The organism is Streptomonospora alba (assembly GCF_000826685.1).
Taxonomy (GTDB): Bacteria; Actinomycetota; Actinomycetes; order Streptosporangiales; family Streptosporangiaceae; genus Streptomonospora; species Streptomonospora alba.
Genome location: NZ_JROO01000045.1, coordinates 1 through 115,343 on the forward strand (window position 1 = coordinate 1; position 115,343 = coordinate 115,343).

The 115,343-nt window shown below is 71.6% G+C and carries 79 protein-coding genes, 1 tRNA gene, 5 pseudogenes and 3 riboswitches (1 of these 88 running past the window's edge); of the genes and pseudogenes, 52 read left to right on the plus strand and 33 right to left on the minus strand.

The genetic code is table 11. The features are described 5' to 3' along the window. Positions 1–1,114 precede the first annotated feature (1,114 nt). The 3 genes from LP52_RS21735 to LP52_RS27475 all read left to right on the plus strand — a co-directional run bounded on the left by LP52_RS21735 (position 1,115) and on the right by LP52_RS27475 (position 11,916). Entirely contained in the window at positions 1,115–4,585 is a 3,471-nt protein-coding gene (locus tag LP52_RS21735; protein ID WP_040276300.1) for a LamG-like jellyroll fold domain-containing protein, read from the plus strand. 76 nt (positions 4,586–4,661) lie between these two features. Continuing rightward, positions 4,662–11,351 carry an RHS repeat-associated core domain-containing protein gene (locus LP52_RS21740; protein WP_157036432.1) on the plus strand — a complete coding sequence of 2,230 codons (6,690 nt, stop codon included), beginning with the start codon at positions 4,662–4,664 and terminating at the stop codon, positions 11,349–11,351. A 37-nt stretch (positions 11,352–11,388) separates the two neighbouring features. Then, positions 11,389–11,916 carry a hypothetical protein gene (locus LP52_RS27475; protein ID WP_157036433.1) on the plus strand — a complete coding sequence of 176 codons (528 nt, stop codon included), beginning with the start codon at positions 11,389–11,391 and terminating at the stop codon, positions 11,914–11,916. A gap of 125 nt (positions 11,917–12,041) precedes the next feature. Here LP52_RS27475 and LP52_RS28530 read toward each other — a convergent pair. The 3 genes and pseudogenes from LP52_RS28530 to LP52_RS21755 all read right to left on the minus strand — a co-directional run. After that, a pseudogene (locus LP52_RS28530) lies at positions 12,042–12,588 on the minus strand (transposase); the annotation flags it as partial. Next, complete coding sequence (locus LP52_RS28075; RefSeq protein ID WP_202966154.1) at positions 12,549–12,698, minus strand: hypothetical protein; 150 nt, start codon at positions 12,696–12,698, stop codon at positions 12,549–12,551. The gene LP52_RS28075 and the pseudogene LP52_RS28530, both read right to left, overlap by 40 nt. Before the next feature lie 1,014 nt (positions 12,699–13,712). After that, positions 13,713–14,525 carry a PhzF family phenazine biosynthesis protein gene (locus LP52_RS21755; RefSeq protein WP_040276234.1) on the minus strand — a complete coding sequence of 271 codons (813 nt, stop codon included), beginning with the start codon at positions 14,523–14,525 and terminating at the stop codon, positions 13,713–13,715. Between the two features lie 1,066 nt (positions 14,526–15,591). Here LP52_RS21755 and LP52_RS27480 point away from each other — a divergent pair. From LP52_RS27480 to LP52_RS21780, 5 genes and pseudogenes are all read left to right on the plus strand, one after another. After that, positions 15,592–16,014, plus strand: a complete 423-nt coding sequence (locus LP52_RS27480) for a hypothetical protein (RefSeq protein WP_157036434.1) — start codon at positions 15,592–15,594, stop codon at positions 16,012–16,014. Positions 16,015–16,204: 190 nt separating this feature from the next. After that, positions 16,205–16,990 (plus strand): VanZ family protein, encoded by a 786-nt coding sequence (locus LP52_RS25910; RefSeq protein WP_169775395.1) that lies wholly within the window; start codon positions 16,205–16,207, stop codon positions 16,988–16,990. Between the two features lie 406 nt (positions 16,991–17,396). After that, positions 17,397–18,634 (plus strand): annotated as a pseudogene (istA, locus tag LP52_RS21770) (IS21 family transposase). Next, the gene (gene istB, locus LP52_RS21775) at positions 18,634–19,425 is read left to right on the plus strand and encodes an IS21-like element helper ATPase IstB (protein ID WP_040276236.1); all 792 of its coding nucleotides are present in this window, start codon (positions 18,634–18,636) and stop codon (positions 19,423–19,425) included. The pseudogene istA and the gene istB overlap by 1 nt, the downstream one beginning before the upstream one ends. A gap of 387 nt (positions 19,426–19,812) precedes the next feature. Further along, positions 19,813–20,226: a tetratricopeptide repeat protein gene (locus tag LP52_RS21780; RefSeq protein WP_052810131.1), complete on the plus strand. Its 414-nt coding sequence runs from the start codon at positions 19,813–19,815 to the stop codon at positions 20,224–20,226. Here the strand turns inward: LP52_RS21780 and LP52_RS28535 are convergent. Beyond that, a pseudogene (locus LP52_RS28535) lies at positions 20,168–20,341 on the minus strand (IS5/IS1182 family transposase); the annotation flags it as partial. The gene LP52_RS21780 and the pseudogene LP52_RS28535 sit on opposite strands and share 59 nt — an antisense overlap. Positions 20,342–20,476: 135 nt before the next feature. On the opposite strand from LP52_RS28535, the gene LP52_RS27485 reads away from it, so the two are divergent. Beyond that, positions 20,477–20,800, plus strand: coding sequence for a hypothetical protein (locus LP52_RS27485; RefSeq protein ID WP_157036435.1), 324 nt, complete (start codon positions 20,477–20,479; stop codon positions 20,798–20,800). A 673-nt stretch (positions 20,801–21,473) separates the two neighbouring features. Here the strand turns inward: LP52_RS27485 and LP52_RS21790 are convergent. Continuing rightward, positions 21,474–24,728, minus strand: coding sequence for an RHS repeat-associated core domain-containing protein (locus LP52_RS21790; protein ID WP_238581045.1), 3,255 nt, complete (start codon positions 24,726–24,728; stop codon positions 21,474–21,476). A gap of 719 nt (positions 24,729–25,447) precedes the next feature. On the opposite strand from LP52_RS21790, the gene LP52_RS21795 reads away from it, so the two are divergent. Then, positions 25,448–26,881: an FG-GAP repeat domain-containing protein gene (locus LP52_RS21795; RefSeq protein WP_040276238.1), complete on the plus strand. Its 1,434-nt coding sequence runs from the start codon at positions 25,448–25,450 to the stop codon at positions 26,879–26,881. Positions 26,882–27,046: 165 nt separating this feature from the next. On the opposite strand, the pseudogene LP52_RS26840 reads toward LP52_RS21795, so the two are convergent. The 4 genes and pseudogenes from LP52_RS26840 to LP52_RS21805 form a co-directional block, all read right to left on the minus strand. Then, positions 27,047–27,229: pseudogene (locus LP52_RS26840) on the minus strand (IS21 family transposase); the annotation flags it as partial. A gap of 157 nt (positions 27,230–27,386) precedes the next feature. Then, positions 27,387–28,193 carry a hypothetical protein gene (locus LP52_RS27490; RefSeq protein ID WP_157036436.1) on the minus strand — a complete coding sequence of 269 codons (807 nt, stop codon included), beginning with the start codon at positions 28,191–28,193 and terminating at the stop codon, positions 27,387–27,389. Beyond that, entirely contained in the window at positions 28,190–28,513 is a 324-nt protein-coding gene (locus LP52_RS29030; protein ID WP_084723407.1) for a NucA/NucB deoxyribonuclease domain-containing protein, read from the minus strand. The genes LP52_RS27490 and LP52_RS29030 overlap by 4 nt, the downstream gene beginning before the upstream one ends. Further along, the gene (locus LP52_RS21805) at positions 28,495–31,605 is read right to left on the minus strand and encodes an AfsR/SARP family transcriptional regulator (RefSeq protein ID WP_040276240.1); all 3,111 of its coding nucleotides are present in this window, start codon (positions 31,603–31,605) and stop codon (positions 28,495–28,497) included. Before LP52_RS21805 ends, LP52_RS29030 begins: the two co-directional genes overlap by 19 nt. Positions 31,606–32,624: 1,019 nt before the next feature. On the opposite strand from LP52_RS21805, the pseudogene LP52_RS28855 reads away from it, so the two are divergent. Next, positions 32,625–32,762: pseudogene (locus LP52_RS28855) on the plus strand (site-specific integrase); the annotation flags it as partial. 293 nt (positions 32,763–33,055) lie between these two features. On the opposite strand, the gene LP52_RS21815 reads toward LP52_RS28855, so the two are convergent. Together LP52_RS21815 and LP52_RS21820 are read right to left on the minus strand one after the other, a co-directional pair. Next, a complete protein-coding gene (locus LP52_RS21815) occupies positions 33,056–33,874 on the minus strand; it encodes a sugar nucleotide-binding protein (protein ID WP_040276242.1) in 819 nt (272 codons plus the stop codon). Between the two features lie 178 nt (positions 33,875–34,052). Next, positions 34,053–34,125: transfer RNA gene (locus LP52_RS21820), tRNA-Arg, on the minus strand. A gap of 678 nt (positions 34,126–34,803) precedes the next feature. Between LP52_RS21820 and LP52_RS21825 the strand changes: the two genes are divergently transcribed. The 3 genes from LP52_RS21825 (at position 34,804) to LP52_RS21835 (ending at position 38,139) form a co-directional block, all read left to right on the plus strand. Then, positions 34,804–35,862 carry a cobalamin biosynthesis protein gene (locus tag LP52_RS21825; RefSeq protein WP_084723402.1) on the plus strand — a complete coding sequence of 353 codons (1,059 nt, stop codon included), beginning with the start codon at positions 34,804–34,806 and terminating at the stop codon, positions 35,860–35,862. Continuing rightward, complete coding sequence (locus tag LP52_RS21830) at positions 35,862–37,394, plus strand: cobyric acid synthase (RefSeq protein WP_040276243.1); 1,533 nt, start codon at positions 35,862–35,864, stop codon at positions 37,392–37,394. Before LP52_RS21825 ends, LP52_RS21830 begins: the two co-directional genes overlap by 1 nt. 214 nt (positions 37,395–37,608) lie before the next feature. After that, positions 37,609–38,139: a hypothetical protein gene (locus LP52_RS21835; RefSeq protein ID WP_052810132.1), complete on the plus strand. Its 531-nt coding sequence runs from the start codon at positions 37,609–37,611 to the stop codon at positions 38,137–38,139. Positions 38,140–38,316: 177 nt separating this feature from the next. On the opposite strand, the gene LP52_RS25915 is transcribed toward LP52_RS21835, so the two are convergent. Together LP52_RS25915 and LP52_RS21845 are read right to left on the minus strand one after the other, a co-directional pair. Beyond that, positions 38,317–39,132, minus strand: a complete 816-nt coding sequence (locus LP52_RS25915) for an ABC transporter permease subunit (RefSeq protein WP_052810133.1) — start codon at positions 39,130–39,132, stop codon at positions 38,317–38,319. Positions 39,133–39,410: 278 nt separating this feature from the next. Further along, complete coding sequence (locus tag LP52_RS21845) at positions 39,411–40,376, minus strand: ABC transporter ATP-binding protein (protein WP_052810134.1); 966 nt, start codon at positions 40,374–40,376, stop codon at positions 39,411–39,413. Positions 40,377–40,543: 167 nt separating this feature from the next. On the opposite strand from LP52_RS21845, the gene LP52_RS21855 reads away from it, so the two are divergent. From LP52_RS21855 to LP52_RS21875, 5 genes are all read left to right on the plus strand, one after another. Beyond that, positions 40,544–41,806, plus strand: a complete 1,263-nt coding sequence (locus LP52_RS21855) for a sensor histidine kinase (protein WP_157036437.1) — start codon at positions 40,544–40,546, stop codon at positions 41,804–41,806. Next, positions 41,803–42,459, plus strand: coding sequence for a response regulator transcription factor (locus tag LP52_RS21860; RefSeq protein WP_040276245.1), 657 nt, complete (start codon positions 41,803–41,805; stop codon positions 42,457–42,459). Before LP52_RS21855 ends, LP52_RS21860 begins: the two co-directional genes overlap by 4 nt. Before the next feature lie 189 nt (positions 42,460–42,648). Next, positions 42,649–43,311 carry a TetR/AcrR family transcriptional regulator gene (locus LP52_RS28795; RefSeq protein WP_052810136.1) on the plus strand — a complete coding sequence of 221 codons (663 nt, stop codon included), beginning with the start codon at positions 42,649–42,651 and terminating at the stop codon, positions 43,309–43,311. After that, a complete protein-coding gene (locus LP52_RS21870) occupies positions 43,304–44,236 on the plus strand; it encodes an ABC transporter ATP-binding protein (RefSeq protein WP_040276246.1) in 933 nt (310 codons plus the stop codon). The genes LP52_RS28795 and LP52_RS21870 overlap by 8 nt, the downstream gene beginning before the upstream one ends. Further along, positions 44,233–45,888, plus strand: coding sequence for an ABC transporter permease (locus tag LP52_RS21875; RefSeq protein WP_052810137.1), 1,656 nt, complete (start codon positions 44,233–44,235; stop codon positions 45,886–45,888). The genes LP52_RS21870 and LP52_RS21875 overlap by 4 nt, the downstream gene beginning before the upstream one ends. A gap of 122 nt (positions 45,889–46,010) precedes the next feature. On the opposite strand, the gene LP52_RS21880 is transcribed toward LP52_RS21875, so the two are convergent. Further along, the gene (locus tag LP52_RS21880; protein ID WP_052810138.1) at positions 46,011–46,496 is read right to left on the minus strand and encodes a nitroreductase family deazaflavin-dependent oxidoreductase; all 486 of its coding nucleotides are present in this window, start codon (positions 46,494–46,496) and stop codon (positions 46,011–46,013) included. 268 nt (positions 46,497–46,764) lie between these two features. Here LP52_RS21880 and paaI point away from each other — a divergent pair, with 268 nt between their 5' ends. Genes paaI through LP52_RS21895 form a run of 3 tightly spaced genes read left to right on the plus strand, consistent with a single transcriptional unit; the run spans position 46,765 to position 49,048 of the window. Continuing rightward, positions 46,765–47,169 carry a hydroxyphenylacetyl-CoA thioesterase PaaI gene (gene paaI, locus LP52_RS21885; protein WP_040276247.1) on the plus strand — a complete coding sequence of 135 codons (405 nt, stop codon included), beginning with the start codon at positions 46,765–46,767 and terminating at the stop codon, positions 47,167–47,169. Continuing rightward, positions 47,166–48,512: a phenylacetate--CoA ligase PaaK gene (gene paaK / locus LP52_RS21890; protein ID WP_040276248.1), complete on the plus strand. Its 1,347-nt coding sequence runs from the start codon at positions 47,166–47,168 to the stop codon at positions 48,510–48,512. Before paaI ends, paaK begins: the two co-directional genes overlap by 4 nt. A 56-nt stretch (positions 48,513–48,568) precedes the next feature. Further along, entirely contained in the window at positions 48,569–49,048 is a 480-nt protein-coding gene (locus tag LP52_RS21895) for a small multi-drug export protein (protein ID WP_040276249.1), read from the plus strand. A gap of 98 nt (positions 49,049–49,146) precedes the next feature. Here the strand turns inward: LP52_RS21895 and LP52_RS21900 are convergent, their stop codons facing one another. Then, a complete protein-coding gene (locus tag LP52_RS21900; RefSeq protein ID WP_040276250.1) occupies positions 49,147–49,704 on the minus strand; it encodes a hypothetical protein in 558 nt (185 codons plus the stop codon). Between the two features lie 154 nt (positions 49,705–49,858). Next, a riboswitch (cobalamin riboswitch) is annotated at positions 49,859–49,944 on the plus strand. A 66-nt stretch (positions 49,945–50,010) separates the two neighbouring features. On the opposite strand from LP52_RS21900, the gene cobN reads away from it, so the two are divergent. The 3 genes from cobN to LP52_RS21915 all read left to right on the plus strand — a co-directional run bounded on the left by cobN (position 50,011) and on the right by LP52_RS21915 (position 55,612). Beyond that, positions 50,011–53,802: a cobaltochelatase subunit CobN gene (gene cobN / locus LP52_RS21905; RefSeq protein WP_040276251.1), complete on the plus strand. Its 3,792-nt coding sequence runs from the start codon at positions 50,011–50,013 to the stop codon at positions 53,800–53,802. Positions 53,803–53,967: 165 nt separating this feature from the next. After that, the gene (locus LP52_RS21910) at positions 53,968–54,408 is read left to right on the plus strand and encodes an NfeD family protein (RefSeq protein WP_040276252.1); all 441 of its coding nucleotides are present in this window, start codon (positions 53,968–53,970) and stop codon (positions 54,406–54,408) included. 58 nt (positions 54,409–54,466) lie between these two features. Beyond that, the gene (locus LP52_RS21915; protein WP_040276253.1) at positions 54,467–55,612 is read left to right on the plus strand and encodes an SPFH domain-containing protein; all 1,146 of its coding nucleotides are present in this window, start codon (positions 54,467–54,469) and stop codon (positions 55,610–55,612) included. A 62-nt stretch (positions 55,613–55,674) separates the two neighbouring features. Here LP52_RS21915 and LP52_RS21920 read toward each other — a convergent pair whose 3' ends face one another. Both LP52_RS21920 and LP52_RS21925 read right to left on the minus strand, forming a co-directional pair. Then, positions 55,675–56,640 (minus strand): quinone oxidoreductase family protein, encoded by a 966-nt coding sequence (locus LP52_RS21920; RefSeq protein WP_040276254.1) that lies wholly within the window; start codon positions 56,638–56,640, stop codon positions 55,675–55,677. Between the two features lie 278 nt (positions 56,641–56,918). Further along, complete coding sequence (locus LP52_RS21925; RefSeq protein WP_040276255.1) at positions 56,919–59,339, minus strand: serine/threonine-protein kinase; 2,421 nt, start codon at positions 59,337–59,339, stop codon at positions 56,919–56,921. A 256-nt stretch (positions 59,340–59,595) separates the two neighbouring features. Here LP52_RS21925 and LP52_RS21930 point away from each other — a divergent pair, with 256 nt between their 5' ends. Then, on the plus strand, positions 59,596–59,865 hold the full coding sequence (locus LP52_RS21930) for a DUF6504 family protein (RefSeq protein WP_193790027.1): 270 nt from the start codon (positions 59,596–59,598) through the stop codon (positions 59,863–59,865). 31 nt (positions 59,866–59,896) lie between these two features. Here the strand turns inward: LP52_RS21930 and LP52_RS21935 are convergent, their stop codons facing one another. After that, positions 59,897–61,309: an APC family permease gene (locus tag LP52_RS21935; protein ID WP_040276256.1), complete on the minus strand. Its 1,413-nt coding sequence runs from the start codon at positions 61,307–61,309 to the stop codon at positions 59,897–59,899. Positions 61,310–61,373: 64 nt separating this feature from the next. Beyond that, positions 61,374–62,798, minus strand: coding sequence for an amidase (locus LP52_RS21940; protein ID WP_040276257.1), 1,425 nt, complete (start codon positions 62,796–62,798; stop codon positions 61,374–61,376). Between the two features lie 283 nt (positions 62,799–63,081). Beyond that, positions 63,082–63,211, plus strand: a riboswitch (cobalamin riboswitch). Positions 63,212–63,268: 57 nt separating this feature from the next. Between LP52_RS21940 and LP52_RS21945 the strand changes: the two genes are divergently transcribed. Together LP52_RS21945 and cobO are read left to right on the plus strand one after the other, a co-directional pair. Beyond that, on the plus strand, positions 63,269–65,404 hold the full coding sequence (locus LP52_RS21945; protein ID WP_040276258.1) for a putative cobaltochelatase: 2,136 nt from the start codon (positions 63,269–63,271) through the stop codon (positions 65,402–65,404). A gap of 196 nt (positions 65,405–65,600) precedes the next feature. Continuing rightward, positions 65,601–66,203 carry a cob(I)yrinic acid a,c-diamide adenosyltransferase gene (cobO, locus tag LP52_RS21950; protein WP_040276259.1) on the plus strand — a complete coding sequence of 201 codons (603 nt, stop codon included), beginning with the start codon at positions 65,601–65,603 and terminating at the stop codon, positions 66,201–66,203. A gap of 768 nt (positions 66,204–66,971) precedes the next feature. On the opposite strand, the gene LP52_RS21955 is transcribed toward cobO, so the two are convergent. Then, entirely contained in the window at positions 66,972–67,535 is a 564-nt protein-coding gene (locus LP52_RS21955) for a GNAT family N-acetyltransferase (RefSeq protein WP_084723409.1), read from the minus strand. A gap of 23 nt (positions 67,536–67,558) precedes the next feature. Then, on the minus strand, positions 67,559–68,938 hold the full coding sequence (locus LP52_RS21960) for a cobyrinate a,c-diamide synthase (RefSeq protein WP_040276314.1): 1,380 nt from the start codon (positions 68,936–68,938) through the stop codon (positions 67,559–67,561). Between the two features lie 265 nt (positions 68,939–69,203). On the opposite strand from LP52_RS21960, the gene cobI reads away from it, so the two are divergent. The 7 genes from cobI (at position 69,204) to LP52_RS21995 (ending at position 76,117) form a co-directional block, all read left to right on the plus strand. Beyond that, positions 69,204–69,947 (plus strand): precorrin-2 C(20)-methyltransferase, encoded by a 744-nt coding sequence (gene cobI / locus LP52_RS21965; RefSeq protein ID WP_040276261.1) that lies wholly within the window; start codon positions 69,204–69,206, stop codon positions 69,945–69,947. A 127-nt stretch (positions 69,948–70,074) separates the two neighbouring features. Then, positions 70,075–70,920, plus strand: a complete 846-nt coding sequence (cobM, locus tag LP52_RS21970) for a precorrin-4 C(11)-methyltransferase (RefSeq protein WP_052810147.1) — start codon at positions 70,075–70,077, stop codon at positions 70,918–70,920. Positions 70,921–70,924: 4 nt separating this feature from the next. Beyond that, complete coding sequence (locus LP52_RS21975; RefSeq protein WP_238581046.1) at positions 70,925–72,118, plus strand: cobalt-precorrin-5B (C(1))-methyltransferase; 1,194 nt, start codon at positions 70,925–70,927, stop codon at positions 72,116–72,118. 65 nt (positions 72,119–72,183) lie between these two features. After that, entirely contained in the window at positions 72,184–72,651 is a 468-nt protein-coding gene (locus LP52_RS21980) for a GNAT family N-acetyltransferase (RefSeq protein WP_040276317.1), read from the plus strand. Continuing rightward, positions 72,648–73,880: a bifunctional cobalt-precorrin-7 (C(5))-methyltransferase/cobalt-precorrin-6B (C(15))-methyltransferase gene (locus tag LP52_RS21985; RefSeq protein WP_040276262.1), complete on the plus strand. Its 1,233-nt coding sequence runs from the start codon at positions 72,648–72,650 to the stop codon at positions 73,878–73,880. The genes LP52_RS21980 and LP52_RS21985 overlap by 4 nt, the downstream gene beginning before the upstream one ends. 15 nt (positions 73,881–73,895) lie before the next feature. Next, positions 73,896–75,692 (plus strand): precorrin-3B C(17)-methyltransferase, encoded by a 1,797-nt coding sequence (gene cobJ, locus LP52_RS21990; RefSeq protein ID WP_052810139.1) that lies wholly within the window; start codon positions 73,896–73,898, stop codon positions 75,690–75,692. Positions 75,693–75,778: 86 nt separating this feature from the next. Further along, positions 75,779–76,117 (plus strand): hypothetical protein, encoded by a 339-nt coding sequence (locus tag LP52_RS21995; RefSeq protein ID WP_040276264.1) that lies wholly within the window; start codon positions 75,779–75,781, stop codon positions 76,115–76,117. Positions 76,118–76,282: 165 nt separating this feature from the next. Here LP52_RS21995 and LP52_RS22000 read toward each other — a convergent pair whose 3' ends face one another. From LP52_RS22000 to LP52_RS22015, 4 genes are read right to left on the minus strand one after another with little or no spacing between them, the layout of a single operon-like run. Beyond that, entirely contained in the window at positions 76,283–77,155 is an 873-nt protein-coding gene (locus LP52_RS22000; protein ID WP_040276265.1) for an energy-coupling factor ABC transporter ATP-binding protein, read from the minus strand. After that, positions 77,152–77,907 (minus strand): cobalt ECF transporter T component CbiQ, encoded by a 756-nt coding sequence (gene cbiQ / locus LP52_RS22005; RefSeq protein WP_040276266.1) that lies wholly within the window; start codon positions 77,905–77,907, stop codon positions 77,152–77,154. The genes LP52_RS22000 and cbiQ overlap by 4 nt, the downstream gene beginning before the upstream one ends. A gap of 7 nt (positions 77,908–77,914) precedes the next feature. Beyond that, positions 77,915–78,325, minus strand: coding sequence for an energy-coupling factor ABC transporter substrate-binding protein (locus tag LP52_RS22010; protein ID WP_052810140.1), 411 nt, complete (start codon positions 78,323–78,325; stop codon positions 77,915–77,917). 3 nt (positions 78,326–78,328) lie between these two features. After that, on the minus strand, positions 78,329–79,066 hold the full coding sequence (locus LP52_RS22015; protein ID WP_040276267.1) for an energy-coupling factor ABC transporter permease: 738 nt from the start codon (positions 79,064–79,066) through the stop codon (positions 78,329–78,331). A 30-nt stretch (positions 79,067–79,096) separates the two neighbouring features. Then, a riboswitch (cobalamin riboswitch) is annotated at positions 79,097–79,303 on the minus strand. 160 nt (positions 79,304–79,463) lie between these two features. Here LP52_RS22015 and LP52_RS22020 point away from each other — a divergent pair. The 12 genes from LP52_RS22020 (at position 79,464) to LP52_RS22075 (ending at position 96,650) form a co-directional block, all read left to right on the plus strand. After that, a complete protein-coding gene (locus LP52_RS22020; RefSeq protein ID WP_040276268.1) occupies positions 79,464–79,664 on the plus strand; it encodes a 4Fe-4S binding protein in 201 nt (66 codons plus the stop codon). A 36-nt stretch (positions 79,665–79,700) separates the two neighbouring features. Next, positions 79,701–80,291, plus strand: a complete 591-nt coding sequence (locus tag LP52_RS22025; protein WP_040276269.1) for a precorrin-8X methylmutase — start codon at positions 79,701–79,703, stop codon at positions 80,289–80,291. 283 nt (positions 80,292–80,574) lie between these two features. Then, positions 80,575–81,498: a sirohydrochlorin chelatase gene (locus LP52_RS22030; RefSeq protein ID WP_040276270.1), complete on the plus strand. Its 924-nt coding sequence runs from the start codon at positions 80,575–80,577 to the stop codon at positions 81,496–81,498. Continuing rightward, entirely contained in the window at positions 81,488–82,543 is a 1,056-nt protein-coding gene (gene cobC, locus LP52_RS22035) for an Rv2231c family pyridoxal phosphate-dependent protein CobC (protein WP_052810141.1), read from the plus strand. The genes LP52_RS22030 and cobC overlap by 11 nt, the downstream gene beginning before the upstream one ends. 112 nt (positions 82,544–82,655) lie before the next feature. After that, positions 82,656–85,286, plus strand: coding sequence for a nicotinate-nucleotide--dimethylbenzimidazole phosphoribosyltransferase (cobT, locus tag LP52_RS22040; protein ID WP_040276271.1), 2,631 nt, complete (start codon positions 82,656–82,658; stop codon positions 85,284–85,286). A 195-nt stretch (positions 85,287–85,481) separates the two neighbouring features. Continuing rightward, positions 85,482–86,792 carry a uroporphyrinogen-III C-methyltransferase gene (cobA, locus tag LP52_RS22045; protein WP_052810142.1) on the plus strand — a complete coding sequence of 437 codons (1,311 nt, stop codon included), beginning with the start codon at positions 85,482–85,484 and terminating at the stop codon, positions 86,790–86,792. Positions 86,793–86,824: 32 nt separating this feature from the next. Continuing rightward, positions 86,825–88,648, plus strand: a complete 1,824-nt coding sequence (locus tag LP52_RS22050; RefSeq protein WP_040276272.1) for a GTPase — start codon at positions 86,825–86,827, stop codon at positions 88,646–88,648. Beyond that, a complete protein-coding gene (locus LP52_RS22055; RefSeq protein ID WP_040276273.1) occupies positions 88,645–91,347 on the plus strand; it encodes a GTPase in 2,703 nt (900 codons plus the stop codon). The genes LP52_RS22050 and LP52_RS22055 overlap by 4 nt, the downstream gene beginning before the upstream one ends. Before the next feature lie 249 nt (positions 91,348–91,596). Then, positions 91,597–93,009 (plus strand): sensor domain-containing diguanylate cyclase, encoded by a 1,413-nt coding sequence (locus LP52_RS22060; protein WP_084723403.1) that lies wholly within the window; start codon positions 91,597–91,599, stop codon positions 93,007–93,009. Between the two features lie 160 nt (positions 93,010–93,169). Beyond that, complete coding sequence (locus LP52_RS22065) at positions 93,170–94,228, plus strand: DUF4192 domain-containing protein (protein WP_040276321.1); 1,059 nt, start codon at positions 93,170–93,172, stop codon at positions 94,226–94,228. A gap of 157 nt (positions 94,229–94,385) precedes the next feature. After that, positions 94,386–96,050 (plus strand): energy-dependent translational throttle protein EttA, encoded by a 1,665-nt coding sequence (gene ettA / locus LP52_RS22070; protein WP_040276275.1) that lies wholly within the window; start codon positions 94,386–94,388, stop codon positions 96,048–96,050. A 156-nt stretch (positions 96,051–96,206) separates the two neighbouring features. Further along, positions 96,207–96,650, plus strand: coding sequence for a globin (locus tag LP52_RS22075; protein WP_052810143.1), 444 nt, complete (start codon positions 96,207–96,209; stop codon positions 96,648–96,650). A 431-nt stretch (positions 96,651–97,081) separates the two neighbouring features. Here the strand turns inward: LP52_RS22075 and LP52_RS22080 are convergent, their stop codons facing one another. The 4 genes from LP52_RS22080 to LP52_RS22095 all read right to left on the minus strand — a co-directional run bounded on the left by LP52_RS22080 (position 97,082) and on the right by LP52_RS22095 (position 102,560). After that, entirely contained in the window at positions 97,082–98,320 is a 1,239-nt protein-coding gene (locus LP52_RS22080) for an MFS transporter (RefSeq protein ID WP_193790028.1), read from the minus strand. A 179-nt stretch (positions 98,321–98,499) separates the two neighbouring features. Next, a complete protein-coding gene (locus LP52_RS22085) occupies positions 98,500–99,183 on the minus strand; it encodes a glycoside hydrolase family 11 protein (protein ID WP_040276276.1) in 684 nt (227 codons plus the stop codon). Positions 99,184–99,879: 696 nt separating this feature from the next. Then, the gene (locus LP52_RS22090) at positions 99,880–100,278 is read right to left on the minus strand and encodes an acyl-CoA thioesterase (RefSeq protein WP_338011651.1); all 399 of its coding nucleotides are present in this window, start codon (positions 100,276–100,278) and stop codon (positions 99,880–99,882) included. Positions 100,279–100,451: 173 nt separating this feature from the next. Then, positions 100,452–102,560, minus strand: coding sequence for a prolyl oligopeptidase family serine peptidase (locus tag LP52_RS22095; RefSeq protein ID WP_040276278.1), 2,109 nt, complete (start codon positions 102,558–102,560; stop codon positions 100,452–100,454). Positions 102,561–102,901: 341 nt separating this feature from the next. Here LP52_RS22095 and LP52_RS22100 point away from each other — a divergent pair, with 341 nt between their 5' ends. Together LP52_RS22100 and LP52_RS22105 are read left to right on the plus strand one after the other, a co-directional pair. Further along, a complete protein-coding gene (locus LP52_RS22100; RefSeq protein WP_040276324.1) occupies positions 102,902–103,402 on the plus strand; it encodes an HNH endonuclease in 501 nt (166 codons plus the stop codon). 141 nt (positions 103,403–103,543) lie between these two features. Continuing rightward, positions 103,544–103,747, plus strand: coding sequence for an FmdB family zinc ribbon protein (locus LP52_RS22105; RefSeq protein ID WP_040276325.1), 204 nt, complete (start codon positions 103,544–103,546; stop codon positions 103,745–103,747). Positions 103,748–103,974: 227 nt separating this feature from the next. Here LP52_RS22105 and ilvD read toward each other — a convergent pair whose 3' ends face one another. Next, entirely contained in the window at positions 103,975–105,837 is a 1,863-nt protein-coding gene (ilvD, locus tag LP52_RS22110; protein ID WP_084723405.1) for a dihydroxy-acid dehydratase, read from the minus strand. Positions 105,838–106,092: 255 nt separating this feature from the next. Further along, positions 106,093–106,890 (minus strand): nuclease-related domain-containing protein, encoded by a 798-nt coding sequence (locus LP52_RS22115; protein ID WP_238581047.1) that lies wholly within the window; start codon positions 106,888–106,890, stop codon positions 106,093–106,095. 207 nt (positions 106,891–107,097) lie between these two features. Here LP52_RS22115 and LP52_RS22120 point away from each other — a divergent pair, with 207 nt between their 5' ends. After that, entirely contained in the window at positions 107,098–108,522 is a 1,425-nt protein-coding gene (locus LP52_RS22120; protein WP_040276280.1) for an amidase, read from the plus strand. Here LP52_RS22120 and LP52_RS22125 read toward each other — a convergent pair. After that, the gene (locus LP52_RS22125) at positions 108,443–109,735 is read right to left on the minus strand and encodes an MFS transporter (protein WP_040276281.1); all 1,293 of its coding nucleotides are present in this window, start codon (positions 109,733–109,735) and stop codon (positions 108,443–108,445) included. The two genes, LP52_RS22120 and LP52_RS22125, sit on opposite strands and share 80 nt — an antisense overlap. 150 nt (positions 109,736–109,885) lie before the next feature. Between LP52_RS22125 and malQ the strand changes: the two genes are divergently transcribed. After that, positions 109,886–111,937 (plus strand): 4-alpha-glucanotransferase, encoded by a 2,052-nt coding sequence (gene malQ, locus LP52_RS22130; protein WP_040276282.1) that lies wholly within the window; start codon positions 109,886–109,888, stop codon positions 111,935–111,937. A gap of 90 nt (positions 111,938–112,027) precedes the next feature. Here the strand turns inward: malQ and pepN are convergent, their stop codons facing one another. After that, entirely contained in the window at positions 112,028–114,574 is a 2,547-nt protein-coding gene (pepN, locus tag LP52_RS22135; RefSeq protein WP_040276283.1) for an aminopeptidase N, read from the minus strand. A gap of 277 nt (positions 114,575–114,851) precedes the next feature. On the opposite strand from pepN, the gene LP52_RS22140 reads away from it, so the two are divergent. Further along, positions 114,852–115,343, plus strand: partial view of a mycothiol-dependent nitroreductase Rv2466c family protein gene (locus LP52_RS22140; protein WP_040276284.1) — the 5' portion only. Its footprint extends 150 nt past the window's final position; the window shows 492 of its 642 coding nt (coding positions 1–492); the start codon lies at positions 114,852–114,854; its stop codon lies off the right edge, out of view.

Below are 115,343 nucleotides of genomic sequence, written 5' to 3' on the forward strand. Positions count from 1 at the left end.
CTGGTACCGCCGCGCCGCCGACATCGGCCACCCCGGCGCCATGTTTAACCTCGGCGTGCTGCTGGCACAGGACGGGCGCACCGGTGAGGCCGAAGGCCGGCTGCCGAGGGAGCGGGAGGCGGAGGAGCAGTAGGGCCCTCCCCGTGTACCGCTGTCCTGCAGACGAGGGCTGACCGCCGCTAACGGGAACATATCGGGGGCCAGTGGGACTCCTTGCTGCGGCGCGACCGGTCGTCCGCCAGCTCGGCTACCCCTAGCAGTAGGCGGAATCCCGTGTATGGCGATGGCATGGATGGGGAGATCGCCCGGGCCATCCCCTCCGCCGAAATGAATCCGATGCCTCACGTGGTTGCTGGCCGCCCTGCCGGCCGAACCGTCGAAGGTGTGGCCCGTGACCGGGGCGTGGTAGGAAGCACGGTTTGCCGCGCGAACTCGCGGATGGTCGCGGCGTTGATGCCGATGACGCGAAGCCGGTGGGCCGGCCGGCGGTGTGACGAGCCGCTGGTGAACACCTCGAGGTCCTCGCGGGAGCACCAGTTTTCGCTTGACCCGGCGCTGCCTGCGTAGCCGATCGGTGTAAGGCCGTCTCCCGGTCTTTCCGCACGCGGTGACGCTGGAGTGAGGCAGGTATCAGGGAAGCCGTTGTCTCACCTGCGTCGAACTGCCGGTGTGAGTACCAGAAGTCGGATATACCCCCGTCCATCTACTGGCACTCCTCAAATAGCCGCTGGCATCGACTCTGGCGCTCCGCGTTCGGAGAGTGCCCGCAGAGTCGACTGCGATCGGCTGCTCCCTGGGCTTCTTACGTTGCTTGACCTGGCTTGACGCGATTACCCCTGTATGTGCCCCGATGGTCAAGATAAGTGGCCGTGTCCGGCCATCACTGTTATGCCCCCGAAGTCGTTCTCCCAGGGGAAACTCAGGCGATTCCCAGGTTTGCAGCGCACAGTCCGCCGTTGCCACCCAGTGCGCCGGGAGCGATTCCAGATGCTCCTGGTGACGGTGGTTGCGCCAACTGTTCATAAGCCGTTCTAATCGGCGCCGCGCTTGATCGCCTCCGTCCGGAGTACCCATCGCCGGGCGGACATCCCCCGAATGCAGAATGGGTGAGTCTGTGCTGCGCACGTTCCGTGCGGGTGCGGCCGGGACGGCGGCTGCCGTCCTGGCCGCTCTGCTGAGCGCCGTCCCGGCCGGGGCCGATCCCGTCGATCAGCCGCCGCCGGGCGATCCGCCGACCGAAGACCAGGCCCAGGCCGAGGCCGAATCGTCCGGTGAGCGGGTCGCGGTGGAGGAGGCCACCACCGAGACCACCGAGGTCTTCGCCGAGCCCGACGGCACCTTCACCATGGAGACCTCGCCGGTGCCCCAGCGGGTGCGCACCGGCCAGGGGTGGGAGTCGGTCGACACGGATCTGGCCGAGGTCGGCGACGGAACCGTGCAGCCCAAGGCGGCCCCCGCCGAGCTCGCCTTCTCCGGCGGCGGCACCGACGTGCCGATGGCCCGGGTGGGCATCGGCTCCAAGGACGTGTCGTTGGACTGGCCCGGTGAACTGCCCGAACCGGGGATCGAAGGTAACCAGGCCACCTACGCCGACGTGCTGCCCGATGTGGACCTCGTGCTGACCGCGGGGGTGGACGGCTTCACCCAGGTGCTGGTGGTCCACACCGCCGAGGCCGCCCAGAACGAGCGGTTGGAACAGCTGGAGCTGGCGCTGGGCACCCGCGGTGTCGACATGGGCCGCGACGACCACGGCAACCTCAACGCTCAAGACGCGGGCGGCGGCACGGTCTTCACCGCCCCCGCACCCACCATGTGGGACTCCTCGTCCGGCGCCGGGCAGGAGCAGCTCAGCCCCCGCAGCCAGGCCGTCTTTCCCCAGGCCGGGGCGCGCGTGGAAAAGGTCGACACCGAACTCGCCGGCGACACCCTGCGGCTGCGCCCCGACGCCGCCATGCTGGCTGATGAGGACACCCGCTTTCCCGTCTATATCGATCCCTCGGTCTCGGTCGCGCGCCAAGCGTGGGGCTACGTCAACCGGCAGTACCCGGGCGCCAACTACTTCAACTCCTCCGATGACGACACCGGCGTGGGATACGAGCCCCAGTACGGCAACACCAAGCGCGCCTTCTGGCGATTCCACGTGGCCAACCGCACCAAGCGCTCCCGCACCGAGATCCACTCGGCCACCCTGCGCATGGAGGTCACCCACGCCTTCGGCTGCACCGACGCTACCTTCGAACTCTGGCGGGTCTCCTTTCTCAGTCGGGCCAAGACCACCTGGAACACCCAGCCCGGCAAGTACGGCAAGCAGGACACCGTCAACGTCGACAAGGGCCGGCCCGGCTGCGGCGGCTCCGGCGTGGAGTTCGATGCCACCACCGCCTACCGCTCGGCGGCCGACGCCGACAACAACAGCGTCACCCTGGGCCTGTTCGGCAACGAGACCCGCTCGGGCAACAACCACGACTGGCGCCGCTTCGCCAACGACCCCAAGCTGGTGATCTCCTACAACAACCAGCCCGAGCAGCCCCAGACGGACCGCATGTCGGACGCGCAGGGCGGAATGTGCGCCACCGACCGCGACCAGCCCCGCATCATCAACGAGACCGAGACCCGGCTGCGCGGCTACGTGCGCGACTACGACTCCAAGCACACCGGGCAGAAGACCATGCTGCGCTTCGCCTGGTGGCTCAACGGTGAAGGCAGCCGCCAGGGCGAAGTCGACACCGCCTACGCCGACGTGGCCGAATACCCCGACGGCAGCTACCGCACAGCCACGATCACCGGCCTGCCCGAAGGCGAACTGATCGGCTACCGGGCCCTCGCCCGCGACGGCCAGGACTGGTCGCAGCGGTCGGACTGGTGCTGGCTCACGGTGGACACCTCCAACCCCGAATCCGGGCCCGAGGTCACCTCCACCGACTACCCGGCCGGAGATCAGCAGGCCGGCGCCGTCGGCGCCACCGGCGCCTTCACCTTCACCAACAACGGAGTCACCGACGCCGTCGCCTACCACTACAGCCTCAACGACGACTCCTGTTCCACCGAACTCACCCCCGACGAGCCGGGCGGGACGGTGACCGCCGAGGTCACCCCGCGCCGCGACGGCCCCAACCTGGTGCACGCCCGCACCACCGACGCCGCCGGCAACTCCTCCGAGTGCCGCCTCGTCTACACCTTCACCGTCGCCCCGGCGAGTGAGTCCGTCGCGCACTTCCCCTTCAGCGAGGGCAGCGGGACCACGGCCGCCGACACCAGAACCGAGCGCAGCGCCACCGCCGACGGCGCCGTCGAGTGGGCACGCGGGCGCATCGGCGCCGGATCCGGTTCCGGATACCGGACCCAGTCCACGGCCGTGTCCATGGACGGCTCCGGCCCCCGCATGATCACCCAGGATCCGGTGGTCGACACCTCCGGGGCGTTCAGCGTCTCGGCGTGGGTGAAGCTGGAGGACGACTCCCGCAACCGCACCGCCGTCTCGCAGGACGGCGACGTGCACAGCGGCTTCCACCTGGGTTACCAGGCCACGTACGACCTGGACCGCTGGGTGTTCAAGCTGCCCTCCGCCGATGCCTACGGCGCCTCGGGCTGGACCCGCGCGGTCTCCGACGAGGCCCCGAAGCTGGGGGCGTGGACCCACCTGCTGGGCACCTTCGACCCCGAGCACAACCGCGCCATCCTCTATGTCGACGGGGTGGCCCAGCAGATCACCGAACCCATCGACAATCCGTGGAAGGCCCAAGGCCCGCTCGTGGTGGGCGGCGGCCGGTTCGAAGAGAACACCAGCGCCCCATGGCAGGGCGCCGTCGACGAGGTGCGCGTGTGGGACCGGGTCGTCATCGGCGACCAGCCCGAGGAGTCCGACGTCGCGCCCGAACCGTGGCACCTGGCCAACGAGCCCGGCCTGCTGCAAGCGCGCTGGCGCCTGAACGAAACCGAGGGCACCGCCGTGGCCGACTCCTCCGACCACGGCGTCGACGGAACCCTCGACGCCGACCCGGCCACCGCCTGGAACAACGCCCTCAACACCGTCACCGGCGCACCGGGCGTGACCTTCAACGGCGCCGGCGAGCACATCCGCGCCGACTCGGCAGTGCGCACCGACCGCAGCTTCACCGCCGCCGCCTGGGTGCGCCTGGACGAGGCCACCGGCAACGGCACCATGGTCTCCCAGGCCGGCGCCCAGCAATCGGGGTTCCTGCTGGGTCACCAGTCCGGCTTCGACGACAAATGGGTCCTGGAGACCACCGCCGCCGACGCCGCCGGGACCGACGCAGGCCCCTGGTCACGCGCCAAATCCGACAATCCCGCGCAGTTCGGCCGCTGGACCCACATCGCCGCCACGTTCGACTACACCCGCAAGCGCCTGACGCTCTACGTCGACGGCGTGGCCCAGCAGACCACCGGCGAATGGACCACCCCCTGGCACGCCGGCAACGGCACCGTCATCGGCCGCGCCTGGCGGCTGGGGGAGGACGACCTGTTCTCCGGCCAGGTCTCCGACGTCCACCTGTACCAGGGCGTGCTCGACGAGGACGCCATCAGTGAGATCTATTTCGGCGTCCTGCCGCAGCAATTGACCTGAGCGCCCGCTCCGGCTACCCCCGTCAATCCCCTGAGCGATCCCTGCGGCGCGCCGCGCCGCCGGGTGGAGGCTGCACGTGTCTGACCCCCACGCCCCGGGCACCGTTCCCGATCCTGTGACACCCCCCGCGGAGGCCATCGACGGCAAAACGAGGCTGTGGACCCGACGGCGTCTGAAGCGCCTCCTGTCGATGGGTACGGCCTGGGTCGTCGTGGCCGGATTGCTCAATGTCATGCCGGCCTCGGCGCTGCAGGTCAACGACCGCCCGCGAGTCGACGATGAGGCCAGCGTCGCGGGGGAGTCCTTCGCCGCCGACGCCGCCGACGCCGCCGACGACACGAATGACGCGGTCGACAAGGCGGCTATGAAGCGGCTGGAGCAGGCCGCCTGGCCCGAGCCGGCCACCGTGGCCTTGGAGCAGGGCGAGGGCGCCCAGGCGCAGGCGCGCGACTTCACCGCACCCGGCGAAAACCACGACCGGCCGGTGTCGCTGGGGCCGGCCACCGACGACGTCCGCAAGAACTGGGAATCGCCGCTGGGGCCCGGCCGAGGCGACGACACCGACCCGCGCCCGCAAGAACACCCGGGAAGCGCGGGCCCGGTGCCCGCCGACGAGCGCCCGGTTCCGGCCCAGCCCGAAGAAACCGGCTCGCCCGTGCCGCCGACTCCCTCGGCGGAACCGACTCCGCAGGAGAGCGCTTCTCCGGCGCCGTCCGAGGCCGCGCCATCGGCGTCGCCTTCTGCGGCACCGGAGCCGCAACCCACGCCCACGCCGCCGCCCCCCACGTCCTCCCCGCAGCCCGAGGACGAGGCTGATACGCAGGTGCAGGAAGCCGAGCTGGAGGTGCTGGACCGCAAGCAGGCGCGGCGCCTTGGCGTGGACGGGCTGCTGCTGCGGCTTACCCGCACCGACGGAGCAGAGGGGGCGGCTCCGGTGCAGGTGGGGGTGAACTACGCCGACTTCGCCTCGGCCTTCGGCGGCGACTACGGATCCCGCCTGGACTTGGTCGCCCTCGACGGCTGCACCGATACCGGTGAGGACTGTGTGCGATCGGTCGATCTGGACGCGGTCAACGACACCGATGCGCAGACGCTCTCAGCCACGGCCCCGGCCACCGGCGGCGACGGCACCCTGCTGGCGGTGGCCGCCAACACCGAGAGCGAGGGCGGCACCGGCGACTACTCGGCCACCAAACTCCAACCCTCGGCCGAATGGAACATCGGCACCCAGACCGGCGGATTCTCCTGGTCCTATCCCATGGCGGCACCTCCCGTGGCCGGCGACCTTACGCCCAAGATCGCGTTGGGCTACTCCTCTCAGAGCGTGGACGGGCGCACCGCCTCCTCCAACAATCAGACCTCCTGGCTCGGGGAAGGCTTCTCCTACGACCCCGGCTACATCGAGCGCCGCTACGAGCTGTGCACCGACGCTGGCCACGATGCGGCCGACCAGTGCTGGGCCCGCCAGAACGCCACCCTGTCGCTGAACGGGACTTCCACCGAGCTGATCATCGACGATGAGGGCACGTGGCACCTCAAGGACGACGACGGTTCCAAAATCGAGCGTCTGAGCGGCACCACCAACGGCGACAACAACGGTGAGTACTGGAAACTCACCGTCCCCGACGGCACCCGGTACTTCTTCGGCCGCAACCGCCTGCCCGGCTGGTCCGAGGGGGATTCCACCACGAACTCGGCGCTGACCGCGCCGGTCTACGGCGACGATGCGGGCGAGCCCTGCAACGCCGAGGACTTCGCCGACTCCTGGTGCCAGCAGGCCTACAAATGGAACCTGGACTATGTGGTGGATGCCCACGGCAACGCCATGGCCTTCCACTACGGCCAGGAGACCAACCACTACGGCCGCAACCTGGAATCCGAGGCCACGCCTTATGACCGGGGCGGCTACCTGAAGCGCATCGACTACGGCCTGCGTGAGGACGATCCCTTCGCCACCGCTCCGGCCCAGGTGAAGTTCGAAGTCGGCGAGCGGTGCCTGCCCACCGACGACTTCGACTGCGCCCCCGGTAAGAGGAAGGAGGCCAACGCCGAGCACTGGCCCGACGTGCCCCTGGACCGCGAATGCGGCTCGAGTGAGGACTGCACCGGCAATCACAGCCCGGCGTTCTTCTCCACCAAGAAACTCGACCAGGTCACCACCCGCGTCCACGACGGCGACGGCTACCAGACGGTCGACTCCTGGCAACTGGACCACAAGTACCCGGATCCGGGCGATGGCACCGACCCGGCGCTGTGGCTGGAGGAGATCACCCACACCGCCCACACCGGCGGCGGCGAACCCCAGACCTACCCCTCGGTCACCTTCAACGGCACCCCGCTGCAGAACCGGGTGGATGCCCGCGACGACGGGCTCGCGCCGATGTACAAGTGGCGCATCACCGCCGTCTACACCGAAACCGGCGGCCAGATCGACGTCTCCTACTCCGACGCCCAGTGCCAACCCGACGACACCCCAGAACCGCACTCCAACACACAGCGGTGCTACCCGGTGATCTGGACCCCGGAAGGCGAGCAGGAGCTCACCGACTGGTTCCACAAGTACGTCGTCACCCAGACCGTCGAGATGGACCTGGTGGCCGACCAGCCCGACGTCATCACCTCCTACGACTACCAGGGCGGAGCCGCATGGGCCTACGACAAGCCCGACGGCATCACCCCCGAGGACCGCAAGACATGGTCCATCTTCCGCGGCTATGAGGAGGTGACGGTGCGCACCGGCCACCCGGATGCGACCCGCACCGAAACCGAGCACCTCTTCTACCGCGGAATGGATGGCGACCACCAGCCCGACGGCGAACGCTCGGTCACCATCACCGACTCCCGCGGCGACACGGTCACCGACCAGGAGGCCTTCAACGGCACCACCCGCGAGGTCATCACCCGCAACGGCGAGGGTGGCGACACCGTCGAAACCACCGTCACCACCCCGTGGAAGAAGCAGACCGCCGAACGGGACTACGACTGGGGCACCCGGCGCGCCCACCTCAGCGGCACCAAGAAGACCGAGACCCACACCGCCCTGCAGGAGGGGTGGCGCACCACCCGCACCGTCAACCACTTCGACGAGTACGGCTACGTCATTCGCACCGACGACCAGGGCGACGTCGACGACGCGGGCGACGACCGGTGCACCCGCACCACCTATGCCCGCAACACCGACACCTGGCTGCTGGACACGGTGGCGCGCAAGGAAACCGTGGACGTCGGCTGCTCAGCCGAGGCCGACCGGCCCGCCGACGTCGTCAGCGACAACCGCACCCTCTACGACGGCCAGGACTACGGCGACGCACCCACCCGCGGAATGCCCACCGCGAAGCAGCGGGTCGCCGACTACACCGGCGGCGACGCGCAGTATCAGACCACCAACGAGACCACCTACGACGACTACGGCCGCGCGGTGAGCGAGACCGACGCGCTGGGCAATACCACCACCACCGACCACACCCAAGCGATCGCCGGCGGGACGGCCACGGAGACCACCACCACCAACCCCGCGGGCCACACCACCACCGAGACCCTCGACGTGCGCGCCAAGGCGACATCCACGACCGACGCCAACGGCAACACCACCAGCCTGGCCTACGACGCCTTCGGCCGCCTGGAAAAAGTGTGGCTGGCCGACCGGCCCAAGGACACATTCACCGACAGCCCGAGCATGGAGTTCACCTACGACGTCTCCAAAGACGCCCCAGCGGTGGTCACCACGACGGCGCTGAACCCCAACGGCGGCTACACCACCGCCTACGAGATCTACGACGGGCTCCTGCGCCCCCGCCAAACCCAGAAACCCTCCACCGGCACCGGCCGCCGCGTCACCGACACCTTCCACGACTCCCGCGGCAACGCCGTCGTCGAACGCGACGCCTACTACAACGAACAGGACCCCTCCGGCGAGCTGTTCGTCGTCAACAACGACGACGAGATCCCCCGCCAAACGGAGACGATCTACGACGGCGCCGGCCGCGTCACCGACCAGCTCCACGTCTCCCGCGGCGAGGAGCAGTGGCGCACCACCACCCAGCACCTCGGCGACCGCACCAAGGTCACCAAACCCGACGGCGGCACCGCCACCACCACCATCACCGACGCCCGCGGCCGCACCGTCGAACTGCGCAAGCACCACGGCAACACACCCGAAGGCGCCTACGACGCCACCACCTACACCTACGCCAAGAACGACCAGATCGCCACACTCACCGACCCCAGCGGCGCAACCTGGGACTACACCTACGACCTGCGCGGCCGCAAAACCCAGGTGGACGACCCCGACACCGGAGCCTCCACCTACACATACGACGCCGCCGACCAACTGACCACCACCACCGACGCGCGCGGGCAGACGCTGCACACCACCTACGACGCGCTCGGCCGCAAAACCGAACTGCGCGACGACTCCGCCCAAGGCACGCTGCGCGCGGAATGGGTCTACGACACCCTGGAGAAGGGCCAGCTCACCTCCTCCACCCGCTACGTCGACGGCGACGCCTACACCGATCGAGTGCTCTACTACGACCGGATGTATCGCAAGGTGCGCAGCGAAATCGAGATTCCCGAGTCCGAGGAGGGCCTGGCTGGCACCTACCGGTACATGCACGCCTACAACCCGGACGGGAGCCAGCGCAGTACGAGGATGCCGGCGGCCGGTGACCTCTCCGGGGAAGTCGTCAGCCGGTTCTACGACGACCTCGGCCAACCCGTCGAACTCTCCGCTCGCCAGGACATCGTGGGGGAGACCGTCTACACCGAGCTCGGCGACCTGGCCCAGCGCGAGTTCACCCGCGGCGCGATCGGTGCGGAGAAGACCTGGGTGACCCGCGACTACGACGAGGCCACCGACCGCCTGTCCATGACCAGCCTGGTCCACCAGAACGGCGACGGGTCGCTCACCGGCCGTCACTACGACTACGACGACGCCGGCAACGTCCTCTCCATCCGCGACAAACCCACCGACGAGACCCGGTCCTCCGACGTTCAGTGCTTCGACTACGACCACCAGCGCCGCCTCACCGACGCCTGGACACCGAACGAAACCGGGGAAAGCGCGTGCGCAGCGGAGCCCGCCACCGGCAGCCTCGGCGGGCCGGCGCCGTATTGGAACTCCTACACCTACGACGCGGTCGGCAACCGGGCCACGAAGACGGCCCATACGTCCTCGGGGAACACGCTCTCCACCTACACCCCGCCCGCAGAAGGAGAGGGGCCGGCCCACGGTGTGGCCGAGGTGAGCGAGACGTCGGAGGGCACTGATCCCTCCGGCGGCGAGGAGACCACCTCGACCTATGACTACGATTCCGCGGGCAACATGGTCTCGCGCAGCACCGGCGGCCGGGATCAGGAGCTGACGTGGGACGCCGAGGGCAACCTCGCCTCGGTCCAGGGCGCCGCCGGCAGTGCGAGCTTCGTCTACGGCCCTGGCGGTGACCGGCTGATCCGCCGCCAGGGCGGGGAGTGGACGCTGTACCTGCCCGGCCAGGAGGTCACCTGGACCGCGGGCGAGGGCACCGAGGCAAGGCGCTACTACGAGCATGCGGGCGAGACCGTGGCGGTGCGCGAGAACGACGGCACTCTGCACTGGCTGTTCTCCGACCACAACGGCACGCCCGAGATCGCGGTCGATGCCGAGTGGGGAACGGTGCAGCAGCGCCGGTTCACCGCCTTCGGGCAACTGCGCAGCGGCAGCGGGTCCTGGCCGGGGGAGAAGGGATTCGTCGGCGGGACCGTCGACGAGGACGTCGGCCTCACACAACTCGGGGCGCGCTCCTACGACGCCGAGCTGGGTCGGTTCGCCTCGGTCGATCCGCTGATGGATCCGGCGGATCCGCAGATGATGCAAGGCTACTCCTATGCCAACAACAGCCCGGTCACGCTGAACGACGCCTCAGGCTTGTGTCCGGGAGCCGAAGGGGTGTGCATCATCGGCGGAGGCACCGCGAGCATTACGGCCACGGAGCGCGGCAACGGCGCCAGCGTCACGAAGACGTACAAGTACAACTTCAAGCACTACGGGACCAACCCCTACCGCACCAGCACGAGGCGGTGGGACTACGAGTCGGACACGATCACGACGTGGCGGTGGTCGCGGAGCAGCGGCCGCAGCACCACGACCTACAGCATCTACGGCCGTGGCGGCGGTGGCGGAGGAGGAGGTGGCGGCGGTGGTGGTCGCGGTGGCGGCGGCGGGCCCGCGCCGGACCCCTACGCCAACAACTCCCATGAGTACAGCGACGCCGAGCAGGCCCAGCAGCAGGCCGAATCCGACCAGCACTGGTATGAGGACGCTTGGGACGGCGTCCAGGATATCGGCAAGATGGTCAATAATGAAAACAGTTGGTTGGGCAAAGGCATAGCAGCATGTGCTGACTGGATCCCAACGTGGGGCGGGGCCGCGTGTGGTGCCGCGAAGACGGCCGGCTACCTGGTGAACGGGCAGTGGAAGAAGGCAGCTGGCGAGGCTGCAGGAACCGCGCTTGGATTCTTCGGTGGAAAATACTTGACCAAATTTTCAAATGAAGCTTTGGGCAACATTATGAACACGGGGGGTGCCATGCGGGGGCTAACGCAGCGACAGGCGGCCTTCCATGCGAAATTGAACACAACCGCGATGCATGGGATCGCGGACTTGAGTACCATGGCTGGGAGCAACTTTACATCGAAAGTAACGACGGAATCTCTAGGGGGACAGAGTTCCCAGACAGCGCCTTATGCGGTTTACCCAAACGGATTGTCAAACGTCCCCTTGTACTAGTCAGGCGAGTGCGACGCCCCAAGCGAGGAGATGAGAAGTGTTGATCGAGGGAGAAATAAAAGCTGAGTTCTCGATCGAGCCGTGTAATATCAGAGAATTACTCTGGAAGCCGGCTGTCCCCCTCTTGGTTCCCGGCGTCGGAATTACTGTGATTGCGATCATCAATAGTGGTGCCGTTGCAGGTCCGATTGTCATGGGTGCTGGCTTTGCTGTTGCAGGATTTATTCGCTCGATTTTTTGGGTCGTGGCATACAGGAAAAATGCGTTCCGTCTTGATCTGAGTGGGGTGACGCTGACTTCGTTGAAAAAAAGGAGATCGATCCCATTGGATGAGATATCGGGCATCCGATTTCTCGTGCCGGCGCAGAGTCCCGCGTACCAGCACGGTGGATTTCAGGCGGTCGAACTGGAATTGAAGGACGGGAAAAAGGTCAAGCACAAGGTGGCAATCTTCAAAGAAGAATGTGTAAACAAGTGGCACGAATTACAGGAGGTGGCGCCGCATCTTGGGTTCAAAAAAGATGAGACAAAAAAGTTAATCGGCGGTGGTTTTTGGAGAAAGTAAATAAACCGGAGGTTGCCATCCTAAATGATTCGCTCTCGGGGGCGGTTGATTTTTTTCATGTCCGGGTGGAAAAAATGGCCCGGCTGGCGAGGTGGTTTGCTCCGGGGGGTGCTTCTATGGGTTTGTCAAGCCGCTTGGGCCACGGGCGGCTGGTAGAACGTCCCGTCGCGCAGCATCGCGAACAGCGCGTCGCAGCGCCTGCGGGCTAGGCAGAGCAGGGCCTGGTTGTGGTGCTTGCCGTGGGCGGTCTTGCGGTCGTAGTAGGCCCGCGAGGGCGGATGGGACAGCGAGGCGAACGCGGCCAGGAACAGGGCGCGTTTGAGCTGCTTGTTGCCCCTGCGGGCAGGGTTCTCGCCTTTGATGGAGCTGCCCGAGGCCCGCGTGGCCGGCGCCAGGCCCGCGTAGGAGGCCGGATGGGCCGTGGAGGCGAAGGCGGATCCGTCGCCCACCTCGATCAGGACGCGCGCCGGTCCTGGCCCCGATGCCGGGCATCGAGGTCAGGACCTCCGAAAGAGGGTGGGCCTCCAGCAGGGCTTCGATCTCGGCGGCGATGCGGGCGCGCTGCTCCAGCGTGCGCAGGCTCTGGGCGAGGCTGGCGATGACGGTGGCGGCGGCCTCGGTTCCAGCCACGGTCACCGTCTGCTCCTCCAGCGCGGCGATGACGTCCGCGGCAGGCGGCGGGCCATGTGCGGCGCCTGGGGGCGCAGGAGCTCGTCGAGCACGGCCGGGCTGCCCGCGAAAAGGGTGTCGGCGAAGGCGTCGACGATGTGGAAGGACGGCATGACCGAAGACTAACCGTCGGCCTGCCATCGGCTCGGACCTGTCGGTGCGAGCCACGAGGTCGGTTGCCGCGTCCCATATGTGGAGGTGAGGAGGGGCCGATCGCTGTGCGGCTCGAGGTCGAGGCGAGCGTGGTCCCAGCAGGCTTCTTCTAATCTCGCGAGCACAGCCGCGGAGAACATGCCGCGCAGTCCTCCGCCGTCTAACGACAGGATCTGGAACCGTTCGCCCGTCACCGGCTGCCCCTCCGCTGTACATCGTCCGACGCGGGACTCTCGCAGACCACACCGACATCGTCGGCGTTGTGGCAGCAAGTCGCTGGCCGCACGCGACTGCGCGGTTGCGCAGGAGGTGAGCAAAAGGTGGCCAACAGCGGTGCTCCTCACTACGCGATGCCGAAGCGGTGTCTGTCCGGCCCTTCAGAGGGGGCTGCGGAACGTAACGAACTGGGTGGGCACTATATGTTGGGTTATACGATCCTAGTGTGCCCCATAAATAGCGATTCCGCACGCATGTTCGACAAGGCGTCTGCGCCTCAAGGGTCGGATTCTCACCGAGGGTGGCAGTCTAGGTTCGGTCCACGTGAGGCCCGCCCCTCGAGGAGCAGTCCCGGTCAGCCGGCGGCGCGGCCCCGGGATGCCCATGGGCAGCGGTTTCGAGCCGGAGTAGATCAGCGCCACCTGACGTTGCTGCCAACAGACGAGCGGACCTTGGTGATGACCGTGCGCCCGATCTTCCTGGTGCCGTCCGAGATTGGCGTCGCGCCGCCGAGGCCGGCAACGCCGGCGCGATGGTCAACCTCGGCGTGCGGCTGGCGCAGAATGGGCGCACCGGTGAGGCCGGAGATCGGCTGCGGCAGGTGCGGGAGGCGGAGGAGGAGTAGGCCCCTCCTCGTTTACCGCTGTCCCGCCGACGAAGCCTGACCGCCGCTAATGGTCCGTTATTGGAGGTGGGGCGCTACGTGGGCGGTGAGCACTTGAGGACCAGGGTCGATGTCGGTGGTGGTTCGCGGGGGTTCATGTGTGGAGTTGGCCTGAGGCGACGGTGAGGGCGGGTCCGCCGATGCGCACCCGGTCGGGGGGTTCCTGCGGTAGTTCGATCGCGAGTGTGCCGCCGCGGGGCGAGCATTGGCGGGCGAGCATCGTGGTGCGGTCGAGGCGCTGGGCCCAGTAGGGGCCGAGTGCGGTGTGGGCGCTTCCGGTGACGTGGTCCTCGGGGTTGCCGACGGTCGGGGCGAAGAACCGCGACACGAACGCGTGCTCGTCCCCGTCCTCGGCGGGCGCGGTCACGATGACCCCGCGCAGGCCGATCATGGCGCGGGCCAGGGATTCGAGGTCGGGGCGCAGGGCCTGCACCTCGGCTGCGGTGTCGTAGGCGAGCAGGACGTCGCCCAGCCCGGTGCGCCCGGTCCAGGCGGGTTGGGCGCCTATGGCCGCGAGGACCCCCTCGGGTGGGGCGGCGGCGAATGGCGGGTTGGCGGGCAGGTCGAGCCAGAGGCGGCCGTCTCCGGTCTCGACGGTGAGCATGCCGGCGCCGGTGCGAAACCGCAGTGGCCCGGCGGCGCCGGTCTGGGTCAGGATGTGGGCGGCGGCGAGGGTGCCGTGTCCGCACAGGGCCAGTTCCTGCCTCGGGGAGAACCAGCGCAGTTCGTAGTCGGCGTCGCCGTCCCCGGTCAGTGGCCGCAGGAATGCGGTGGCGGGCTGGTTGAACTCGGTGGCCACGGCCTGGGCCCAACCGTCCCCATAGTCCCCGTCCAGCGGGACGACCACGGCCGGGTTGCCCGCGAAGGGGGTGTCGGTGAAGGCGTCGACGATGTGGAAGGGCGGCATGGCCGCAGCCTAACCGTCGGCCTTGCAAGGGCCTCGGCCGAAGTGCTTGATCGGCTTCAACCGCTCGATGCCACGAGGTCGGTTGTCGCGTCCCGGATGTGGAGATGGGGGAGGGCGGCTGTGCGGCCCGAGGCTCACGCGAGCGTGGTCCCAGCATGTCCCACCCTGGTCCCAGCAGACTGGCGACGCAGCGGCGGTAGCGCGCTATAGGTGCCGTGACCTGTGGTTATGTGGTGCACCTGGCAGGATTCGAACCTGCGGCCGTCGGATTAGAAGTGCGCTTTAATGGTGCCGAGCGGCACCGAATCATGCCGCTACCTGTTATTTTATCCGTCGGAACTCTGCCGTCAATGCCGCACCGTGACGCCGTTTGCCGCCCGCGTCCTTAACAGCCGAGCGACGGTGGAGCACGCAACTCCAAGTCTCATTGGTGGAGGGTTCCGCCGGTTGGTCTCTGTCGCCGGGTGGGATCGATCTCTCGGAAGAAAATCTGATGCCCGGATTCTATGCTTCGCTTTCGCGTCTCCAATAATCGAAAGCTGCCGCGACGGTGAGGGTGTTGGGGTGGTGGGGGCCTAGGACGCGCTCATGGTCTGCCAGGAGGTCGGCGAGTAGGTCGCGGGGCACTGGCCGCGTCACCCGCTTTGCCGGTCCAGAAGGCGAGATGGTCCGCCCGATGAATTGCGACCGGCATTGGCTCGCGTGTGCACCCGTGAAGAGTGGCATGAGCGGCCGCGCCTTGCCGGCGGGCGAAGTGTAGGGGCGGTGCCAACATCCGTGCAGCCATGGTGTCAATATATGTATCCGTCCACATTCAGACACACACAGCAACGATGACCTCCACGGCACGTCATGGGAGTGAGATCGATTGCGATGTTCTGTGTCACTCTTGGAAGCAACTTCGGCGAACCGGTCACTCTGTTAGCGTCGCCCTGGCCCGCACGCTGCATATTTTGGAGTTGTATTGATTTTGCGCCGGACCGCTGTCGCCGCCTCGGCCGTAATCGCCATTTTTTCCTCAATGGGCGTGTCCGCAGTATCTGCTGACGAGACGAATGAGCTCAACGTGATCTACGAGGAGGAGGTCATCTTGACAGACGACGACCGACTCCTCGAGGTGGGCGAAGACAAGGACGTCGAAAGCCTGGAGAAATACCAGCAGGAACTCGCCGAAGAACGCGGCGATGACTCGGGTGTCGGTGCCCTCGACTATGAATACGGATACCTCACGAACGGCACCTTGCGAGTACATGCTCCGTCGTCGTGCAACTACGCGGCAGTCGACTATTTCAAGGATGGTGGCTCGACCATCACCGCTCAGTTCGGCGCCAGATGGAATAACAAGGACAAACGGGGGAGTACGCAATCAATCGCCCCGGGTGGCCGCGGTGGCGATGTGTTCTACACGTCGAGCTCGACGCCAAAGTCCTTCCAAGGGATCATGTGGGTTAACGGAAATGACTTCCGGACGGAGTTCGCTGCGTGCTAGTAACATAGAAGTCAGAGTATAATCCACGGCAGGGTCGACGGCGGTGTCCGTCGGATCTGCCGGTCGTGTTTAAAATGCGGGGTCGTCCGGCTTCCTGGACGACCCCGCGAAGCGCTCAACCTGGGGCTGCTTAGACGTAGAAAGGTTCTCTCCGCGGCTTATGTGGACGGTACTACTGTTCGTAAACCCGGTGACGATAGCGCTGGTCCTTGGGGGACTCCTCGTTGCCGGGTGGTTGGTGGCCGCGACCATGGCCCGCCGGCCCCGCCAGGCAGCTTCCTGGGCTCGCGTCTGCCTCGCGTGCGCGGTCGCCCTGTACTTCGTTGTGCTCGTGCAACCGGCCCATGTGGGATCGGCGGCAGCAGCCGGGAGGGCGACGCAGGTGGAGTGGAATCCGCTCGCGGGCTACATGCAGGAATTCGCTCCTTCAGACTCCTTCGCTATTCGAGCGGGGAAAGGACGCTACGTCCATTTCGACGACCAAGAGGATCTCACAGTCGAGACTGCGCGCGAAATCGTATTAGCGGATGAATCGGCAGGCGAATACTACGCGTATCGGTTCGAGGTCCGCGGTGAAGCACTTTGGCTCGATAACGAAGGAAACCCAATCGGAGAGGACGCGACGAGATTTCTAAAGAAAGACGGCGTCTACTACGCTGATCCCGACGACTACCTTGAATCGGAGAGTGCAACTCTCGTAGTCGAGGAGCTCGTCGTCAACTTCCTGCTATTCGTTCCCATCGGGATTGTTGCCGCCGCCGCGTTCACCTCGGCGGTAGTCAGATTGCTTACCGGGGCGATCCTGTCGTTGGCAATCGAGGCCTCTCAGCTACTGATGGGGACCGGAGGTGTTGTGGGTACCGGGGACCTGATCGTGAACGGCACGGGAGGATTCCTCGGCGCAGCTCTGGTGATGGCGATATCGGCTATCATCGCCCAGTGGAGGCAACGTCGAATAGTGCGTGAAGGCACATAGAGGGCACGAGCCTCTGTGTGTTTTGACGGCGGATCGCTGCCACTGAGGCCGCACGAGAACCCTCTCATCGGCCTGCTGGAGCACCTCAACGCGAGAGCTTCGGGGGCGTGCCACCGCGGCCTCAGTCTCGGATGCGGGGCGGCCGGTCGATGGTGCGACCGTTCCATCCTGAAATCCCGGATTACAGCACGTACCGACTTCCACGGCGGATTGGCGGAGGCGCAGCAGCGGTAGCAGCGCCCCTGGTTCGGATGTGGTGGTTGTGGTGATCAACCTCTCTACTAGGGGTATCTCTACGTCAGGGTCTCAAGGACGAGATCGGGATCATGCCGGTGTGTCGACGACACGTGAATACTGACCCCCTGGCGTCCGACGAAATCTGACCCCCTCAGCTGATCATCGGAGGGTGATCAACGTGGAGGACTGGGCGGAAATCCGCCGTCTGCGCAAGTCAGAGGGCATGGCGATCAAGGCGATCGCCCGGCAGATGGCCATCTGGAAGAACACCGTGCGCCGAGCGCTGACCTGCGAGGACCCGCCGCGCTACCAACGGGCGCCGCGGGGATCGGTGGTCGACGCCGTCGAAGGCGAGATCCGGGCGCTGCTCAAAGCCACCCCGGACATGCCGGCGACGGTGATCGCCGAACGCATCGGCTGGCAGCGCGGCATGACCGTGCTCAAGGACCGCATCCGCCAACTGCGGCCGCTCTACCAAGTGCCCGACCCCGCATCGCGCACCCGCTATGAGCCGGGCGGCATCGTCCAGTTCGACCTGTGGTTCCCCCCAACGCCGACGTGCCCTTGGGCGGCGGCCAGGTGGGGCGCCCTCCGGTGCTGGTGATGGTGCTGGGCTACTCACGCCTGATCATGGCGCGGATGCTGCCCTCGCGCCGGGCCGCGGATTTGACCGCGGGCACCTGGGCGCTGCTGGAACAGCTGGGCGCCTGCCCCACGACCCTGGTCTGGGACAACGAGAGCGGCATCGGCCGTTGGCGCGGCCGCGACGCACCCCGGCTGAGTCCGGAGTTCGCCGGTCTGGCCGGGTCGCTGGGCGTGGGGGTGCGCATCCTGCGCCCCCGTGATCCCGAGGCCAAAGGGGTGGTCGAGCGCGCCAACCGCTACCTGGCGACCTCCTTTGAGCCCGGGCGGCACTACGTCGGCCCGGCCGACTTCAACGCCCAGCTGGGCGACTGGCGCGACGGCGCCAACACCCGCATCCACCAGCGTCTGCGCTGCCGGCCCACCGAGCGGCTGGAGGCCGACCGGGCGGCGATGGTCGCCCTGCCGGCCCAGCAGCCCGAGGCAGTGGGCCATCGCTGGGAGACGTGCCTGGCCCGCGACCACTACATCCGCCTGGACACCTGCGACTACTCGGTGCACCCGTGGGCGGTGGGCCGGCGGGTCGCGGTGCGCGCCGATCTGGAGGCGGTGCGGGTTTGGCGTCACGGGCACCTGGTGGCCGACCACGCGCGCTGCTGGGCCGCCCACCAGACGCTGAGCGATGCCGCCCACTTGCGCGCGGCCACCGCGCTGCGCACCACCGCTATCCACGCGGGCGCCGCTCCGCAGTCCGACGAGGTCCAGCAGCGCGACCTGGCCAGCTACGACCGCCACTTCGGCACCGCAGAGGAGGTCGTTGCCTGATGGCCGCCAAGACCAAGACGGGCGGCGACACCGCGGCCGAGCTGGCCTATCTGACCCGCGCGCTCAAAGCGCCCTCGCTGCTGGCCGCCATCCAGCGCCTGGGCGAACGCGCCCGCGCAGAATCCTGGACCCACGAGGAGTTCCTGGCTGCTTGCCTGCAGCGCGAAGTCGCCGCCCGCGAGGAGCACGGCGGCGCTGCGCGCATCAAACACGCCCGCTTTCCCGCACCCAAGAGCTTGGAGGACTTCGATTACGACCATCAGCGCGGTCTGAGCCGCGAGGCCATCGCCCACCTGGGCACGCTGGACTTCGTGGCGGCCAAGGACAATGTCGTCTTCCTCGGCCCGCCGGGCACCGGCAAGACCCATCTGGCCACCGGGCTGGGGATGCGCGCTTGCCAGGCCGGGCACCGGGTCGCCTTCGCCACCGCAGCCCAGTGGGTCAACCGACTGGCCGCGGCGCATGAGTCGGGGCGATTGGAGGCCGAGCTGACCCGGCTGGCCCGCTATCCGCTGCTGATCATCGACGAGGTCGGCTATATCCCGTTCGACGCCGAGGCGGCCAACCTGTTCTTCCAGCTGGTCTCCAACCGCTACGAGCGGGCCAGTCTCATCGTGACCAGCAACAAGCCCTTCGGCCGGTGGGGCGAGGTCTTCGGTGACGACACCGTGGCTGCGGCCATGATCGATCGGCTGGTCCATCACGCCGAGGTCCTCGGGTTGAAGGGAGACTTCTACCGGCTCAAAGACCGTGATCTCGGCCGCACGCCCGCGGCCGATGCCACCGACTGACAGCAGTGTTCGAACCAGCTGAAGGGGGTCAGCTTTCAACCGTCATGAAGGGGTCAGTCTTCCACCGCCGTTGACATCAGCCGGCAACGGGCTCAGTGAGCCTTTGCCAACCTGGTGTTCGGGCTGCTCGGAGAGTGTGTACGGCGTGGCGTGGCCAAGAACACGTGAAGCTCCTGGTAGACGGGCGATTGCCTAGATCAAACCGTCCGACCAGGAGCTTCACGTGCTGTCCTACCCCTCCGAGATGAGCGCTGGTGCCGGCGGGCCGCGGAAGGCGACCACACCAACGCGATGGTCAACCTGGGTGGGCTGCTGGCACAGGCCGACCGGACAGAGGAAGCCGAATCGTGGTTGCGCCATTCTGCCGGAGGCGGTCACACCAATGCGATGCACAGCCTCGGGGTGCTGCTGGAGCAGACCGGCCGCAGCGAGGATGCTGAGCGCTGGTGCCGGCGGGCCGCGGAAGGCGACCACACCAACGGGATGTACAACCTCCGTCTGCTATATAAGGTCGGCGGCCGCAGTGAGGACGCTGAGCACTGGTGGCGCCGGGCCGGCGAGGGCGACCACACCAAGGCTATGTACAACCTCGGTCTGCTGCTGGCCCAGGCCGATCGCGTGGGGGATGCCGAGCACTGGTGGCGTCGCGCCGTTGGAGAGGGCGATACCGAAGCGATGGTCAACCTCGGTGTGCTCTTGAAGGAGGGCGGCCGCAGCGAGGAGGCCGAACCGTGGTTGCGCAGAGGCCGCGGGCGGCCGCGGTGTAGAGGGCGGGCAGGACGTGCAGGCGAGCGGCGGTGAGGTCGTGCACCGATCCGGGTTCGACACCGCCGACGAACAGCGGGAACCCTCCCGGTTCCATCAGCCCTTGCAGGTTACCTCCGTGGACGTGGGCTTTTCCGGAGTACCAGAGGTCGATCCGCTCGCCTTGAGCAGAGCAGGGCGGGAGGAGCTGACATCGACGAGGATCCATTCCAGTCAGGAATAGCATGCCGCATGACGGGTACCACCGTTTAAGAAACACGAAACCCCTCTGAAAGATTCCCAGAAAATGCGAGAAGAGACAAGCAGATTCAAGCGGTCAATGATTCGCGTGGCAACGAATAAATTTACCGTTCCGCCAATTTTCCGAGGCACTCAGCTAACGGAGGACGCCTCCCCGGGCGCTGTTCGCTATGCGATATTAACCGCAGCCAACGTGGCTGCCGCCTTTTTCGTGCTCGGCTTGATAAGTCTCTACTTCTGGAAAGCCGAGATCGCAGGGATCGCCTGCATCCTGTTCGCATTGTTGTGGTTTTTGATCTCTGTACCCCCTAAGTTTTTCCTTTTTCTTGCGGCCAAACAAAGGGAGAGTCGTGGGTATGGTGCGGAGTAGGGTCTCTTTGACTTTTCTTGAGCATTCAGTCGGCCACCTGCCCCTCTGTTGCCTGCCGTGAGCGGGTGCCCTGGTAGCGCGCAATCGGTGGGGATGCCCGGAGGGACTTCCGTGTCACGAATAGCGGATTCCAACGCGACTGAACCCGGCCTCCTGGTCTTTAATTTATTACCGATGAATGACGCGGGAGTCTCGGCGGCGAAATCGGTCGGAATATCGACGACAATTCCGGTCGAGCGGGCGCTCCAGTCTTTTCAAGTTCTGACGCCGAGTAATTTTCTAGTCCGCGCTGAGATCTTGCCTCTTCGATTTCCTGATATAGAAGATCAGGACAATTTTCGGAAGTACAATCAGAAGGAACCATAGAAAAGTGACTGCAGAGAAAATGATTCCCCCAGTAATACTGTCTTCGAGGTATACGCTCAGCAATACGATACCGACCAGTGGGGCAATTGGAAGGGATGCCGAGATGGCGATGTTTCGAACTGTTTCCGGGGAATCGTTCTCAGTGGGGGGAGTGCCCAAGTAAAAGAAGGGGAGCAGGATTCTGCTCTTTGCGAGTCGGACCATCGACCGCTCGAACAGGCTTGATGATTCGTTCATTACGGAGGCAGCTCCCTTCCAGGGGGTACGGCGGGCGCAGCACTCCACGCCCGCCTTCACAACGTAGTGGTTAAGTCAATCCGTGAACAGCCAGATTGAATCCCATGCCGGTCCACATTCCGAAGTTCACCGGCATCGGCCCCGTGATAGCGCCGCCTACGCCGCCCCATGCCCCAGCCGAAGCGACCTGGCCGCCCGATCCCCCTGCGAGAGAGGCGCCAAGCGCTCCTCCGGCCGCGCCGGCAGCGGCTCCACCCACCGCCATTCCGGCCAAGCAGGCAGGTGCGGTAACCGCGCACGCTCCAGCGGCGGCGAAGCCGGCGGCCATTGCCATACTTCCGACGCTTGCCCCAAGCCTTCCGCCTGCCTGCGCCGACATCAGGCCGGTGGGGTCGGTGTTGTTGATGGGATCACACCCGGCGTAGGTGTAGTTGTTGCGTTCTTGCCTGCTGGGGTCGGGTTGGGTGAACTGGTTGATGCCGGGTGAGAAGAACCGGTGGCCCAGGTGCAGGGTTCCGTTCTGGAACTGATACGCCCCGGTGTAGGTGAAGGGGTTCAACCCTGCGGCCCGGGTATCGGCGTCACCGGCAGCGTTGGTGGTGGTTTGGCCGTAGGGGGTGTAGTCGTAGTCCACCGCCGGCGCATCGGCCTCCGAGCCTGCCTGGGTGACCGACAGCACCGAGCTCTGATGATCGGTCGTGTAGTGGTAGCGGGTGTCGTCGGCCCCGTCGATCATCGAGATCAACGTGCCATTCGGGTCGCGCACATAGCGGGTGCGCTCCCCGTCGGAGGCGATGTCGCTGATGCCCAGGGCGGTGTTGACCACCTGGCGATCGATGCGGGTGTCGCCCTTGATGTCGGTGATCCCGCGCACCTGGGTGGAGTTCGCGGTGTCGTAGCTGATGGAGGTCTGCAGGTCGCCCTGGGCCGTGTCGGTCTTGGTCCACTGGTTGGTGGGCGAGTACTGCAGTTGGGCGCCAGCCTTCTCGACGAGGTTGCCCGCCTTGTCGTGGGCGAGTTCGTCGCCGCGCGCCTGGGTGGCCTGGTCGGCGTTGTTGTAGGTGAACTCGTCGCCTCCGGCGCTTAGCAGGTTGCCGGCGTCGTCGTAGGTGTAGTCGGTCTCGCCGTCGGAGGTGAGGCGGTCCATACCGTCGTAGGTGTAGTCCTCGGTCTCACCGTCGACGGTCGTGGACTGCAACTGTCCGGAGTCGGACCCGTCGTTGTCGTAGGAGTAGGACGCCTTGGTCACGATTTCACCCGCGGCGTTGGTCGCCTCGAGGCTCGTCAGGCGGCCGGATTCGTCGTAGTCCTTGGACTGGGTGGCCCCGTCCGGGTGCTCGATACCGGTACGGCGGTTGTTCTCGTCGTAGTCGAAGGCGGTGGTGGCCCCGGTAGGGTCGGTGAGCTCGTCCAGGCGGAAGGCGGCGTCGTAGGTGTAGGTGGTGGTCGCGCCCAGCTCGGTCATCTCGGTGAGGTTGCCGGCCGCGTCGTAGGCGTAGGTGGTCTTCTCTTCGCCGTCGGCGTCGCTGCGCACGGTCTTGAGGAGGTCGCCGCGCCCGTCGTAGGTGTAGGACAGGCTGGCCTGGTCGGTGTGGGTGGCGGTGGTGCGGCCGTTGCCGTCGTAGGTGGTGGACTGGATCAGCTCACCGTCGCGGCTGATCGAGACGACCCGGTCGAGCTTGTCGTAGCCGTACTCCAGTTTCACCCCGTTCCCGTCAGTGACGCTGGTGACCCGCGACAGGGCATCGTAGGTGTAGGTCATAGCGCCGATGGGGCCGGGCTCCTCCAGCTTCACCATGTTGCCCGCGGCGTCGTAGTCGTAGGTGGTGCGGTTGAGGTTGCCGTCGGTGACCGAGGCGACGGTGCCGTTGCCGTTGTAGGACAGCGAGGCGACCGTGATGTCCTCGTCGGTGGAGCGATACCGCAGCGGGTTGCCGGCCTGGTCGTAGGTGATGGTGTGCTCGTCGCCGTCGGGGCTGGTCACCGAGGTCGGCTTGGTGGGGTTGGCCGAGTCGGCGTAGCCGATGCTGGTCTCAGCTCCGGTGGGCAGTTCGGTGCCGATGAGGTTGTTGGCGTTGTCGTAGTCGTAGGTGACCGAGGCGTCCAGGGCGTCGGTGGTGGTGGCCACGTCGGAGTTGGCCGTCCACTCCTGGGAGCGGGAGTTGTCCACCTGGTCGGTGGCCGTGGTCTGGCGGCCCTGGTCGTCGAACTCGAAGACCGACTCGCCGCCGTTGGGGTCGGTGACCGTCGTTTCGCCGTCGCCGTGGTCGAACTCGGTGGTGGCGCCGCCGTCCTCGGTGGGCGCGGTCAGCGAGGTCACCCGCCCCTGGGTGTCGTAGGACAGTTGCCAGGTGGCGCCGGTGGCGTCGGTGATCGAGGTGAGGTAGCCGTCGGTGTAGCCGAAGTCGATCTCCTGGCCGGCCCGGTCGACCAGCGTCGATGGCTGGTGCGAGTCGCCGGAGTACTCATAGGCGGCCGCGGTCTCGCCCGTCGGGTCGATCAGCCGGGTGGGGCGGATGTTCTCCTCGTCCCACTCGACGCGGGTGGTGCGGCCCTGGGTGTCGGTGGCCGAGGCGAGGTTGCCGCCGGTGGTGTAGCGCAGGTCGATCTTGTTGCCGTTGCGGTCACTGCGGGCGGTGGCCCAGCCGGAGGAGTTGAAGTACCAGACCTCGTCTTGGAACCGGCCCTTGGTGTAGGTGAGGGTGAAGGTGCCGTTGGCCAGCTCGACCAGTTCGGCGTTGACCCCGGAGGGGGTCTCCCACCCGCCGTCGCCGTCGGAGTGGAAGGTGTCGCAGGAGCCGGTGGGGCCGTGGAAGGCGATGCGGTCGGACTCGATCATCAGCCCGATGTCGCGGCCGTAGGACTGCTTCCACTTGGTGGTCAGGTCCCGGGAGTTGTAGACGCTGTTGAAGTTCAGGTCCAGCCCCGTGCCGCGTATGGTCAGGTCGCGGTGGCGCAGCACGGCGTTGCCCGACTCCACGTTGATGTCCAGATCCAGGCGGTCGCTGATCTGGTGGCGCTCCATCGGGTACCAGGAGTGGATGCCGAGGTTCTCCCCGCCGGTGGAGCAGGACCAGCCGGGGCTGCGCTGCTGCTCCTGGTCATCGGCGTCGGCGGGGCGCCAGGCCTGTTCGGGAGGTTTGCCGCCGGCGGGTTTCTGATCGGCCTTGCTCGGTGACCAGGTGTCGGGGGCGGGGACGGTGCGTTCGGCGGGGGAGTGGGGGCTGTTCTCATCGGCCAGAGCGGGCGGGGCCGCGAGCAGGGACGCGCCGAGCACCAGGGTGGTGGCGGCCGCCCCCACGGCAGTGAAGGGTCGTGATCGCACGCAGGGGTTCCATTCGCTCGATCGGGGGATATCCGGGTGTGCCGGCTGTGGCGGGCCGGGCGAGCGGGAACCGGTGGGGCGCCAGAGCGGCACGGAAAACCTACGGAGCGTCGATCCGCGTCGGCAAGAACCTCCGGGCGGAGTTGGCGGCCCCGCCGAATCGGGCGTTTCAATACAGCTGGAGCATGGCACAGAAGTCACGACCTGCATTGGAAACACCACTTACAGCCCCCGTGACGGTTGCACTGAGTACCCATGATGATCACGTGGGTGACCGGAAACGGTCATGCGCGTCTGCGGAACCGGCTCGCCCTTGTCGGGCGCGAGCGGTACCGCACGGGTGGTGCAAGCGACGACCCGTGGCGAGGGGCCTCCTGCGATTCAGAGCGACGCGGCGACTCTCGTCGGCGTTGTTGATCTCGCGCCGCTAAACACTGCCACTGTCCGCATTCGGCCACTGAACCATGCGTCACACCCTTATGCCGCCCGCACGGAAGCGGCGCACGGATCACTCCCCGCTGCTGCTCGACGCGCTCGTTCCACACACCACCAGCGTTGAAACGCGCATCTGCCTCCACAGCAGGCGCACCCAGCCGAGGCCCTTGCCGCGGCATCGGCGCATTCGTACGTTGCCCCTGCCGTCCCGGCCCCGGTTCCCGCTCGCCCGGGTGCGCCTCGGCGGTCACGCATCCACCCGTCCCCAGCGAACGGACTCCGTCATGCCTCCAACACATCGCCTTGGCCTCGCCGGTGCCGCCGGCCTGCTCCTGGGCCTGGGCCTGCTCCAGCCACCGCCCGCCCACGCCGACCCCGACGAGCCGGAGGGCGGCGGCGGAGACGCCGCCGCCTGCTGCGGCTACACCGCCCCGCCCGATCTGGTCGTCGGTGCCCCCGAGGGCCTCGGCGGAAACGACGTGCGCGGCGGCTACGTCGACATCATCGTCACCGGCCCCGACGGTCTCGACACCTCCCAAGCCACCCGGATCGACCAGTCCTCTACCGGTGTGGGCGGCGCCCCCGAGGCCGGCGACCGCTTCGGCGACGTGGTGCGCACCGCCGACGTCGACGGCGACGCCTACGCCGACCACATCATCGCCGCCCCCGGCGAGGACGTGCAGGAGCACACCGACGCGGGCCTGGTCCAGATCGTCTTCGGCTCGGCCGAGGGGCCCACCGGGACGGCGCTGACCCTGCACTCCCCGCGCCAGGACCGCGGCGATACCCACTTCGGCACCGCACTGGCCACGGCCGACTTCGACGACGACGGACTGGCCGATGTGGCCGTGGGCGCGCAAAACCAGGTCACCGTGCTGTGGGGCCGCGAAGATCTCGACGAGTCCCCCAGCGACCCGCCGACCACGGTGTTCAACGCCGCCCCCGCACCCGCCGACGGCGTCCAGGCCTTGGCCGCCGCCGACATCGACGGCGACACCCACCCCGACCTGGCCGTCTCCTCCGCCCGCGACGGCGAGGCCCCGGGAGGCGACCTGCAGGTCTTCACCGGCGCCGATCTCAAGGCCTCCACCGCCCGCGCCGGGAGCATCACGACCCCCCGCCCGCTGAACGAGCCCATCACTCTGCCCGAGGACACTTCCGACATCGCCGCCGGCGATATCGACGCCGACGGCCACGCCGAGGTGGCGGCCGTTTTCGACGACCACGCGGGCCGCGTCTTCGACGGCACTGCCGCGGGGCTCGGCGCGCCGGGCACCGAACTGGACGCGGAGTTGGGCTCCTCGTCGGTGGCGCTGGGCGATATCGACGCCGACGGCCACGCCGACATCGCCGTGGGCGATGCCGCCCGGGCCTCCGGTGCCGACGAGGCCAATGCCGGCGGTGTCGACATCGTCTACGGCGGCCCCGACGGTCCGACCGGGCGCCGCCAGTCCTTCCAGCAGAGTTCGCCCGGGGTGGCCGGGGCGGGCGAGGCCGGCGATCGCATGGGGGCCGAGGTCGCCCTTCTCGATCTCACCGGCTACGGCCACCGCGACCTCGTCGCCGGTACCCCCGGCGAGAACGGCGGCGACGGTTCCATCGTCGTGTTGTATGCCGCCGACGACGGGCTCAGCGCGGACGGGTCGCAGAACTTCGGTAGCGGCACCCTGGGGATGGACGGCAGCGATGCCGAGTTCGGCCGCGGCCTGCCCCGATAACACACCACCTGCCTGCCCCTGGGGTGCTGCTGACAAGGCCCCAGGGGCGGGAAGGCGGCACCGGCCACGCCCATGCCCCCGACCGACGCGCCAGGTGCACGTAGCGGTCACGGGGAAGCCGCAGGCTGGTGCGCCACCCGGGCGACGGCGCCAGGAGAGGCAACTCGGCAGCGAGACGGGTGCGGGCGGGAACCACAGGTCGCACTGGGCCAACTCGCCCGGGCGGTAGGTAGTGCGCGAGGCCGGGTCCGCGGGCCGGTAGAGCGGACGGAGGCGGCGCACCCGGTCTTTGAGTACGGTGAGCGAGCGCTGCGATCCGGTCCGCTCGGCGATGACGGTGGCCGGCATGTCGGCGGGCCGCGACGGTGTCGTTCATTCCTCCTCCAAGGGACACCGGGGCAGCAATTCCAGGCAGTCGCCTGGAATGTCGGGGAGCAGAAACGAGTAGTGCCCGTTCACGTTCACGTGCTTGCGCGCGAACGGGGACAGGTGGTCGACGTCCTCCTCAAGTAGGTCGCCCTCGGCGCGAAGCTGCTCCAGGGGGCATCCACGTAGACGGTGAACCACAGGGCGAAGCGTTGAGCCCCAGGCCCAGGGCGCCGAGCTGGTCTTCCCTCCCGTCGGCGGTATCCGCAAGCGCAGGCGCCGGACAAGGAACAAGCGGCGTTTCACGTAGGCGTCGCCGGGGGCCCAGTGCTCTTCCCAGGGCGGGGACAGCGTCGCCGTGGCGCTGTCCCCCCGTGGAGGTGCTCGCCTCACCTACGGGCGCCGGCGCCCGGGTTCCGTGGGTCGGCCACAGGTCGACGGCGTAGCGTTCTTTGCCGTCCAGTTTGTCGAGTTCCTCACCCATGCGGTCGAGGTCCCAGTCTTCAGCGTCGGCCCGCTGTTCGATGTCCTCGGCCTCGTGCATGACAACGTGATGGTTCCATCCCCGCAGGCGGACGGCGTAGGCGCCCGCCCGGGGGAGTGAGATTTCGGCCGCCATGCCCTTGGTGCCCTGGTCGATATAGAGGACTTGCTCGGGGAAGCCGACAGCGAGCATGTGCTCCTGCTCGGCCTCATCGGTGTCGGCCCCCGGTGGTTGCTGCCACCAGACGGCGATGTCGAACCGGACTTTCACTGTGTCGTTGGCGCAGCGGGCGACGATCCAGTGCTCGTCGGCGGCGGCACCTTCGCGGGTCGATCGGCGGATTACGGCGTTGCTTCCGTAGAGATAACCGCTTCCTCCGTGGATCGATATCATGCTGTAGTCGGGGCTGGCATATACCTGATGCCGGGCGAGCGGGCCCGGAGACTCGTTCTTTTGGTTCATGGTGTTCCAGAGATGCGGACATAGAAGGGGTCGCCGTCAAAGAGTCGTTGCCTATAGTACGTGGCTTGCAAGCGGCCTCCGGCTTCCTTATTGTCGTCGCCATCGATGAGTCGTGCCGAGAAGCGTTTCTCCTCTCCTGTCGATGCGCCCTCGTATGTGGAAGCGAACGGGTGTTCGTCGCAGTTGACGAGGTCTCCGTCACGCCGCTCGAGAACCGCAGTCGCTTTAGGCGAATTTCCGACTGATCGCCACGGGCTCCCATATCCGTTGGCCGCCGCAAGTGTGTAGTGCCGCTCTCGGATCAGGGGCGGGGCTGGTATCCGGTCTCCTCCTGGATCTTCTGGGCCTGTTGCATGTGGTCGGCGGCCTTGGCGGGGTCGCTGGTGGCGTGGGCGATCGCGGCGAGGGCGGTCAGGGCGCGATGCTCGGTGGGGCGCAGGTCCAGTGCGCGGGCGAGGGTCAGCGCCTTCTCGCTGTGGTGAGCTGCGAGGTCCACGGCGTCGGAAGCGAGATGGACGCGGGCGAGGTTCACGTGGGTGTCGGCTTCTTGATGGCGCAGGCCGCAGCGGCGTGTGAGCGCCACCGCCTCCTGCAAATGTGGCAGGGCCAGGTCGCTCCGGCCCTCAAGGTGATGCACGCTGGCCAGTGTGCCCAGGGCGTCGGCTTCGTGGGCTGGATCGCCCACCCTGCGGGCTGTGCTCAGGGCATGCTCAGCGTGGGTGCGCGCGAGTTCGAGGCGGCCGGTGTCACGGTGGACGCGGGCGAGGATTTCGTGGACGGCGGATTCGCAGGTGCGCTGCTGGTGGTGGTTGCACAGCTGCAGGGCCTCGGTTGCGTCGGTTAGCGCATCGGCGTAGCAGCCGACAGCATGACGGGCCCAGGCACGATTGACCAGCGGGCTGATTGTGCCCGTGGGGCGATTGTGCGCTCGAGCCGTCTCGATGGCCTCCGTCGTGAGGTCCACCGCCTGGTCGAATTCGCCGAGGTAGGAGTGGATCAGACCTGTGATGTTGACGGCCCGGGCGAGCAGAACCGGTCGATCGAGGCCGCGGAGTAGGTCGTCGCTGCTCTGCTGGTACTCGAGGGCCGTGCGCATCTCACCGCGCTGGGCGTGGTAGATTGCGAGGTTGGTGTGGATTGCGACCTCGCCGACGGTGAAGCCGGCGGTGCGGTATCCCTCCTGAGCGTTGTGCAGCGCTTCGCGGGCGGTGTCGGGCTCGCCCGCGTGCTGGTGCAGGAGACCGAGGCTGTTCCACAGCACCGCCTGGGGTAGGACCGCGTCTTCGGCTTCGGCAGCCCGCAGTGCGGCTGTCGCCGTGGCCCTCCACTCGGCGGTGTGCCGCCGGGCGTAGAAGTAGACCCACAACTGGTCGGCCAGCTGCCAGGCGATCTCGTGTGGGCCGGTGTCGGCGGTGCGCAGCACGACGGCGACGAGGACGGCGCGTTCGGCCTCCAACCAGGCTGCCGCGTGATGCTGGTCGTCGAATCGGGTGGAGGAATGGCGTGTCCGAGGGAGTTGGGCGCTGCCGGTGTACTCGAAGCCGGTGGCGGCGTCGACCGTGGCCAGATACCAGTCGCACAGCCGGCGCCAAGCCGCTCCCCGCTCGGGATCGTCCGCGGCGTGCTCGGCTGCGTAGACGCGCAGCAGATCGTGGAACTGGAACCGGTCGGCGCCCGTGCGCTGCACAAGCCCGGCAGAGGTGAGCACGTCAAGAAGGCGTTCGGCGACGGGGGTGTCGGAGTCGAGCAGAGCCGCGGCCGCCTCGGCGGTGAAGTCGGGCCCTGGGTGCAGGCCGAGGAGGCGGAAAAGCCGGGCCGCGGCTGGGTCCAGGGCGGTGTAGGAGTGATCGAATGTGTTGCGGACGGTCGCCTGCCGGTCGCCGGCGACCGACAGCGCGGAGAGCCGCCCGTCGCGAGTGAGGTCGTCGGTATAGGACGCGAGGGAACGAGCCGGCCGGGAGGCGAGGTTGGCGGCCGCGATCCGCAGCGCGAGCGGCAGGCGGTCGCACAGTTCGACCAGGTGTCCGGCCGCCTCCGGCTCAGCGCCCACCCGTTCCTCTCCCAGGGCACCTGCGAGCAGCGCGTGGGCCTCGGGCCCCGAGAGGACCTCGAGGGACAGAGTGCGGGCGGTGTGGCTGGCGGTCAGTCCGCGCAGGTCGGATCGGCTGGTGACGACAACCGCGACACTGGCGGTGCCGGGCAGCAGAGGCCGCACCTGCTCGGCGTCGACCGCGTTGTCCAACACCAGCAGTAGTCGGCGATCGGCGAGTCTGCTGCGATAGGCGGCAGCGCGGTCCTTCGGGGAGTCGGGGATGTCGCGGGCGCTCTGCCCCGAGGAGCGCAGCAGTGCCGAGAGAACATCGGACGGATCCCGGGGCGGTCCGTGACCGTAGTCCGACAGTTGTGCATACCACTGGCCGTCGGGGAACGCCGTACGAAGCCGGTGGCCGAGGTGTACCGCCAGCGCCGTCTTACCGACCCCCGGCAGGCCGGACACGACAACGGGAACAGACACCGCAGCGGTCAATTCCTGTTCCAAACACCTGATCACCTCGGCACGGCCGACGAAGCCCGGGACGTCGAGAGGGAGTTGGCACTGGACCGCCCAGGCGGACTCGGTCTCCGTCCGTACAGGTGCGCCGGCATCCGCTGACGGAGAGGCCGCGGGGCGCGTGGGAGGGTTCAGGTCTGGATCTCCCGCGAGCATCGCCTCGTGCAAACGCTGCAGGTCCCGGGCGGGGTCGACCCCCAACTCATCGGCGAGCGTTGCTCGGACGTGCCGGTAATGGGCCAGTGCGTCGGCCTGCTGGCCGCTGCGGTACAGGGCGAGCATGTATTGGGCGGCGAGACGCTCGTCCATCGGATGGGCGGCACTGCGCTCGGACAGCGCCGGCAGGAGCGCAGCATGCTCGCCGAGTCGCAGCCGCCGGTCGCAGCACTCCAGTTCGGCGGCGAACCGCTCCGTGGCTAGCGCCTCGCGGGCCGCGTTGAACCACGGGGTATCGATTCCGGAGAAGGGGGCACCGCGCCACAGGCCCAATGCCTGCCGGAACCGGGTCACTGCGGCGTTGTCGTCGGCTTCCTTCCATGCCCGGTCGAGCAGGAAGCGGAATAGGTGCACGTCCACCGCCAGCTCGTCAGCGGTGACCGCGTAGCCGCCGGCACGTCGGCGCACGACTGCCGCCGACTCCGGCAGCAGCCTGCGCAGCCGCGAGAGATAAGCGTAGAGCGTGTCCTTGGCGCGCTGCGGCGGAGCGTCGCCCCAGACCCGCGCGACCAATTGGTCCGCGGACACGGTGCGGTTGACGTCCATGAGGAGCGCGGCGAGAACGGTGCGTTGGCGGGTGGGGCCGAGGTCCACGGGATCAGCGCCGGAGCGCGCCTCGACGCTGCCGAGAAGCCGTAACTCCATTTCATGCCTCCTGCGTCCGGCGACCCGCCGTCCGACTGTCAGCGTTCAGGTCCCACCCCAGCAGCGGATTCTAGGTATCTGCAAGGTTGGTGCAGGATCCGTTTCGCAGGATGGGCCGTACAAGGCACCGATCCGTCCTGTTGGACGGAGGAAGGTATGTGATTTGGCCAGGACACGACTGTGATCATGAGGAACGGGAACATCCTGGCCGGATGTGGTCGCTTATGCCGCTAATGTGTAGATTTCAGGCGTGGTTCTATCTTGCATAGATTCGGCGACGCCGGATGTATCAGTGCCTTTCAGGTGGCAAGGCGGCCTAACCGAAAACCTGAGCTTCGACTTTGGAGGAAATATGCGTACGCTCCGACGTCTATCGACTGTAGTGGGAATGTTCGCGTTAGTAGCTGCTGTGGCGCCTGCTGCGAGCGCCAACCCGGAATGGGATGACCTCTGCAGCGTCTCGGAGGCGGGAAACAGGGCTTATTCCTATTGCGATGGTGCCGGCTGGGCATACTCCCATCAAGTGCAATATCGCTGCGAGTCCATCTCGGGGAATATTTCCGCATGGCAGTATGGTGACAGGGCTGCATTTGGGGGCAGATCCTACGGTCCTTACTGTGGCCAGGTCATGCATGGTGGATCGGTAATAGACGCCACCATTACATACAATGTTTACCGTGCTTGATTTTCCGGTTTGGCAAAAGTTTTCGTGACCTCCATACAGGTTCTTAGGCGGGGCGATCCTAAGGTCGCGGGGTCGTCAGAATCGCGGAATCCCCAATAGTCACGTCAGTGGAATCAATTTCCCAAGCGAGTGCCAGTGCAAATAGGCCCCACCGCCAACTGCTGAGCGGTGGGGCCGACATAGTGGAGCGCAGGTACTGCTGGGTGGCCGTGCTCTCCAGGCTGCCACCGTGGCGGTGCTGCGCCGCCACCACCGGGCCCAGCAGCACGAGGTCCAGGCCGTAGGCCGCCGGTGGGAGCCGGACGGGTACGTGTTCACCGCCCCGCGCGGCAATGTGCTGGCGCCCGACTCGCTGACCTGCCTGTTCCAACGGCGGCTGCGCCAGAGCGGGCTGCCTCCGGTGCGGCTGCACGATCTGCGCCACGGGGCCGCCTCGCTCGCCTTGGCGGCCGGGGCCGATCTGAAGGTGGTGCAGGCGATGTTGGGCCATGCCAGCATCGTGGTCACGGCCGATACCTACGCCAGTGTGTTGCCGGAGATGGCCCACGCGGCGGCGATGGCAAGAAGGACCGGGCCGCCCGGTCGCGGCGCACGCGTGCGGGCGGGGTTTCGTCCGGGCCGCGCCGTGGCATCCATGCCCGACGTATCCAGCGGGACCGTCCTCCGGCAGAGCGCTGATCCGCCGCGGCGAGAGCAGCCGGGGCGGTGCCGCCTCGGCGGGCGGCGTCCACGGCCGGGCCGACGGGTTCCGCGGGCGTTGGGAGGTCAGGTGAGAAACCGGTGGGCGCCGCGTAACTCGGTGCGCAGGTGCTGCTGGGTGGCCGTGGTGTCCAGGCGCAGGTCGATCGGCCCGGGTAGGTCGGTGTCGGCGCGTCGGCCGGTGGGCAGGGCTACGGGGTCGAGGCCGTCGCGGTGGGCGATGAGGGTTCCGAGTTCGTGGCGGCTCAGCGCGTCGGCTCCGGCCACGTGAAAGGTGCCGGTGTGGGTGGGTGCGGCGAGTTCGAGCAGCGCGGCTGCCAGGTCGGTGACGTGGATGGGGCAGCGCACGTCGCCGGTGAACAGCACCCCGGTGGCCGGGTCTGCGGCCAGGGCGTGGACCCGGTGCTCGTGGCTTGAGTGGCCGTCGCCGATGATGAGCGAGGTGCGGGCGATGACCGCGTGCGGGGTGATGGCCTTGACCGCGGTTTCGGCGGCGGCTTTGGCGGCGCCGTAGGGGGTGGTGGGGTCGGGCGCCGCTGTCTCGTCGTAGCGGGCGGCGTTGCCGGAGAAGACGGCGTCGCTGGAGACGTGGACCAGTCGCGTTCCGGCCTGGGCGGCGGCGAGTGCCGCGTGTGCGGCGCCGTCGGCGGTGGTGGTCCAGTCGTCCTGGCGGTAGGCGGCGTTGATGACGACGTCCGGCTGCACCGCGTCCACGGTTTCGCCGACGTGTCGGCGGTCCCGGACGTCGAGGGGCAACCACTGCGCGCCGTCCGCCTCGGGTGGGCGCGTTAGAAAGGTCGCCGCCACCCGGTGACCCGCGGCGATCGACTGCCGAACGATCTCGCGGCCGAGGTATCCGTTGCCACCGATGACGAGGAGGGTCACGGGCGGTCACGCTACAGCCGACCGGCGCGCAGTTCCACCCAACTGCTGAACGCTCGGCCCGAGCGGAGAATCACCCGGCCGGCGCGGTTGGTCCCAGCGTGGTCCCACCCTGGTCCCAGCGGGCGGGGTAGCCGACCGGGGACAGCGCACCGTGGAGCCCTGACCTGCGATTACTCGGTGCACCTGGCAGGATTCGAACCTGCGGCCGTCGGATTAGAAGTCCGATGCTCTTTCCACTGAGCTACAGGTGCTTGGTTCAATTGTGGTGTGGATCCGCCGTTCGTAACGACATTGTGACCTGCGTGTTGGCGAGGTGTGTCGCTCGGCGGGTCACAGCCCTGCTGTGGCTGACCGGGGCCGCGGGCGGCAGGTGGGGGTTGGCGCCGCGGGCAGGGCTGGGTGCGGTGACATTCTAGGGTATTCGGAAGATGTCACTCATCGCCGGGCAAAACAATAACAACTACGGACATTCGTAGTTGCGTCTCGTTAGCACACGGCCCCCACCAAATCGGTCTCTACCGGCCTCTTGGAACACGTTACCCGTGATTAACCGCAGGTGGCATGCCTGCTAGCGGTGTTTTGCCAACTCGGGGCGGCGGGGTCGGCGGGTCGGCGCGGGGTGTGTCGCCAGGTCAGCGGCTAGAAGCACCACCAACTGCCGTTGGTTGCGAGGAAGGCGATCAGCGCGAGGGCCGACATGGCGCCCTCCTCTACGGTGTCGGGGCAGGCTGGTCAGTGGCCTCGTGTTCGGTCCGGCAGGGGTGGCCGGGAGATCGATTCGATTACTTTATGTAGTTGTTGTACACGGAAAGTGACTAAAGTTCGCGTGTCGCGGGGGACTGCGGGCTGCCGTTCGGCCGCGCACTAACGTTGGCCGGGTGAAGAACCTGGATCGAGACTCGCCTTGGCCGATCGCCGCAGGGCTGCTCATGGGTGCGGCGCTGGACCGCGTGCTGCCCGATCCGCGGCGCGGGCATCCGGTGGCCCTCTACGGGCAGGCCGCCGCACGGCTTGAGCGGCAGGCCTACGGGCCTTCCCGCCCCTCCCGCCGCCCCACCCGGGGCTCCCGCGCGCGAGGTGCCGCCTTTGTACTGCTCGCCGTGGCTCCCGTGATCGCCGGCGGAGGGCTCGCGCAGGCTCGCTCCGCCGGTGCGGGCCGCGCGGCGCTGACCGGTGCGGTGACGTGGGCGGTCGTGGGCGGGGCGATGCTCGGCCGCGAAGCGGAGTGCGTCGCCGGCGCGCTGGAGGCCGGTGACCTGGCCGAGGCGCGGCGCCGTCTGCCGGGGTTGTGCGGCCGCGACCCCGAGTCCCTGGACGAGAAGGGCATCGCCCGCGCCGCGGTGGAGTCGGTCGCCGAGAACACGTCCGACGCCGTGGTCGCCCCGCTGCTGTGGGGTGCGCTGCTGGGCGTGCCGGGTCTGCTCGGCTACCGCGCGGTCAACACGCTGGACGCGATGGTGGGCCACCGCTCCGCGCGATACGAGCGCTTCGGCTGGGCGGCCGCACGGTTCGACGACGTGGCCAATTGGGCGCCGGCGCGGCTGACCGCGGCGCTGGCCTGCGCGGCGGCGCCGGTTGCGGGCGGGTCGCCCCAACGGGCGCGGCGCACCCGGGCCCGGTACGGGGCACGCCACCCCAGCCCCAACGCCGGGCACTGCGAAGCGGCGTTCGCGGGCGCGCTGGACGTGCGCCTCGGAGGGAGGAACGTGTACGGAGCCCGGAGCGAGGACCGTCCGGAACTGGGGGAGGGGCGCCACCCCGAGGTCGCAGACATCAGGCGCGCGGTGCGGCTGGCGCGGGCCGTCAACGGCGCCGCGGCGGGGGTCGCGGCGGTGCTGGCCCTGGGCGTGGGCGTCCGCCGCAAGGGCCTTGCGGCGGACGCCCCGACCGCGCCGCTGCGGTCGGGGCTGCACCGGCGCGCTGCGGAGTCCTCGCGGCTCGGCGCCGTCCTTGCGCCGGCCCGCCCGCGTCCGGGGAGGGCCTCGTGATGCGCCGCGGTCCCGCGGGCGCTCCCGCCCTCCTGGTGGCCGGAACCACGTCCGATGCGGGCAAGAGCGTCCTTGTCACCGGCATCTGCCGCTGGCTCGCCCGGCAAGGCGTCAAGGTCGCCCCCTTCAAGGCGCAGAACATGTCGTTGAACTCGGTGGTCACCGCCGACGGCGCCGAGATCGGCCGCGCCCAGGCCGCCCAGGCCGCGGCGGCGGGCGTCGAGCCCACCGCCGCGATGAACCCCGTTCTGCTCAAACCCGGCAGCGACCGCCGCAGCCAGGTGGTCGTCCGCGGCCGTCCCGTCGGCGAGGCCGACGCGCTGGGTTACCGCGATTTCAAAGACCGGCTGCGCACGGTCGCCGCCGAGAGCCTGGCCGAGCTGCGCACCGAGTACGACGCGGTCATCTGCGAGGGAGCGGGCAGTCCCGCCGAGATCAACCTGCGCCCCGGCGACATCGCCAACATGGGCCTGGCACGCACGGCCGACCTGCCGGTGCTGGTCGTCGGCGACATCGACCGCGGCGGCGTCTTCGCCGCGATGCACGGCACCCTGGCGCTGCTGGAACCGGCCGACCAGGCGCTGATCGCCGGGTTCGTCGTCAACAAGTTCCGCGGCGCTCCCGAGCTGCTGGAGCCGGGTCTGGACATGCTGCGCCGCCTCACCGGTCGGCCCGTGCACGGGGTGCTGCCGTGGTTGGAAGGGCGGTCGATCGACGTCGAGGACTCGCTCGCGCTGACCGCCGAGCGCGCCCCCGTCCGGGCGCCGGTCCAGGGGCGCACCCTGCGCGTGGCCGTGGTGCATACGCCGCGGATCAGCAACTTCACCGACATCGACGCCTTGGCGGTGGAGCCCGGTGTCGACCTGCGCTTCGCTTCGTCTCCGCAGGAGGTGGACGACGCCGACCTGGTCGTGCTGCCCGGCACCCGCGCCACGGTCGCCGACCTCGCCTGGGTGCGCGAGCGTGGGTTGGACGCCGCGGTGACGGCGCGCGCCGAGCAGGGCCGACCCGTGCTGGGGATCTGCGGCGGCTACCAGATGCTGGCGCGCCGCATCCACGACGAGGTCGAGTCCGGGGCCGGAGCTGTGCCCGGCCTGGGGCTGCTGCCCACCGCCGTCACCTTCGCCGCCGACAAGACCCTGGGCCGCCCGGTGGGATCGGCCTACGGCCATCCGGTCGAGGGCTACGAGATCCACCACGGCCACAGCGTGCTCGACGACGGTGCCGACGACGGCGCCGAGCCTTTCCTGGACGGCTGGCGCCGGGGTGCGGTGTGGGGCACGACCTGGCACGGTGCGCTGGAGAACGACGCGTTCCGCCGCGCGTTCCTGGCCGACGTGGCCCGTTGCGCGGGCCGCGACTTCGCGCCCGCCCCCGACACCGACTTCGCCGCCGAGCGGACCGCCCGCCTGGACGCGCTGGGGGATCTGGTGGAGCAGCACATGGACACCGCGGCCCTGCTGCGGCTGCTCGAGGAGGGTGCCCCGGACGGGCTGCCGGTGATACCGCCCGCGGGCGTACCGGATGCGTGACACCGCGCGGCTCGCCGGGTCCGGGGCGGCGGAGGCATCTCGGCGTGAAGGGCCGCGGACGAAGGCTGTGGACAACCGGGGCCGGCGGTCCGCGGCGGGTTAACGTGGGGGAGCAGCAGCGGCCAGGTGTCATGGGCGCGCCGGAGGCCCCGGCGGCTCCCATCGCGGAGGCGGCCGCGGGCCGCGCAGTGCGCGGCCGAGTCCGCTTTCGCCCATGATCTGGGAGGTTCTGGTGAACAACGCTACGATCCCCTCCGCCTCTGCTGCTCCGGAGCGCGCCGAGGCCCCCGCACCCCACAGCCCTTGCTCCGGCGACGACGTCGCGACCGCGCCGCCACTGGCTCGACGGGTCAGCCTCGCCTTGGACCCGGTGACCCACGAGGAGCTGCAGCGCGCCGCCGGCCACCGCGACGTGGCGTCCTATCTGTACGTGCTCGCCGGGCGCTACGCGCGCTGGAACGAGTTGCGGGAGTGGCTGTCGCAGTTGGAGGCCGCCTACGGACCGCTGCCGCCTGAGGCACTGGAGCGTATTCACCGCCGGATGCTGGGCCTGCCGCGCCGCCGGGACGGGGCGCGCTCGGTGTCGGTCGGCTTCAGCGACACCGAGTTCCGCGCACTCAGTGACGCTGCAGGCGAGCGCCCGGTGGCCGACTACCTCCGCGAACTGCTGGCCGAGCTCGTGTGCCCGGCACGGAACGAAGGCGGTTCCGCTGAGGACGAGGGCAGGGGAGAGCACACCGGGTAGAGGGCTGCGTAGCGGTCTTCCGGTGCTACTCCGGCGCCGGAAGACCGCTGACCGGGACGGTGCGCACGCCCGTGGCCCGCGGGTGCGGATTCGGTGGTGGCCACCGATCGAGTACCTGCTCGCCGCTGAGAGCGCCCGGTCCCCTCACCCCCGGCCGGTCCGCCTCGGGGCGGCTCTTCACGCGTCTCGGCGGTGGAACACCGCCATAGCCACGCCGATGAACAGGATCAACCAGAGGGCGATGACCACCGCGGCCGGCACGGTTGGCAGGTAGCCCGGAGTGTGGGGCACGGCTATGCCGGCGACGCTCTCGGCCGCGGCGCCGGTCATGTAGCGGGGGATGTTCTCACCCCACCATCCGCCCAGGAAGGGGGCGACTGCGATCGGCAGCAGACCCAGACCCGCCACCGCGAAGAAGGCGCCCGGGGCGCTGCGCAGCACGACCGCCGTGGAGGCGGTCATCAGCGACTGCACGGCCATCGACACCGGGATGTAGACGAGCACGGCGCGCAACAGGCCCGGATCCGCCAGCCGCAGGCCGTCGTATCCGGCGCCTTGGAGCACGGCCTGGGTGAGGTGGAATCCCACCAGGGAGACGACCAGGCCCGTCAGCACCGCCAGCGTGCCGACGATGAGGAGCTTCGCCGCCAGTACGCGCCATCGCCGCGGGGTGGCGGTCAGCGTCCACACGATCGAGCCCTGCCGGTACTCGCCGGCCACGACGTTGGCTGCGAGGGCGGAGAACGTCCACACCCCGAACGTGGCGCCGAAGAAGATGACGCTGTACTCGCCCTGGGCCTGCTCCCGGGCGAGTGCGGCCGTGTCGCCGAAGAGGCCCATGAGAGTGGTGACTCCGACGGTCAGCGCGAGCGTCACGGCGATGAGGACCCGATTCGACGGCCAGGCGAGGAGCTTCGCCCATTCCGAGCGCAGCGTCGCGGTGAACCCGGGTGCGTGTGGTGCGGCGGACGAGGCGGTGCGAGTGGCGATCACGATCGTTCTCCTTGCGGGTTTGGGGAGACCGGCGCGGCACCCCGGGGCGGGGAGTACTGAATGCGCGCCCCGGGACCCGGGCGCTGCGGCGGGCCGTGCCGGTGCGGCCGTCGGGCTGCGCTGGCACGCGACGCGCGGCGGTCTTCGGCGCGGCGCGGGGAGGGGGTGCGGTGGCCGCCTCTCGCGCGGCGGCCGCCGCAGGTCAACCGCCGTCCGCCAGGCGGTTCGCCGACCGCCTGGCCTCGTGCGGTCGACTCGCCTGGTGCGGCCGCGCACCCTCATCGGTCCGTGTCCGTGGCCATGTCCTTGTCCCCGTTCGTTCCTGTGTCCGGCGTGCCCGAGCTCGCGCCGAAGGTGTGCCGGGCGGAGTCTCGCGTGAGCTCCATGAAGACGTCCTCCAAGGAAGGGCGCTCCGGGACGAGTTCGTGCAGGACGACCCCGTACCGGGCTGCCAGGTCGCCGACCCGCGTCGCGTCGAGGCCGCGGACGGTCAGGGCGCCGTCGGGCCTGCGGTTCACCTCGGCTCCCTCCGTCGCCAGGACCGAGGCGAGGAGGGCGGCGTTCGGGCTGGCGACCTGCACCGCGCCCCCGGCCCGCCGAGTGAGTTCCTCGACCGCCGTCTCGGCGATGAGCTGGCCGGCGCCGATGACCACGACGCGGTCGGCGGTGTCGGCCATCTCGCTCATCAGGTGGCTGGAGATCAGCACGGTGCGGCCCTCGGCCGCCAGCGTGCGCAGCAGCGTGCGAATCCACCGCACGCCTTCGGGGTCGAGCCCGTTCACCGGCTCGTCCAGGACGAGCGTTCCCGGATCACCCAGCAGCGCCGATGCGATGCCGAGCCGCTGGCGCATACCCAGCGAGAACCGTCCGACACGGGTGCGCGCCCTGTCGGTGAGCCCTACGAGGTCGAGCGCCTCCTCGGTCCTGCTCCGCGGCAGCCCGCCCGCCCGCGCCAGGAAGCGCAGGTGCGCGATCGCCGTCATGCCCGAGTGGAGCGAGTCGGTGCCCAGCAGCGCTCCGACCTCCCGCAGCGGTGCGGCGAGGTCGCGGTAGGACACACCGCCGATGCGGGCGGTGCCCGCGGTCGGGCGGTCCAGGCCGAGCACCAGCCGCATCGTGGTCGTCTTGCCGCTGCCGTTGGGTCCCAGGAATCCGGTGACCTGCCCGTCGGGCACGGCGAAGGACAGCCGGTCGACCGCCCTGGTGCCGCCGTAGTCCTTGGACAGTTCGCTGACTTCGATCACGGGAGTCGCCTGCCTGGTCGGGCCCGGCGGTCCCGGGCCGTCTGAGTCCAGGCAACCGTGCGGACCCGCACACGTGCGAGCGCATGACGTGGTCACATGCGACAACTAAAGTTGCTTCATTGCCGCGTTGCGGGGCCGACGGGACGCTGGCGCCGTAGCGTTGTGGCATGGCGGAAGCCGCAGAGGTGCAGGAGGCGGGGGCCGAACCCGGCCGCGCGACGAAGACGCAGGTGGTGGGCGTCGCATGCTTGGTGGCGCTGGCGCTCGGGACCGGTGCGTTCTGCCTCGCGATCATGGCCGGGGCTGGCGTGGGGGAGGTCGCCGCCGGTGTCGCAGCGATGGTACTGGCCTCGGCGCTGCCGGTCATCGCCGGCGGGCGCCGTCCGGTGGCGGGTGTCGTCGCGGTCGCCGCAGTCGGCGGCGGCCTGGCCGCCGCCGACACGGTGTGGCGGGACCTGACGGCGGCCGGCGGTGTCCTGTGGGTCCCGCTCGCGCTCGCCGTCGCTTCGGGGACCCTGGCCCTCCGGGCGCACCGGCCGGCCCAGGCCGCCGCCGGGGGCGCGGTGCTTACCGCCTACGTCGTCACCGTCGCCGCCGCGGTCCCGTTCGACGGTTCCCTGGCGCTGGGCATGCTCGACACGGCCTCTCCGGTCTTCGGCGGCGTGGCCGCGGGCCTTGCGCGGCGCTTGGCGCTGGCGCGCCGGGAGCGGCTGCGCCACGTGCAGCGGGAGCGTGCGCTCCTCGCCGAACGCACCCGCGTCGAGGAGCGCCGCCGCCTCGCCGCGGAGATGCATGACACGGTCTCGCACCGGATCAGCCTGATGGTGCTTCAAGCGGGCGCACTCAGCGCGGGAACGTCCGACCCGCAGGTCCGTGCGGCCGCCGATGAGATCCGCACCGCGGGCAGCAAGGCCATCGACGAGGTCCGCAGCATCGTCGGGGTGCTGCACGAGGACCGGGCGGCCGAGCCCACCGAGCACCCGGCCGCCGTCGATACGGATACCTCGACCGCCGCCGAAACGGCCAGCGACCCCGCGGCCCTGGTCGCCGAGGCGCGGGGTGTCGGGCAACCGGTGGAGTTCACGGTGACTGGAGGCGCGGACGCCTCCGCCACCCCCGCGCACACCGCCCGCGCGGTCTACCGCGTGGTGCAGGAAGCCCTGACCAACGCACGCAAGCACGCGCCGGGCGCCGAGGTCGTCGTCGCGCTGCGCTACCGGGAGGACGCGATCGCCGTCGACATCACCAACGCGGCGCCCGCGGCCGCACCCGACCCCGCGTTGTCCGGGGGATCGGGTGCCGGCCTCGAAGGCCTGCGACACCGCGTCGAGTTGCTCGGCGGCACGCTGAACGCGGGCCCGGCCCCGGGCGGCGGTTTCCGTGTGGGTGCCCTGCTGCCCGCAGGCGCGGAAAGGGCGCAAGCGCCGTGATCAGGGTCCTGGTGGTCGACGACGAGCCGATGGTCTGCGCCCACCTGCACACGATCCTCGGCGCCGCGGACGACATCGCGGTGGTCGGTGGGGCCCGCGACGGCGCCGAGGCGGTGGAGGCCGTACTGCGGCACCGGCCCCGCGTGGTGCTCATGGACCTGCGCATGCCGGGCGTGGACGGGATCGCGGCGATCGAGCGCATCGCCGCGCTGAACGAGCCCCCGTTCACCGTGGCCCTGACCACCTTCGACGACGACGCCCACGTCGTCCGGGCGCTGTCGGCGGGGGCGATCGGCTTCCTGGCCAAGTCCACCCCGGCCGAGGACCTCGTCAACCTCGTCCGGGTCGCGGCCGACGGCCACACCGTCATGTCCCCTGACGCCGCCCGCCGCCTGGTCGGCGCCTCCGCCCCCGCCCGGACCGCCGACGCGCGGCGCCGCGTCGCCGACCTCAGCGACCGCGAGCGCGACATCCTGGGCTGCCTCGGCGAGGGCATGTCCAACGCGGCCATAGCTCGCCGCCTGTTCCTGTCCGAGGCCACGGTCAAGAGCTACGTCTCGCGCATGCTCACCAGGCTCGGCTGCGAGAACCGCACGCAGGCGGGCCTGCTCGCCCACACCGCGGGTTTGGGCGGGCACGGGGAGCCGGCGTGAGCGGCGGGGTGCGGGCGTGCGGTTGCGGGGTGCGGCAAGGCGGTGAGGACGGTACGCGCCTGAACACCGGCCACAGGGCGGGAGCCCGGCGGTGCGGCGCGTAGGGGACCGCGCGCAGGCGGCGGCTCGCACATGCCCGTGGCAGCCGCTGGTTTACGGCTGATTGTTCGATCAGTTAGGATACTGATCATGCGATCAGCCTCAGGGTCCGCGGAGGACCTCACTGCCCGGGCGCGGATCCGCGATGCCGCCATCGCCCTCTTCGCCGAGCACGGAATGCAGGGCACGAGCATGAAGCGCGTCGCCGCCGAGGCCGGGGTTTCGCAGGCCCTGGTGTCCCACCACTTCGGTTCCAAGGACGGTCTGCGCTCGGCCTGCGACGAGCACGTGGCCGCGGTTATCGAACAAAGCAAGCGGGACGCCCTCAGCCGGGGATCCAAGATCGACCTCCTGGGGGCGCTGCGCGATCAGTCCGACACCTTCCCGCTGATGCGCTACCTGGCCAGGATGCTCATCGAAGGCTCACCGCACGCCGACGCCCTGGTCGACGGCATCATCGGCGCCACCGCGGCGTCGATGGAGGAGGGCCAGCGCGCCGGCCTCTTCAAGCCCCTCGACAGGACCCACGACGTCAACACCGTGCTCGTGCTCTGGTCGCTGGGCTTGCTGGTGCTGAACGAGCAGGCCGAACGCCTCCTGGGGATGACCTTCGAGGGCCCCGCCGAAGACAAGGTCCGCTACGTGCGGGCCGCCATGGAGGCCCTGCAGGGCCTCTTCACCGACGACGCCTACGAGCGGATGCAGCACGCGTTCGCTCCGAGTGAGGACGAGGAAGAAGGCAGTGATGAGTGAACGGTCCGCCGTGATCGACATCCGCGGGCTACGCAAGTCGTTCGGGGCCGTCACGGCTCTGGACGGGCTGGACCTCAGCGTGGCCGAGGGGGAGGTGCACGGCTTCCTGGGTCCCAACGGCGCGGGCAAGACCACGACGCTGCGGGTGCTGCTGGGGCTGCTGCGCGCCGACTCCGGCCACGTGCGGATGCTGGGCGGCGATCCGTGGTCGGACGCGGTGGCCCTGCACCGCAAGCTGGCCTTCGTCCCCGGTGACGTGGAGCTGTGGCCCAACCTCAGCGGCGGCGAGGCGATCGACCTGTTCGCCCGCTTGCGCGGTCGCTTCGACCGCAAGCGCCGCGACGAGCTCTGCGAGCGCTTCGACCTGGACCCCACGAAGAAGGGCCGCACCTATTCGAAGGGCAACCGGCAGAAGGTCGCGCTGATCTCCGCGCTGGCCTCCGACGTCGAGCTGCTGCTGCTCGACGAGCCCACTGCGGGGCTGGACCCGCTGATGGAGGCGGTGTTCCAGGAGTGCATCCGCGAGGCGAAGGCCGCGGGCCGCACGGTCCTGCTCTCCAGCCACATCCTCGGTCAGGTGGAGGCCCTGGCCGACCGGATCTCCATCATCCGCCAGGGCGCGATCGTCGAGACGGGAACGCTGGCCGAGCTGCGCCACCTCACCCGAACCACCGTCATGGCCGAGACCGCGCAATCGCCCGAGCCCCTGGCCGGCCTGGCGGGAGTGCACGGTTTGGAGCACCGGGACGGCCAGGTCCGGTTCGAGGTCGACGGCGAGCACGTCGACGAGGCCGTCCGGGCTCTGGCTCCGCTCGGCGTGCGCTCGCTGACCGCCCACCCGCCGACGCTCGAGCAGCTGCTGCTGCGCCACTACGGCGACGAGCTGCGCGGCGGCGGCGCGAAAGCAGCGGAGGTGGCGAGGTGACCGCCACCGCGTCCGCGTCGCACAAGGCGCCCCCGGACGACCTCGGAAGCGGCGGCCACGGCTTCGTCGGCACCTGGACGCTGACCCGCTTCCTGCTGCGCCGCGACCGCGTGCGGCTCCCGGCCTGGGCCGTGGGATTCGCCGTGTTCATGGGCTACCTGGCCGCTGCTCTGCCCGCCGTCTACGGCGACGAGGCCCAGTTGCAGGCCGTCTCGCAGCTGTTCCGGGACCCCGTCGGCAGGCTCATGGTGGGGCCCGGCTACGGCCTTGAGGAACCCTCCCTGGAGCGGTTCGTCGCCAACGGCTACGGGCTCTACTTCCTGATCCTCGTCGCGCTCATGAACATCCTGCTGGTGAGCAGGCACACCCGGGTCGAGGAGCAGCACAACCGGGCCGAGTTGGTGCGCGCCAATGTGGTCGGCCGGTATGCGTCCCTGACGGCGGCGCTGGCCGTCGCCGTGATCACCGACGTCGCGGTCGCCGGTGCGGTCTTCGCGATGATGACGGGCGTCGGCGGGTACGGAGCCGCGGGCTCCGTGCTGTTCTCCGCCGCCGTCGCCGCGACCGGGCTCGCCTTCGCCGGGGTCGCCGCGGTCACCGTGCAGTTGTCCGAATACTCCCGTGCGGCCTCGGGCATGGCGGGCGCGGTGCTGGGAGCCTCCTACGTCGTGCGCTCCGGCGGCGACATGGCCGAGCAGGAAGGGTCGCTCCTCTCGTGGTTCTCGCCGCTGGCCTGGGGGCAGCAGACCGCGCCGTTCGTACTCGACCGCTGGTGGCCGCTGCTGCTGCCGCTCGCGACGGCGGCGGTCGGCATCGCGGTGGGCTACGCCCTGTTGATGCGCCGCGACCTCGGCGCGGGCCTGCTCGCCGTACGGGCTGGCCGACCGCGCGCCTCGCCGTGGCTGGGCACCCCGTGGGGTCTGGCCCTGCGCTTGCAGCGCAGCTCCATCCTCTGGTGGGCCGCCGGGCTGGGCATCGCCGCGCTCGCCTTCGGCGCCTACGCCGATACGCTGCTGCAGGCCGCCGGCGACCTGCCCGCGATGTTCGTCGATCTGTTCGGCGGCGCCGAACAGATGCTGGCCGGCTACCTCGCTTACATGGCCCGGTTCATGGCCTTCCTCGCCGGCGCCTACGCGATCCTGTCCGTGCAGGGCCTGCGTGCCGAGGAGACCAAGGGACGCGGTGAGCCGGTGCTGGCGACCCCGGTCAGCCGCTGGGAGTGGCTGGGCAGCAGCCTCGCCGTCACCGCCGCCGGAGTGGTCGTGCTGATGGCGGTCGCCGGCGCGGCCACCGGCCTGGGCGCCGCCCTGGTCACCGGCGACTCGCAGCACTTCGGCGATCTGCTGCTGGCCTACCTGAACCAGGTGCCGCCGGTCCTGGTGGTGCTGGGCGCCGCTGCGCTGCTCTTCGGAGCGCTGCCGCGCGCCGTTTCGGCGGCCTGGGTCGTCGTCGGCTACGGGCTGGTGGTCGGCACCTTCGGGGCGCTGATGGACCTTCCCGACACGGCCTTCGACGCCTCGCCGTTCCACCACCCGGCGCAGATGCCGGCCCAGGAGTTCGCGGCCGGGCCCGTGGTCGTCCTGCTGGCGATCGCCGCGGTCCTCGCTGCGCTGGGACTGATCGCCTTCCGCAGGCGCAGCGTCAACGTCTGACCCGATGTGGTCGCCGCAGCGCCGCCGCCCCGACGTACAGCGGGGCGGCGGCGCTGCGTGGTCGTCGAGCGCCACCGGGTTCGCGGTGCCGCAGCCTGGTCGCACCGGTGCCCGGTGCCCGGTCACCGGTCGGGACGCAGGGCGATGACGGGGATGCCGCCGTCGGGGTCGGCTCCGAGCCGCTCGTACAAGCGGTCGGTGCCGTCGGGCTCGTGGCCGAGGGCGCGCACCAGGCCGGCGGCGGTGCGCGGGCGGCGACGGGCGTAGTCGGCGAGGGCACGGCCGGACTCCTGCGGCGGCAGCGGAACCGCGGTGCCGCGGTAGCGCCGCCGGCCGACTTCCACCAGTACGCGGGGATCGGCGCGGATGTTGCGGTACCACTGCGACCGGTCGCCGTAGCCGGAGGCGATCAGCACGCCGCCGCTTTGCTCATCCCGGCCGATCACTTCCAGCACCACCCGGCGGGGGCGGCCGGTGACGCGGCCGCGGTGGGTGAGCAGCAGGAAGCGTCCTCCCAGCAGTCGACCGAGGCCGAGCCGGTAGATCCCGATCGGCGCCCGGTAAAGGGCGCGGCGGAGGGGAGTGCGCGGCGGGTCGGCGAACGTCACGGCGCTTCGGCCTTCCGAAGAGGCGCAAGGGCTCCGCTCGATCCCACCACGTCCCGGCGCGGGCAGGGAACCACCGCCGCGCTCCTCTCCGAGAGGCGGGACCGGGGCCCTGTCGCGGCGGCGGGCGCTGCACCGCTGTGCTCTTGACAGGGATTCGTGCGCCGGCTTTCAATTGATCGCGATTATTTACCGTCCATTCGGTCAGTAAGTAAGGCGGTGGAGGCTTGTGCCACGCCCGTCCACGGAGGTCGCGGACGCGACCCGCGCCATGCTCGACGCCGATGCCGCCTCGGCCTCCCTCGGCATCGACGTCACCTCGGCGCGCGACGGTTGCGCGGCGGCCCGTATGCGCGTGACCGAGGGGATGGTCAACGGGCACGGGATCGCGCACGGCGGCTTCCTCTTCCTGCTCGCCGACACGGCGTTCGCCGCCGCGTGCAACAGCCACGGGCCCGTCACCGTCGCTGCAGGGGCCGAGATCTCGTTCGTCGCCAGCGCCCGCCTCGGCGACGAACTGGCCGCCGCCGCACAGGAGCGCACCCGCTACGGCCGCAACGGCATCTACGACGTCACGGTCCGCCGCCGAAGCCCGCAAGGCGAGGAAGTCGTCGCCGAGTTCCGCGGTCGCAGCCGCACCGTCGGCAGGTCGAGCACCGAGGAGTCTCCAGCATGACCACCACCTACGGCGGAGTCCCGAGTGCCCGGGGGGCGGGTACCGCGCCGGCGGCCGACGACCTGTCGCCGGCCGAGCGCCTCAGCGTCGACGAGTTGCGCGCGCGGCAACTGGAGCGCCTGCAGTGGACACTGCGCCACGCCTACGAGAACGTGCCGCTCTACCGCCGCAAGTTCGACGACGCCGGTGTGCACCCCGACGACTGCCGACGGCTGGAGGACCTCGCGGAGTTCCCCTTCACCACCAAGCAGGACCTCCGCGACGGCTACCCCTTCGGCATGTTCGCCGTTCCGCGGCGCGACGTGCGCCGCATCCACGCCTCCAGCGGCACGACGGGCAAACCGACCGTCGTCGGCTACACCGAAGCGGACCTGGACGTGTGGGCCGAGACGATGGCCAGGTCCATCCACGCCGCCGGCGGCCGCCCCGGCCACACGGTGCACATCTCCTACGGCTACGGCCTGTTCACCGGCGGCCTCGGCGCCCACTACGGCGCCGAGAAGCTCGGCTGCACCGTCGTACCTGCCTCCGGGGGTATGACGGCCCGGCAGGTGCAGATCATCCACGACTTCCGCCCCGAGATCATCATGGTGACGCCGTCGTACATGCTCACGCTGCTCGACGAGTTCGAGCGCCAGGGCATCGACCCGCGCACCACCTCGCTGACGACGGGGATCTTCGGCGCCGAGCCGTGGACCGAGCAGATGCGCCGCGAGATCGAAGGGCGCATGGACATCCACGCGGTCGACGTCTACGGCCTCTCCGAGGTGATGGGCCCCGGTGTCTCCCAGGAGTGCGTCGAGACCAAAGACGGACTGCACATCTGGGAGGACCACTTCTACCCCGAGGTCGTCGACCCGATCGAGGGGCACGTGCTCCCCGACGGCCGGACCGGCGAGCTGCTGTTCACCTCCCTGACCAAGCAGGCGCTGCCGATCATCCGCTACCGCACCCGCGACCTCACCGCGTTGCGCCCCGGCACCGCGCGTCCGGCCTTCCGGCGCATGGACAAGGTCACCGGGCGCAGCGACGACATGATCATCCTGCGCGGCGTCAACGTGTTCCCCACCCAGATCGAGGAGATCGTGCTCGGCACCGAGGGCCTCGCCCCGCACTTCCAGCTGCGGCTGAGTCGCAAGAACCGGATGGACCACATGACGGTCCTGGTCGAGGCGCTCGGCGACACCGCGGCCGATCGCCGCGCCGCGGCCGCGGCCGATATCGCCCTGCGCGTCAAGGACGGGGTCGGTGTGAGTGTCGACGTGGAGGTCGTCGACTCCGAATCCCTCGAACGCTCGGTCGGCAAGATCCGCCGGGTGATCGACGAGCGGCCGAAGGACTGAGGCGGTGGCGTGATCCGCCGTCGAAGCCCGGCCGCGCGTACGGCAGAGTGGAGCCCATGAGCGCGGGGCAGATACTGGTGGCCGTCGGTGTGTTCCTGGGCGGAGCGACGCCCTGGCTGGAAGCTGTCGTGGTGATCCCCGCGGGCATCGTCGCCGGGTTGAACCCCGTGGTGGCGCTGCTGGCCGGGGCGGTCGGCAACCTCGTCACGGTGGGCGTCGCGGCGTGGTCGGGAGAGCGCATCCGCCGATGGTGGATCGCTCGCCGCCGCAGGCGCCGGGGCGAGAGTCCCGACACTGCGCCGGTGTCCACGGGGCGCCGCGCCCGTGCCGAGCGCATCGCGCGGCGGTGGGGGATGCCCGCGCTGGCCCTGCTCGGCCCGCTGGGGCTGGGCACGCAGCTCTCGGCCCTGGTGGCGGTGGGGATCGGTGCCAGCTCCCGCGCCGCCTTCGCCTGGGTCGGTGCCGCGACGGTGCTGTGGAGCGTCGTCGCCGCCGTCGCCGCGGAGACCGGCATGAACATCGCCGGTATCGGCTGACCGGGCGCGGTCGCCCTCGACCGCCGAGCGCGCGCCCCGCACGACGACGGGGAAGGGGATCGCCGCGCCTACCGCTTGCCGCTCCTCGCCGCGGAGCGTCAGGTCGCCGCGAGGGAGCGGGCGTAGTTGACCGACTGCGTGACCTGGACGACCGTCTGCGGGCCGTGAGCGGGGATCAGCGTGGAGTGGTAGACGCCGCTTCCCTGGACGGTGACCTGCACGTTCCCCGTGGTCTTCTCCTCCTTCATGAGCAGGAAGAGCAGGCCCAGCAGGCCGATGCCGCAGAACCAGATGCCCACCACCACCGACGCCACCGCGAGGATGATGCCCGTCTGCGAGACGCCCTGGGTGGTGTGTGTCACGTCCGTGACCGTCCAGGTGCTGCCCTTGATCGGCATGCGGCCCGCCGGTGTGATCACGGAGGTCTGGGTGATGGCGATGTCGCCGATGGTGGTGAGTACGGCGTCGTTCTGGGGCTGTTCGGAGGGGCCCTGCCACCCTCCCGTCTGGAAACCGGGATCGAAGGGGCCGCCGAAGTCGGCTGAGGGGTCGCCCGGGTAGCCGCCGCCGGGCATGCCCGGTTGTGCGTAGGGATCGTTCTGGAATGGCCGGTTGTAGGGGTCGTCCGGATCCGAGGGAGGCGGGGGGTAGCTCATGGTCGTCGATTCTCCCAAAGCCGGGGAGCGGCCGGAACCGTATGGCCGGACCGTGTCACCGCCGCAGCCCCGGTGGTGCCCGGCTCGCCGTGCTCGGACGGCGCCGCCCGGGGCCCGCCCGCGGCCGTCTGCCAAGATGGGCGCCGACGGCACGAAGGAACGCGGTGCGAGTCCGCGGCTGTCCCGCAACTGTCAGGGCCCGCGCGCCGCCCGCCGGAGCGCCGCCCGAGCCAGGAACTTCGTCCGTCGTGCCCATTTCCGGACACGGGGCGAGGACCCCGGCTAGCCAGAGAAGGACGACCACGCGTGGCTACCATCCTGCTGCTGTCCACGGCCGACACCGAGCTGCTGGCGGCGAGGGCCGCCGACTCCGGCTACCGCACCGCCAACCCCGCCCGCACCGATCCCGGAGACCTCGGCGAGCTGCTCCAGGGCGTCGACATCGCCGTCGTGCGGCTGCTGGGCGGCAGCGAGGCCTGGCCCGGCGGGCTGGAGCGGCTGCGGGCCCACGGCGTCCCGCTGGTCGCACTGGGCGGCGAGGCCGCCCCCGACGCCGAGATGATCGCGCACTCCACGGTGCCCTCCGGCGTCGCCACCGACGCCCACGCCTACCTTCGCGAAGGCGGCATCGCCAACCTGCGTGAACTCGCGCGGTTCCTCTCCGACACCGTGCTGCTGACCGGCGAGGGCTTCGAGCCGCCCCAGGCCATGCCCGAATACGGCGTCCACGAGATCGGTCCGAGCACCGACGGGCGGGCCGCGCCGCAGCCCTCGGCCGAGGCCCCCACCGTGGCCGTGGTCTTCTACCGCGCCCACGAGCTGTCGGGAAACACCGACTTCGTCGACACGCTGTGCCACGCGATCGCCGACGCCGGCGGCGCACCCCTTCCGGTCTTCTCCGGCTCGCTGCGCGGCCTCTCCCGCGACAGCCACCCCGGCCTGTTCGAGATCCTGGACCGCGCCGACGCCGTCATCACCACCGTGCTCGCCGCGGGCGGCGCCGTGGCCGCCGACGCCAGCGGCGGCGGCGACGAGGACGCCTGGGACGCCGGCGCGCTGGCCGCCCTGGACGTGCCCATCCTGCAGGGCCTGGTGCTGACCTCCACCCGCGAGCGCTGGCAGGCCTCCGACGCCGCGCTGACCCCGATGGACGCCGGTATGCAGGTGGCCATCCCCGAGTTCGACGGCCGGTTGATCACCGTGCCGTTCTCGTTCAAGGAGGTCGCCGACGACAGCGGCATCCCCGTCTACGCGGCCGACCCCGAGCGCGCCGCCCGCATCGCCGGGATCGCGGTGAGCCACGCCCGCCTGCACGCGGTGCCGCCCGCCCGGCGCCGCCTGGGCGTGGTCCTGTCTTCCTACCCGACCAAGCACTCCCGCGTCGGCAACGCCGTGGGCCTGGACACGCCCGCCTCGGCCGTGCGCCTGTTCCGCGAGCTCGCCGGACGCGGCTACGACCTGGGCGACGACGACGCGCTGTGGCGTGTGCCCGGCCCCGAGGAGGACCGCCGCGAGGACGACGGCGACCCCCTCATCCACGCCCTGATCCGCGCCGGAGGCCACGACGTCGAATGGCTCAGCGAGGACCAGTTGGCCGCGGCCACCAACCGGGTCCCGCTGGACGACTACCTGCGCTGGTTCGAGGCGCTGCCGGCTCAGCTGCGCGCGTCGGTCACCGAGCACTGGGGACAGCCGCCCGGCGACCTCTACGTCGACGACTCCCGCGGCCGTCCCGAGATCGTCCTGGCCTCGCTGAGGTTCGGCAACGTGGTGCTGATGATCCAGCCGCCCCGCGGCTTCGGCGAGAACCCCGTGGCCATCTACCACGACCCCGACCTGCCGCCGTCCCACCACTACCTGGCCGCCTACCGCTGGCTGGAGGCCTCCGCCGATCCCGGCGGCGAAACGGCCCCCGGCTTCGGCGCCCACGCCGTGGTCCACCTGGGCAAGCACGGCACCCTGGAGTGGCTGCCCGGCAAGGGCCTGGGACTGGCGGCCGAGGACGCCCCCGATGCGGTCCTGGGCGACCTCCCGCTCGTCTACCCCTTCATCGTCAACGACCCCGGCGAGGGCACCCAGGCCAAGCGGCGCGCCCACGCCACGGTCGTCGACCACCTGGTCCCGCCGATGGCCCGCGCCGACACCTACGGCGACATCGCCAAGCTCGAGCAGCTGCTCGACGAATACGCCCTGGTCAACGACCTCGACCCGGACAAGGCGCCGGCGCTGCGCCAGCAGATCTGGACGCTGATCAAGGCCGCCGAGCTCCACCACGACCTGCATCGGGACGAGATGCCCGGTGACGACGAGTTCGACGACTTCGTCATGCACGTCGACGGCTACCTGTGCGAGATCAAGGACGTGCAGATCCGCGACGGCCTGCACATCCTGGGCGACGCCCCCGAGGGAGAGCCCCGGATCAACCTGGTCATGGCGGTGCTCCGCGCCTCACAGGTCTGGGCGGGGCAGGCCGGAGCGCTGCCGGGCCTGCGCGCCGTGCTGGCCGGGGCGTTCGGCCTCGACGAGAAGGAGCTGCTGGCCGAGCCGGGCGCGCGCGTGGACGTTCCCGCGAAACTGGCCGAGCTGGTCGAGGGCCCCGCGCGCACGGCCTCCGACGCCCTCGACCTCGTCGACACGCTGGCCCGCCGCCTGGTCGAGGCGATGGAGGAGCGCGGCTGGGCGCCCGCGGAGGCCGAGCCCACCGTCGTCCGCGAGCTCGGCGGCGCCGTGCCCGAGGGGGAGCCCGTCCGGCAGGCGGTGCGCGTGCTGGACTTCGCCGCCGAGGAGGTCGTGCCGCGCCTGGCCGCCACCCGCGACGAGATCGGAGCGGTCCTGCACGCCCTGGACGGCGGCCACGTTCCCGCCGGCCCCTCCGGCTCGCCCACCCGCGGCCTGGTCAACGTGCTGCCCACCGGCCGCAACTTCTACTCGGTCGACCCTAAGGCCGTGCCGTCGCGCAACTCCTGGGACGTGGGTCAGTCCCTGGCCGACTCGCTGGTGCGCCGCCACCTCGACGACACCGGCGACTACCCCCGCTCGGTCGGGCTGACCGTGTGGGGCACCGCCGCCATGCGCACTCAGGGCGACGACATCGCCGAGGTGCTGGCACTGCTGGGCGTGCGCCCCACCTGGGACGACGCCTCGCGGCGTGTCACCGGGTTCGAGATCGTCCCGCTGGAGGAGCTGGGCCGCCCGCGAATCGACGTCACCATGCGCATCTCCGGGTTCTTCCGCGACGCCTTCCCGCACGTCATCGGCATGGTCGACGACGCGATCAAGGCGGTCACCGAACTCGACGAACCTGCGGAGAGCAATTTCCCGCGCGCCCACGCGCTGGCCGACCACGCCGACCACGGCGACTGGCGGCGCGCCACCACCCGCATCTTCGGATCGCGCCCTGGCGCCTACGGCGCCGGTCTGCTGCCGCTGATCGACGCCCGCAACTGGCGCGACGACGCCGACCTCGCCGAGGTCTACGCGGTCTGGGGCGGCTACGCCTACGGCCGCGGACTCGACGGCCGCGAGGCGCGCACGGACATGGAGGCCTCCTTCCGGCGGATCGCGGTGGCCGCCAAGAACCAGGACACCCGCGAGCACGACATCGTCGACTCCGACGACTACTTCCAGTACCACGGCGGCATGGTCGCCATGGTCCGCCGGCTGACCGGCAGCAACCCCGCTGCCTACGTCGGCGACTCCGCGGTGCCCGACCAGGTCAAGACCCGCACTCTGGGCGAGGAGACCCGCCGCGTCTTCCGGGCCCGTGTGGTCAACCCCCGCTGGATCGCCGCGATGCGCCGGCACGGCTACAAGGGCGCCTTCGAGCTCGCCGCCACCGTCGACTACCTGTTCGGCTACGACGCCACAGCCGGGGTCGTCGACGACTGGATGTACGCCAAGCTCGCCGAGAGCTACGTGTTCGACCCCGAGAACCGCGAGTTCCTGGAGCAGTCCAACCCGTGGGCGCTGCGCGGCATGACCGAGCGGCTGCTGGAGGCCGCCGACCGCGAGCTGTGGGAGAACCCCGACCCCGAGACGCTCGATCGGCTGCGTGAGACCTACCTCGCCTTGGAGGGAGACCTCGAGGACGAGGACTGATCCGCGTCCTGTCGCGCCCGCCGGCACGCGCCGGGTGCGGGCGGCGCGGCAGGGCGCGCCCCGCACGACCCTTCCGTGTCTGGAATGTGCCGTGCGCCGATGTGGTTGCTCACTTCTAGGGGGTAGTTTTAGACCAAGCCGCGTCCGGACGGGAGGTCGGTAACGATGCCGATATGGGCCCTCTGGCTGATCGCGGCCGCCGCCTTGGGCGTCGCCGAGGTCTTCACGCTCACCCTGGCACTGGGTCTGCTCGCCGCGGCGGCGCTGATCGCCGGCGTAGCCGGCGCCGTGGGCATGGGCTTTGTGGCGCAGGTTCTCATCTTCACCGTCGCTTCGCTCGCCGGGCTGGTGGTGGTGCGCCCGATCGCCAAGAGGCACCTGCGCCAGCCGCCGCCGCTGCGGTCGGGAACCGACGGCCTCGTGGGTCAGTCGGCCGTGGTCGTCGACGAGGTCACCGGCGAGCAGGGCCGCGTCAAGCTCCACGGCGAGGAGTGGTCGGCCCGCTGCATCGACGAGGACACCGTGATCCCGCCGGGAACACGGGTCGACGTCATGGAGATCGACGGCGCCACGGCCGTCGTCTATCCCAGGGAGGCGCTGCCGTGAGCGGGCCGCGCAGCAGCACGCCTTCCTCCGTCATCCGCTCGGCCTCCGGGAGGTAGCCATGGGGATCGACATCCTCTTCATCGTCATCGCTGTCCTGGTCGTACTCGCTGTCGTTTCCACCGTGCGGATCGTGCCGCAGGCCCGCGCCTACAACATCGAGCGGTTCGGCCGCTTCCAGCGCACCCTCAAGCCGGGACTGAACTTCATCATCCCGGTCGTCGACCGCGTCAACACCAAGTACGACCTGCGTGAGCAGGTCTTCTCTTCCAAGCCGCAACCGGTGATCACCGAGGACAACCTCGTCGTCAACATCGACACCGTGCTCTACTACCAGATCACCGAGCCGCGGGCCGCGGCTTACGAGGTCGCCAACTACCTTGCGGCGATCGACCAGCTCACCGTGACCACGCTGCGCAACGTCATCGGCGGCATGGACCTGGAGCGCACGCTGACCTCCCGCGAGGAGATCAACTCCATGCTTCGGGGTGTTCTCGACGAAGCGACGGGCAAATGGGGGATCCGGGTGAACCGGGTCGAGATAAAGGCCATCGACCCGCCGCCCTCCATCAAGGAGGCGATGGAGAAGCAGATGCGCGCCGAGCGCGACAAGCGCGCCGTCGTGCTGCACGCCGAAGGCGAGCGCCAGCAGCGCATCCTCACCGCCGAGGGCGCGCGCCAGCAGGCCATCCTCGAGGCCCAGGGCGACCAGCAGGCGCGCATCCTGCGGGCCGACGGCGAGGCCCAGGCGATCGAGCGCGTCTTCCAGGCGGTGCACGCCAACAACGCCGACCCCAAGCTGCTCGCCTACAAGTACCTGGAGATGCTGCCGAGCCTGGCCAACGGCGAGGGCAACACCTTCTGGGTCATCCCCGGCGAACTCAGCCAGGCGGTGCAGAACGTCAGCAAGGCGTTCGCCGACACCGGCGCCGCCGCGCCCACCGGGTCCACCGGCTCCGGCCAGGAGGGCCCCGAGGAGTCCGGCGAGCAGGCGGGAGAACAGGCGGGAGAGGAGTCCCCGGCTCAGCTGACCTCCGGTCGGCCTCACGAATCGGCGACCGAGGCCGCCGACCACGCCGCCGAGATCGCCGCGGAGGCGGTGGCCAGCGCCCGCCAGGAGGCCGAGGCCGCGGCGGGCGCCGCGGCCGGCACCGGTCAGCAGGTGCCCGGGCAGCGCGGGCGCGAGGACGAGAGCCAGGGCCGGTAATCACACGGGCCGGCGGGGCGGCCGCCCCGCCGGCCCCGCATCGCATCCGGGGGCGACGCGCCTCAGGTCAGCAGCAGCTTGCCGGTGGTGCGCCGGGCCGCCAGGTCCTCGTGGGCGCGTGCCGCCTCGGCCAGCCCGTAGCGACCGCCGATGCGCACCTTCAGCCGCCCGGTTTCCACCAGCCCGAACACGTCCGCGGAGCGCTCCAGCAGCTCCGAGCGCGAGGACACGTAGTGCGCCAGGGACGGCCGGGTGAGAAACACCGACCCGGCGCTGTTCAACCGCTGCGGGTCCACGGGCGGCACAGCGCCGCTGGCCTGCCCGAACAGCGCGAGCACGCCGCGCACGCGCAGCGATTCCAGGCTCGTCTCGAAGGTGTCGGCGCCCACGCCGTCGTAGACGACAGCCACACCCGTGCCGCCGGTCACCTCGCGCACAGCCGAGGCCACATCGGTGCTGGTGTAGTCGATGATGTGGTCGGCTCCCGCCTCGCGGGCCAGCGTCTGCTTCTTTTCGGTGGAGGCGGTGCCGATGACCGTGGCGCCGCGCGCTTTGGCCATTTGGACCAGCAGCAGCCCGGTGCCGCCCGCGGCGGCGTGCACCAGCACGGTCTCGCCCGGCTGGACCGCGTGGGTGGAGTGGGTCAGATAGTGAGCGGTCATGCCCTGCAGCAGCACGGCGGCGGCCTGCTCGGCGGTGACGCCGTCGGGCACGGGCACCACCCGCTGAGCCGGCACCACCGCCTGGTCGGCGTAGCCGCCGGGCGCCATGGCCCAGGCCACCCGTGTGCCGACGGCGAACTCGGTGACGCCGGACCCGACCGCGGCGACGCTGCCGGCGGCTTCCACACCGGGAGTGAAGGGGGTGGATACCGCGTAGGCGCCGCTGCGCTGGTAGATGTCGATGAAGTTGATGCCGCGGGCTTCGACGTCGATCAGCACCTCGCCGGGCCCCGGCTCCGGAGCCTCGGTGTGGGTGAAGCGCATGACCTCGGGGCCGCCCTGCTCTTCGATGACGATGGCGCGCATGCTGACCTCTCTCCGTACTGCGTCAAGGGGGTGCGTGCGCCGGTGCTGCGGGCCCGCACACGACCAGGCTAGGGCTGCGCGGCCGAAACGTCTCCAGGCGGGCGGCCCCGGCCTGCCACCCGGCGAATGCGGGCCCCCGGGGAATCCGCGGCGCCGGGAGCCCGAGAGGTTGCTGCGGCGAGCGCGGCGCACCTGGGCACCGTCCATGGCGGCGGGCCGCTCGCCGAAGCGCGGGTGCTGCATGGCCGTCACCACCCGCCATACTGCGCGCCGACTGGTCAGGAGCCCTCGCCCGCGGTGCCGCCGGTCTGGGGCCCGCCCAGGCGCTGCAGCTCGAAGCGGTGGAACGCGACCATCGGCGTGTCGTCTTCGCTGCCGGTCCGCTTGAGCCTGAGCCCCGTCCTGCGCGGCTGCTCTTCGGTCGCGTCGTCGGGCAGCAGGTCGGGGTCGAGGGCCTCCAGCACGTGCTCGCCGTTGACCCACAGGTTGAGGTCCATGGTCCCGGCGTCCTTGTCGGGCTCGCAGGTCAGCGTCACCGTGTTGAGGACGGGGTCCTTGTCGCCGCCGCTCTCCAAGGGGGAGGCCCCCTCCGGCTGCGGGGCGAACCCGTCGACGCTGTCGGCGGTGGCAAGGGCCGCCTCACCGGCGGGGCCGCCGTCGCGCCGCAGCTCCGCGCCGCCGCCGTCGAAACGCACCAGCGCCTCATAGGAGGTGCTCTCGTCGGCGTCGTCGGCCTGCTGGAGGTGGCACCAGACGCCGAACTCGCTGTACGCAGGGCCGGCGAGTACCTCGACGTCGGCCTCGACGCGGGCGGCCTCGGGGTACTCGCCCTCGTATGGAGGGGTGTCGCCGATGCTGCCGTCGAAGCTGTTGGACTCCGCGACGCGCAGGATCTGCCCGTGGTCCGGGTGGTAGGCCCGCTCCAGGTATTCGTCCTCGGGGTCGTATTCGTCGACGTCCCAGCCGCCGTCGGCGAAGTCGTCCTGGTAGACGAGCGTCCCCTCGGGCGGCCCGCCGCCGAGCAGCATCACGGAGCCGATCACACCCCCGACCACCAGCAGCAGAACCGCGGCTCCGGCGCCCAGCAGCAGGCCGGTCCGTCGGCGCTTGCCGGGCGCGGGGCCTCCGGGCGAGGCACCGCCCGGCCCATCGTGCGCACCGGGGCCGCCGTAGCCCGCAGCCGGCTGCCCGAACGGCGGCGACGACGTCGGTCCCGGACCGTAGGGCGGCTGCTGCGGGCCTGACCCCGGGCCGTAGGGCGGCGGCTGGTGGCCGGGTTGAGGGCCCGGTCCATACGGTGCCTGCGGTCCTGAAGGCCCGTACGGCGCATACGGGCCCGGCCGCCCGTACTGCTGCTGCGGGCCGGACGGGTGCCCGTAGGGCTGCTGGGGAGCGGGCGGGGGGAAGCCGCCCGGCGGCGCGTAGCCCGCGTCTGCGCCCGGCTGGGCACCGTGGGGATGCTGCTGCCCCTGCGGAGCGGACGGACCGGACGGGCCGGAGGGCCCGGGAGCGCTCGGGGCGGCGCCGTGCCCATAGGGCGCCTGCGGAGCCGATGGAGGGCGTTCCGCTTCAGGCCGCGTGGCCTGCGTGTAGGGCCGGGTGCCCGGTACCCCTCCGCCGGTATCGGCCGGCGGTGCCTGCGGGGACTGCCCCGTCGGGATCTCGTCGGTGCCGGGAACGGCTGCGCCGTCGCCGCCTTCGGTCCCGGCGCCGGGCTCCGCGCCGTCGGCCGCCTCGGCCGCCGCTGCTCCGGCCAGGGCTCCGCCGACCGCACCCGCCGCGGCGGCGCCCGCGGCGTCGGCGCCCTTGGCGGTCGAGGGCGGTGTCCAGGACTCGACCACCGTGCTGTCCACGACCGCCTCGGCCGGGTCCTCCTGGCCGACCAGCATGGTCATCAGCTGCTGCGCGGTGGGCCGGTTGCGCGGGTCCTTCTCCAGCGCGCTGCGGATCATGTCGGTCAGCTGCGGATCCAGCCCCTCCAGATCGGCCTCTCCGGAACTGATCAGGTGCAGCACCGCCGGAACCGTCTGCGCGTCGAACGGCGCCTTGCCGGTGCCGGCGTAGGCGACCAGGCACCCCCAGGAGAAGATGTCGGAGGCCGGGGTGATCTCGCCGCCGGCGATCAGCTCGGGCGCCAGGTAGGAGGGCGTGCCCATCAGCTGACTGGAGCGGGTGACCGCGCTCTCGTCGTCCATGGCCCGGGCGATGCCGAAGTCGATCACCTTGGGGCCCACCGCCGACAGCAGAACGTTGCCCGGTTTGAGGTCGCGGTGGATGACGCCCGCACGGTGGATGGCGGTCAGCGCCGCCGCCACCCCCAGGGCGAGGCTCTCCAGCGTGCCGCCGTGCATCGGTCCGTCGGCGGCGATGGCCTGGGCCAGATTGGGTCCCGGGACGTACTCGGAGACGATGAGCAGCGGATCGCCGTCGAGGCGGGCGTCGAGCACGCCGGCGGTGGAGAACCGCGCGACCTTGCGGGCGGACTCGACTTCGCGCGCGAAGCGGCGGCGGAAATTGGGGTCGTCGGTGAGGTCGGGGTGGATCAGCTTGACGGCGACCTGCCGGTCGGCGGCGTCGCGGGCCAGGTAGACGGTGCCCATGCCGCCGCGCCCCAGTCTGCCCTCGATGCTGTAGTCGCCGAGCTCATGAGGGTCGCCGGTGCGCAGGGGTTTGGCGCGCTCGTGCCCGTTGTCCGTCACAGTGCTGAGTTCCTTAGACCAGGGGGAATGGGCGTCATAGCGTACAGACGCCTCGGAGAGGGGTGTCGGGGCCGGTTGGCCGGTCTTCGTCGAGGTTGGGGCGGGTGTTCCCGATTTTAGACAGGCGGTGGCTCGTCCGGGTTCCGCGTGCGTCGGTGATCCGCTACGATTAGTACATACGTTCGAATTCACCGCCTGTCCTTCCCCGCAGGCCGGAGCCTCCCGCGGGAGGCCGCAGCTGAGGGGAGTGTCGCCAGTGGGTCACGTCTACGGTGTTCCGGTCGCTGTCACCGAGCACGAGGGGCGGCCGGTGCGCTTCGTATGGGAGAGGCGGGTCTACAACGTCCGCCACATCGTCGACCACTGGATCACCCTGCGCTCCGACTGGTCTCCCGAGGTCCAGGAGCATCTGCCCCAGCGCGCCCATTGGCGGGTCGAGGCGGGATCGACCGTCGCGTCGGGGGTTTACGAACTCCGGCACGACTCCACCTCGGGCGAGTGGCTGCTGGCCCGCGTCTGGGACTGACGTCGGTGCGGCACCTGGCCGCATCCGGCCGTCAGGTTCCGCGCCGCCGCTGCACGGCCGCGATGAGCCGCTTCTCCGCGTCGCCGCCCGGAGCCACCCGCGGAAGCCGCCACAGGAACACCGCGCCCACGAGCCACCATGCGCCCACGATGATCCACTCGGAGGGCCAGATGAGAGCGGCGGGCATACCCGGCAGGTACAGCACGCCCAGCCCGAGCGACAGTACGAGCGCAAGCGCGCCGACAGCGGTACCGGCCGGGACGCGGAAGGGCCGCGTCATGCCCGGCTCGCGCTTGCGCAGCACCAGGAAGCACAGCACCACCGTCACATAGGCGACGACGATGTTGACGCCGCCGGCATCGACCAGCCACACCAGCATCGGGCGGCCGAACAGGGGCGCCACCACCGAGAGCGCCCCGATGAACAGCACCGCGTTGGCCGGCGTGTGGAAACGGGGGTGCAGGCGTCCGAACCAGGCCGGGACCATCCGCGAGACGGCCATGGCGTAGAGCAGTCTGCTGCCGCCGATGAGGAATGCGTTCCAGCTGGTCATGATTCCCGCGATGCCGCCGATTACCAGCAGGTCGCCCACGGCTTGGCTGTCCCACAGCGCCGCCATGGCATCGGCCGAGGCCAGTTCGGACTCCAGTAGCCGCTCGGCGGGAAGCCCCGAGCCCACCGTCAGCATGATCATCGTGTACCAGGCGGTCGCGCAGGCGACCGAGACCACCAGCAGCACACCCGCTTGCCGGATGGGCAGCTTGACCTCGTCGGCCGACTGCGGGATCACGTCGAAGCCGACGAACAGGAACGGCACGGCGACCAGGACCGTGACGACGCCTGGAAGCCCGCCGGTGAACAGCGGTTCCATGTTCTGCGCGGAACCGCCGGTGAAGGCGCCGGTGACCAGGACCGCCCCCGCGGCCAGCAGGAAGGCGACGGCGATGGTCTGGAAGACCGCGGCGGGCCTGATGCCGACGTAGTTGACCGCGGTGACCGCCAGGGCGCCGACCACACCCACCGCCACCCAAGTGGCGTGAACGTCGTAGTCGGCGACGGTCCACAGGTAGCCCGCCTGCATGCCGGGCGCCAGGTAGGCGACGGTGTGGGGCAGCGCCACCGCCTCGAAGGCCACGACCGACACATAGCCCAGCACCATCGCCCACGAGGCCACGAAGGCGCCGCGCCCGCCCAGGGCCCGCAGGGCGTAGTGGTGCTCGCCGCCGGCGTGGGGCAGGGCCGAGGTCAGTTCGGCGTAGGTCAGCCCGACCAGGGCGACGATGGTCCCGCCGATGACGAAGGCCAGCGCCGCGCCCAGAGTGCCGGCGCTGTCGATGAACTCGCCGGTGAGCACGATCCAGCCGAACCCGATCATGGCGCCGAACGCCAGTGCGAGGAGGTCGCCGCGTCCCAGGACCCGTAGGAAGCCGCTGTTGCCCGCCACGGTGGTCGCACCTGCGCTTTCTGTATCGGGGTGAGAGGTAGGGGCGTCGGGAAGCGCCGCGCGGTCACAGCTGCGGGCGGCGCCGTCCGTGTCCTGTCGCCTCTTCGAACGCGCGGCCGATCTCCAGCACCCGCCGGTCGGCCCGGTGCGGCCCGGCGATCTGCAGGCCCACCGGCAGCCCCTCCGGGGTGAACCCGCCGGGCACGGACAGCGCCGGGCAGCCGGCCGCGGTGATGTGGTAGCAGGAGCGCATCCAGTCCAGGTAGGTCTGCTGCACCGCCCCGTCGATGCCGGAGGGGTACTCCAGGTCGGCGTCGAACGGCACCACCTGGCTGACCGGCAGCAGCAGCGCGTCGTAGCGCTCGAAGAACTCCCGGACCCGGTGGTAGATGCGGGTGCGCTCCAGTTCGGCGCGGGCCACGTCGGAGCCGGCGAGCTTGCGTCCCTCCTCGATGTTCCAGACCAGGCTGGGCTTGAGCCGGTCGCGCGCGCGGTCCAGCAGAGGGCCCAGCGTGGCCTCGAACTGCCAGGCGCGCAGAGTGCGGAAGACGTCGTCGGCGCCGGACAGGTCGGGGGCGTCCACGGCGACCTCGCAGCCCAGTTCGGCGAAGACGTCCAGGGCCGGCGCCAGCGCGTCGGTCACGGCCCGTTCGCAGGGCGCCGAGCCGCCCAGGTCCGGCGACCACGCCAGGCGCAGCCCGCGCACGCCGGCCTCCAGCGGCGGGGCGAACGCCGAGCCGGGGTCGTCCAGAGCGAGCGGGCTGCGCGGGTCGGGTCCGGCAAGCACCGACAGCAGCAGCGCGGCGTCGTCGACGCCGCGGGCCATGGGCCCCTGCACCGACAGCGCCGACCAGCCCAGCGGTGCGGGATACTGCGGCACCCGCCCCGGCGAGGGCCGCAGCCCCACCGCGTTGTTGAAGGAGGCGGGGTTGCGCAGGGAGCCGCCCATGTCCGAGCCCTCGGCCAGCGGGTGCAGGCCCGCCGCCAGCGCGGCCGCCGCGCCGCCGCTGCTGCCGCCCGCCGAGCGCGTGGTGTCGTAGGGGTTGCGCGTGAGCCCGAAGACCGGGTTGAAGGTGTGGGAGCCGGCGGCGAACTCGGGGGTGTTGGTCTTGCCGATGGTGATCGCCCCGGCCGCACGCATCCGCGCCACCACGAGTTCGTCGCGGTCGGGCACGTTGTGGGCGAACACGGGCGAGCCGAAGGTGGTGCGCACCCCCGCCGTTTCGTGGGTGTCCTTGTGCGCGACCGGCAGGCCGTGCAGCGGCGGAACGTCTGCGCCGGAGGCCGCGAGTTCGTCGGCGGCGTGCGCCTCGTCCAGAGCCTGTTCGCCGCACAGTGTGACCACCGCGTTGATCCGCGGGTTCACCGACCCGATCCGCTCCAGGTGGGCGCCCACCACCTCGCGGGCGGAGACTTCCCGGGTGCGCAGCATCCGCGCGAGTTCGCGGGCCGGACGGTAGGTCAGGTCGGCGGTGTCGTCGTGGCTCATCTGCGGCACAGCCCTCCGGGTCGTGGGAGCCGTCCGCCGGCCCGGGGGCCGGTCGGCGGCCTGGTGGCCGAGTACGGTCATCCCACACCGGTGCGGCGGCCGGTGCAAGGGTGATCGTCGCCGGAACGCCGCCGCGGCGGTGGGCGGATCTCGCCGAGGCCGCGGGGTGCGGTGCGCATGGGCCGACGCGGTGGGGGCGCTCCGGGTGCGGTATGAGACTCTTGTGGGCGGTGCCGGCGCTGGGCGACACCCGGCCGCAGCCGTGCGGTCACGCCCCAGCACGCAGGAACCCGGTGCGAATCCGGGACGGTCCCGCCACTGTGGCCAGGGAGCGGCCCGCAACGAGCGCCACTGCCGGATGTCCTCCGGTGGGAAGGCGGCGGGCGAGCGGTGATCTGGAAGTCAGGAGACTGCGCGGCACCGGGCAAAACCCCCTATGGGCGTGGATTCCCGAGGAAGGACTGACCTGCGTGAGCGCTCCAGCTCGCTATCCCTTCAGCGCGGTCGTCGGTATGGACGACCTGAAACTCGCGCTGCTGATCAACGCCGTCTCCCCGGACGTCGGCGGCGTCCTGGTGCGCGGTGAAAAGGGCACCGCCAAGTCGACCGTGGTGCGCGCGCTCGCGTCGCTCCTGCCCGACCTCGACGTCGTCCAGGACTGCCGGTTCGCCTGCGACCCCGCCGCCCCCGACCCCCAGTGCCCCGACGGGCCCCACAGCGACTCCGCGGTGCCCTCCGAGCGGTCGGCGCGGCTGGTGGAGCTGCCGGTGGGCGCCAGCGAGGACCGGCTGGTGGGCTCGCTGGACATCGAACGGGCCCTGACCGAGGGCGTCAAGGCCTTCGAGCCCGGCCTGCTCGCCGAGGCCCACCGCGGCGTCCTGTACGTCGACGAGGTCAACCTGCTGCACGACCACCTCGTCGACCTGCTGCTGGACGCCGCCGCCATGGGCACGTCCCACGTCGAGCGCGAGGGCGTCTCGGTGCGCCACGCCGCGCGGTTCCTGCTCGTGGGGACGATGAACCCCGAGGAGGGCGAGCTGCGTCCGCAGCTGCTGGACCGGTTCGGCCTGACCGTGGAGGTGGCCGCCACCCGCGACCCGCAGCTGCGCGCCGACGTGGTGCGGCGCCGGCTCGCATTCGAGGCCGACCCTGAGGGCTTCGCCGCGGGCTACGCCGACGACGAGGCCGAGCTGGCCGGCCGCATTCGTGCCGCCCGCAAGCGCCTGCCCGGCGTGGTGCTGACCGACTCCGCGCTGCGCCAGGTCACCGCCGTCTGCGCGGCCTTCGACGTCGACGGGCTGCGCGCCGACATCGTCACCGCCCAGGCCGCCATGGCCTTGGCCGCTTGGCGCGACCACGGCGAGGTCACCGCCGACGACGTGCGCGACGCCGCCCGGCTCGCCCTGCCGCACCGGCGCAGGCGCGACCCGTTCGACGCCCCCGACCTCGATGAGGACCGGCTCCAGGAGGCGCTGGACCAGGCGGGTGATGCGGACCCAAAAGACCCGGGTGAGCCCGGCGGCGCCGACGACGACCCCGGAGGCGGGGACGACGGAGGCGGCGGTGGCGGCGAAGCCGAGGCCGAGGGACCCGATCCGAGCGCTCCGGCCGAGGAGTCGTCCGACGGGGACGCGGGCGGCGAGCCGGAACAGGGCGAGCCCCAAGCCGGCGACGGCGAGCACGACCCCGCCGGGCCCGAGCGGCCCGCCGGTTCCGGGCAGCGCGCCGAGGACGACAGCGGCTCCGGCGACGAGCAGTCGCCGCCCCGACCGCAGGACCCCGGCCAGGGGCGCCAGGCCGAGGCGGGCGAGACCTACAAGCCCCGCCTGTTCAGCCTCAGCGGCGTCGGCGAAGGCGCACCGGGCCGCCGCTCCCGCGCCGAGACCCCCTACGGCCGCACGTCGGGTGCGCGCGTGCCCCGCTCGTCGGTGCGGGGCCTGCACCTGACGGCCACCCTGCGCGCGGCTGCGCCCTATCAGCGCGCCCGCGGCCGCTCCGGCCCCGGACTCCTCGTTCGGTCGGGCGACCTGCGTGAAACCGTGCGCGAAGGACGCGAGGGCAACCTCGTGCTGTTCTGCGTTGACGCCAGCGGCTCCATGGCCGCGCGGGAGCGGATGCGCGCCGTCAAAGGAGCGGTGCTCAGCCTGCTGAAGGACGCCTACCAGCGGCGCGACAAGGTCGGACTGATCACCTTCCGCGGCACCGGCGCCCAGGTGGAGCTGCCGCCGACCTCCTCGGTCGAGGCCGGTGCGCGGCGGCTGCACGAACTGCGCACCGGCGGACGCACCCCGCTTGCCGCGGGCCTGGCGCGCTCGGCGGAGGTGCTGCGCGTCGAGCGGCTGCGCGACCCCAGCCGCCGCCCGCTCCTCGTGGTCGTGACCGACGGGCGCGCCACGCGCGGCGGCCTGGACCAGGCGCTGCGCGCCGGCGCGCGGATCGGCGCGCGGGGGGTGCACGGCATCGTCGTCGACTGCGAGTCCGGGCCGGTGCGCCTGGGGCTTGCGGATCGCCTGGCCGCCGAAATGGGCGGCGAGGCGGTGCGCCTGGAGGAGTTGGGCGCCGACGCGTTGAGCGGCCTGGTGCGCTCCACCCGCAGCGCGGCGTGAGCGCCGGACGGCTGCCGCCGAAGGCAGCCGAACCGCGCGCCGCGGCTCCGCGACCGCGCCGCGCCCGCTGGACGCCGCGCCCGCCGGAGGCAGCGTCCCCGGCGACCTGATCCCGCGAGGTGTCCCGACCGCCTTCGGCGAGGCACCCGGTACCGATCCGATATCCCGACACACCCGACGAACCGAGGGGACACACATGCCGCAGGGACAACCCGACTACGTGCCCGACGACGGGCTGACCACACGCCAGCGCCGCAACCGCCCGCTGCTGATCGTCCACACCGGGCCGGGAAAGGGGAAGTCGACGGCCGCGTTCGGGCTGGCCACTCGCGGCTGGGCCCAGGGCTGGGACATCGGCGTCTTCCAGTTCGTGAAGTCGGCGAAGTGGCGCATCGGCGAGGAGCGGGCGCTGAACGTGCTCGGCGAGTCCGGCGAGGGCGGCCGGGTCGACTGGAACAAGATGGGCGAGGGCTGGTCGTGGATCCAGCGCGCCGGTACCGAGGAGAACCACGCGGCCGACGCCGCCGAGGGCTGGGCGCAGATCAAGCGCGACCTGGCCGCCGAGACCTACCGGCTCTACGTCCTCGACGAGTTCACCTACCCGATGAAGTGGGGCTGGGTCGACGTCGACGACGTCGTCGAGACCCTGACGCAGCGCGGCGGGCAGCAGCACGTCATCATCACCGGCCGCGACGCGGACCCGCGCCTTCGCGAGGCCGCCGACCTCGTCACCGAGATGACCAAGGTCAAGCACCCGATGGACGCCGGGCAGAAGGGCCAGCGCGGCATCGAGTGGTGATGCCGCAGAGCACCTGAACCACGGGCGTCGACCGGTGGCGGACGCCGACGGTGCCGGGACGCGGGGTTGAACGAAGTCGGTGGGCGGCGGCTGGCGAGGGTTGGCGACGGCCGGTGCTGCGGGGCGCGGGGTTGGGCGCCCGGCGGTGGCGGCGAGGACGGCGGGTGTCTGGGGTCGGCGTTGGCCGGTGCTGTCGGCATAGGGCTGATCGTCCGGCGATCGGCGGCGAGGGCGGCGGATGGCCGAGGTGGTCAGGAGTCGGAGCTGCCGGCGAATGACCCAGCGCCCGGCGCCAGCGGCATTCCGCGTGCATGGATGCACTCCGGGCGCCCTGCCGACCGCCAGGGGCCCGACTTGCCCGAGTTGTTCCCACGGCACCGCCCGCATCAGCGTTGATCTTGTACCTACAGTCACATGTGATCGCTCACAATGACCGCAGGTACAAGATCAACGCGGGAAACGCGCAGGGCGATCGAGGAGACCGTCGGCGCCGGCCCGTGGCGAACCGCGAACCGCCCCTACGGCAGCGGAACCGACTACCGCCGACCCCGGATGTCCACCGCCTTCGCCGCTCCGACGGGTGCCCGACCATCCGCTCGCAGCACCGACCGACGCTGCCCCCACCTCCCGGCGTCGGCGCCTTCCCGCCGACGCTTGACCCTCTACTCCCGGTCCCGGTCAGTGCGGCGTGGAGCGGCTCCCTGCCCCCGTCTCCAGCGAGGCACCCGACGCTCCTACGGGGCAACCCTCTACGCCGGTACCGGCCCCCTACACCCCCGCCTGCTGCAGGTCGGCCGGGATGAGGCTGTAGACGGCCAGGTCGGCGCGGCCCTCGTGCAGCGGCATCGCGTTGCGTTCGGTGCCCTCGTAGGTGAACCCCGACCTCTCGGCCACGCGCCGCGACGCCGTGTTGCCCGTGGCGGCCTTCAGCTCCACGCGCTCGAACTCCAGGTCGAGCAGCGCCCACCGGGACACGGCCACCACGGCCTCGGTGGCAAGGCCGCGTCCGCGCGCCCGCGGGCACAGCCAGTAGCCGACCTCGGTGGAGCGGGCGCGCCACATGGTGCGGTTGAGGCCGATCGAGCCCAGGTAGGCGCCGGTCACGGCGTCAACCGCCGCCCACTGCTGGCCGTCGCCGCCCACCCGGGCCTGGGGGGCTGCCACCAGGCACCACTGCTCGGCGTCGGCGCGCGTGTAGTCCGCTCCCGGGCGCGGCATGGGCAGCCAGCGCTGAACGCCGGGATCGGAGGCGCCGCGGTAGACGGCGTCGATGTCGTCGTGGGTGTGCGCGCGCAGCATCAGCCGCTCTGTCTGCAGCACCACCGACGGCATCATCGGTGCCTCGACCGCGCCGGTCACTTCGCCACCCCCTCGGCGCAGGCACGCACCGCGCCCAGGAACCTTCCCGCGATCGCGGGAAGACCGGCCCAATGCACGTGCAGGTACGAAGCGCTGATGGTGTCAGAGGCGAACCCCTCGCCTCCATCGCTTTTCCACTGCCATGCCGGCCGCTCGCCGAACCGCGGCTCGACTGCGGTGCGGTGGAACTCGTGGCCGCGCACTCGGGTGCCCGCTCGGGCGAGCAGGGTGTCGCCGACCGCGACCGCGGATCGGTAACCCAGCGTCAGCGAGCCGGTCATCGCGGCGTCGGCGGGCAGCACACCGCACATCGGTGCGCCGTCGAGGCTGCGGCACAGGTAGAGCAGCCCGGCGCACTCGGCGGCGACCGGCGCTCCGCGCGCGGCCAGGGCGGCGACCTCGCCGCGCAGCGCCGCGTTGGCCGAAAGCTCGGCGGCGTGCACCTCGGGGAACCCGCCGCCGACGATCAGCGCGTCCGTCCCCTCCGGCAGTGCCTCCTCGCGCAGCGGGTCGACGGCGTGCACCTCCGCGCCGCCGGCGCGCAGCAGCTCCTCCTGCTCGGTGTAGCCGAAGGTGAAGGCGGGACCTCCGGCGACGGCGATGCGCGGCGGAGGCGTCTGCGCAGGGATACGCCACTCCTGCGCCTCCGCGGCGGCGTCCCACGGCTCGGCGGCCAGGGGCGGGGCGGCGCGGGCGACAGCGCGCAGCGCATCCAGGTCGCAGAACCGGGCCACCAGCTCGCCCAGGTCCCGCACCGCTCGGTGCGCCTCACCCGCCCGCTCGGCGGCGGGGATCAGGCCCAGATGGCGCGCGGGCGTGTGCACCTCCTCACGGCGCCGGACGACGCCCAGCACCTCGGTGCCCGCGTCCTCCAGAGCGGCGCGCAGGATGTCCTCGTGGCGCTGCGACCCCACGCGGTTGAGGATCACCCCCGCGATGCGCACGCGCGGGTCGTAGGTGCAGAACCCGTGCACCAGGGCCGCCACCGAGCGGGCGCTGCGGGAGGCGTCGACCACCAGCACGACGGGCGCGCCGAGCAGCGCCGCAACGTGCGCGGTGGAACCGGGGTCGCCCGGTCCGGCGGGTGCCGCGGAGTCGGCGGCGCCGTCGAACAGGCCCATCACCCCCTCCACGACGGCGATGTCGGCGCCGGCGGCCCCGTGCAGGAACAGGGGTGCCACGCGCTCCTCGCCGCACAGCACCGGGTCGAGGTTGCGCGGCGGTCGACCGGTGGCCAGCGCGTGGTAGCCGGGATCGATGTAGTCGGGTCCCACCTTGTGCCCACTGACCCGGTCGCCGCGGGCCGCCAGCGCCGCCATCAGGCCGGTGGCGATCGTCGTCTTGCCGCTGCTTGAGGCAGGGGCCGCGATCACCACACGCGGAATCACGGGCACGCCGCTCCACTCTCCTTCACGTCACTCGCCGCCGCTGCCGACCGGGCGGCGAGTGGCCATGGTAGGCCGTACCCGGCCCGCTCAGGCCCGCAGCCCCTGCTCGCGGCCGGGCTCGGGCCGGGCCCGGCCGCGAGTGAGCGCACGCCGTCCCGATACGCTGACCCAGACCTCCCCACAGCGCAGCGCCGCGCCCCCGCGGCCGTGCGGCGGAGGTGCGCAGAACGCAGTCGACGAGGGAAGCGGTGGTATGGGCACGGGCGGACGGCTGGTGGGTGTCGGCGTCGGACCGGGCGACCCCGAACTGGTCACGGTCAAGGCGGTGCGGCGCATGCGCGAGGCCGACACCGTGATCGTCCCGGTGCTGGCCGGTGACGAGCCGGGTCGCGCCGAGGCCACCGTGCGCGCCCACGTCGACGGCTCCCGCATCGAGCGCGCCGTCTTCGCGCTCAACGACCGGCACGGCCTCAGCAAGCGCCGGGTGCGCGCCTGGGACGAGGCCGCCCGCGCCGTGCTGCGCCGGTTCGAGGAGGGGAAGGCCACGGTGGCCTTCGCCACCATCGGCGATCCCAACGTCTACTCGACCTTCACCTACCTCGCGCAGACCGTGCGCGAGATGGCCCCTGAAACCGAGGTGGAGACGATCCCCGGCGTCACCGCCATGCAGGACCTGGCTGCGCGATCCGGCCGCGTCCTGGCCGAGGGCTCCGAACCCCTCACCCTGTTGCCCGTCACCGGCGGCGTGGAGCGGCTGCGCTCGGCGCTGGACTCCGACGCCACAGTCGTCGCCTACAAGTTCGGCCGATTCGCACCGCAGGTGGCCGAAGCCGTGCGCGAGTCGGGCCGCGGCGAGGACTCCGTCTACGGCGCCCGGTTGGGCCTGGACGACGAGGAGATCGCGCCGCTGGACAAGCTCGACGGCGCCGACCTGCCCTACCTGTCCACGCTCATCGCACCCGCCCGCCGCGAAGCCGGGCGCGGCGGGAAGCTGTGAGGCCGCCCCCTCGGGCGGGCCGCCGGCGGTAGAGACCGCGGACGAAGCGACCACGACCACGACAGCGCGGGCGGCCGGCGCACTTCGCGCCGCGCGCCCCGACCACGAGAGGTGAGTGAGCAACGGCATGGCCAGCCAGCACAGCAGTGAGCACGACAGCGGAGCCGGCAGCGGGGCCGTCGTGTTCGTCGGCGCCGGTCCCGGCGCCGCGGATTTGCTCACCGTCCGCGCTGTACGCGCCATCGCCGCCGCCGACGTGGTGATCTGGGCGGCCAGCCTGGTGCACGAGGACGTGCTCGAACACGTCGGCCCCGGCGCCGAGGTCGTCGACTCGGCCAAGCTGCCCATGGAAGGCGTGCTGCCTTACTACCGCCGCGCCGCCGAGGAAGGCCTGCGCATCGCGCGCATCCACTCCGGCGACCCCGCGTTGTGGGGTGCCGTGCAGGAGCAGGTGGAGGTCTGCGCCGACCTCGGGCTGGAGGTCGAGATCATCCCGGGCGTCTCGGCCTTCAGTGCGGTCGCCGCGATCGCCCAGCGCGAGCTCACCGTCCCCGAGGTCGCCCAGTCGGTGGTGCTGACCCGGCTAGGGGGAGGCAAGACCCCCATGCCCGAGGGCGAGGAGGTCCGCGAGTTCGCCCGGCACGGCACCACCATGGCGCTGTTCCTCTCGGCGGCGCGCTCGGGCCGGCTGCAGGAGGAGCTGCTCGAGGGCGGCTATGCGCCCGAGACGCCCTGCATCATCGCCTACCAGGCCACCTGGCCCGAGGAGCTGATCGTGCACTGCGAGCTGGGCGAACTGGAGGCCACCGTCAAGGAGCACCGGCTGTGGAAGCACACGCTGGTGCTGGTGGGGCCCGCTCTCAACGCCGGGGGTACCCGGTCGCACCTGTACCACCCCGGCCACTTCCACACCCACCGCCGGGCCGACCGCGAGGCGCGTCGGCAACTGCGCGAGGCGCGCCGAGGAGCATGAGGACGTGACCGACAGTCCGCGGGACCGGCGCGAGGCCGAGGGAGGCCCCGCGCCCGGCGCAGACGAGGAGCCGGAGCCGCGCGAACCCGACCTGCCGCGCACCATGAAGGTGCGGCAGAAGGCGCTGCGCACCGGCTGGACCACAGGCACGTGCGCCTCGGCCGCCGCCAAGGCGGCCGCCGAGGCGCTGGCCACCGGGCGCCCGGCGGAGGTCGCCGAGGTGGCGCTGCCTTCGGGGCAGCGCGTGGCCTTCGCCACCGAGCGCTGCGCGCTGGTCGGGCCGGACCGCGCCGAGGCGGTGGTGGTCAAGGACGCCGGCGACGATCCCGACGTCACCGACGGCGCGCACGTCACCGCCACCGTCACACGGCGGGGCGAGCCAGGCGTCGAGTTGGACGGCGGCGTCGGGGTCGGCGTGGTCACCCGCCCCGGCCTGGGACTGGAGCTGGGCGGGCCCGCCATCAACCCGGTGCCCGCGCAGATGATCCAGCAGGCCGTGGGCGAGGCGGTCGACACCGAGAGCCGGGGCCTGCGGGTGGTGATCAGCGTGCCCGAGGGCGAGAAGATGGCGCGCAAGACCACCAACGCCAGGCTGGGTATCATCGGCGGGATCTCCATCCTGGGCACGACCGGAGTGGTGCGGCCCTTCTCCACCGCCTCCTGGCGCGCCAGCGTCGAGCAGGCTGTGTCGGTGATGGCGGCCCAGGGCGAGGACACGCTTGTGCTGTGCACCGGCGGGCGCACCGAGAAGGGCGCCACACTGCGCCATCCCGACCTGCCGCAGGTGTGCTTCGTCGAGGTCGGCGACTTCACCGGCGCCGCGCTGCGCCGCGCACTCGAGTACGGCCTGCGGCGCGTGGTGTTCGTCGGCATGGCGGGCAAGCTCACCAAGCTCGCCTCGGGCGTGCTGATGACCCACTACACCCGCTCCAAGGTCTCCACCGAGCTGCTGGGCGAGATCACCCGACGGGTCGGCGGGGGAGAGGACGCCGCCGCCGAGGTCGACGCCGCCAACACCGGCCGCCACGCCTATGAGATCTGGGAGCGCGAGGGCCTGCTGGAGGCGGCGGGCGCCGAGCTGTGCCGCCGCGTCGCCGGGGTGCTCACCCGCTTCAGCGAAGGCGCCCTGGACGTGGAGGCGGCGATGGTCGACTTCACGGGCCGGCGGGTGGTCGCCGCCTATCCGGAGCGCCCATGAGCGCGAAGCACACCGGCCCCGCCCGGTCGGTCGGGCCCGACGCCGCTCTGGAAGGCTTGGCCGGTATGGACGACACCGAGATCCGCCGGGCACGGGCCGAGGACGTCGAAGCGCTCGTCGCCTTGCTCGCCGACGACGTGCGCGGCGCCGAACGCGAGACGCCCGGCGACCTCGCCCCCTACCGCGAGGCCTTCGCCCGGATCGACGCCGACCCGCGGACGCTGCTGGCCGTGGCGGTAGGCGGCACCACCGTGGTGGGCACGCTGCAGCTGACCTTCCTGGACGGCATGTCCCACCGCGGCGGCACGCGCGCGCAGGTCGAGGCTGTGCGGGTGGCGGCCGCCGAACGCGGTCGCGGGTTGGGCAGCCGCATGCTGGCCTGGGCGGTCGAGCAGGCGCGCTCCCATGGCTGCCGCATGGTGCAGCTGACATCGGACGCCGCCCGCGCCGACGCGCACCGCTTCTATACCCGGCTCGGTTTCGTCGCCTCCCACACCGGCTTCAAGCTGGCGCTGGAGGACCCGCGCGGATGATCACCGTCATCGGACTGGACGGCGGCCCCCTGCCGCGGCGGGCCGCCGCGGCGCTGTCGGCGGCGGTGTGCGTGGCCGGCGCCGCCCGCCACCTGGAGGCCGCCGCCGGGCACATCGCCGACGGTGCCGAGCGCGTGCCCATCGGCGACCTGGGGGCCGCCCTCGACGCAGTCGTCGCGGCGGGCGGACCCGCCGCGGTGCTGGCCTCGGGCGACCCCGGCTTCTTCGGCGTCCTGCGCAGCCTGCGGACCCGCGGCGCCGACCCCGCGGTGGTGCCCGCCGCCACCTCGGTCGCCACCGCCTTCGCCCGCATCGGCCTGCCCTGGGACGACGCCGTGGTGGTCTCGGCACACGGGCGCAGCGACTCCGGGCGCGGCGTGCGGCGGGCACTGGCCGCCGCGCTCGCCCACCCCAAGGCCGCCGTGCTCACCGCGCCCGGACGCGCGGGGCCCGACGCGTTCCTGCCCGAACTGCTGCGCGCCGGACGCCGGGTGCACGTCGCCCAGCGGCTCGGCACGGACGACGAAGACGTGGTCACCCTCGCTCCGGGCCAAGAGGTGCCCCAGCGCACGTGGGCGGACCCCAACGTGGTGCTGGCCGTGGATCCCGACCGCGCCCTCGCCCCCGCCATGGCCTGGATGCCCGGCCACCAGGGCGCGCCGCCGGACTGGGCGCTGCCCGCGGAGTCCTTCGAGCACCGCGCCTCGCTGATCACCAAGCCCGAGGTCCGCGCGCTCGCGCTCGCCCGGCTGGCGCCCCGGCCCGGCACCGTCGTATGGGACGTCGGCGCCGGCAGCGGATCGGTCGCCGTGGAGTGCGCCAGATTCGGCGCCCGCGCAGTCGCCTTCGAACGCGCCCCCGACGACTGCGAGCGCATCCGCGCCAACGCGCGCGCCCACGGAGTCGCGGTCGAGGTGCATCAGGGGGAGGCCGCCGCCAACCTCGACGCCGCCGCCGCGCGCCTGGCCCCCGACGCCGCGTTCATCGGCGGTGGGGACGACGCCGTCGCCTCCGCGGTCCTGGCCCGGCGCCCCGAACGCGTCGTCGTCGCGCTCGCCTCACTCGACCGCGTCCGGCCCCTGCACGACATGCTCGCCGCTGCCGGCTACGCCCCCGACGGCACCCAGATGCAGGCCTCCCGGCTGTCCGGTCTGCCCAACGGGTCGCTGCGCCTGGCCGCCGCCAATCCGGTGACCCTCCTGTGGGGCACCCGCACTCCATCCGCCTGATCCCCGATCCCCTCCATGCCCTCGACCGGAAAGGCACAGATGTCCGAAAGCGGCGCCATCGGCGTCATCGCCGTGACCGAGCGCGGCCGCAGCGCGGCCGACCGCCTGCAGTCGGCTTGGCCCGACCGGGTCCGCACGTTCACCGGGGAGCGCGCGGGCGAGGAGCTGCGCAGCGCCTTCGCCGAATGCGGCGCCGTGGTGGCCTTCCTGGCCGTGGGCGCCGCGGTGCGCGCGCTGGCGCCGGTGCTCGGCGACAAGCACGCCGACCCGCCGGTCGTCTGTGTCGACGAGGCGCTGCAGCACGCCGTCGCCGTCCTGGGCGGCCACCACGGCGGCAACGCCCTCGCTGCGGAGGTCGCGGGCGTCCTGGGGGCCGCTCCGGTCATCACGACCGCCAGCGACGCCGCATCGGCGGCGCCGCTCGACTCCTACGGCGCCGACCTCGGCTTCACCGTTGCCGACACCGCGCCTCTGGCGCCCGTCGGCGCGGCCCTGCTGTCGGGGCGGCCGGTGCGCCTGGAGTACGACCAGGTCTGGCCTCTGCCTCCGCTCGCGCCCGGCGCATCCGCCCAGACGCCGCCGGAGTCGGCGGCGGCGCTGCTGCGTGTCACCGACTGTGCCGTGCAGCGGTCCGGCGACCAGCAGGTGCCGACCGTGACCTACCACCCGCCCTCGCTGGTGGTGGGCGTCGGATCGGCGCGCGGGGCCGCCGCCGAGGAGATCGGCGGGCTGATCGACACCGCACTGGCCGAGGCGGGGCTGGCTCCGCAGTCGGTGCGGACCCTGGCGACCGTGGACGTCAAGGCCGACGAGGAGGGCATCCTGCGCGCGGCCGAGGAGCGCGGCTGGCAGGTGCGGGTCCTGCCCGCAGCCGAGTTGGCGGAGGTGGAGGTGCCCAACCCCAGCGACGTCGTGCGCGCCGAGATCGGCACCCCCAGTGTCGCCGAGGCCGCCGCCCTGCGTGCCGCGGGACAGGACGGCCGCCGGGCCGAACTGGCGGTCGCCAAGCGCAAGTCCGCCAACGCCACCGCGGCCGTGGCGCGCCTGCACCCCCGCGGCCGCCTCGCCCTGGTCGGCCTGGGCCCCGGCGCCCGCGACCTGACGGCCCCGCGCGCCCTCGCCGAGCTGCACCGCGCCTCGGTCGTGGTGGGTCTGGACCAGTACCTGGACCAGGTGCGCGACCTGCTGCGGCGGGGCACCCGCGTGGTGGCCAGCGGTTTGGGACAGGAGGAGGAGCGTGCCCGCACCGCCGTCGCCGAAGCGCAGCAGGGCGCGGCCGTGGCGCTGATCGGTTCGGGCGACGCCGGTGTCTACGCGATGGCCAGCCCTGCACTGGACTTCGCCGGCGACGACATCGACGTCGTGGGCGTGCCCGGAATCACCGCGGCCGTCGCCGCGGCGCACCGGCTCGGCGCCCCGTTGGGCCACGACCACGCCTACATCTCCCTGTCGAACCTGCACACACCGTGGGAAGCCATCGAGCGCCGCCTGCACGCCGCAGCCGAAGGCGACTTCACCGTGTGCTTCTACAACCCGCGCAGCCGCCGCCGCGCGTGGCAGCTGCCCGAGGCCCTGCGCATCCTCGGCGAGCACCGCCCGCCCGACACCCCGGTGGGCTATGTCCGAAACGCGGCCCGCGACGACGAGCGCGCCGTGGTGACGACGCTGGAGGCGATGCTGAACGGCGGCGCCGAGGACGTCGACATGTACACCGTGGTCCTGGTCGGCAGTTCGGCCAGCCGCACCGTGGCCGGAAGGTTCGTCACCCCGCGCGGCTACACCTGGAACAGTGCCGCGGAGACCGTGCCGTAGCCCCGCCCGGAACCGCCGTCTCCCTTACGCTGAGAGCTCCGCCCTCGGGCGGCCACGGCCTGCAACACCGTCGGAGGAGAAGCGCCATGGCCACCACACCCCCCGCCCGCACCACCGACCTGCGCGACGAGATCGCCACCGCGATCTCCGCCGGACGCGAACTCGGCCCGGAGTTCGACACCGAGGTCGCCGACTCGCTGGCCACGCGCATGGAATCGGAGACCGCACCGAAGGCAGAAGGAGAGTATGAGCGGCCCGGCTCCGCCACGCGCAGCGCACGGACGCTCAAGGTCGCCGGGTGGGGCACGCTTGGTATCGCCGTCGCCGCCTGGGCGGCCGAGTCCGCCCCCGAGGCACTGCCGCCGTGGGGACTCCTCGCCGTGGTCGCGATCGTGCTGCACGTGGTGCGAACCTGGCGGTCCTGACCCGCCACCCGGCGTGGGGCCTCCCTTGCACGATGCACCCCCGCCCGCCCAGCCGTCGGGGGATGCCCCATTCCCGCCCGGGAAACCCACGCGGGTGGGCTGCGGCGGGTGCCTGGCGTTGAGGCGGGTATCGGGTCCGAGGCGCGGCGCGCAGCCTGCGCCGAACTACCCCTCCGCCCCGCCCAGCAGCCGCGCCGCCTCCTCGGGGGTGGCGGGGTCAGGGGAGCCGGGGGCCAGGAGCCCCGCCGCGCGCAGCGCCCGCCCGGCCGCAGGCGCCCAGGCCGGACGCAGGCGGGCGGCGGCGAGGAGGGCGGGGTCGGCCAGCACCTCGCGGGCCTCACCGGCGGCGAGCAGGCCGCGGTTCAGCAGCAGTACGGTGTCGGCCCACCGGTAGGCCAGGTCCACGTCGTGGGTGGAGACCACCAGGGTGGTGCCCGCCGCGCGCAGTCCCTCCAGCGTCTCCACCAGCGACTCCACCCCCTCGGGGTCCAGGCCGGCGGTGGGCTCGTCCAGCACCAGCACCGAGGGCCGCATCGCCAGGGCTCCCGCCAGCACCACGCGCTTGCGCTGGCCGTAGGAGAGGAGGTGGGTGGGCTGCTCCGCCAGCTCGGTGATCTCCAGCGCCTCCAGTGCCCAGGCCACCCGCTCGCGTGCGGCGTCGGCGGCCAGCCCCAGGTTCATCGGGCCGAAGGAGACGTCCTGGCTGACGCTGGCGGAGAACAGCTGGTCGTCGGGGTCCTGGAAGACCAGCTGCACCCGGCGCCGCAGCTCGTTGAGCGCACGGCGGCCGCGCCGCACCCGCTCGCCGCCGACGTAGATCTCGCCTGCGTCGGGGGTGAGGCTGCCGGAGAGCAGCCGCAGCAGAGTCGTCTTCCCGCCCCCGTTGGGGCCGAGCACACCCACCACCCCGCCCTGGGCGATGCGCACGTCCAACCCGGTGAAGACCGGCGCGGTGTCGGGGTAGCCGAACGTGAGCCCGCGCCCGGCGAGCGCGGCGGGCGGTGCGGCGGTGGCGTCGCCGTCGGCGGCGGTGGTCACAGGCCTGCTCCTAGAAACATGTAGCTCACGGTCGCCGCGGCCACCAGCACCGAAGGCAGGGCGGCGGCGGACACGGCGGCGGGCCGCAGGGACAGCTCATCGACGAGGACGGTCAGTTCGCCGGTGTAGCCGCGGCACTCCAAGCCGCGCTGCATCCGCTGCGCGCGGTCGTAGGAGCGTACGAACAGCGCCGCGCCCAGCGCACCGACCGAGCGCACCCAGGCGCGCCGGTGGCTATAGCCCAGCCGTCCCGCCTGGGCCGTCTGGATGCGGTGGGCGCTGTCCAGGGTCACGAACAGCATCCGGTAGATCAGGGCCACCGTCTCCACCAGGGCGGCGGGCAGCCCGATGCGGGTCAGCCGCGGCAGCAGGTCTGCCAGCGGTGTAGTGAGGGCGAACAGCAACTGGCAGCACACCGCCGCCGCGGCCCGCCCGATGATCTCGGCGGCCCGGGCGGGCCCGTCGGGGTCGAAAGCGATCGCGCCCTGCGGGCCCCCGACGGTCACCAGCAGCGTCAGCGAGCCGGTCAGGATGAACAGCAGCGGCCCCCAGGCCGCACGGGCGAAGGCCCGCGGCGACACCCGTGCCGGCCCGAGGGCCGCAGTGAGGGCGACCGCCGCCACCAGCGGCGCGGCCGGCCAGGTGGGCAGGGCCAGCGCGCACACCAGCAGTCCCCCGAAGAAGACGCCCTTGACGGCGGGGTGGACCCGTCGCCAAGGGCTGGCGTAGGCGGCGGCGTCGATGGCCAGCACGCGGTTACTACCGTTCGGCCGGGCCGGACTCCGCTTCGGCGGTGCCGGCCGCCGGAGGCTCGGCCCCCGCGCCCAGGTCGGCCGACGTCGGGCTCTCGGCGTCCGGGGACGGCGGGGCCGGGGCGGCGCCGAGCTTGTTGCGGGTCCGGACAACACCGAAGTAGTAGCCGATGATCCCGGCACCGATCGCGGCCTGCAGCGCGAAGATGCCCGATTCGATTTCGGAGGACGGGGGTTCGTAGATCGAGGCGAACCACGGCTCGTAACCGCCGTCGATCTCGGTGACCGTCTCCTTGGCCTGGGCGTCGGCACCGGCGAAGGGCTCTTCGAGGTGGCTGCCCGAACCGATGAGCAGGGGCAGCACGGCGATCAGCGCGGCCGCGGCGATCAGCAGCCAGGTGGTCGAGGTCTTCGGCACGTCTCAGCCCGCCTTCTCTTCGCTCGCGTCGGTGGCCTGTCCGGCGGCCGGAGCGGCGCTGTTGCGCCGCAGCACGCCCAGCCGGCGCAGCTGATCGGGGTTGACCCGGCTCAGCAGCCGCACGATCACCACGGTGATCAGGCCCTCGATGATCGCCAGCGGGATCTGGGTGACCGAGAAGATCCCGGCGAACTTCGCGAAGGAGCCGAAGAACCCGGACGCGGGGTCGGGGAAGGCCAGGGCCAGTTGGACGCTGGTCACGGTGTAGGTGGCCAGGCTGCCCAGCGCGGCGGCGCAGAACACCGCTCCGCCCAACGAGGTCTGCTCGTCGAGAGAGGCGGTGGCCGAACGGACGAGCTTGTAGGCGCCGTAGGCCACCCACGGGCCCACCACCGCCATGGAGAACACGTTGGCGCCGAGCGAGGTCAGCCCGCCGTGGGCCAGCAGCAGCGCTTGGAACAGCAGGGTGATCGAGCCCAGCGCGGCCATCACCGGAGGGCGGAACAGCACCGCGCCCAGGCCGGCTCCGGTGGGGTGGGAGCAGCTTCCGCTGACCGAGGGGATCTTCAGCGCCGACAGCACGAAGCAGAATGCTCCGGCGGCGCCGACCAGCAGCTTGGCGTCGGGATCGGCGCGGACGGCCTGTGTGAGCGAACGGACGCCGTGTGCGACGAAAGGCGCCGCGACGGCGGTCCAGGCAGCTGCGTGCTGCCAGGGCAAATAGCCTTCAGCGATATGCATGTCGGGGGACCCAACTTCCAACACCTCGTGGACGGTCGTCACGCCGTGGCCGGTCTCCTGGCTGACGGGTCGCCGCCCTCCGCCGGCCTTCCCAGGGGCGGCGTCGCTGCCGCCCCCAGTGGCCTTGCCGACCGCCGCGTCGGCGGCAGTCGGGGCATTGGGCTTCCCGCTCACAGTGGCGAGGGCCGCGCCGGTTTAGAACCGGACTTCCCGAACACCACGGCCCAATGAACGTACGGCGAGAACAGCCGATCCGCAATAGGCGGACATCGGGCACGGGCTGCCGTGGGTGCGCCCGAAACCCCGTGTACGCTGGGCTGGCGCCGCGCCTGGAGGCCGCCGCACACGCTGTGGTGGCACTGGTCTCAGGACCGGCGCCCGATGCGAAGGAGGCGCCTTGGACGACCCCGCCGGGACTCCGGCGCCGGTGGCTGTGACATCGTCGTGCACGGCCTGCGGAGCCTGTCTGCTGACCTGTCCGGAGCACGCGCTGCGGCCGCAGGGCGGGAGTCTGGTCGTGCTGGGCGACACGTGCACGGGCTGCCTGGAGTGCGTGGAGGTGTGCCCGGCCGACGCGATCGACGTTCTGGCACGCTGACTGCGCCGACTGATCCCAGCCGAGGGAGGAACGACCGTGGACCGGCGGGTGCACCCCATCGAGGCGGAATCCTTCGCCATCCTGCGCTCCCGGGTCGACCTGAGCGCGATGCCGCCGCTGAGCCGTGCCGTGGCCGAGCGCATCATCCACTCCAGCGCCGACCTGGACTACGCGACCGATCTGGTGATCGACGACACGGCGGTCAAGGAGGCCGCCGAACGGCTGAAGGACGGCGCCCCCGTGGTGACCGACGTCGGCATGGTGGCCGCGGGCATCACCGCCAGGGACTGCGTGTGCCACATCACCGATCCCCGCGCGGAGCGGCTGGCCCGCACCACAGGGATCACCCGCTCCGCCGCCGCGGTGCGCAGCGCCTACTCCGAAGTCGGCCCCGGCGCCGTATGGGTGGTGGGCTGCGCGCCCACCGCGCTCACCGAGATCATCGCCCGCCAGGTCGAGCCGGCGCTGGTCGTCGGCCTGCCGGTGGGCTTCGTCGGCGCCGCCGAATCCAAGGCCGAGCTGCGCGCGAGCGGGCTTCCGCAGGTGAGCAACGTCTCGGAGAAGGGCGGATCGGCGGTCGCCGCTGCGGCGCTGAACGCTCTGCTGTACGGTCCCGTACCCGAGTGAACGAGCCGCGCCCCGGCGGCCGCGCGCCGCAGGGGCGCCGAGGGATCCGCGTTCCGGAAAAAGCCCCGCCGACGATCAGGAGAGGAGGAGCCGGCCACCGCTGACAGGCGGCGGCGGCCCGCGCGTCCGGGCGCCGCGCCGACTGCGCCGGGCACCGGCGGATCCCGCCCCCCGAGTCTTTCCGCACACAGCCGCTGCTGTGCGGCCCTTCCCCCACCCGAGAAGTCGGACCGCGCTGCCCCAGAGCCGGTCCGAAACGCCCCACTTACCGGTTAGGAATCGGATGCAACCGCCTTTGCTGCTGGTCGGACACGGAACCCGCGACGACAAGGGCGTAGCGGACTTCGAGGCGTTCGTTGAGCGCCTGGGCCGCCGCCTCCCCGACCGCGAGGTCGCCGGGGGCTTCATCGAGCTCTCGCCGCCTCCGCTCACCGATGCCGTCGGCGACCTCTACGCCAAGGGCCACCAGAGCATGGTCGCGCTGCCGCTGATGCTGGTCGCCGCCGGCCACGCCAAGGGCGACATCCCCGGTGCCCTCGCCCGTGAGAAGGAACGCCACACCGGCTTCGACTACACCTACGGCCGTCCGCTCGGCCCCCATCCCACCGTGCTGCGGCTGCTGGCCGAACGGCTGGAGGAGGTGCTCGGCGCCGACGCGAACACGTCCGCCGGCGAGCGCCCGCGCACCGCGGTGCTGCTTGTGGGCCGCGGTTCGACCGATCCCGACGCCAACGCCGAAGTGTGCAAGGTCGCGCGGCTGCTGCAGGAGGGGCACGCGGCCGAGCGCGGAGCCGACTTCGTCGAGCCCGCCTTCATCTCGCTGGCCTGGCCCAGCGTCCCCGAAGGGCTGGAACGCATCCGCCTGCTGGGCGCGGAGCGTATCGTCGTGCTGCCCTACTTCCTGTTCTCCGGCGTGCTCCCCGACCGCGTCGCCGACCAGGCCCTGGAGTACGCCGGGGAGCACCCCGAACTCGACGTCCGCTGCGCGCCGGTCATCGGCGACTGCGACGGGCTGGCCGATGTCATCGCCGAGCGCTACGACGAGGCTCGCGCCGGCGACATCCGCATGAACTGCGACACCTGCGTGTACCGCATCGCGATGCCGGGCTTCGAGGACAAGGTCGGGGCCGCCCAGACACCCCACCACCATCCGGACGATCCCGCGCACGGCCACGGCCACGGCCACGGGCACGGCCATGGGCACTGAGGCCCCCGACCGCACCGCGGTGGGGGCGAACGGCCCGGACCTGCGCCACCACGGCGACTCCGAGACCGGTCCCGACCTGCTCGACTTCGCCGTCAACGTGCGCGCGGACACCCCGCCGCCGTGGCTGGCGGAGCGCATCGCGGCCTCGCTCGCCGACGTCGCCGCCTACCCCGACCCGGCGCCGGCCCGCGACGCGGTGGCCCGCCGCCACGGCCGCGATCCCGCCGAGGTGCTGCTGACGGCCGGGGCGGCCGAGGCGTTCGTGCTTTTGGCGCGGGTCCTGCGGCCGCGGCGGGCGGTGGTGGTCCACCCCCAGTTCACCGAGCCTGAAGCGGCGCTGCGCGCGGCGGGCCATCCCGTCGAGCGGGTGGTGCTGGATGCGCCGCACTTCGCGTTGGACCCCGCGGCGGTGCCGGCCGAGGCCGACCTGGTCATGGTGGGCAACCCCACGAACCCCACCTCGGTGCTGCACCCCGCAGCCGCTCTGGAGCGCCTGGCCCGGCCGGGCCGCGTCCTCGTGGTCGACGAGGCCTTCGCCGACTGCGTCCCCGGCGAGGCCGAATCGCTGGCCGGCCGCGGCGATCTCCCCGGGCTGGTGGTGCTGCGCAGCCTGACCAAGACCTGGGGTCTGGCCGGGCTGCGCGCAGGCTACGTGCTGGCCGGTGCCGACACGGTCGAGGAGTTGGCCGGGGCCCAGCCGCTGTGGTCGGTGTCCACGCCGGCCCTGGCGGCCACCGCCGCCTGCTGCGAGCCGCGCGCGCTGGCCGAGGCCGAGGCATGGGCGCGCCGGCTCACCGGTCGGCGAGCCGAGTTCGCCGCCGACCTGGCCGACTGCGGTCTGCACGTGACACCCGACGCGGCGGCCTCCTTCGTGCTGGTGCACACCGCCGGCGGGGAGTCGTTGCGGCACCGGTTGCGCGAGGCGGGGATCGCGGTGCGCCGCGGAGACACCTTTCCCGGCCTGGGGCCCGACTGGCTGCGGGTGGCGGTGCGTGATCGGGAGACCTCGCTCCGGTTGACGCGTGCTCTGGCAGAGTTGCGATGAGATCGCCGCTGCACGGCGGGAGCCGCCGCGGCGTTGTGAGGATGGCGATGCGTGTGTCCAGTGCTGACGACCGCCGGCGGACGGCTCCGCCGGCCCGTCCTGGGGGGACGACATGACCGGTGAGGAACGGCGCCGCGGCGCCGACGAGGGGAACGAGCCCGCGTCCAAGGGGCTGCTCGACGACCTGCCCGAGACCGGGCGCGGCACAGGAGCCGCATCGGCCCCGGCGTCGGGTCAGCGCTCCGGGCAGCGCTCCAACCCCTTCCACACCCCGGCCGAGGGCCGGCGCGGCCACGACGGCGGCACCCGCGAGTCGGTGGAGCAGCCCAACGTGATCCCCTTCCGCGGGGCCGGGCAGGACCGCCACACCGAGCAGGACCGCCACACCGAGCAGGAGCCCGGGCGAGACGACTCGGCCGCCCCGGTCCGAGCTCGCCACCACCGCCGGGAGGCCCCCGGCGAGCCGGAGCCGGAAGCCGAGTCCGTCGGCGACCGCGATCCGGTCGCCCCGGTCGGCCCCGCACAGCAGCGGTCCGGCGGCAGCGGCCCGGAGAGCGGCGGCCCCGAGCCGGCGCACTCCGCCGAGGCGCAGCACTCCGCGCAGGCCACGGGCGGCGACGGGCGCGAGCGCAGCGGCGCCCCTGTCGCCGAGAGCACGCCCGCCTCCGAGCGTCCCCGGGCCGAGCCCCGTCGGCCCCCGGCCCCAATGGCCCCCCAGTACCCCCCGCCCTCCCGGTCCGCCGAGCCCGCCGGCCCTGCACCCGCCGACAGCGCCGCGTCCGGCACCGTGCCGGCGCCCGAGGCGCCTGCCGAGCACGGTTCCGCAACCGGACCACCGACCCCGAGCGAAGACGACGAACCTGTGAACGCACACGCCGCAGCCTCCTTCCCGGAGCATTCCGACGACCGCGCCGGCCGGCGCAACGAGGCCCCCGAAGCCCCCGCGCACCGGCAGGCGCCCGAGCAGGCCCCGGCCGCCCCAGCGCACGAGCCGGCCCGCGGCACGGCGCCCGACGCCCACGCCTACGGCGAGGCCGAGCGCGATGCCGTCTACCGCGCCATCCGCGAACGCCGCGACGTGCGCATGGGCTTCCGCACCGACCCCGTCCCCGACGAAGTGCTGCGCCGCGTCCTCGACGCCGGCCACCGCGCACCGTCGGTGGGCTACTCCCAGCCCTGGGACTTCATCGTGGTGCAGGACGAGGACGTGCGCTCCCGCGTGAAGAAGCTCGTCCACGCCCAGCGCGACGCCTATGCCCGGGCGCTGCCCGGCGCTCGCGCCCGCGCGTTCTCCGGGCTCAAGGTCGAGGCCATCCTCGACACTCCGGTCAACATCGTGGTCACCGTCGATCCCACCCGCGGCGGCCGCCACACCCTGGGCCGCCACTCCCAACCGCAGACCGCCGCCTACTCCACCGCCCTGGCCGTGGAGAACATGTGGCTCGCTGCGCGCGCCGAGGGCCTGGGCGTGGGCTGGGTCAGCTTCTTCGAGGAGCGTGAGCTGGCCGGATCCCTGGACCTGCCGCCGCACCTGGAGGTCGTGGCGTACCTGTGCATCGGCTACGTCGACGACTTCCCGCCCGAGCCCGAGCTCGCCTTGGGCGGCTGGGCGAAGGGGCGTCCCCTGCACTGGGCGGTGCACCGGGAGCACTACGGCCGCCGGGGCCTGCCCGGCGAAGCGGCCACGAGTCTGTTGGAGGAGACCATCGCGGCCATCGGCCCCCTGAACCAGCGAGCCCTGAACGACGCCGAGGAGCGCCAGGCGGCCATGACCAAGCCGCCGGGCTCCCTCGGCGTGCTGGAAGAGGTCTCCATCCGGCTGTCGGGCCTGGTCGGCGAGTGCCCGCCGCCCATCCCCGAACCCGCGGCGGTGGCGATCTTCGCCGGTGACCACGGCGTGCACGCCCAGGGCGTGACCTCCTGGCCCCAGGAGGTCACCACGCAGATGGTGCACAACTTCCTCGACGGCGGTGCCGTGGTCAACGCCTTCGCCGAGCAGGTCGGCGCCGAGGTCACCATCGTCGACGTGGGTGTGGCGAACGACCTGCCCACGGTGCCGGGGCTGCTGCCGCGCAAGATCGCTCCGGGGACCGCGGACTTCACCCAGGGGCCGGCGATGAGCCGCACGCAGGCCGGCTACGCCATCGAGGCCGGCGTGGAGGTCGCCCGCGACCTGGTCTCGGCCGGCAACCGCTGCCTGATCACCGGCGACATGGGCATCGCCAACACGACACCCTCCTCCGCGCTCATCTCCGTGTTCACCGGTGCCGACCCCGCCGACGTCACAGGCCGCGGAACCGGCGCCGACGACGCCGCGCTGGAGCACAAGATCGACGTGGTGCGGCGCGGACTGGCCGCCAACGAGACCGACCCGTCCGACCCCGTGGGTGTGCTGGCGGCCGTGGGCGGTCTGGAGCACGCCGCGCTGAGCGGGTTCATCCTCGGCGCCGCCGCGATGCGCGTGCCGGTCCTTCTCGACGGCGTCATCGCCGGCGCCGCCGCGCTCGCAGCCGCGGCGATGCAGCCGCTGTGCCTCAACGCCTGCTTCGCCGGCCACCGCTCCACCGAGCCCGGCCACGCCGCGGTGCTGTCCCACATCGGACTGCGCCCGCTGGTCGACCTGGAGATGCGGCTGGGCGAGGGCTCGGGAGCGCTGCTGGCGCTGCCGCTCCTGCAAGGATCGGTTCGCGCGCTGCGCAATGTGGCCACGTTCGACTCAGCGGGAGTCTCCGGGCGCGGCTGATTCGGTTGCGCCTATTAGAGTGAACAAGCGGAAACGGATGCGCCGGTCGCCGACGCAACCGCAGCGTGACCCCCGTTCGGCAGAGTGGCCGACGGGCGGTCGCGCCGTGCGGCCCGTTCCCCTCGGCAGGGAGCGGGCATCGGCGAACGCCCCGCGGGGCGTGGACAGACGGCGCGGATCTGGAGGGCAGCCTCGGTGACCTATCTTCTCGGCCTGCGCATGGACGGACGCGAGGCCCTGGTCGTAGGCGGGGGCCGGGTCGCGCAGCGGCGCGTACCCGTCCTGCTGGAATCGGGGGCCCGGGTCACGCTCGTGGCGCCCGAGGCCACCGCGACCCTGGAGGACCTCGCCGACGCGGGGCGCATCACTTGGCACCGGCGCGGATTCGGCTCGGGCGACATCGCCGAGCAGCGGTTGGGCCGCTTCTGGCTCGTGCACGCCGCCACCGACTCCGCCGAGACCAACGCCGCGGTGGCCGCCGAGGCCGAGGCCGAGCGGGTGTGGTGCGTACGCGCCGACGACCGCCACGCGTCCTCGGCCTGGACCCCCGCGACCGGCGGCGCGGCCGGCGTGACCGTGGGCGTGGTGGCCAACGGCGACCCCCGCCGGGCCGCCGGGCTGCGCGACGCCGTCGTCGAGGGCCTGGCCGACGGCTCGCTCGACGCCCGGCGCGGCCGCGAGCGCCACCGCGGCGTCGCTCTGGTCGGCGGCGGCCCCGGCGACCCCGGCCTGATCACGGTGCGCGGCCGGCAGTTGCTCGCCCAGGCCGACGTGGTCGTGGTCGACCGGCTGGCGCCCAACTCCCTCCTGGAGTCGCTCCCCGCCGACGTCGAGATCGTCGACGCCGCGAAGATCCCCTACGGGCGGTCGATGACTCAGGACGACATCAACGGCACACTCGTCGAACACGCGCGCGCCGGCCGGTTCGTGGTCCGCCTCAAGGGCGGCGACCCGTTCCTGTTCGGACGCGGCGGCGAAGAGGCGCTGGCGTGTGCTCAGGCGGGGATCCCCGTCACCGTCGTCCCCGGTATCACCAGCGCGCTTTCGGCCCCCGCCGTCGCCGGCATCCCCGTCACCCACCGCGGTGTGGCCCAAGACGTGCACGTGGTCTCCGGACACGTCCCCCCGGGCGACCCCCGTTCCACCGTCGACTGGCCCGCACTGGCCCGTTCAGGGGGTACCGTCGTGGCACTGATGGCGGTCGAGCGGATCGAGGCCATCGCCGCGGCCCTGATGGAGCACGGACGGTCGCCCCAGACTCCGGTGGGGCTCGTCCAGGAGGCCACCATGCCCACACAGCGCACCGTGCGCACCACGCTCGCCGGCGTCGGCGGCGCCGTGCGTGACGCCGGAGTGCGCCCTCCGGCCGTGATCGTGATCGGAGAAGTGGTCGACGTGGCCGGTGAACTTGACATACTGCACATGGGGCGCGCTGAGCCGGGAGCCGGAAGCGCCTCCGCCGATACCGCCGCCGGCGATCCACCCGAGGGGAATCGCATCTTGTGACAGCGACGACCGATGAGGAGGGCGGGAGCGCTATGTCCCGGCCGTCTGCGATGCCGGAAGCCACAGGCACGGGCCGACCTGCGGCCGAGGGGGCCGGTGCGCCCGAATCCGCCTCCGGGCGCCACGAACGCGCCCCGACCGACAACGACGGTCGCGCCGCGGCCCGGCGCCGCGGCGACGACACGTTCGAGGCCCGCTTCGAGAAGGTCCTGGAGAACCTGGGCAGCCGGATCCGCGCCACCGAATTCGCCGAAGGGCTGCCCGGTGCCAGCGAGGGTGTCAGCGCGCGCGCCGATCTCCTGCACCAGCTCGACGACTACGTCCTCCCTCGCGTGCGCCGCCCCGACACCCCGCTGCTGATCGCCGTGGCCGGATCCACCGGAGCAGGCAAGTCCACGCTGGTCAACAGCCTGGTGGGCGAGCAGGTCACCACCACCGGAGTGCGCCGCCCCACCACCAACAGCCCGGTGCTGGCCTGCAACCCCGCCGACGTCGACTGGTTCAGCGAGGCGACGTTCCTGCCCACCCTGCCGCGCGTGCGCCAGCACGGCCTGGCCATGCCCGGCAAGGACGGCATGCTGGTGCTGGCGCCCAGCGAGGCGATGCCCCGCGGCGTGGCCCTGCTGGACACCCCCGACGTCGACTCCGCGGTCTCGGCCCACCACGAGTTCGCGTCCAAGTTCCTCGACGCCGCCGACCTGTGGGTCTTCGTCACCACCAGCCGCCGCTACGCCGACGCCCGCGTATGGGAGTTCCTGCGGGTCGCCCGCGACCGCGGAACCTCGCTTGCCGTCGTGCTCTCGCGGGTGCCCGACCGCGGCCGCAACCAGCTCGTCCAGCACTTCGGCGCGATGCTGGAGGCCAACGGACTCGGCGACGCCACCCGCTTCCTCGTGCCCGAGACCGACCAGATCGCGGGGGAGCGGTTCACCTCCAACGTGGCCGACCCCGTCCGCGACTACCTGGCCGACGTCGCCGGCGACCTGGTCCAGCGCGACAGGGTGTCGCTGCGTACCTTCATCGGTGTCATCGACAGCTTCCGCACCCGCGTGCCCGACCTCGCCAAACAGGTCGAGGTCCAGGTCGAGACCCGCCAGACGCTGGAGTCGGCCGTCAAGTCGGCCTACGAGGCCGCCGGCGCGGAGATCGACGACGCACTGCGCGACGGCGAGCTGATGCGTGGCAACCTGCTGGCGCGCTGGCAGGACATCGCCGCCAGCGGCGAACTGATGCGGATGATGCGCTCGCGCGGGCGGCGCAAGCCCCGCGGCGACGACGACGAGGAGTCGCGCGTGCGCGGGCTGGAGCACGCGGTGCGCGACAGCCTGGAGTCGCTGGTGCTGGCCTCGGCCGAACGCGCCGTCGAGAAGATCGCCGACCAGTGGGAGACCGTGCACGGCGGTGAGCCCGTTGTCGAGCGCGCCGGCGGGCGGCGGCTGCCCGAGTCCTTCGTCGAGCGTGTCGGCACCACGGTGGAGGAGTGGATGCAGCGGGTCGGCGAGATGGTCGCCGCCGACGGCGCCACCAAGCGCTCGGTGGCGCGTGTGATCAGCTTCGACAAGCAGGCCTTCACCCTCGTGCTGATCGTGGAGCTGCTCGGCTACGACGCCGCGGGCGCCGGTTCCGAGCACAGATCCGGCCCCTCGCCGAACCGGCTGCTCAGAGGGGTGTTCGGGGCCGATTCACTGCGTAACATTAGTAACCGGGCACGTGATGACCTGCGGCGGCGGATCGGAACGCTGCTGTACGAGGAGCGCACCCGCTTCACCGACACGCTGGCCGCCATCAAACTGCCCGAAGAGGCCGATGCCGTCCAGCTCTACCAAGCGACGTACAACCTCGAGATTGCGCGATGACGACTCATTGGAACGCCGCTCACGCGGACGATGATCCGGAGGCGGCGGGGAACCGGGGAGCGGGCCGCCCTTCGGGGGGCCCGGACTCGGATTCCGGCCAGGATGCGCGCAGCGGTGACCAGCCGTGGAACGGCTACGTCGTTCCCGATACCGAACAGACCAGGGCCGGCTGGGCGCCTCCTGCCGACGACGCCTGGCCGCAGAACCGCCCCGTGGGGCCGCCCGCCGACACCTACCCGGCGCTGCGCCGGGCCGTCGACCAGCAGTCGGGGGCCGCGGGGCCCTCGGGTGACGATCACGGGCAGGGCGTCGGCGAGCCGCAGGACGACGCCCCCACCGCGCCGGTGCCCAAGGTCGGCCCGGAGCACCTGCACGGGCGCGGCGCCGAGACCGGCTCCGAATCCTCGGCCGAGCAGGGCGGGGGAGCCGCGCAGGACCCGCCCGAGCGCGAACCCCTGCCGAAGCGGCCCGTGCGCCGGTCGGCCGACGAGTCCGGTCCGCGGCGGGCCCGCCACGAGCAGGCAGGCGGCTCCGCCGCCGCATCCGGTGCCGCACCGTCCGGTGCCGCCGAGCGCACCTCGCACGGTCGCCACTCGGCGTCCGCCGCCGGCACCGCCGCGTCCGCCGAGCCCTCGGCGGCCCGCCCTCAAGGCGCCGACCGGGCCCCCGGTGAAGGCGATCCCGACGATCCCGACCGCCTGGCGGACTGGGTGGGCAGCCTGGCCGACCTCGACGAGACCAACATGATCGCCGGGCGCCGGACCGGACCGATCCCCGTGGTGGACCCGGCCGAGGGAGCCCCCGCCGAGTCCGAGCCGAAGGCCCGGCGCGAGTCGGGGGCCGAGCACGCCGACGCGGCCGCCGGAGTCGCCGGAGTCGCCGCCGAACCGACCTCGGGCGCGGACACCGGGACGGCCTCCGCCCCCGCTTCCGGCTGGGCGGAGGCCCAGGCCCCCGTCTCGGCGGAACCGGCGGCAGAGCCCCGCGCGGCTCAGGCGTCCGCGGACCCGGCACCCCCCGCATGGCTCGGCGCCGACTCCGGCGACGGCGGGTATCTCACCTCGACGGCCGACGAGTGGGAGCCGATGCCCGCGGTCACCCGCGAGGAGCTGATCACCCGGCTGGACGCGGTCTCGGCGCTCGTGGGCATCGGAGCCGACGACTTCGCTCCCGAACTCATCGAGCAGGCCCAGAACCTGCTCAACCATGCCGGGGCCCGGCTGCGACTCTCGGGCGAGCACACCGTGGTCGCTCTGGCGGGCGGTACCGGCAGCGGCAAGTCGTCGCTGTTCAACTCCCTGTGCGGGCTGGACTTCTCGCGCGTGGGCATCACCCGCCCCACCACCTCCGACGCCCACGCCTGCGTGTGGGGCAACGAAGGCGCGGAAGGGCTGCTCAGTTGGCTGGGCGTGCCGCGGCGCAACCGCCACTCGCGTACCAGCGAGCTCGACAAGAGCGACTCCGAGCTGTCGGGGCTGATCCTGCTGGATCTGCCCGACCACGACTCGGTGCGGTCCGAGCACACCGCTGAGGCCGACCGGCTGATCGGCTCCTGCGACCTGCTCGTGTGGGTGCTGGACCCGCAGAAGTACGCCGACGCCGCCGTGCACCACCGCTACTTCGCCGAGATGACCGGCCACGGCGCGATCACCGTCGCCGTGCTCAACCAGGTCGACCGGGTCGCCCCAGAGGAGCTGGAGGAGCTGCTGACCGACCTGCGCCGGCTGCTGGAGACGGAGTCGGGCGTCCATCCGCGGATCGTGACCACCTCCACGATCACCGGCCGGGGCATCGGCACGCTGCGGTCGCTGCTGGCCGAGACCGTCACGGAGCGCAGGGCCCTGATCGACCGGCTGGTCGCCGACCTCGACCGCGTCGTGGTGGGGTTCGAGCGCTATCACGGCGACTCGGAGGTCAGCGCGGTCGTGCCCGACCAGGCGCGTTCGGCCCTGGTCGAGGGGTTGGTGGAAGCCGGCGGGGCGGCGGGCATCGCCGACGCCGCCGAGAGCTCCTACCAGCAGCGCGGTGAGCGCCGCGTGGGCTGGCCGGTGGCCCGGTGGGCGGCTCGGCTGCGCCGCGACCCGCTGAGCGCTGTCAGCGACGGTTTCGCAGCAAGCTCCGAGGCGGCGGCACCCGTCGAAGCCTACGGAGCGGGCATCGACAAGGCCGCCGTGGACGTCGCCCGCCAGGTCGCGGGCTCGCTGCCGGCTCCCTGGCCGCGCCGGGTGCGCGCGGCCGCCCGCAGCGGGCTCGACGTGCTGCCACAGGAGTTGAGCGACGCCGTCACGGCCTCGGTGCCCTCTCCCGAGGACACCCCCACCTGGTGGCGGGTGGTGCAGGTGCTGCAGTACGTGCTCCTGGGGCTTGCCGGAGCCGGGGTCCTCTGGTTCGGCGCCGTTCTGGTCAGCTGGCTGGCCGGCGGCCTGACCGGCCTGCCCGTGGTGGACGCCCCGATCTTCCTCGGCTTCGCCGGTGCGATGGCGGCGGCCACGCCCGTGGCGGGCTGGCTGATGGGTACCGGATCGGCCAGCCTGATCGAGGTCTCGGCCGCGCAGAGACGCGAGCTGGTCGAGCAGCGCAGTTACCAGCGGGCCCGCGAGCTGGCCGAGCAGCGGATCCTCGCCCCGGTCGAGCAGGAGTTGGCCACCTACGCGGAGTCCTCCCGCGCCCTGGCCACGGCGCAGGGGACGCGCAGCTGAGGTAAGGCCGCTGCGCGGCCTCGGCTGCGCCGCTTGCCCGTGACATCGCAGAACGCCCCTGTGCGGGGCTCTCTGGCGGCTTCTGCCCCCGCAATCTGACGGTTCCGCTGAAGGCAGCACAATTAGCGATTAAAATATCACTGACTGTGATGCAAAGTGGGGCGGTCGGTGACCGGCACCGGATGCTGGAGGGCATGCGCCTGCGGCCCTCGCGGCGGCGGTTTCCCGGTGCCGAGCTGGACGCCCTGAATGCGAGCGGGGGAGATCCACGTGGCGGTGGCCGAGCGGAGCGCGGTGGGCCGCATGCGGCGATGGCGTCGTCGCCAGTCCCCTTGGCCGCTGCTGTCCCAGCCCCGGGGACTGGTCGTGCTGATCGGCGCGGTCGTGTGCGGCGCCCTGCTGCTGGCGGTCGGCGCCGGGTCCCTCACCCCCATCCGGGGCGCGGAGCTGGCCACCTTCGCCGCCCTGGTGGCATGTGCGGGGCTGTGCGTCGAGGCGATGCGCCGGCTGGGCAAGCCCTCCGGGCTGACCCGCGATCTGCTGGGCGCCTGGTGGCTGCCCACCGTGCTGATGCTGCCGCCGCTGTACTCGCTGCTGATACCGGTGCCGGTGTACCTGCTGCTGCAGTTCCGCATCCGGCGCGCCGTGGTGCACCGCAGGGTCTTCAACGCCGCGTCGGTGGGCGTCGCGGGGTTCGCCGCCTCGGCGCTGTTCCACGGCGTGGTGGCGGGGGACTGGTCGGACGGGCTTTCGCTGCCGCTGGAGGCCACCGAGGCGGCGGTCTCCTCAGCGCGGGGCGCAGTGCTGGCCCTGGCCTGCTGCGCGGTCTTCACCGTGCTCAACAACCTCGCCGTGGCCGCGGCGGTGTCGCTGAGTGCCACGGGAGCCGCCTGGCGCAAGATGCTGTTCGACCGCGAGGCGCTCATCGTCGACGGCGTCGAGCTGTGCGCCGGGATCACCGCCGCCATCGTCACCGGGCTGTCGCCCCTGCTGCTGGCGGTCGTGCTGCCGCCGGTGCTGCTGCTCCAGCGCAGCCTGCTGTTCGAGCAGCTGCAGACCGCCGCCCGCACCGATCCCAAGACCGGCTTGCTCAACGCCGCCACCTGGGAGGCCGAGGCCGGGGCCGAGATCGTGCAGGCGCGCCGCGCGGGGCGGTCGGCCGCGGTTCTCATCGTCGACATCGACCACTTCAAGGCGGTCAACGACACCTACGGCCACCTCTTCGGCGACCACGTGCTGCTGGGCGTGGCCACCACCCTCACCGGCCAGCTGCGCGCGGGCGACGTCGTCGGGCGGTTCGGGGGCGAGGAGTTCGTGGTGCTGCTGCCCGGCGCGGACACGGCCGAGGCCTGCCGCATCGCCGAGCGGCTGCGCCTGCGCGTGGGCCGGATGGAGATGAAGGCCGACGGAACGAAGGTGGCCATCACCGTCTCGTTGGGCCTGGCCGTGCTGAGCGTGCACGGCGAGGACCTGGTGGGCCTGCTGGCGGCCGCCGATCTCGCGCTCTACCGGGCCAAGGGGGCCGGGCGCGACAGGGTGTGCCTTCCGGTGGTGGCACGCCCGGCGATACCGGTCCAGCTCGGCGGGGAGCCGGATTCCGATCGGGAGGCGATGCCCTCGGCGACCGGCGTCACGGCGCCGGAGAGCGGCGAGCGCGACTGATCGCCCACGGCCGGTCGCCGATCGTGCACCTGGCCTGAGCGGCACCGGTCCCTCCTGGCGTCGGCTGCCCGGTCTTCGGGAGGCGGCGCCCGGATGCGCTTTCTCCACAGGGCACGAATCGGCGTTGCCGCGGATCAGCCCCCGGGGCGACCGTGAGTACATGGCACAGAACAAAGAGTCGTCCCCGGTCCCCGTCCAGATCACCCTCAGCGGCCCCTCCGACATCCTCGCCGCCGTCCCCTACATCGTCGGCTACCACCCGCGCGACACCCTCGTGGTGCTGGGGCTGCGCGGCGACACGCCGCGACTGCACGCCACCTTCTGCCGCGAACTCGCCCCCGCCGATGCCGACACCGACTGCGACGCCGCGGCCGACCGCCTCGCCGCGGCGCTGCTGGACGAGGAGTGCTCCGTCGCGCTCGCGGTGGGCTACGGGCCGGCGGCCGAAGTCACCCGGCAGGTCGACGCGGTGCGCAGCGCCGCCGAGCGGGCGGGGATCGCCGTCCGGGAGGCGCTCCGGGCAGCCGACGGGCGGTACTGGTCCTATGTGTGCGACTCGCCGGGGTGCTGCCCGCCCGAAGGGGTCCCCTACGACCCCTCGGTCTCGGCTGTGGCGGCCACGGCCGTGGCCAACGGGCTCCGCGCCTGGCCGAACCGCGACTCCCTCCGCGACCACCTCGCGCCCGTAGGAGGAACCCGGCGGGCGCTGATGCGCGCCGCCACCCGCGCGGCCGAGGAGCGCGGCGCGCGCCTGCGCGGCAGCGGGCCGCCCCGCGGGCGCGACGCCTACGGGCCGCGCTTCCGCGTCGAGGGCGCGCGGGCGGTGCGCGACGCCGTCGCAGCCGCGGAACGGGACGAACTGCCTGAGGACCCCGGCCGCATCGCGTGGCTGGGGGTGCTCCTCGGCTGTATCCGGGTCCGTGACGAGGCCTGGACCCTCATCGATCCGGAACGCGCCCCTTCGCACCAGCGGCTGTGGCGTCACGTGCTGCGCCACGCCGAGCCCGCCTACCGGCCCGCTCCCGGTTCGCTGCTGGCGGTGTCCGCCTGGGCGCGGCAGGACACCGCACTCGCCGAGGCCGCACTGGAACGCGTGCACGAAGTCGACCCCGACTACTCCATGGCCGCGCTGGTCCATCGCGCCCTGCGCACGGGCCTCGCCTGGCGCGGGTACCCGTCCGAAAGCCTCCAAGCCGTCTGGCCCCTGGAGGACCCGTGATCCGGGCCGGGCGGAAGGCCCTCCCGGGCGGCGTCGTCGCGCGGCGGCGGTCGGAGCCGGCACATGGGGATTCGCCGCGCTCGCCGGGATCGCGAGGTCGGTCGACGGGGCTTCGCGACTGGTCCGAGCGGCATGCGCCACGCCCTAGGCTGGAAGCATGCCGGAGTTCATTTTTAGCTTGCAGAACGTGCGCAAGGCGCATGGCGACAAGGTCGTGCTGGACGATGTCTCGGGGCAGTTCATCTATGGGGCGAAGATCGGCGTGGTCGGGCCCAACGGCGCAGGCAAGTCCTCGCTGTTGAAGCTCATGGCCGGCGTCGAGCAGGCGTCCAACGGCGAGGCCCGGCTGATGCCCGGCTACAGCGTCGGACTGCTCGCCCAGGAACCCCACCTCGACGACGACAAGACCGTCTTGGAGAACGTCGAGGACGGCGTCGCCGAGACCAAGGCCATGCTCGCGCAGTTCAACGAGATCGCCGAGAAGATGGCCACGGACTACTCCGACGACCTGCTCGCCGAGATGGGCAGGCTCCAGGAGCAGTTGGACCACCGCAACGCCTGGGAGCTCGACAGCCAGCTCGCCCAGGCCATGGACGCGCTGCGGTGCCCTCCGCCCGAAGCCGAGGTCAGCAGCCTCTCGGGCGGTGAGAAGCGCCGGGTGGCGCTGTGCCGCCTCCTGCTGGAGCAGCCCGATCTGCTGCTGCTGGACGAGCCCACCAACCACCTCGACGCCGAAAGCGTGCAGTGGTTGGAGTCCTACCTGGAGAGCTACTCCGGGACCGTCATCGCGATCACTCACGACCGCTACTTCCTGGACAACGTCGCGACCTGGATCCTGGAGCTGGACCGCGGCAAGCTCTACCCCTACGAGGGCAACTACACCACCTACCTCGACACCAAGTCCGCCCGGCTCAAGGTCGAGGGCCAGAAGGACGTCAAGCGGCAGAAGCGCCTCTCCGACGAGCTGGAGTGGGTGCGCTCCAACGCCAAGGCCCGCCAGACCAAGAGCCGCGCCCGCCTGCAGCGCTACGAGGAGATGGCCGCCGAGGCCGCCAACACCCGCAAGCTGGACTTCGAGGAGATCCAGATCCCGCCCGGCCCGCGCCTGGGCAACAGCGTGGTCGACGTCAACGGCCTCACCAAGGGCTTCGACGACCGGCTACTGATCGAGAACCTGAACTTCTCGCTGCCGCCCAACGGCATCGTCGGCGTCATCGGCCCCAACGGCGTCGGTAAGACGACGCTGTTCAAGATGATCGTCGGCGAGGAGGAGCCCGACTCCGGGTCCATCAACGTCGGCGACACCGTCCGGATCTCCTACGTCGACCAGTCGCGCTCGCGCATCGCCAAGGACAAGAACGTCTGGGAGGTCATCTCCGACGGCGAGAGCTTCATCCAGGTCGGCAAGGTCGAGATCCCCAGCCGCGCCTACGTGGCCGCGTTCGGGTTCAAGGGCTCCGACCAGCAGAAGCCGGCCGGGGTGCTCTCCGGAGGTGAGCGCAACCGCGTCAACCTGGCACTGACGCTCAAGCAGGGCGGCAACCTGCTGCTGCTGGACGAGCCCACCAACGACCTCGACGTCGACACCCTGGGCTCGCTGGAGAACGCGCTTCTGGACTTCCCCGGCTGCGCCGTGATCACCAGCCACGACCGCTGGTTCCTGGACCGGGTCGCCACCCACATCCTCGCCTGGGAGGGCGGCTCGGACTGGTTCTGGTTCGAGGGCAACTTCGAGTCCTACGAGAAGAACAAGATCGAGCGGCTGGGCGCCGACGCCGCGCGCCCGCACGCGGTGACCCACCGCAAGCTCACCCGCCAGTAACGCCCCTTCGGCGAACCTCCGGCATCGGTGCTCTTCGGGTGCGGTGCGCAGCCGCGTTCCGCACCCGAAAAGCCCGCCGCCCGCACCGCCGGGACCGGAGGCGGCGGGACGCGGGCTCGCGTCGCCGATCGGCACCGCATAGGCTGATCACCGACTATGACTTCCCCGCGCGAAGAACCCCAGACGTTCTATGACGCCGTAGGCGGTGAGGAAACCTTCACCCGCCTCGTCCACCGCTTCTACCAGGGCGTGGCCGACGACCCCGTCCTTCGGCCGCTCTACCCCGAAGAGGACCTCGGGCCCGCCGAGGAGCGGCTGCGCCTGTTCCTCATGCAGTACTGGGGCGGCCCCCGCACCTACAGCGATCAGCGCGGCCATCCGCGGTTGCGCATGCGCCACTCTCCGTTCCGCGTGGGCTCGCGCGAGCGCGATCACTGGCTGAGCCACATGCGCGCCGCAGTCGACGAGCTGGAGCTTCCCGAGGCGCTGGACCGCCAGCTGTGGGAGTACCTCGTCTACGCGGCCCACAGCATGGTCAACACCCCCGACGAAGCCCCGGGAGGCGAGACCCAGCTGGGCGTGCAGACGCCCCGGGAGTGATCCGCGCGGTAAGCCGGGGCCGCTAGGTCAGCGGCTCCGCGGCACCGTTCCGGAGGCCCCGCCTGCTGCGCGCGGCTGCGGCACCACGGGTCGGCCGCGCCGGGCCCGCGCGCCCGCGGAAGGGCTCCCGGACGCCCGGTGCGGTGCGGCCGCGGCGTCTTTTGCGGGAGAGCGGCGGAAGCGACGCGTTGGCGTCCTTCGGATTGCCGCAGTACCCGCACACCTCCTCGAGATTTGGCCGGGCGCACAACCTGCAGTCCCACCACTCGCCGGCTCTGCCGCGAGCCGGAGCATCGCGTCCGTCGAACCTCGGCATCCCTGTCCCCGTCCTCCACGCACCCCGGGTGGCGCGGAGCAGTCGACTCGCATCCCCCTGTCACGGTCCACTGCCCACAATGCGCCGATCGCACCGTCGACAACGACAGCCGTGGTCAAACCCGCGCCGTTGGCTTGGTCCCCCGCCGCCGGCGGATGTCGGCTGAGACCACGGCTGCCGCGGCCGTGCTGAAGGCGGCGGCTGCGGCGTAGACGGCGTCGATGCCGAACCAGGTGATCACCAGGCCCATCAGCACAGGCGTGAGCGTGTTGCTGACGGCCTGCAGGGAGTTCTGGGCGGCCATCGCGCGGCCCGCCCAGGCCATGCCGGCGGTTTCGGCCGCGGCGGTGAAGGTGAGCCCGTTGTGGCTCATCGCCAGCAGGAGGCAGATCAGCAGTAGCGGGACGGACGCGGCGGGCGCCACTGCCGCGGAGAGGGTGAGCAGCACGAGCGTCGTCGCCGCCAGCACCGCGATGACGCGCACCGGGCGCAGGCGGCTGCCGAGCCGGTCGGACAGCACTCCCAGGAACATGCGGTTCAGGGCACCGGGCACCTGCACAGCCGCGATCGCGGCGCCGGCGGCGGGGGCGGACCAGCCGTGCTGGTCGACGAGATAGACCAGCGAGTACGTCATGAGGGAGGCCTGCGGCACACCCAGCAGCATGCTGACCCCGTGCACGCGCCAGATGGCGGCGTGCCGGTAGGGGGAGTGCGCGGCGGGTGCGGCGGCGGAGTCGGCCTGGGATCGGGGCGCTTCCCGGCGGTCGTCCGCTGCGCCGCCGGCCCCGGCGGCTCCCCTCGGAGGGCGGGCGAAGACCAGCACCAGGGGCACCATCACCACCGCCAGGGTCGCGGGCAGCGTCATCGCCGCCACGAATCCCCAGCGCTCGGCCACCAGCGGCATCACGGCCGCCGCGCCGCCGATGCCCATGGGCTGAGCCATCTGCCGGATCCCCATGGCGAGCCCGCGCTGCCGCTCGTGGAACCACGTCATCACCAGCCGTCCGCCGGCGGCGTTCACCGGGCCGCCGGAGGCGCCCACGCACACCAGCACGGCCCCGGCGCCGATCACCCCGTCGGCGGTACCGAGCAGGCAGAGGCAGGCGGCGGTCAGCGCCAGGCTGGAGGCCATCGTGAACCGCTCGCCGTAGCGGTCGATGACCACACCCCACCCGAACAGCGTCATCAGCAGCCCCAAGGCCGGAAGCCCGGCGAGCGTCCCCGCCTGTGCCGTGCTCAGCCCGTAGGCCTCCCGCAGTTCGGGCAGCACGAACGGCACCCCGAAGAGCGCCCCCACACTCGCCACTTGGGAGACGACCGCGATACACAGGATGACCCAACGCCTGTTCCCCACCGGGTCAGCGTAGTGATCACTGTTGACCGCCGAAGGGGCGGGGAGTGGGGGACGGGCCGAGCACGGGCCGCAAGGCGGCAGTGTGGCGCGGCGGCCGCGGCCGCCGCGCCACAGGTGCTGTGTTTCAGGGGGTGGAGGAGAAGCCGGTCAGCCGGCGGCCCTCAGGGGGACGGCGGCGGTCATCCGCTCACCGTGATGTCGGAGTTGCCGCTGCTCTGGTATCCCTCGGTCGCCAGAATCATGTAGTAGCTGAAGCTGCCCAGGTTCATGCCGAGGCCGCCCCATCCGTCGAAGTGGTTGCCGGTGGTGATGGTGCCTCCCGTCCTCCTCGACTGGCGGACGCTCCAGAACTGGGGGAAGGTCGCCGTGCCTTCGACGGAGGGCGCGTCGTAGCGCATCGTCCGGTAGACGTCGTAGGTGGCGCCGTCGCTGTTGACGGTGCCCTGGTACTCGCCGTCGGGCCGGTAGGTGCCCCAGTTGTCGACGATGTAGTACTCCACGAGCGGGTCCGACGTCCATCCGTAGAGGCACAGGTATCCGTTGCCGGAGGGGTTGAAGCTGCCCGAGTAGTTCACCCTCCTGCGTCCGCCGTTGCTCCAGCCTTTGCCGCAGACGAAGTTCCCGGTGTCGCTCCACGACATCCGGTAGCTCCCGCCGGACGACAGCGTCATGGAGACCGACCCGCCGCCGTCGGACCAGAACGAGTAGTAGTAGCCGTTGTGGGTGCCGGTCTGGTTGGAGGTGATGGTCGTGTCGGCGCTGGCGGTGCCGGGCACCATCCCCGCGGGCACGGCCAGCGCCAATGCGCCGGCGCCGCCGATCAATCTCCTTCGGCTCACCGCGTGGTCTCGGGGGTCGTCCATGGGTGCTTCCTCCTTGTCGGAGCCTGTGGGGGCAGGTGGCGACAGCCCGGAAGGGCTGCCTGCGGCCAGAGGACGGCCGCGATGCGTCCGGTTCCGACGAAACGGCAGGACCGATCGTCGTGCGGCGAAACCGCGGGGCCGGATCGCAGTAGGTCTTCTGATCGACGACGGGTGTATGCGGTTTCGCGACAGACAGTGTTGGCCCGCGTTCACCGGGTTGTCAATATGTTCCGGAAACCTTTCGGAAACTCGGCCGTTGATCAGGAGTTCCTTGAGCAGATTTTCGCGCCGGACCTCCGTGCCGCGCGCCCGGCTCGCGCGGCGGGGTGTCGCGCTGGCGGTGGGAAGTGCCCGTCCGGCAATCCGGATGCGCGGGGAAAGTTGTCGAAACCTTTCGGAAACCGTTGGTCGGCGCCATGCCGTGCCCGGCATCATGGGGAACCGCAGGAGGGGTGCGTCGAACGTTTCGGGCGCCGCGCGGCTCGTGCTGCGCGGGCCTGCGGCCGCGTCCGCAGATCCGGGCCGAGCGCTCCATCGGTGCGTGCCGCGGCCCGCCCCTCAGGCCGGGCGCCGTCGCCTGTGAACCGGCGGCGGGCGCCGGTCGGTGCGACGGGAGCGTGCGCCAGCCGCGAGGCGCGGCACGCCTACAGCGGCGAGGCCGCGGTGGCCCCGGGCGGTGCTCCCGGGGCGGGCCGCCTACTTCTCCGGGAGCAGGAAGCCGTTGAGGTAGTCGCGCTCGGCCTGGTCGAGGCGGCGCACGGACTGGTCCCCGGTGTCGTAGCCGACGAGGACCGAGACCGCGCGAGCGTAGACGTTGTCGTCGTCGCAGATCTCGTAGGCGATCCGGAAGCTGGCGTGGCGGACCTCGGTCACCCAGGTCTCCACGCGGATCGGGTCGTGCCGCATGAGGATCGGTTTCAGATAGTCGATCTCGTGGCGGGCCACGACCAGGCCGCCCAGCATCCCGTGGCGCTCCGGCCCGAAGTCCGGCCGCAGGAAGGCGATGCGGGCGTCCTCGAGGTAGGTCAGCATCCGCACGTTGTTGACGTGGTTGAGCGGGTCCAGGTCGGCGAAGCGCACCTGTGCGTGGAACACGTGCCGACGCGGCCCCTCTGCAGCCGTCTGCGACACATCCGCCTGCGTAGCGGCCTCCGCCACGGTGATCCACCCTCCCGAAAGACGCGTCCGGGCGCCTGCCCGTCTGCTCACGCTATCGGCCGACACCGGCCGCACCGCCGTCGGGGCGGTGCGGCCGGAGGTGCCGTCGGTCACTCCGCGGCGGTCGCCAGTCCCGTGTGGTGGGCCAGGAACGCCAACTGGTCGGCGCTGAGGCTGACCGTGCGCGAGACCGCGCGCGAGCTGTGGCCGACCTCGGACTCCCGACGCAGCAGAACGGGCCGGTCCTCCAGCGGGACGCTCGTGGCGTGCTGCAAGGCCGCGCACATCTTGCGGGCATGCAGGGGATCGACGCGGGTGTCGTTGTCGAAGACGGTGAACAGCGTCGCCGGATACGCCGTGCCCTCGGCCACCCGGTGGTAGGGAGAGTAGGCCAGGAGCCAGGCCAGCTCCTCGGGGACCTCGGCGCTGCCGTACTCCCACGTCCACAGGGCGCCCAGACCGAAGCGCTCGTAGCGCACCATGTCCAGTAGCGGGGCCGAGCACACCGCCGCGGCGAACAGGTCGGGGCGCTGGGTGATCGCCGCGCCCACCAGCAGACCGCCGTTGCTGCCGCCCATCACCGCAAGCCGGTCCGGCGCCGTGCGGCCGCTGTCGATCAGGTGCTCGGCCGCCGCGGCGCAGTCGTCGAAGACGTTCTGCTTGGCGCCGAGCATTCCCGTCCGGTGCCAGTCCTCGCCCTCCTCAAGGCCGCCGCGCAGGTTCGCCACCGCGTAGACGCCGCCGGCGCGCACCCAGCTCAGCGCGGTCGCCGAGTAGCCCGGCGTCATGGAGATCCGGAACCCGCCGTAGCCGTAGAGGATCGCCGGGCGCGGCCGTACCTCGCCGGCGGGGGAGACCACCAGCATGCGCACCTGTGTGCCGTCGCGCGAGGTGAACGCCAGTTGCTCGGTGCGCACGTCGGGCACCTCGGGCGCGCCCGGCGCCGAGGCCCACAGCGACACCCCGCCGGTGCGCGCGTCGTAGGAGTAGACGGCCGGCGGCGAGGCCGTGTCGCTGTAGCCGAACCAGGCCTCGTGGCCGCCCTCGGGCCGCACCATGAGCCCGCCGACCGACCCCAGGCCCGGCAGCTCCACCGCACCGCGTCGTTCGCCGGTCACCAGGCTGTGCACGGTGACCTCGCTGATCGCGTGCCGCCGCCAGGAGACCAGCAGCCGGGCCTCGTCCAGTTCCGGCCCGTCCAGAACGGCGAAGTCCATCATCACCGCGTCCGGGTCGGAGGCCACCAGGGTGCGCCAGTGGTCGGGGCCGGGCGCGTCCGGGTCGGCCACGCACAGCCGCCCGCGCGGTGCGTCGCGATCGGTGAAGACGTACAGCCGTCCGTCGCGGCCCACCGACGGCAGCGCGTCGGCGTCGGCCCCCTCCTGGACCCCGACGAAGCGCGGGCGTTCCCAGCCGTTCTCGGCGAGGTCGGCGATCCAGGCGTCGTTGCACGCCGACGTGCCCTTGGCGGCCGTCAGCACCAGCCAGCGCCCGTCCCGGCTGACCTGGAGGCCGTAGTGCTCGGTCATGTCCCGGCCCTGGCCGAAGACGAGCACGTCCTGCTCGGTGGGCGTGCCGACCCGGTGGAGGTAGACGCGTCGGTGGTACTGCTCCTCGCCTTCGGGGACCTCGCCCGGCGGCAGGCGGCGTACGTAGTAGAACGCCTCGCCGCCGGGCAGCCAGGCCACCGGGGAGTAGCGGCACCGGTCGACGGGCCCGTCCACGATCTCGCCGGTGGCGATGTCCAGCACCCGCAGCAGCGACTCCTCGTCTCCGCCCGCCGAGAGCTGATAGGCCAGCCGCCGTCCCTCGTGGTCGGGGCGCCAGGAGTCCAGCGTGGTGTCGCCGCCGGGGTCCAGCGCGGTCGGGTCGATCAGCGCGCGTTCCACGGGCGTGCCGTCGGGACCCGGTTCGGCCGCGTACAGGACGCCGTGCTCCTGCTCGCCCGTGCGCCGCATGAACAGGCACAGCTCGCCCCGCCGGCTGGGCGCGCCGACGAACCCCGCTCCCAGCAGCTCCCGGACGTCGGCGGCGAAGCGCTCGCGCCCGCCCCAGCGCGCCGCCTGCGCGCTGAACAGCGCGTCCTGGGCGGCGCTCCATTCCTTGGTGTGCGGGGAGCGGGGGTCCTCCAGCCAGCGGTAGGGGTCGGCGACGCGGTAGCCGTACAGGTCCTCCTGGCAACCGGTGCGCTCGGCAGCGGGGTAGCGGGGTTCAGGCATGGCCAGAACTCTATCGGCCGCGCGCGGCGCGCCTCGGACGTCGCCGGACACCCGCGGATGATCATGGATCACCCGGTGGTTTTCGTCGCCTGCGCAGAATTAGGGTGGCGACGGAGCGGTCTGACCACGCAAACTGAATGCGGGACGTTACTCGGCGGGAACCACCCACGGGAGGTCCGTGTGGCAACGCGAACACCACCGGTCATACGGCCGGTCGACAAGGAGGCCTCCTGGCTGGCCGACAGGCTTGCCGGGGATGAGACACGGCCGCTCGCTCCGGCGGCTGAGGAGCAGCTGTGAACAGCGCACGCAGCACGGAGGGCGACACAGTACACCGCCACGTGCTGCTGCTCAACGCGAGCTACGAACCACTGACGACATTACCGCTGCGCCGGGCGATCCTGCTCGTGCTGCGGGAGAAGGCCGAAGTGGTGCACGGCGACGCCCGCGGCACCGCACTGCACTCGGCCACCACGGCGCTGTCGGTGCCCTCGGTCATCCGGCTCCGACGCTACATCAGGGTGCCCTACCGGCGCCGCGTCCCTCTGACGCGGGTGGCCCTGATGAGGCGCGACGGCAGCCACTGCGCCTACTGCGGGAAGCGGGCCGAGACCATCGACCACGTCATACCCCGCAGCCGCGGCGGTGCGCACGTCTGGGAGAACGTAGTGGCCTCCTGCAAAACGTGCAACCACCGCAAGGCCGATCGGCTGCTGGACGAGCTCGGGTGGAAGCTGAACGTGACACCCACCGTCCCCCGCGGGTTGCACTGGCGGCTCATCAACGGCGAGAACCACGGCGACCCCCAGTGGGCGCCGTACATGGCGCGCGTGGCGGCCTGAGGCAGGTCCGCCGCCCGGTGCCGCCGCCTCGGGGCGGACGCGGGCGACGGGGTCTCAGACGATCCGCCCGGTGGGCGGAGCGGGCGCCCGGCGGCGGGCCTGACGGGTCCCACCCGCCGCCGGGCGCTTATCCTAGTGCGCATGCCACGCTATGAGTTCCGCTGCCGCGAATGCGGCGAGACGTTCGAGCGATCCCGCCCGATGGCGGAGTCCGCCGAGCCCGCCGCGTGCTCCCGCGGGCACGACGACACCGTCAAGCTGCTGTCCACCGTCGCCGTGGGGGGTGTGGCCGAGGCGCCCGCGGCCCCCGGCGGGTGCTGCGGCGGAGGCTGCTGCGGCGGGTGATGCGGCCGGCGGGGCGGTAGCCCCTGTCGTGCAGGAGCGTCCCCGGGGCCCGCGCCCCGGGGACGCCACCGCAGAAACCCGCGGCAAGGGGCGCAGCGCGCCCCGCGCGAGCGCGCTCGCCGTCCCTTCGTCGGCCCGCCGTGCGTGGGCCCCTCCGGGACCACCGGCCCCAGGGAAACCAGGAGGACGCCTGACGGCATCGCGGACGGGCGGAGCCCTCCGCCCCTCTAGCGTTCGATCTGGCTGACGTCGCGTGCCGCGCCGGTGGAGGCCGAGGTGGCCATCGCCGCGTAGGCGCGCAGCGCCTGGGTGACCGGCCGTTCGCGGTCGCGCGGGCGGAACGTGCCCAGCTCGGCGAGCAGCTGCTCGCGCCGGGTGTCCAGCTCGTCGGTCGCGACGTCCAGCATCAGTGTGCGGTTGGGGATGTCGATGACCACTGTGTCGCCGTCGCGCACCAGTGCGATGTCGCCGCCCTGGCCGGCCTCGGGCGAAGCGTGGCCGATGGACAGCCCCGAGGTCCCGCCGGAGAAGCGGCCGTCGGTGATCAGCGCGCAGGCCTTGCCCAGACCGCGGCCCTTGAGGAAGCTCGTCGGGTAGAGCATCTCCTGCATACCCGGGCCGCCCTTGGGGCCCTCGTAGCGGATGACGACCACGTCGCCGGGCTCGATCCGCTTGTTGAGGATGCCGTCGACGGCCTCTTCCTGACTCTCGAACACCTTCGCCGGCCCGGTGAAGGTGAGGAGTTCCTCCTCGACGCCGGCGGTCTTGACGACGGCGCCGTCGGGGGCGAGGTTGCCGTAGAGCACCGCCAGCCCTCCGTCGGCGGTGTAGGCGTGGGCGACCTCGCGGACGCAGCCGGACTCGCGGTCGGTGTCGAGGGTCTCCCAGCGGGTCTCCTGGGAGTAGGCCTTGGTGGTGCGCTTGCCCCCGGGCGCGGCGTAGAACAGGTCGCGCGCCTCGTCGTCGCAGGTGTCGAGGGCGATGTCCCAGTGCTGCAGGTACTCGCCGAGGGTGGAGCCGTGGACGGTGGGCACCGAGGTGTCCAGCAGTCCGCCGCGGGCGAGCTCGCCCAGGATGGCGGGGATGCCGCCCGCTCGGTGCACGTCCTCGATGTGGTACTGCTCGGAGTTCGGCGCCACCTTGCACAGGCACGGCACCTGGCGGGAGAGTTCGTCGATGTCGGGCAGGCCGAACTTCACACCCGCCTCGGTGGCGGCGGCCAGCAGGTGCAGAATCGTGTTGGTGGAGCCGCCCATGGCGATGTCCAGCGCCATGGCGTTGGAGAACGCCGCCGGCGAGGCGATCGACAGCGGCAGCACGGAGGAGTCGTCCTGCTCGTAGTAGCGGCGGGCGACCTCGACGACCTTGCGGCCGGCGTCCTCGTAGAGGCGCTTGCGGTAGGTGTGAGTGGCGAGCACCGTGCCGTTGCCCGGCAGAGCCAAGCCCATGGCCTCGGTCAGGCAGTTCATCGAGTTGGCGGTGAACATGCCCGAGCACGACCCGCAGGTGGGGCAGGCGGACTCCTCCAGGGTGTCCAGCTCGGACTCGGAGACGCTGTCGTCGGCGGAGGCGACCATCGCGTCGATCAGGTCCAGCTTGCGCTCGGTGACCGCGGTGCCGTTGACCACCGTGGCCTTGCCGGCCTCCATCGGCCCGCCGGAGACGAAGACCGTGGGCACGTTCAGCCGCATCGCCGCCAGCAGCATGCCCGGCGTGATCTTGTCGCAGTTGGACACGCACACCAGCGCGTCGGCGCAGTGGGCGTTGACCATGTACTCCAGGGCGTCGGCGATCAGCTCGCGGCTGGGCAGCGAATAGAGCATGCCGCCGTGGCCCATGGCGATGCCGTCGTCCACCGCGATGCTGTTGAACTCCCGCGGAACCCCGCCGGCCTCGCGGACGGCGCCGGCGACGACGTCGGCGACCTCGCGCAGGTGCACGTGGCCCGGAACGAACTCCGTGAAGCTGTTGGCGATCGCGACGATCGGCTTGCCGAAGTCCTCACGTTCCACGCCGGACGCGCGCATGAGGGCGCGCGCGCCGGCCATGTTCCTGCCGTGGGTGACGGTGCGTGAGCGCAGCGCGGGCATGGGGTGCTCCCATCGACGCCAGGGGCGTGGACGACATGTGTTCCCCTCCGATGGTAGCCCCGTTGGGGACCCGACACGTCTCGGTTGCGGAGATCGGTTGTCCGTATTATGAGACGTCCGGGCGTGTGGAGACGCGTGCACTCGGCCCGGAACGACGGAACGCGCCGGAACCCGCGGGTTCCGGCGCGTTCGCGGACGGTGGGCGGAAGGGCGGTGCGGGCGGCTCGAATCGAACCGGTCGGCGTCGGCGGTGCTTCAGTAGCGGGCGGGCAGCACTCTGCGGGCGGCCTCGGCGATCTCGGCGATCTCGTCGTCGCTCAGCCGTGCGTTGCCGCTACGCAGCCACTTGCGCACCTTGGTGCCGGAGATGACGTCGACACCGCGCAGGTTGTGGCTGTCCCACGGCAGTGTGGGGCCGTAGACGGCAAGGGACGGGCGCACGTTGATCTCGCGCCCGACCTGCTCGCTGATCAGTTGCTCGGCCGAGCGCGCCTCCTCGAGCGCTTCGTCGATGCGCTCGTTCTTGGAGAACTTGCCGTGGTAGAGCTTCTCCAGCTTGTTGCGCACCGGAAGCCGCTTGTCCCAGGACTCGGAGTCGATGGCGAAGGCGCCGCGCCGACCCACGATGAAGTGGTCGATCTGGCCGTTGCCGCCGGGGATGCCGCGGGCGTGCAGCACCCGATAGCCCAGGCGCCTCATCACGCGCAGCTGTGCCTCGGTGCGGCGCTGCGCCGCCGAGGGCCTGCGCCAGCGCGGGACCTCGGAGTGGCGGCGGGAGGAGTAGACGATGAATGCGATCAGGACCGCGGCTGCGAGCGTGGCGCCGGTCCGCCAGTCCTGGGCGAGGAGGCCGCCGAGTGCCCCGACGGCGGCCGCGACGCCGCCGCGCAGCACCCAGCGCCGACCCGAGGCCGAGGTCAGCGCACCGTAGGTCGCGCGAGACGCGGTGCGGTCGCCGCGATCGCCACTGGAACCTGTCGTGCGGACGGTACTGAAGGGCGATCCGGAGCGGCTCTGCTGCGCGGCGCCGTTGACTGAGGTTGCCGAATCCACGCTGGAAAGAGTAGTTCGATCCATATGCGAGTCCTAGTACATCGAATCTCACACTTTTCTTCCCCGTTTCGGGGTGCGTTCTCACGTGTGCGCAGGGTTGCTCCAGGGAAAGACAGTGCTTTCCCAGCTCTCTAGAGAAGTACCGCGATAAGCCTGCCCGTGGCGCGCGTTTCTCACACCGGCTGTTGCGGACTACGCTCTGTCGATATGGCCGAAATCCACGAGCTGACGGCGATCCAACAGGCCGAAGCAGTCCGTCGCCGCGAGCTCTCCCCGGTGGAGATCACGGATCACTACCTCACGCGTATCGAGCGTCTCGACGACCGGCTCGGCGCCTTTATTGCGGTTACGGGCGAATTCGCGCGCGAGCAGGCCCAGAACGCGGAAGACGAGGTGCTGTCCGACACGCCGGGCGAACCCCCGCCGCTGCTGGGGGTCCCCATCCCGATCAAGGACCTGGATCCGGTAGCGGGCCTGCCCTACACCGGCGGATCGGCCGTCTACTCCGACCGCGTCGCCGACGCCGACTCCGACGTGGCCGCCGAGTTGCGCGCAGCAGGGGCCGTGTTCACCGGCAAGACCAACACCCCCGAGTTCGGTTGCGCCTGCTACACCGAGAACGACCTCGCCCCGCCCGCCCGCACCCCCTGGGACCTCACCCGCTCCGCCGGCGGGTCCAGCGGCGGCGCGGCGGCCGCAGTGGCGGCCGGGCTCGCGCCCGCGGCCCACGGCAGCGACGGCGGCGGCTCCATCCGCATCCCGGCCTCGGCCTGCGGCGTCTTCGGTCTCAAACCCACCCGCGGGCGGGTCAGCATGGGGCCCGTCAAACCCGAGTTCAACGGGCTCGCCACCTCCGGCCCGATCGCGGGCACCGTGGCCGACGCCGCGCTGCTCCTGGACATCATCTCCGTCAACCGCCCCGGCGACCACTTCTCCGCACCGCCGCTGGCGACCGGCGAGACCTTCCTCGGCCACGCTCTGCGCGAGCCGGGCCGACTGCGCATCGCCCGTTTCAGCGCCTCGCCGATACCGGGCGCGGGAGTCGATCCCGAGGTCGTCTCCGCCCATGAGGAGGCGGCCAAGCTGCTGGAGGCGCTGGGCCACGACGTCGAGGAGATCGACGTCCCCTTCGACGCCGCGCTGCTGGAGGATTTCGAGCTGGTCTGGGCGGCGATGGCCGCGGCCGAGCCGGTGAATGCCTCCGACGAGCACCGGCTGCGCCCGCTCACCCGCACTCTGCGCGAGCGCGCGGCAGCCTCCTCCATCGCCGCCTACATGGGCGCCACCGCCCGCCTGCAGAACGCCGGGCGCGAGGTGCTGCCGCGCGTTCTGCCCTACGACGCGGTGCTCAGTCCGACGATCGCCAAGCTTCCGGTGCCGGTGGGCCACTTCGAGGGCGACCCCGCCGGCGAGATCCGCCGGATGACGGAGTTCACCCCGTTCGCCTCGCTGGCCAACATCACGGGTCAGCCGGCGGTCAGCGTCCCGCTGTACTGGAGCGCTCAGGGCCTGCCGGCGGGCGTCCAACTCACCGGAAGGCCGGGCGGCGAGCCTACTCTGCTGTCGCTGGCGGCCCAGCTGGAGGCGGCGCGTCCGTGGGCGGGTCGGCGGCCCCAGGTGTGGTGGGACTAGCCGCCGCCGTCGGTGCGGCCGGGCCCAGGCCCAGCGCGGCCAATGCGGCCAGCGCCGTCGCGGCGGCCGCACCCGCGGCGCCCGCAGCGACCCCGCCCGTGTCGATGAGCCAGCCGGTCGTCGGTCCGGCCACGGAGATTCCGCCGGTGAGGGCCGAGGCGAGCCAGCCGTAGGCCTCGCCCCGGCGGCGGGCCGGTACCGCGTCGCCCATGCGCTCGGTCACCGCGGCGATGGTAGGCGCGATGGCCAGGCCCGCGACAAGCAGCACCGGTGTCAGCAGCCACGGCGAGGGCAGGTGCAGCAGCGGCGGCAGCAGTGGCACGAGCACGACAGCGCCCGCCGCGGTGCCCAGCGCCCGCCGAGCCGGACGCGGCGGGCCGGTGAAGGTGCCCGCGAGCAGGCCGCCGGCGGCCGACCCCGCGGCGTAGACGGCCATCAGCCCGCCGGCATAGCCGGGCGATCCCAGTTCGCGGGAGAAGGCCACCATGGTCAGGTCCATCGCGCCCAGACCCAGCGCCAGCAGGGCGGTCATGGTCAGAACGAGCGCCGCGCGGGGGTTCAGCAGCATGCCGCCGGGCACCGGGGCACCGCCTCGCGCGTGGTCGGGTTCCTCGGCGGGCGCGGGCTCCGACAGCCCTGCGCGCCGGAGGCTGTAGGCGAACCCGGCGGCGCCCAGGCACGGCAGGACCGCCATGACCGCCACGCCCAGCCGGCCGCCGCCCAGCGCCACGGTCGCGGCAGCCAGCAGGGGACCGGCGATGAACAGCAGTTCCTGCAGCGTCGCCTCGGCGGCGAACATGGTCTGGCGCATGGGGCCGTGCGTCAGGCGCGGCCAGATGGAGCGGGCGATCTGGGTGGCCGGCGGCTGGAACAGTCCGGTCGCCAGCGCCAGCGGGACCGCCGCCCACCACAGCGCCGCGGGCAGCAGCGCCAGCACGAGCAGCCCTGTGCCGTAGACGGCGGCCGAGCTGAGCATCAGCCGCGCCTTGGAGCGGCGGTCGGCGAGCCGCCCGCGCACCGGTCCCGCCACGGCGGTGCCCACGGTCAGCCCGCCCGCGACCAGTCCGGCCAGGGCGTAGGAGCCGGTCCACCCGGCGACCAGGAACGTCACCGCGATCGGCAGCCCGCCGATCTGCAGCCGCGCGCACAGCGACCAGAACAGCAGCGATGGCACGTGCGGAAGAGCGAAGAGCCGACGGTAGGGCGCGAACACCCTCGCGATGGTACCGAGCTATACAGCCAGAAAAGCCGCGATAGGCATTTAGTTCATTTTCCCGGCAAACGTCACATTCGTTCCCGGGGAAAGCGGTGCGGGCATGGCGGACGCGCCACGAATCCGCGTTGTGCGGCATTATCGTTGTCTGTGAGTGATGCGGAGCTGGCCCGGCTGGCCGAGGAATACGGCGTGGCGACGACCTACGAGGACTGGCGCGGCAGCAATGTGCGCGTCCCCGTCGACACGCTCCGCCATGTGCTGGGATCCCTCGGGGTGGACGCCGCCTCGCCCCGCGCCGCCTTGGAGGAGCACTGGGCCCGCCAGGCCACACGGCTGCTTCCGCCCTGCGTGGTCACGCGCGCCGGCCGCACTCCGCAGCTGCCGCTGCCCGACCTCTCACGCTGCTGGGTCGAGCAGGCCGGCGGCGGCTGGAGCGAGCCCGGAGCGCACCTGCCGCTGGGCCGCCACACGCTGCACGTGGAGAACGGGGCCGTGCGCCAGCAGGCCCCGCTGCTGGTGGTGCCCGACCGCCTCGCCTCCCGCCCCGGGGAACGGCGCGTCTGGGGCATGATGGCCCAGCTCTACTCGCTGCGCTCGCGCGCGTCCTGGGGCATGGGCGACCTGCGCGACCTCGCCGAGCTCGCCGACTGGAGCGCGCGGGACCTGGGAGCCGACTTCACCCTGGTCAATCCCCTGCATGCCACCGAGCCCGTCAGCCCCATCGAGCCCTCCCCCTACTTCCCCGTCAGCCGCCGCTACGGCGGCCCGCTCAACATCCGCATCGAGGACGTCCCCGAGTACGCCGCCCTGGAGCCCGCCCAGCGCGAGTCCATCCAGCGCCTGGCCCGGCCCCTGCGCGAGCACGCCCGCACCGCCGACCTGCTCGACCGCGACGCCGTCTGGGACGCCAAGCGCGCCGCGCTGACCATGCTGTTCCAGGTGCCGCGCACTCCGGCGCGCGAAGCCGACTTCCAGACCTTCCTCGCCCGGGAGGGCGCGCCACTGGTGGAGTACGCGACCTGGTGCGCCCTGGCCGAGGAGCACGGCACCGACTACCGCGCCTGGCCGGCCGAGCTGCGCGACGTCTCGGCCCACACGGTCGGCGCCGAGGCGTTGCGCCGCTGGCCGGGCGTGGAGTTCCACCGCTGGCTTCAATGGATCCTCGACGACCAGCTCGCCGCCGCCCAGGCCGGTGCGCGCGCGGCCGGCATGGCGCTGGGCGTCGTGCACGATCTGGCCGTGGGGGTACAGCCCGGCGGCGCCGACGCCTGGATGTTCGCCGAAGCCGTGGCGCCCGGCGTGAGCGTGGGCGCGCCACCCGACGAGTTCAACCAGCGCGGCCAGGACTGGGGCCAGCCGCCCTGGCACCCCGGCCGGCTGGCCGAGCAGGCCTACACCCCCTTCCGGCAGGTCCTCGGCCAGGCGCTGCGGCACGCCGGCGGGTTGCGCATGGACCACGTCATGGGCCTGTTCCGGCTGTGGTGGGTGCCCGAGGGGGCCTCGCCCGACCAGGGAACCTACGTCCGCTACGAGCACGAAGGCATGGTCGGCAGCCTGCTGTTGGCCGCCCAGCAGTTCGACGCGGTCGTGGTGGGCGAGGATCTGGGCACGGTCGAGCCCTGGGTGCGCGACCACCTCAGCGACCGCGGCGTCCTGGGCACCTCGGTGCTGTGGTTCGAGCGCAGGGACGACGGGAGCCCTCGCCGCCCCGAGGAGTGGCGCCCGGACTGCCTGGCCACCGTGGCCACCCACGACCTGCCGCCGGTGGCCTCCTACCTCTCCGCCGAGCATGTGGAGCTGCGCGAGCACCTGGGTCTGCTCAACCGCCCGGCGGCCGAGGAACGCGCCGACGCCGAAGCACAGGTCGCCGCCTGGCGCGGCCGCCTGGTGGAGCTGGGGCTGCTCGACCCGGACGTGGATCCGCTCTCCGACCCCGGATCGGTGGTCGCCGCCCTGCACACCTACCTGGTGCGCACCCCCGCGCACATGATCGGGGTATCACTGGCCGACGTGGTCGGCGACCGGCGGATGCAGAACCAGCCCGGCACCAGCGACGCCTACCCCAACTGGCGGATTCCGCTGACCACCGCCGAGGGGGAGCCGGTGCTGCTCGACGAGCTGATGGCCGATCCCCGCTTGGCCGAGCACGCCCGCCGGTCGCTGCGGCCGCTCATCGAGCCCTCCTACCTGGAGTCCTGACCCGCACGGCACCCGCCCCGGCTGGACGGCATCGGGGGCACCGGCCGACTCGGCTCGCGGTGCCCCCGCCTTTCCTGCGAACGGCCGCGGCTACCCGGCGGCCCGGGCGTCGCAGCGCTGGGCCTCCAGGGCCCGCCGCACGCCCGCCTGGCCCTCCACGAGCAGGCGGCGCAGCGCCGGCGCCGGGCTGTGCTTCTCGATGTACTCCTCGGTGCGGCGGACGGTCTCCTCCTCCACCAGGTGGCGCGGGTAGGCCATCTCCGCGAAGGTCTGCGCGAACTCGCCGGTCCACTCGCGCCAGGCCTGCTCCAGCAGGTCGAAGTAGCGGTCCACGTAGGGGCGGTACAGCTCGCGCTGGGAGGGCTCGGTGAACCCGGACAGGGTGGCGCGGAACTCGGCGTTGGCCATCTCGCCCGAGCGGATCCGGTCCCAGGCCTGGGCCTTGGCCTCGGACGTGGGGATGGCGGCGCGGCAGCCGGCGGCCTGGCGCTCACCGGTGGCGGTGGGGTCCAGGACCAGTTCGGCGGCGATCTCCTTCTCGCCGGCACGGCCCGCGGCCACCAGGCGGCGCAGCAGCGTCCAGCGCAGGTCGGTGTCGATGGTCAGTCCCTCGACCGTGATCGCGCCGTCCAGCAGCCCTTGCAGCAGCGAGAGGTGCTCGCCGCCGACGGCCGCCTCCGCGAACCCGTTGGCGTAGGCCAGCTGCAGGTCGCCGCCCGGCTCGGCCGAGGTGAGCAGGTCGCGCAGCCGCGCGGCCAGCAGGTCGAACCCGCTGTCGCGCCAGGCGGGGTCGGTGTAGGTGTGCAGCGCCGTGACGGCCTGGCGCAGCAGCGACTGCACCACCATCACGTCGCTGACGCCGCTCAGGCCCGAGGCCACCAGCCGCACGTAGTCGCGGGCGGCCATCTCGGCGTCGCGGGTCATGTCCCAGGCGGCGCCGAAGCTCAGGGCGCGCGGCAGGGACTCGGCGATGTCGCCGGCACCTTCGACGACCGTGCGCAGCGACAGGTCGTCCAGGCGGATCTTGGTGAAGGTGAGGTCGTCGTCGTTGACCAGGACCAGGTCGGGCCGGGCCTTGCCGACCAGCTCCGGCACCTCGGTGCGCTCGCCCGAGACGTCCAGCTCGACGCGGTCGCGGCGGACGACGCCCTGCTCCGTGCGGTCGTAGAGCCCGACCGCCAGCCGGTGGGACCGCAGCGTGGGGTGCTCCTCGGCTGCCTCCTGGCGCACCGCGAAGGAGGTGAAGGCGCCGTCGGAGCCGACCTCGAACTCCGGGCGCATGGTGTTGACACCGGCGGTCTCCAGCCATTCGCGCGACCACGTGGACAGGTCGCGCCCGGAAGCCTGCTCCAGATGGCGCAGCAGGTCCGACAGCTCGGTGTTGCCCCAGGCGTGCTCGGCGAAGTAGGCGCGGACTCCGGCGAAGAACGCGTCCTCGCCCACGTAGGCCACCAACTGCTTGAGCACCGATGCGCCCTTGGCGTAGGTGATGCCGTCGAAGTTGACCTCGACCGCCTGCATGTCGGCCATGTCGGCGGCGATGGGGTGGGTGGAGGGCAGCTGGTCCTGGCGAAGCGCCCAGGCCTTCTCGATGTTGGCGAAGGTGGTCCAGGCCTCGGTCCACTTGGTGGCGTTGACCTGGCAGTAGACGCTGGCGAAGGTCGCGAACGACTCGTTCAGCCACAGGTCGTCCCACCAGCGCATGGTGACCAGGTCGCCGAACCACATGTGCGCCATCTCGTGCAGGATGGTCTCCGCGCGGCGCTCGTAGCGGGCGTCGGTGACCCGGGAGCGGAAGACGTAGTCCTCCAGGAAGGTCACGGCGCCGGCGTTCTCCATCGCGCCGGCGTTGAACTCGGGCACGAAGAGCTGGTCGTACTTGCCGAAGGGGTAACGCAGCCCGAACAGCCCGTGGTAGAAGTCGAAGCCCTGCTTGGTGACTTCGAGGATCGCGTCGGCGTCGAGGTGCTCGGCCAGCGAGGCCCGGCAGTACACGCCCAGCGGAATCCCGTCGTGCTCGTCGCGCACCACGTGGTACGGACCGGCGATCAGCGCCGTGATGTAGGTCGAGACCGGCTCGGTGGCGGGGAAGTGCCAGCGCGCCTTGGGGCCGGCCGGGTCCTCGACCGCTTCGCCGGCGACCTCGGGAGCGCTGTTGGAGACCACCTCGAAGTCGGCGGGGGCGAAGACGGTGAGCTCGAAGGAGGCCTTGAGGTCGGGCTGGTCGAAGCAGGCGTACATGCGCTGCGCGTCGGCCGTCTCGAACTGGGTGTAGAGGTAGGTCCGGCCGTCGACCGGGTCGACGAAGCGGTGCAGGCCCTCGCCGGTGCGCATGAAGGCGGCCTCGGCCAGCACCCGCAGCTCGTTCCGGGCCTGCAGACCGCGCAGCCGGATCCTGCCGCCGTCGAAGACCTCGGCCGGGTCGAGCTCGGCGCCGTTGAGCACAACCGAGGTGACGCTGGGGGCGGTGAGGTCGACGAAGGTCTCGGCCCCCGGCTCGGCGCAGTCGAATCTGACCACCGTGCGGGACTCGAACGTCTGGTCGCTCCCGGTGAGGTCGAGCTCCACGGTGTAGGAGGAGACGCTCAGGATGCGAGCCCGCTCCTGCGCCTCCTCGCGTGTCAGATTGCCCGCCACGTCCGCTCCCTTCAGGCCGCCGTCGTCGCCGGCCGGAATCGCTGGTCCCCCTGGGCCCCCGTCGCGGATTCGCTGTGTCGCGCCGCAGCGCCGAATCGAGGGGTGCAAAGCTTGCCGCGTCCGATCCTGCCACGCTCGGCGGCGGAATGCTGAACCGGCGGCGGAGGTTGAAGCAGATTGCCGGCGGCCTTCCGGCGCGGGCCGCACCCCCGGCGCGGCGGGCGGCGGAGGCGGCCGGGACCACGAGGCTGCACGACGAGGTTGCGAGGAGATTGCAGTGGCTGATGGCGAACAGCGGGCGAGCGGCGAGACCGTCCCCGTCGACTTCTGGTTCGACCCCCTGTGCCCGTGGGCGTGGCTCACCTCGCGGTGGATGCTGGAGGTCGAGAAGGTGCGCCCCGTGCTGCCGCGCTGGCATGTGATGAGCCTGAGCGTGCTCAACGAGGGACGCGACCTCCCCGAGGAGTACCGCACGCTGATGCAGGAGGGCTGGGGGCCGGTGCGTATCTGCATCGCCGCCGAGCAGCGCTTCGGCCCGGATGTGCTCCTCCCGCTCTACACCGCGCTGGGCACCCGCTTCCACCACCGCAAGGAGCCGCGGGCGGCCGAAACCTACCGCGCCGCGCTGGCCGAGGCCGGGCTGCCCGAGGACCTGGCCGAGGCCGCGGAGTCCACCGACTACGACGAGGCGCTGCGCCGCTCCCACCACGACGGCATGGACCGCGTCGGCTACGAGGTGGGCACCCCGGTCATCTCGGTGGAGGGCGTG

What these genes read in the sequence shown, in the direction of transcription:
- LP52_RS28075 (WP_202966154.1), bottom strand. Translation starts at nt 12,698, where the DNA reads ATGCCGTCCTTCCACATCGTCGACGCCTTCGCCGACACCCTTTTCGCG.
- LP52_RS21755 (WP_040276234.1), bottom strand. Translation starts at nt 14,525, where the DNA reads ATGCCGCCCTTCCACATCGTCGACGCCTTCACCGACACCCCCTTCGCG.
- istB (WP_040276236.1), top strand. Translation starts at nt 18,634, where the DNA reads ATGGCCGCCAAGACCAAGACGGGCGGCGACACCGCGGCCGAGCTGGCC.
- LP52_RS21780 (WP_052810131.1), top strand. Translation starts at nt 19,813, where the DNA reads ATGCACAGCCTCGGGGTGCTGCTGGAGCAGACCGGCCGCAGCGAGGAT.
- LP52_RS27485 (WP_157036435.1), top strand. Translation starts at nt 20,477, where the DNA reads ATGCGAGAAGAGACAAGCAGATTCAAGCGGTCAATGATTCGCGTGGCA.
- LP52_RS21795 (WP_040276238.1), top strand. Translation starts at nt 25,448, where the DNA reads ATGCCTCCAACACATCGCCTTGGCCTCGCCGGTGCCGCCGGCCTGCTC.
- LP52_RS27490 (WP_157036436.1), bottom strand. Translation starts at nt 28,193, where the DNA reads ATGAACCAAAAGAACGAGTCTCCGGGCCCGCTCGCCCGGCATCAGGTA.
- LP52_RS21805 (WP_040276240.1), bottom strand. Translation starts at nt 31,605, where the DNA reads ATGGAGTTACGGCTTCTCGGCAGCGTCGAGGCGCGCTCCGGCGCTGAT.
- LP52_RS21825 (WP_084723402.1), top strand. Translation starts at nt 34,804, where the DNA reads ATGGGTGCGGCGCTGGACCGCGTGCTGCCCGATCCGCGGCGCGGGCAT.
- LP52_RS21830 (WP_040276243.1), top strand. Translation starts at nt 35,862, where the DNA reads ATGCGCCGCGGTCCCGCGGGCGCTCCCGCCCTCCTGGTGGCCGGAACC.
- LP52_RS21835 (WP_052810132.1), top strand. Translation starts at nt 37,609, where the DNA reads ATGATCTGGGAGGTTCTGGTGAACAACGCTACGATCCCCTCCGCCTCT.
- LP52_RS21855 (WP_157036437.1), top strand. Translation starts at nt 40,544, where the DNA reads ATGGCGGAAGCCGCAGAGGTGCAGGAGGCGGGGGCCGAACCCGGCCGC.
- LP52_RS28795 (WP_052810136.1), top strand. Translation starts at nt 42,649, where the DNA reads ATGCGATCAGCCTCAGGGTCCGCGGAGGACCTCACTGCCCGGGCGCGG.
- LP52_RS21870 (WP_040276246.1), top strand. Translation starts at nt 43,304, where the DNA reads ATGAGTGAACGGTCCGCCGTGATCGACATCCGCGGGCTACGCAAGTCG.
- paaI (WP_040276247.1), top strand. Translation starts at nt 46,765, where the DNA reads ATGCTCGACGCCGATGCCGCCTCGGCCTCCCTCGGCATCGACGTCACC.
- paaK (WP_040276248.1), top strand. Translation starts at nt 47,166, where the DNA reads ATGACCACCACCTACGGCGGAGTCCCGAGTGCCCGGGGGGCGGGTACC.
- LP52_RS21895 (WP_040276249.1), top strand. Translation starts at nt 48,569, where the DNA reads ATGAGCGCGGGGCAGATACTGGTGGCCGTCGGTGTGTTCCTGGGCGGA.
- LP52_RS21900 (WP_040276250.1), bottom strand. Translation starts at nt 49,704, where the DNA reads ATGAGCTACCCCCCGCCTCCCTCGGATCCGGACGACCCCTACAACCGG.
- LP52_RS21910 (WP_040276252.1), top strand. Translation starts at nt 53,968, where the DNA reads ATGCCGATATGGGCCCTCTGGCTGATCGCGGCCGCCGCCTTGGGCGTC.
- LP52_RS21915 (WP_040276253.1), top strand. Translation starts at nt 54,467, where the DNA reads ATGGGGATCGACATCCTCTTCATCGTCATCGCTGTCCTGGTCGTACTC.
- LP52_RS21920 (WP_040276254.1), bottom strand. Translation starts at nt 56,640, where the DNA reads ATGCGCGCCATCGTCATCGAAGAGCAGGGCGGCCCCGAGGTCATGCGC.
- LP52_RS21940 (WP_040276257.1), bottom strand. Translation starts at nt 62,798, where the DNA reads ATGAGCCACGACGACACCGCCGACCTGACCTACCGTCCGGCCCGCGAA.
- cobO (WP_040276259.1), top strand. Translation starts at nt 65,601, where the DNA reads ATGCCGCAGGGACAACCCGACTACGTGCCCGACGACGGGCTGACCACA.
- LP52_RS21955 (WP_084723409.1), bottom strand. Translation starts at nt 67,535, where the DNA reads ATGCCGTCGGTGGTGCTGCAGACAGAGCGGCTGATGCTGCGCGCGCAC.
- cobI (WP_040276261.1), top strand. Translation starts at nt 69,204, where the DNA reads ATGGGCACGGGCGGACGGCTGGTGGGTGTCGGCGTCGGACCGGGCGAC.
- cobM (WP_052810147.1), top strand. Translation starts at nt 70,075, where the DNA reads ATGGCCAGCCAGCACAGCAGTGAGCACGACAGCGGAGCCGGCAGCGGG.
- LP52_RS21980 (WP_040276317.1), top strand. Translation starts at nt 72,184, where the DNA reads ATGGACGACACCGAGATCCGCCGGGCACGGGCCGAGGACGTCGAAGCG.
- LP52_RS21985 (WP_040276262.1), top strand. Translation starts at nt 72,648, where the DNA reads ATGATCACCGTCATCGGACTGGACGGCGGCCCCCTGCCGCGGCGGGCC.
- cobJ (WP_052810139.1), top strand. Translation starts at nt 73,896, where the DNA reads ATGCCCTCGACCGGAAAGGCACAGATGTCCGAAAGCGGCGCCATCGGC.
- LP52_RS21995 (WP_040276264.1), top strand. Translation starts at nt 75,779, where the DNA reads ATGGCCACCACACCCCCCGCCCGCACCACCGACCTGCGCGACGAGATC.
- LP52_RS22015 (WP_040276267.1), bottom strand. Translation starts at nt 79,066, where the DNA reads ATGCATATCGCTGAAGGCTATTTGCCCTGGCAGCACGCAGCTGCCTGG.
- LP52_RS22030 (WP_040276270.1), top strand. Translation starts at nt 80,575, where the DNA reads ATGCAACCGCCTTTGCTGCTGGTCGGACACGGAACCCGCGACGACAAG.
- cobC (WP_052810141.1), top strand. Translation starts at nt 81,488, where the DNA reads ATGGGCACTGAGGCCCCCGACCGCACCGCGGTGGGGGCGAACGGCCCG.
- cobT (WP_040276271.1), top strand. Translation starts at nt 82,656, where the DNA reads ATGACCGGTGAGGAACGGCGCCGCGGCGCCGACGAGGGGAACGAGCCC.
- LP52_RS22050 (WP_040276272.1), top strand. Translation starts at nt 86,825, where the DNA reads ATGTCCCGGCCGTCTGCGATGCCGGAAGCCACAGGCACGGGCCGACCT.
- LP52_RS22055 (WP_040276273.1), top strand. Translation starts at nt 88,645, where the DNA reads ATGACGACTCATTGGAACGCCGCTCACGCGGACGATGATCCGGAGGCG.
- LP52_RS22060 (WP_084723403.1), top strand. Translation starts at nt 91,597, where the DNA reads ATGCGAGCGGGGGAGATCCACGTGGCGGTGGCCGAGCGGAGCGCGGTG.
- LP52_RS22065 (WP_040276321.1), top strand. Translation starts at nt 93,170, where the DNA reads ATGGCACAGAACAAAGAGTCGTCCCCGGTCCCCGTCCAGATCACCCTC.
- ettA (WP_040276275.1), top strand. Translation starts at nt 94,386, where the DNA reads ATGCCGGAGTTCATTTTTAGCTTGCAGAACGTGCGCAAGGCGCATGGC.
- LP52_RS22075 (WP_052810143.1), top strand. Translation starts at nt 96,207, where the DNA reads ATGACTTCCCCGCGCGAAGAACCCCAGACGTTCTATGACGCCGTAGGC.
- LP52_RS22085 (WP_040276276.1), bottom strand. Translation starts at nt 99,183, where the DNA reads ATGGACGACCCCCGAGACCACGCGGTGAGCCGAAGGAGATTGATCGGC.
- LP52_RS22095 (WP_040276278.1), bottom strand. Translation starts at nt 102,560, where the DNA reads ATGCCTGAACCCCGCTACCCCGCTGCCGAGCGCACCGGTTGCCAGGAG.
- LP52_RS22105 (WP_040276325.1), top strand. Translation starts at nt 103,544, where the DNA reads ATGCCACGCTATGAGTTCCGCTGCCGCGAATGCGGCGAGACGTTCGAG.
- ilvD (WP_084723405.1), bottom strand. Translation starts at nt 105,837, where the DNA reads ATGCCCGCGCTGCGCTCACGCACCGTCACCCACGGCAGGAACATGGCC.
- LP52_RS22120 (WP_040276280.1), top strand. Translation starts at nt 107,098, where the DNA reads ATGGCCGAAATCCACGAGCTGACGGCGATCCAACAGGCCGAAGCAGTC.